The 115,343-nt window shown below is 72.2% G+C and carries 94 protein-coding genes, 2 tRNA genes and 1 pseudogene (2 of these 97 only partly in view); 22 read left to right on the forward strand and 75 right to left on the reverse strand.

From position 1 onward, the window contains the following. The 3 genes from AC07A4_RS08245 to leuA all read right to left on the reverse strand — a co-directional run. On the reverse strand, positions 1-313 hold the 5' end (the start) of the coding sequence (locus AC07A4_RS08245) for an MMPL family transporter (RefSeq protein WP_478594702.1). It extends 1,784 nt beyond the left edge of the window; 313 of the gene's 2,097 nt are visible here — the first part of the coding sequence; its start codon is at positions 311-313; its stop codon lies off the left edge, out of view. Between the two features lie 205 nt (positions 314-518). Then, positions 519-1,262, reverse strand: a complete 744-nt coding sequence (locus tag AC07A4_RS08250; RefSeq protein ID WP_478594704.1) for a TerB family tellurite resistance protein — start codon at positions 1,260-1,262, stop codon at positions 519-521. Between the two features lie 198 nt (positions 1,263-1,460). Then, positions 1,461-3,185 carry a 2-isopropylmalate synthase gene (gene leuA / locus AC07A4_RS08255; RefSeq protein ID WP_478595899.1) on the reverse strand — a complete coding sequence of 575 codons (1,725 nt, stop codon included), beginning with the start codon at positions 3,183-3,185 and terminating at the stop codon, positions 1,461-1,463. A gap of 599 nt (positions 3,186-3,784) precedes the next feature. On the opposite strand from leuA, the gene AC07A4_RS08260 reads away from it, so the two are divergent. From AC07A4_RS08260 to AC07A4_RS08270, 3 genes are all read left to right on the forward strand, one after another. Next, complete coding sequence (locus AC07A4_RS08260; protein ID WP_478594707.1) at positions 3,785-4,870, forward strand: M4 family metallopeptidase; 1,086 nt, start codon at positions 3,785-3,787, stop codon at positions 4,868-4,870. Between the two features lie 60 nt (positions 4,871-4,930). Next, positions 4,931-5,197, forward strand: a complete 267-nt coding sequence (locus AC07A4_RS08265) for a protealysin inhibitor emfourin (protein ID WP_478594710.1) — start codon at positions 4,931-4,933, stop codon at positions 5,195-5,197. Positions 5,198-5,291: 94 nt separating this feature from the next. Further along, positions 5,292-6,641 (forward strand): GH1 family beta-glucosidase, encoded by a 1,350-nt coding sequence (locus AC07A4_RS08270; RefSeq protein ID WP_478594712.1) that lies wholly within the window; start codon positions 5,292-5,294, stop codon positions 6,639-6,641. Here the strand turns inward: AC07A4_RS08270 and era are convergent. The 3 genes from era to AC07A4_RS08285 all read right to left on the reverse strand — a co-directional run bounded on the left by era (position 6,638) and on the right by AC07A4_RS08285 (position 9,065). After that, positions 6,638-7,600, reverse strand: coding sequence for a GTPase Era (era, locus tag AC07A4_RS08275; protein ID WP_478594714.1), 963 nt, complete (start codon positions 7,598-7,600; stop codon positions 6,638-6,640). The genes AC07A4_RS08270 and era overlap by 4 nt on opposite strands. 174 nt (positions 7,601-7,774) lie before the next feature. Beyond that, positions 7,775-8,125 (reverse strand): cytidine deaminase, encoded by a 351-nt coding sequence (locus AC07A4_RS08280; protein WP_478594716.1) that lies wholly within the window; start codon positions 8,123-8,125, stop codon positions 7,775-7,777. Between the two features lie 34 nt (positions 8,126-8,159). Then, positions 8,160-9,065 carry a helix-turn-helix transcriptional regulator gene (locus tag AC07A4_RS08285; protein ID WP_478594719.1) on the reverse strand — a complete coding sequence of 302 codons (906 nt, stop codon included), beginning with the start codon at positions 9,063-9,065 and terminating at the stop codon, positions 8,160-8,162. Between the two features lie 85 nt (positions 9,066-9,150). Between AC07A4_RS08285 and AC07A4_RS08290 the strand changes: the two genes are divergently transcribed. Continuing rightward, positions 9,151-10,602: an MFS transporter gene (locus tag AC07A4_RS08290; protein WP_478594721.1), complete on the forward strand. Its 1,452-nt coding sequence runs from the start codon at positions 9,151-9,153 to the stop codon at positions 10,600-10,602. 34 nt (positions 10,603-10,636) lie between these two features. Here the strand turns inward: AC07A4_RS08290 and AC07A4_RS08295 are convergent, their stop codons facing one another. The 15 genes from AC07A4_RS08295 to hrcA all read right to left on the reverse strand — a co-directional run bounded on the left by AC07A4_RS08295 (position 10,637) and on the right by hrcA (position 27,479). Continuing rightward, complete coding sequence (locus AC07A4_RS08295; protein WP_478594724.1) at positions 10,637-10,993, reverse strand: MmcQ/YjbR family DNA-binding protein; 357 nt, start codon at positions 10,991-10,993, stop codon at positions 10,637-10,639. Further along, positions 10,990-12,306 carry a hemolysin family protein gene (locus tag AC07A4_RS08300; RefSeq protein WP_478594727.1) on the reverse strand — a complete coding sequence of 439 codons (1,317 nt, stop codon included), beginning with the start codon at positions 12,304-12,306 and terminating at the stop codon, positions 10,990-10,992. Before AC07A4_RS08300 ends, AC07A4_RS08295 begins: the two co-directional genes overlap by 4 nt. Before the next feature lie 4 nt (positions 12,307-12,310). Beyond that, the gene (gene ybeY / locus AC07A4_RS08305) at positions 12,311-12,808 is read right to left on the reverse strand and encodes an rRNA maturation RNase YbeY (protein WP_478594730.1); all 498 of its coding nucleotides are present in this window, start codon (positions 12,806-12,808) and stop codon (positions 12,311-12,313) included. Positions 12,809-12,821: 13 nt separating this feature from the next. Beyond that, the gene (locus AC07A4_RS08310) at positions 12,822-13,874 is read right to left on the reverse strand and encodes a PhoH family protein (RefSeq protein WP_478594733.1); all 1,053 of its coding nucleotides are present in this window, start codon (positions 13,872-13,874) and stop codon (positions 12,822-12,824) included. 182 nt (positions 13,875-14,056) lie between these two features. Next, on the reverse strand, positions 14,057-15,223 hold the full coding sequence (locus tag AC07A4_RS08315) for a carbohydrate kinase family protein (protein WP_478594735.1): 1,167 nt from the start codon (positions 15,221-15,223) through the stop codon (positions 14,057-14,059). Positions 15,224-15,262: 39 nt separating this feature from the next. Continuing rightward, the gene (locus AC07A4_RS08320) at positions 15,263-16,552 is read right to left on the reverse strand and encodes a glucarate dehydratase family protein (RefSeq protein WP_478594737.1); all 1,290 of its coding nucleotides are present in this window, start codon (positions 16,550-16,552) and stop codon (positions 15,263-15,265) included. Positions 16,553-16,852: 300 nt separating this feature from the next. After that, positions 16,853-17,839, reverse strand: coding sequence for an adenosine deaminase (locus AC07A4_RS08325; protein ID WP_478594739.1), 987 nt, complete (start codon positions 17,837-17,839; stop codon positions 16,853-16,855). A 75-nt stretch (positions 17,840-17,914) separates the two neighbouring features. Continuing rightward, positions 17,915-18,823, reverse strand: coding sequence for a ribonuclease Z (locus AC07A4_RS08330; RefSeq protein ID WP_478594742.1), 909 nt, complete (start codon positions 18,821-18,823; stop codon positions 17,915-17,917). Between the two features lie 6 nt (positions 18,824-18,829). After that, the gene (locus tag AC07A4_RS08335) at positions 18,830-19,183 is read right to left on the reverse strand and encodes a histidine triad nucleotide-binding protein (protein WP_478594744.1); all 354 of its coding nucleotides are present in this window, start codon (positions 19,181-19,183) and stop codon (positions 18,830-18,832) included. Between the two features lie 51 nt (positions 19,184-19,234). Further along, positions 19,235-22,474 (reverse strand): S41 family peptidase, encoded by a 3,240-nt coding sequence (locus tag AC07A4_RS08340; protein ID WP_478594747.1) that lies wholly within the window; start codon positions 22,472-22,474, stop codon positions 19,235-19,237. 45 nt (positions 22,475-22,519) lie between these two features. Then, complete coding sequence (locus AC07A4_RS08345) at positions 22,520-23,224, reverse strand: hypothetical protein (protein WP_478594750.1); 705 nt, start codon at positions 23,222-23,224, stop codon at positions 22,520-22,522. 148 nt (positions 23,225-23,372) lie between these two features. Then, a complete protein-coding gene (locus tag AC07A4_RS08350; protein WP_478594753.1) occupies positions 23,373-24,122 on the reverse strand; it encodes a 16S rRNA (uracil(1498)-N(3))-methyltransferase in 750 nt (249 codons plus the stop codon). Then, positions 24,119-25,201, reverse strand: coding sequence for a nitronate monooxygenase (locus tag AC07A4_RS08355; protein ID WP_478594756.1), 1,083 nt, complete (start codon positions 25,199-25,201; stop codon positions 24,119-24,121). Before AC07A4_RS08355 ends, AC07A4_RS08350 begins: the two co-directional genes overlap by 4 nt. Positions 25,202-25,325: 124 nt before the next feature. Then, on the reverse strand, positions 25,326-26,462 hold the full coding sequence (gene dnaJ / locus AC07A4_RS08360; protein ID WP_478594759.1) for a molecular chaperone DnaJ: 1,137 nt from the start codon (positions 26,460-26,462) through the stop codon (positions 25,326-25,328). After that, the gene (gene hrcA / locus AC07A4_RS08365; RefSeq protein WP_478594762.1) at positions 26,463-27,479 is read right to left on the reverse strand and encodes a heat-inducible transcriptional repressor HrcA; all 1,017 of its coding nucleotides are present in this window, start codon (positions 27,477-27,479) and stop codon (positions 26,463-26,465) included. A gap of 211 nt (positions 27,480-27,690) precedes the next feature. Here hrcA and AC07A4_RS08370 point away from each other — a divergent pair, with 211 nt between their 5' ends. Continuing rightward, positions 27,691-28,443 carry an MBL fold metallo-hydrolase gene (locus AC07A4_RS08370; RefSeq protein WP_478594763.1) on the forward strand — a complete coding sequence of 251 codons (753 nt, stop codon included), beginning with the start codon at positions 27,691-27,693 and terminating at the stop codon, positions 28,441-28,443. A gap of 23 nt (positions 28,444-28,466) precedes the next feature. Beyond that, the gene (locus tag AC07A4_RS08375; protein ID WP_478594765.1) at positions 28,467-29,282 is read left to right on the forward strand and encodes a DUF3097 domain-containing protein; all 816 of its coding nucleotides are present in this window, start codon (positions 28,467-28,469) and stop codon (positions 29,280-29,282) included. An 86-nt stretch (positions 29,283-29,368) separates the two neighbouring features. Here AC07A4_RS08375 and hemW read toward each other — a convergent pair whose 3' ends face one another. Both hemW and AC07A4_RS08385 read right to left on the reverse strand, forming a co-directional pair. Further along, positions 29,369-30,595, reverse strand: coding sequence for a radical SAM family heme chaperone HemW (gene hemW, locus AC07A4_RS08380; protein WP_478594768.1), 1,227 nt, complete (start codon positions 30,593-30,595; stop codon positions 29,369-29,371). A gap of 78 nt (positions 30,596-30,673) precedes the next feature. Continuing rightward, positions 30,674-32,626, reverse strand: a complete 1,953-nt coding sequence (locus AC07A4_RS08385) for a SpoIIE family protein phosphatase (RefSeq protein ID WP_478594771.1) — start codon at positions 32,624-32,626, stop codon at positions 30,674-30,676. A gap of 729 nt (positions 32,627-33,355) precedes the next feature. On the opposite strand from AC07A4_RS08385, the gene AC07A4_RS08390 reads away from it, so the two are divergent. Then, a complete protein-coding gene (locus AC07A4_RS08390; protein ID WP_478595901.1) occupies positions 33,356-37,489 on the forward strand; it encodes a HAMP domain-containing protein in 4,134 nt (1,377 codons plus the stop codon). Positions 37,490-37,501: 12 nt separating this feature from the next. Continuing rightward, entirely contained in the window at positions 37,502-38,086 is a 585-nt protein-coding gene (locus AC07A4_RS08395) for a response regulator (RefSeq protein ID WP_478594774.1), read from the forward strand. 110 nt (positions 38,087-38,196) lie between these two features. On the opposite strand, the gene AC07A4_RS08400 is transcribed toward AC07A4_RS08395, so the two are convergent. Both AC07A4_RS08400 and lepA read right to left on the reverse strand, forming a co-directional pair. Then, on the reverse strand, positions 38,197-40,086 hold the full coding sequence (locus tag AC07A4_RS08400) for an AMP-dependent synthetase/ligase (RefSeq protein ID WP_478594776.1): 1,890 nt from the start codon (positions 40,084-40,086) through the stop codon (positions 38,197-38,199). A gap of 376 nt (positions 40,087-40,462) precedes the next feature. Next, positions 40,463-42,325 (reverse strand): translation elongation factor 4, encoded by a 1,863-nt coding sequence (gene lepA, locus AC07A4_RS08405; protein ID WP_478594779.1) that lies wholly within the window; start codon positions 42,323-42,325, stop codon positions 40,463-40,465. A 202-nt stretch (positions 42,326-42,527) separates the two neighbouring features. Between lepA and rpsT the strand changes: the two genes are divergently transcribed. Further along, entirely contained in the window at positions 42,528-42,794 is a 267-nt protein-coding gene (gene rpsT / locus AC07A4_RS08410; RefSeq protein ID WP_478594782.1) for a 30S ribosomal protein S20, read from the forward strand. A gap of 484 nt (positions 42,795-43,278) precedes the next feature. Here the strand turns inward: rpsT and holA are convergent, their stop codons facing one another. Further along, on the reverse strand, positions 43,279-44,265 hold the full coding sequence (gene holA / locus AC07A4_RS08415; RefSeq protein WP_478594785.1) for a DNA polymerase III subunit delta: 987 nt from the start codon (positions 44,263-44,265) through the stop codon (positions 43,279-43,281). Between the two features lie 127 nt (positions 44,266-44,392). Between holA and AC07A4_RS08420 the strand changes: the two genes are divergently transcribed. Next, positions 44,393-44,638 (forward strand): hypothetical protein, encoded by a 246-nt coding sequence (locus AC07A4_RS08420; RefSeq protein ID WP_478594788.1) that lies wholly within the window; start codon positions 44,393-44,395, stop codon positions 44,636-44,638. A 116-nt stretch (positions 44,639-44,754) separates the two neighbouring features. Here AC07A4_RS08420 and AC07A4_RS08425 read toward each other — a convergent pair whose 3' ends face one another. The 6 genes from AC07A4_RS08425 to leuS form a co-directional block, all read right to left on the reverse strand. After that, on the reverse strand, positions 44,755-45,639 hold the full coding sequence (locus AC07A4_RS08425; protein WP_478594791.1) for a YceI family protein: 885 nt from the start codon (positions 45,637-45,639) through the stop codon (positions 44,755-44,757). Between the two features lie 117 nt (positions 45,640-45,756). Beyond that, a complete protein-coding gene (locus tag AC07A4_RS08430) occupies positions 45,757-48,528 on the reverse strand; it encodes a ComEC/Rec2 family competence protein (protein WP_478594794.1) in 2,772 nt (923 codons plus the stop codon). Then, on the reverse strand, positions 48,525-49,343 hold the full coding sequence (locus AC07A4_RS08435; protein WP_478595904.1) for a ComEA family DNA-binding protein: 819 nt from the start codon (positions 49,341-49,343) through the stop codon (positions 48,525-48,527). The genes AC07A4_RS08430 and AC07A4_RS08435 overlap by 4 nt, the downstream gene beginning before the upstream one ends. A gap of 1,390 nt (positions 49,344-50,733) precedes the next feature. Further along, a complete protein-coding gene (locus AC07A4_RS08440) occupies positions 50,734-51,579 on the reverse strand; it encodes a DegV family protein (RefSeq protein WP_478594796.1) in 846 nt (281 codons plus the stop codon). A 133-nt stretch (positions 51,580-51,712) separates the two neighbouring features. Beyond that, on the reverse strand, positions 51,713-52,471 hold the full coding sequence (locus tag AC07A4_RS08445; protein ID WP_478594798.1) for a hypothetical protein: 759 nt from the start codon (positions 52,469-52,471) through the stop codon (positions 51,713-51,715). A 311-nt stretch (positions 52,472-52,782) separates the two neighbouring features. After that, positions 52,783-55,698, reverse strand: a complete 2,916-nt coding sequence (gene leuS, locus AC07A4_RS08450; protein ID WP_478594801.1) for a leucine--tRNA ligase — start codon at positions 55,696-55,698, stop codon at positions 52,783-52,785. Between the two features lie 415 nt (positions 55,699-56,113). On the opposite strand from leuS, the gene AC07A4_RS08455 reads away from it, so the two are divergent. Together AC07A4_RS08455 and AC07A4_RS08460 are read left to right on the forward strand one after the other, a co-directional pair. Continuing rightward, on the forward strand, positions 56,114-57,532 hold the full coding sequence (locus AC07A4_RS08455; RefSeq protein WP_478594804.1) for a ferric reductase-like transmembrane domain-containing protein: 1,419 nt from the start codon (positions 56,114-56,116) through the stop codon (positions 57,530-57,532). Then, entirely contained in the window at positions 57,529-59,115 is a 1,587-nt protein-coding gene (locus tag AC07A4_RS08460; protein ID WP_478594806.1) for a ferredoxin, read from the forward strand. The genes AC07A4_RS08455 and AC07A4_RS08460 overlap by 4 nt, the downstream gene beginning before the upstream one ends. 53 nt (positions 59,116-59,168) lie before the next feature. On the opposite strand, the gene AC07A4_RS08465 is transcribed toward AC07A4_RS08460, so the two are convergent. Further along, positions 59,169-59,241: transfer RNA gene (locus tag AC07A4_RS08465), tRNA-Ala, on the reverse strand. A 135-nt stretch (positions 59,242-59,376) separates the two neighbouring features. Here AC07A4_RS08465 and AC07A4_RS08470 point away from each other — a divergent pair. Then, positions 59,377-60,729, forward strand: a complete 1,353-nt coding sequence (locus AC07A4_RS08470) for a glycosyltransferase 87 family protein (RefSeq protein ID WP_478594809.1) — start codon at positions 59,377-59,379, stop codon at positions 60,727-60,729. Here AC07A4_RS08470 and AC07A4_RS08475 read toward each other — a convergent pair. The 3 genes from AC07A4_RS08475 to AC07A4_RS08485 all read right to left on the reverse strand — a co-directional run bounded on the left by AC07A4_RS08475 (position 60,708) and on the right by AC07A4_RS08485 (position 62,662). Beyond that, a complete protein-coding gene (locus AC07A4_RS08475) occupies positions 60,708-60,941 on the reverse strand; it encodes a hypothetical protein (RefSeq protein WP_016643127.1) in 234 nt (77 codons plus the stop codon). The two genes, AC07A4_RS08470 and AC07A4_RS08475, sit on opposite strands and share 22 nt — an antisense overlap. A gap of 3 nt (positions 60,942-60,944) precedes the next feature. Next, positions 60,945-61,121, reverse strand: coding sequence for a hypothetical protein (locus AC07A4_RS08480; RefSeq protein WP_478594812.1), 177 nt, complete (start codon positions 61,119-61,121; stop codon positions 60,945-60,947). Positions 61,122-61,210: 89 nt separating this feature from the next. After that, positions 61,211-62,662 carry an MFS transporter gene (locus AC07A4_RS08485; protein WP_478594815.1) on the reverse strand — a complete coding sequence of 484 codons (1,452 nt, stop codon included), beginning with the start codon at positions 62,660-62,662 and terminating at the stop codon, positions 61,211-61,213. 94 nt (positions 62,663-62,756) lie between these two features. Between AC07A4_RS08485 and AC07A4_RS08490 the strand changes: the two genes are divergently transcribed. Continuing rightward, positions 62,757-63,770: a helix-turn-helix transcriptional regulator gene (locus tag AC07A4_RS08490; protein WP_478594817.1), complete on the forward strand. Its 1,014-nt coding sequence runs from the start codon at positions 62,757-62,759 to the stop codon at positions 63,768-63,770. Between the two features lie 177 nt (positions 63,771-63,947). On the opposite strand, the gene AC07A4_RS08495 is transcribed toward AC07A4_RS08490, so the two are convergent. From AC07A4_RS08495 to AC07A4_RS08525, 7 genes are all read right to left on the reverse strand, one after another. After that, positions 63,948-64,020: transfer RNA gene (locus AC07A4_RS08495), tRNA-Ala, on the reverse strand. 133 nt (positions 64,021-64,153) lie between these two features. Further along, a complete protein-coding gene (locus AC07A4_RS08500) occupies positions 64,154-64,795 on the reverse strand; it encodes a histidine phosphatase family protein (protein ID WP_478594819.1) in 642 nt (213 codons plus the stop codon). After that, positions 64,792-65,238: a ribosome silencing factor gene (rsfS, locus tag AC07A4_RS08505; protein WP_478594821.1), complete on the reverse strand. Its 447-nt coding sequence runs from the start codon at positions 65,236-65,238 to the stop codon at positions 64,792-64,794. Before rsfS ends, AC07A4_RS08500 begins: the two co-directional genes overlap by 4 nt. Before the next feature lie 252 nt (positions 65,239-65,490). Beyond that, the gene (locus AC07A4_RS08510) at positions 65,491-67,290 is read right to left on the reverse strand and encodes an LCP family protein (RefSeq protein ID WP_478594823.1); all 1,800 of its coding nucleotides are present in this window, start codon (positions 67,288-67,290) and stop codon (positions 65,491-65,493) included. A gap of 16 nt (positions 67,291-67,306) precedes the next feature. Next, entirely contained in the window at positions 67,307-67,957 is a 651-nt protein-coding gene (gene nadD, locus AC07A4_RS08515; protein WP_478594826.1) for a nicotinate-nucleotide adenylyltransferase, read from the reverse strand. A gap of 52 nt (positions 67,958-68,009) precedes the next feature. After that, a complete protein-coding gene (locus AC07A4_RS08520) occupies positions 68,010-68,174 on the reverse strand; it encodes a hypothetical protein (RefSeq protein WP_478594829.1) in 165 nt (54 codons plus the stop codon). Positions 68,175-68,371: 197 nt separating this feature from the next. After that, a complete protein-coding gene (locus tag AC07A4_RS08525) occupies positions 68,372-68,524 on the reverse strand; it encodes a hypothetical protein (RefSeq protein WP_478594832.1) in 153 nt (50 codons plus the stop codon). A gap of 100 nt (positions 68,525-68,624) precedes the next feature. Between AC07A4_RS08525 and AC07A4_RS08530 the strand changes: the two genes are divergently transcribed. Beyond that, positions 68,625-69,761: a M48 family metallopeptidase gene (locus tag AC07A4_RS08530; protein ID WP_478594835.1), complete on the forward strand. Its 1,137-nt coding sequence runs from the start codon at positions 68,625-68,627 to the stop codon at positions 69,759-69,761. 43 nt (positions 69,762-69,804) lie between these two features. Here AC07A4_RS08530 and AC07A4_RS08535 read toward each other — a convergent pair whose 3' ends face one another. The 5 genes from AC07A4_RS08535 to proB form a co-directional block, all read right to left on the reverse strand. Next, positions 69,805-70,869 carry an SCO2583 family membrane protein gene (locus AC07A4_RS08535; protein WP_478594837.1) on the reverse strand — a complete coding sequence of 355 codons (1,065 nt, stop codon included), beginning with the start codon at positions 70,867-70,869 and terminating at the stop codon, positions 69,805-69,807. A gap of 120 nt (positions 70,870-70,989) precedes the next feature. Further along, a complete protein-coding gene (locus AC07A4_RS08540; RefSeq protein ID WP_478594840.1) occupies positions 70,990-71,604 on the reverse strand; it encodes an SCO2584 family spore wall biosynthesis protein in 615 nt (204 codons plus the stop codon). Positions 71,605-71,734: 130 nt separating this feature from the next. After that, positions 71,735-73,027: a glutamate-5-semialdehyde dehydrogenase gene (locus AC07A4_RS08545; protein ID WP_478594843.1), complete on the reverse strand. Its 1,293-nt coding sequence runs from the start codon at positions 73,025-73,027 to the stop codon at positions 71,735-71,737. A gap of 179 nt (positions 73,028-73,206) precedes the next feature. Continuing rightward, positions 73,207-73,719, reverse strand: a complete 513-nt coding sequence (locus AC07A4_RS08550; protein WP_478594846.1) for a hypothetical protein — start codon at positions 73,717-73,719, stop codon at positions 73,207-73,209. A 278-nt stretch (positions 73,720-73,997) separates the two neighbouring features. Continuing rightward, complete coding sequence (gene proB, locus AC07A4_RS08555; protein ID WP_478595906.1) at positions 73,998-75,104, reverse strand: glutamate 5-kinase; 1,107 nt, start codon at positions 75,102-75,104, stop codon at positions 73,998-74,000. 394 nt (positions 75,105-75,498) lie between these two features. Between proB and AC07A4_RS08560 the strand changes: the two genes are divergently transcribed. Continuing rightward, positions 75,499-77,595, forward strand: coding sequence for a hypothetical protein (locus AC07A4_RS08560; RefSeq protein WP_478595908.1), 2,097 nt, complete (start codon positions 75,499-75,501; stop codon positions 77,593-77,595). A 97-nt stretch (positions 77,596-77,692) separates the two neighbouring features. Here AC07A4_RS08560 and obgE read toward each other — a convergent pair whose 3' ends face one another. The 7 genes from obgE to AC07A4_RS08595 all read right to left on the reverse strand — a co-directional run bounded on the left by obgE (position 77,693) and on the right by AC07A4_RS08595 (position 88,193). Continuing rightward, complete coding sequence (gene obgE / locus AC07A4_RS08565; protein WP_478594849.1) at positions 77,693-79,144, reverse strand: GTPase ObgE; 1,452 nt, start codon at positions 79,142-79,144, stop codon at positions 77,693-77,695. Positions 79,145-79,260: 116 nt separating this feature from the next. Further along, positions 79,261-79,515, reverse strand: a complete 255-nt coding sequence (gene rpmA / locus AC07A4_RS08570) for a 50S ribosomal protein L27 (protein WP_030564037.1) — start codon at positions 79,513-79,515, stop codon at positions 79,261-79,263. Positions 79,516-79,529: 14 nt separating this feature from the next. Beyond that, on the reverse strand, positions 79,530-79,850 hold the full coding sequence (rplU, locus tag AC07A4_RS08575; RefSeq protein WP_030362614.1) for a 50S ribosomal protein L21: 321 nt from the start codon (positions 79,848-79,850) through the stop codon (positions 79,530-79,532). Between the two features lie 203 nt (positions 79,851-80,053). Continuing rightward, positions 80,054-81,364, reverse strand: coding sequence for a phospholipase D-like domain-containing protein (locus AC07A4_RS08580; RefSeq protein WP_478594852.1), 1,311 nt, complete (start codon positions 81,362-81,364; stop codon positions 80,054-80,056). A 251-nt stretch (positions 81,365-81,615) separates the two neighbouring features. Further along, a complete protein-coding gene (locus AC07A4_RS08585) occupies positions 81,616-85,890 on the reverse strand; it encodes an Rne/Rng family ribonuclease (RefSeq protein ID WP_478594854.1) in 4,275 nt (1,424 codons plus the stop codon). 263 nt (positions 85,891-86,153) lie between these two features. Further along, positions 86,154-86,969, reverse strand: a complete 816-nt coding sequence (locus AC07A4_RS08590) for a TIGR03936 family radical SAM-associated protein (protein ID WP_478594856.1) — start codon at positions 86,967-86,969, stop codon at positions 86,154-86,156. Between the two features lie 177 nt (positions 86,970-87,146). After that, on the reverse strand, positions 87,147-88,193 hold the full coding sequence (locus tag AC07A4_RS08595) for a hypothetical protein (RefSeq protein WP_478594858.1): 1,047 nt from the start codon (positions 88,191-88,193) through the stop codon (positions 87,147-87,149). Between the two features lie 179 nt (positions 88,194-88,372). Here AC07A4_RS08595 and AC07A4_RS08600 point away from each other — a divergent pair, with 179 nt between their 5' ends. Beyond that, positions 88,373-89,995 (forward strand): recombinase family protein, encoded by a 1,623-nt coding sequence (locus AC07A4_RS08600; RefSeq protein WP_478594859.1) that lies wholly within the window; start codon positions 88,373-88,375, stop codon positions 89,993-89,995. Between the two features lie 55 nt (positions 89,996-90,050). Here the strand turns inward: AC07A4_RS08600 and AC07A4_RS08605 are convergent, their stop codons facing one another. The 5 genes and pseudogenes from AC07A4_RS08605 to AC07A4_RS08625 form a co-directional block, all read right to left on the reverse strand. Beyond that, positions 90,051-90,218: a hypothetical protein gene (locus AC07A4_RS08605; protein WP_478594862.1), complete on the reverse strand. Its 168-nt coding sequence runs from the start codon at positions 90,216-90,218 to the stop codon at positions 90,051-90,053. Further along, positions 90,218-91,576, reverse strand: a pseudogene (locus AC07A4_RS08610) (replication initiator). Before AC07A4_RS08610 ends, AC07A4_RS08605 begins: the two are co-directional and overlap by 1 nt. A gap of 311 nt (positions 91,577-91,887) precedes the next feature. Beyond that, the gene (locus AC07A4_RS08615; protein ID WP_478594865.1) at positions 91,888-92,091 is read right to left on the reverse strand and encodes a hypothetical protein; all 204 of its coding nucleotides are present in this window, start codon (positions 92,089-92,091) and stop codon (positions 91,888-91,890) included. Beyond that, positions 92,088-93,389 carry an FtsK/SpoIIIE domain-containing protein gene (locus AC07A4_RS08620; RefSeq protein ID WP_478594868.1) on the reverse strand — a complete coding sequence of 434 codons (1,302 nt, stop codon included), beginning with the start codon at positions 93,387-93,389 and terminating at the stop codon, positions 92,088-92,090. Before AC07A4_RS08620 ends, AC07A4_RS08615 begins: the two co-directional genes overlap by 4 nt. Next, positions 93,389-93,754: an SCO3933 family regulatory protein gene (locus AC07A4_RS08625; protein WP_478594871.1), complete on the reverse strand. Its 366-nt coding sequence runs from the start codon at positions 93,752-93,754 to the stop codon at positions 93,389-93,391. Before AC07A4_RS08625 ends, AC07A4_RS08620 begins: the two co-directional genes overlap by 1 nt. A 173-nt stretch (positions 93,755-93,927) precedes the next feature. On the opposite strand from AC07A4_RS08625, the gene AC07A4_RS08630 reads away from it, so the two are divergent. Further along, entirely contained in the window at positions 93,928-94,707 is a 780-nt protein-coding gene (locus AC07A4_RS08630) for a GntR family transcriptional regulator (RefSeq protein WP_478594874.1), read from the forward strand. Positions 94,708-95,108: 401 nt separating this feature from the next. On the opposite strand, the gene AC07A4_RS08635 is transcribed toward AC07A4_RS08630, so the two are convergent. Next, positions 95,109-95,408 carry a hypothetical protein gene (locus tag AC07A4_RS08635; protein WP_478595910.1) on the reverse strand — a complete coding sequence of 100 codons (300 nt, stop codon included), beginning with the start codon at positions 95,406-95,408 and terminating at the stop codon, positions 95,109-95,111. Between the two features lie 322 nt (positions 95,409-95,730). Continuing rightward, complete coding sequence (locus AC07A4_RS08640) at positions 95,731-96,198, reverse strand: ATP-binding protein (protein WP_478594877.1); 468 nt, start codon at positions 96,196-96,198, stop codon at positions 95,731-95,733. A 251-nt stretch (positions 96,199-96,449) separates the two neighbouring features. On the opposite strand from AC07A4_RS08640, the gene AC07A4_RS08645 reads away from it, so the two are divergent. Further along, positions 96,450-97,802, forward strand: coding sequence for a tetratricopeptide repeat protein (locus AC07A4_RS08645; protein ID WP_478594880.1), 1,353 nt, complete (start codon positions 96,450-96,452; stop codon positions 97,800-97,802). A gap of 67 nt (positions 97,803-97,869) precedes the next feature. Here the strand turns inward: AC07A4_RS08645 and AC07A4_RS08650 are convergent, their stop codons facing one another. Further along, complete coding sequence (locus tag AC07A4_RS08650; RefSeq protein ID WP_478594883.1) at positions 97,870-98,043, reverse strand: hypothetical protein; 174 nt, start codon at positions 98,041-98,043, stop codon at positions 97,870-97,872. A 284-nt stretch (positions 98,044-98,327) separates the two neighbouring features. Here AC07A4_RS08650 and AC07A4_RS08655 point away from each other — a divergent pair, with 284 nt between their 5' ends. Together AC07A4_RS08655 and AC07A4_RS08660 are read left to right on the forward strand one after the other, a co-directional pair. Then, positions 98,328-99,017, forward strand: coding sequence for a hypothetical protein (locus AC07A4_RS08655; protein ID WP_478594886.1), 690 nt, complete (start codon positions 98,328-98,330; stop codon positions 99,015-99,017). Then, positions 99,014-99,517, forward strand: a complete 504-nt coding sequence (locus tag AC07A4_RS08660) for a hypothetical protein (RefSeq protein ID WP_478594889.1) — start codon at positions 99,014-99,016, stop codon at positions 99,515-99,517. Before AC07A4_RS08655 ends, AC07A4_RS08660 begins: the two co-directional genes overlap by 4 nt. A 166-nt stretch (positions 99,518-99,683) precedes the next feature. Here the strand turns inward: AC07A4_RS08660 and AC07A4_RS08665 are convergent, their stop codons facing one another. From AC07A4_RS08665 to folC, 11 genes are all read right to left on the reverse strand, one after another. Further along, positions 99,684-99,839, reverse strand: coding sequence for a hypothetical protein (locus AC07A4_RS08665; protein ID WP_478594892.1), 156 nt, complete (start codon positions 99,837-99,839; stop codon positions 99,684-99,686). A 48-nt stretch (positions 99,840-99,887) separates the two neighbouring features. Then, complete coding sequence (locus AC07A4_RS08670) at positions 99,888-101,828, reverse strand: TIGR03960 family B12-binding radical SAM protein (protein WP_478594894.1); 1,941 nt, start codon at positions 101,826-101,828, stop codon at positions 99,888-99,890. Positions 101,829-101,924: 96 nt separating this feature from the next. Further along, positions 101,925-103,463, reverse strand: coding sequence for a CYTH and CHAD domain-containing protein (locus AC07A4_RS08675; RefSeq protein WP_478594897.1), 1,539 nt, complete (start codon positions 103,461-103,463; stop codon positions 101,925-101,927). A 60-nt stretch (positions 103,464-103,523) separates the two neighbouring features. After that, positions 103,524-104,720, reverse strand: a complete 1,197-nt coding sequence (rodA, locus tag AC07A4_RS08680) for a rod shape-determining protein RodA (protein WP_478594900.1) — start codon at positions 104,718-104,720, stop codon at positions 103,524-103,526. Then, positions 104,720-106,972 (reverse strand): penicillin-binding protein 2, encoded by a 2,253-nt coding sequence (gene mrdA / locus AC07A4_RS08685; protein ID WP_478594903.1) that lies wholly within the window; start codon positions 106,970-106,972, stop codon positions 104,720-104,722. The genes rodA and mrdA overlap by 1 nt, the downstream gene beginning before the upstream one ends. A gap of 95 nt (positions 106,973-107,067) precedes the next feature. Next, positions 107,068-107,742, reverse strand: coding sequence for a rod shape-determining protein MreD (gene mreD, locus AC07A4_RS08690; RefSeq protein WP_478594906.1), 675 nt, complete (start codon positions 107,740-107,742; stop codon positions 107,068-107,070). Positions 107,743-107,755: 13 nt separating this feature from the next. Next, positions 107,756-108,709, reverse strand: coding sequence for a rod shape-determining protein MreC (gene mreC, locus AC07A4_RS08695; protein WP_478594908.1), 954 nt, complete (start codon positions 108,707-108,709; stop codon positions 107,756-107,758). 270 nt (positions 108,710-108,979) lie between these two features. Continuing rightward, positions 108,980-109,999, reverse strand: coding sequence for a rod shape-determining protein (locus tag AC07A4_RS08700; RefSeq protein WP_030362602.1), 1,020 nt, complete (start codon positions 109,997-109,999; stop codon positions 108,980-108,982). Positions 110,000-110,361: 362 nt separating this feature from the next. Further along, positions 110,362-110,775, reverse strand: a complete 414-nt coding sequence (ndk, locus tag AC07A4_RS08705; RefSeq protein WP_478594911.1) for a nucleoside-diphosphate kinase — start codon at positions 110,773-110,775, stop codon at positions 110,362-110,364. A gap of 213 nt (positions 110,776-110,988) precedes the next feature. Next, positions 110,989-111,330 (reverse strand): DUF4233 domain-containing protein, encoded by a 342-nt coding sequence (locus tag AC07A4_RS08710; protein WP_478594913.1) that lies wholly within the window; start codon positions 111,328-111,330, stop codon positions 110,989-110,991. A 5-nt stretch (positions 111,331-111,335) separates the two neighbouring features. Further along, on the reverse strand, positions 111,336-112,880 hold the full coding sequence (gene folC / locus AC07A4_RS08715) for a bifunctional tetrahydrofolate synthase/dihydrofolate synthase (protein ID WP_478594915.1): 1,545 nt from the start codon (positions 112,878-112,880) through the stop codon (positions 111,336-111,338). A 131-nt stretch (positions 112,881-113,011) separates the two neighbouring features. Between folC and AC07A4_RS08720 the strand changes: the two genes are divergently transcribed. Further along, on the forward strand, positions 113,012-114,019 hold the full coding sequence (locus AC07A4_RS08720; RefSeq protein WP_478594917.1) for a rod shape-determining protein: 1,008 nt from the start codon (positions 113,012-113,014) through the stop codon (positions 114,017-114,019). A gap of 295 nt (positions 114,020-114,314) precedes the next feature. On the opposite strand, the gene AC07A4_RS08725 is transcribed toward AC07A4_RS08720, so the two are convergent. After that, on the reverse strand, positions 114,315-115,343 hold the 3' portion of the coding sequence (locus AC07A4_RS08725; protein WP_478594920.1) for a sensor histidine kinase. It continues 126 nt past the right edge of the window; the window shows 1,029 of its 1,155 coding nt (coding positions 127-1,155); the start codon falls outside the window, past its right edge; the stop codon is at positions 114,315-114,317.

Below are 115,343 nucleotides of genomic sequence, written 5' to 3' on the forward strand. Positions count from 1 at the left end.
CGAGCTTCGACTGCCGTCCAATCTCCTTGACCTGACGGTCCGCCAGTTCCCGGTCGGCGGGCTTGAGGCCGCCGTCGCGGTGGTAGACGAGGACGAGCTCGGTGGTCTCGCCGCCGGGCAGCTCCTCCTGGATCTTGGCGACCTGCGTGGAGTCGGCGCTCGCGGGCAGGTAGTCCACGGCCCGGTCCTTCTGCACGTCGGCGAGCTTGCCCGCGAACGGGAACGCGATCGCCATGACGGCGATCCAGATGCCGAGCAGCACCCAGGGCACGCCGCGTGGTCGTCGGCGCTTGGTGGTTGTCGCGGCCCCCATGGGTGGGCCTCCCTCCGTGACGGTGTCTGTCGGCTTCCAGACTTCCGTCACGCGGGGGCCGATTCGTCGGACGCGGGGGCGAGTTGGGCCTTACGCCCGGGGGCGGCCCGGGGGGTGGATTACTCCCTGGGGAGTACGCGCGGGGAGTACGGGCCGGGAGTAGCGGCGGCCGTGCGGGGGCGGTGACCTTGCGGGGGGGGCAGGGTCAGGAGGGGGTGCGCTGGGCGGCGGCCATCAGCTGGGCCACGTCGTCCGTGTCGATGGTCAGGGCGCAGCCCGCGGTGGCGAGGACATCGCGTTCGGCGGGGGTGTAGGGGCCGTCGGCGAGGGCGATGCGGGCGCCCTTCAGGAGCAGGGCGGCGCGGCCCGCGGGCGCCAGGTGCGGGGCGAGGGGGCCGAGCGCCTCGTGGAGTTCGATGGCGAGTCCTGGCGCGCAGTCGGGGGCGCCGGGGCGGCCGGTGTCGGCGGCGAGCGCCTCGACCAGGGCGACCACCCGTTCCTCGGTGCAGTCGTCGAACCCGGCGTCGCGCAGGGTGGCGACGGCGGCGTCCAGGGTGGTGCGGGAGGCGGCGCCGCCGGTGGTGAGCACGGCGAGGACGACGGTGTGCACGGCGTCGCGGAGCATCGCGGCGAGGCGGACGGTGGTGGGGTGGTCGAGCGCGTCGAGCCCGAAGTGGTCCTGGCAGGCGGCGCATTCGACGACGGGGCCCGCCTGGCCGCGGGAGAGCAGCGGCACGCCGAGGAGGACGAAGCGGCGGCGTCCGGTGCGCCGCCGGTAGTTGCGGTCGCCGCCGCAGCCGGGGCAGAAGAACTCGCCGTCACAGACGGTGGTCCACACGGTGCGGGTGCCCGCGATGCGGTACAGGGGGCGAAGGCGTGCCAGGCGGCCGGGTGGCCGGTGCTGGTGGACGCGTGAGTTCCGGCCGTCTCGTTCCCGGTCTGGCAGCACCACGCACCTCCACGACTCCGCGGCCGCCCTGCCGCGTTGGCGTGATGTTAGCCACATCGATGATGCCACGTCAGTACCCCCGACCGGAGATGGCCGGTAGCTGGCGCAGTTTCCGCCCGCCGAAGCGGCCGTGGCCCCGCTCGCCGCGAGGGCGGGCGGGGCCACGAAAGCACCGGTCGAACTGGGGGCCGAACAGATTCAGCGGGCCGCGCGGTTGACGGCGGAGACCACGGCCTTCATGGACGCGCGTGTCGTATTCGCGTCGATGCCGACGCCCCACAGGACGCGGTCGCCGATGGCGCACTCGATGTACGAGGCGGCCTGCGCGGAGGCGCCCTCGCTCATCGTGTGCTCCTGGTAGTCGAGCAGGCGCACGTCGATGCCGACGACGGACTGCAGGGCGTTGAAGAACGCGGAGATCGGGCCGTTGCCGGAGCCGGTCAGGACGGTGTCGACGCCGTCGACGGTGGCCTCGGCGGTGAGGGTGTCCCTGCCGTCGACGTCCGTGATCGTCTGGCCGCTCCTGAGCTGGATGCGGCCCCAGGAACGGTCCGGGTCCGGCAGGTACTCGTCCTGGAAGACGCTCCAGATCGCGTCGGGCGAGACCTCGCCGCCCTCGGCGTCGGTTTTCGCCTGGATGATCTTCGAGAACTCGATCTGCATCCGGCGGGGCAGGTCCAGCTTGTGGTCGTTCTTCAGGACGTACGCGATGCCGCCCTTGCCGGACTGCGAGTTGACGCGGATCACGGCCTCGTACGAGCGGCCGACGTCCTTGGGGTCGATGGGCAGGTACGGCACGGCCCACTCGATGTCGTCGACCGTCTTGCCCGCGGCGGCCGCGCGGGCCTCCATGGAGTCGAAGCCCTTCTTGATCGCGTCCTGGTGGGAGCCGGAGAAGGCGGTGTAGACGAGGTCGCCCGCGTAGGGGTGGCGGGGGTGGACCTCCATCTGCGTGCAGTACTCGTACACCCGGCGGATCTCGTCGATGTCCGAGAAGTCGATCTGCGGGTCGATGCCCTGGCTGAACAGGTTCATGCCCAGGGCCACCAGGTCCACGTTGCCGGTGCGCTCGCCCTGGCCGAACAGGCAGCCCTCGACGCGGTCGCCGCCCGCCATCACGGCGAGCTCGGCGGCGGCGATGGCGGTGCCGCGGTCGTTGTGCGGGTGGATGGACAGGCATACGTACTGGCGCCGGGACAGGTTCCGGCTCATCCACTCGAAGCGGTCCGCGTGGGTGGAGGGCGTCGAGCGCTCCACGGTGGCGGGCAGGTTCAGGATGATCTCGCGGTCGGCGTCGGGCTGCCAGACGTCCATGACGCCCTCGCAGACCTCCAGGGCGAAGTCCAGCTCGGTGTCGGTGAAGATCTCCGGGCTGTACTGGTACCCGAAGACCGTCTCCGGGCCGAGCAGCTTCTCGCCGTACTCCATGACCAGGCGCGTGCCGTCGACGGCGATCTGCTTGACCTGCTCGCGCGAGCCGCGGAAGACGACCTCGCGCCACACCGGCGCGGTCGCGTTGTACAGGTGGACGGTGGCGCGCTTGGCGCCCCGCAGCGACTCGACGGTCCGCTCGATCAGCTCCTCGCGGGCCTGGGTGAGCACGGAGATCGTCACGTCGTCGGGGATCGCGCCCTCGTCCTCGATGATCGACCGTACGAACTCGAAGTCGGTCTGCCCGGACGACGGGAAGCCGACCTCGATCTCCTTGTAGCCCATCTTGACCAGCAGGTCGAACATCGCGCGCTTGCGGATCGGGGACATCGGGTCGATCAGCGCCTGGTTGCCGTCGCGCAGGTCCGTGGAGAGCCACCGGGGCGCCACGGTGATGCGCTGCTCGGGCCAGCGGCGGTCGGCCAGGTCCACCTGCTCGTACTGGCCGTACTTGTGGATCGGCATCGCGGAGGGACGTTGGAAGTTCGGCATGGTGTGTGCGGGCTCCTCGGTGAGTCCTTCAGGACGGCCGACGGTCTTGCTCAGCACCGAACTCCGCGGGGAGGGGGTCGGCCTCGACTACAGGCCCTCGCCGCGGCGGCTAAGGAGAAGCAGCCCGTAACGCATGATGCTCCGCAGCCTAACCGAGCCACGGCGCATACGGGGCCCCGTATCACCATGCGGAACCCCACACCGGCTTTCCCCCGCCCACCCGCCCTCCCCATCGCGCTGACGCGCTCGTCCTCAAACGCCGGACGGGCTTTTTTCCCCACCCGCCCGCCCTTACAGCCCCAGCTGCCTCCGCACTCCCCGACCTAGCGGCTCGCGGCTGGGTGGGTGGGAAAAACACCCGGAGCAGGCGACGATCCAGCCCGTCCGGCGTTTGAGGACGAGGCGCGGAGCGCCGAAAGGCTTTGAGCGGGGGGACGGGGGCGGCCAGCACCCGGAGCGGGAAGGGGCGGGCCTGGGGCGCACCCGCGAGGGCCCGGCGGTAGCAGGCGTCGCAGGCACCCAGCCCCCGTATCCCGGTATTTCACTAATCATGGTGGCAGGTAGTGACAGCGGCATGACCCAGTGCCACATTGCCACGCATGACCGCCAACCCAACGGAGAACCCCACAGGGTTCGAGCCCGTTTTCTGCACCATCGTGCCGCCGTTCGTCCTGGACACCCTCGCCCAGAGCCAGGACCCCGCCCTCGCGGGCCCCGCCCGCCGCACGCTCCAGCGGGACGCCTTCGAGCGCACCCAGCGCCGCCTGACCACGGTGATCGGCGCACCGTCGGTCACCGCGCCGAAGGGCGCCGTGGAGGGCAAGCCGCACCGCACCATCCACGACGCCAAGCACCGCACGGACCTGCCGGGGCGCAAGGTGCGCGGCGAGGGCGACAAGGCCGGCAAGGACGCCACCGTCAACCGGGCGTACGACGGCCTCGGCGCGACCTTCGAGGTGTTCTCCAAGCACTTCGCGCGCGACTCCATCGACGGCGGCGGCCTGCCGCTGAACGCGACCGTCCACTACGGCGAGGACTACGGGAACGCCTTCTGGAACGGCGAGCAGATGGTGTTCGGCGACGGGGACAGGGAGATCTTCCTCGACTTCACCATCCCCGTGGACGTCATCGGCCACGAGCTGACCCACGGCGTCGTGCAGTACACCGCGAACCTCACCTACTTCGGCCAGCCCGGCGCCCTGAATGAGTCGATGGCGGACGTCTTCGGCTCGCTGATCAAGCAGTACACGCTCGGCCAGACCGCCGACCAGGCCGACTGGCTGATCGGCGCGGGCCTGCTCGCCGAGCGCGTCACCGGCACGGCCCTGCGCTCCATGAAGGCCCCCGGCACCGCGTACGACGACGACGTGCTCGGCAAGGACCCGCAGCCCGCGACCATGGACGACTACGTCCGCACCGGCCGCGACAACGGCGGCGTGCACATCAACTCGGGCATCCCGAACCACGCCTTCTACCTGCTGGCCACGGAGCTCGGCGGGCACGCCTGGGAGCGGGCAGGGCAGATCTGGTACGCCGTCCTGAGCGGCGGCGAGCTGGCCCAGGACGCCAGCTTCACGGACTTCGCGAAGCTGACGGTCGCGGCGGCCCGCGCCAAGTACGGCGACGGCGAGGAGCTCAAGGCCGTGCTGAACGCCTGGTCGCAGGTCAAGGTGGTCGCCACCTGATCCGGCCGGTACCGGCGGCCCCGTCTGGCGGGCCGCCGGTGCCTGGAGTAGACAGGACCCATGCGTATCCAGGTGAAGCGCACCGGAGGTTTCGGCGGCATCGAACGGCACGCGGCGCTGGACACGGCCGCGCGCCCGGACGCGGCGGAGTGGCACGCCCTGGCCGAGCGGGCCATGGCCGAAGGGCGGGGCACACCGCCGATCGGCGTGCCCGACGGCTTCAGCTACCAGATCACCGTCGACGGGCGCACCGTGTACTGCGCGGACCCGCGCCTGACCGACGACCAGCGGCAGCTGATCACACGGGTGCTCAAGGAGGGCGCGTAGCGAGAGCGCGCCAAGAGCGTTCCGTAACGGCCTTAACGACCTTTATCCGCACGGGCGTTGACTTCCGCGTCCGGCGGTGCGGAAGATCCGGCCCATGGCAGCGAGCCCTCTTCCCCCGTTCCCCCGCGGCTTCCTGTGGGGCGTGTCCACATCGGCGCACCAGATCGAGGGCGCCGCACAGGAGCGCGGCCCCTCGGTGTGGGACGCGTTCACGTCCCTGCCGGGGAACGTGAAGGACGGCACGACGGCCGCCGTCGCCTGCGACCACGTGCGCCGCTACCGCGAGGACGTGGCCCTGATCCGCGAGCTCGGCGTGGACGCCTACCGCTTCTCGGTGTCCTGGCCGCGGGTGCTGCCCACGGGCTCGGGCGCCGTCAGCGAGAAGGGCCTGGACTTCTACGACCGGCTCGTGGACGAGCTGTGCGCGGCGGACGTACGGCCCGTGCCGACGCTGTTCCACTGGGACACCCCGCTGGCCGTCGAGGAGGCGGGCGGCTGGCTGGAGCGCGCGACGGCCGAGCGGTTCGCGGCGTACGCGGCCGTGGTCGCGGACCGCATCGGGGACCGCGTAGCGAAGTGGATCACCCTGAACGAGCCCGCCGAGCACACCCTGCTCGGCCACGCGGTCGGGCGGCACGCACCGGGCAAGCACCTCCTGTTCGACGCGCTGCCGGTGGCCCACCACCAGCTCCTCGGCCACGGCCTGGCCCTCGCCGCCCTGCGCGCGGCGGGCGCCCGCGACGTCGGCATCGCCAACTCGCACGGCCCGACCTGGCCCGCCTCCGACGCCGACGACGACCGCGAGGCCGCCGACTTCTACGACGTCCTGCTCAACCGGCTCTTCTCCGACCCGCTGCTCCTCGGCCGCTACCCCGAGGTCGTCATGGAGCTGCTCGCGGCCGACGTCCCCGACCTGGCGGCGGACCTGAAGGTGATCTCCGAGCCGCTCGACTGGTACGGGATCAACTTCTACCAGCCGACCAAGGTGGGCGCCCCCACCGCGCAGCCCACCGAGTTCGCCGGGGTGACCCTGCCGCCCCAGCTGCCCTTCGCGCCCCAGGAGATCACCGGCCGCCCGGTGACGGACTTCGGCTGGCCCGTGGTCCCCGAGGCGCTGACGGAGCTGCTCCTGACCTTCCGCGAGCGGTACGGGGACCGGGTTCCGCCGCTGGTCATCACGGAGAACGGGTGCAGTTACGAGGGCCTCGACGACCAGGAGCGGATCGCGTTCCTCGACGGGCACCTGCGGGCGCTGCACCGGGCCATGGCGGGCGGCGTCGACGTGCGGGGCTACTTCGTGTGGTCGCTGCTGGACAACTTCGAGTGGGCGGAGGGCTACCGGCAGCGGTTCGGGCTCGTGCACGTGGACTTCGCCACCCAGCGGCGCACGCCGAAGGCGTCGTACCGGTGGCTGCGCGAGGTGCTGCGCCAGCAGGCCCGCTAGAAGCCGAGCTTGCGCAGCTGCTTGGGGTCCCGCTGCCAGTCCTTGGCGACCTTCACGTGCAGGTCGAGGAAGACGGGCGTGCCGAGGAGCGCCTCGATCTGCTTGCGCGACTTGATCCCCACGTCCTTGAGCCGCTTGCCCTTGGGGCCGATGATGATGCCCTTCTGGCTGGGCCGCTCGATGTAGACGAAGGCGTGGATGTCGAGGAGCGGCTTGTCCGCGGGCCGGTCCTCGCGGGGCAGCATCTCCTCCACCACCACGGCGATGGAGTGCGGCAGCTCGTCCCGTACGCCTTCGAGCGCGGCCTCGCGGATCAGCTCCGCGACCATGACCTGCTCGGGCTCGTCGGTGAGGTCGCCCTCCGGATACAGCGTGGGCCCCTCCGGCAGGAGCGGCACCAGGAGGTCCGCGAGCAGGCCGACCTGCTGCTCGCCGACCGCCGAGACCGGCACGATCTCCGCCCACTCGAAGCCGAGCTCCTTGGCGAGCTGGTCGACGGCGATGAGCTGCTCGGCGAGGGCCTTGCTGTCGACGAGGTCGGTCTTGGTGACGATCGCGACCTTCGGCGTCTTCTTGATCGACGACAGCTCCTTGGCGATGAACCGGTCGCCGGGGCCGAGCTTCTGGTCCGCGGGCAGACAGAAGCCGATCACGTCGACCTCGGCCCAGGTGGCGCGCACGACGTCGTTGAGCCGCTCGCCGAGCAGCGTGCGCGGCTTGTGCAGCCCCGGGGTGTCCACGAGGATCAGCTGGGCGTCCGGCCGGTGCACGATGCCGCGCACGGTGTGCCGGGTGGTCTGCGGCCGGTTCGAGGTGATGGCCACCTTCTTGCCGACCAGAGCGTTCGTCAGGGTGGACTTGCCCGCGTTGGGGCGGCCGACGAAGCAGGCGAAACCGGCTCGGTGGGCGGCCTGCTCGGACGACTGGGGTGACTGGGTACGCACGCTCATACCGCCCATTGTCCCTGATCTTTTCTGACGGGGGCGCCTAGGCCCGGTCTCCCGGGTGCGGAGGATCCAGCCCGTCCGGCGTTTGAGGACGAGGCGCGCCAGCGCCGAAAGGCTTTGCGCGGGGGAACGGGGGCAGCCGCACCCGGATCGGGAAGGGGCGGGCCTGGGGCGCCCCGCGAGGGCTCAGGCCGTCTCGGCCGCCCGCACCGCCCCGTCCGGCCCCGCCAGGAACACCGGCGTCCCGGCCCCGCCAAGGTCCCGCACGGCGTCGAGATCGGCCCCCGCGAGGACCTCCGCCCCGGACACCACGGCGGCCGCCTCCAGGGACTCCGCCCCGGACGCCACGGCCATGGCGACCGCCGTCCGCAGCGCGGAGAGCTCCAGGGAGGCGAGAGCCACCGTCCCCGCCACATACGTACGCCCCGTCTCGTCCCGTACCGCGGCCCCCTCGGGAACCCCGTTGCGGGCCCGCGCGGAACGGGCGAGGGTGACGATCTTCTGGTCCTCGGGGCCGAGGTCGGCGCGCTCAGTCATGGCACGAGCATAAGGACCCGGGCCCGCGCGGAACTCACCCGGCCACCTGGTACATCGCCCCGCGCCGCGCGAGCGGGGAGGCCAGCCACTCCAGCTTGGCCGCCGTGTCGGCCAGCGGCAGCGGCGTGTGCAGGACGATCGTCAGGTCCGGCCGCGCGGGCACCTTCAGGGCGGTCGACTCCACGTGCAGGATGCCCGCGAGGGGATGGTCGATCTCCTTGTGGACCTGGCCCGCGGGCCGGATGTCCTGGCGCTCCCAGAGCTCCGTGAACTCCTCGCCCGTGGCGTGCAGCTGGGCGAGGAGCTCCTGGAAGCCCTCGTCGTCGGGGTGCTCGGAGCAGGCGGCGCGGACCTGGGCCACGAGCGTCTCGGCGTTCTCCGCCCAGCTCACGCTGCGCGAGCGGTACATGGGGTCCGTGAAGAAGTCGAGAACGCAGTTCTGCGTGGTCTCGGGGCGCATGCCGAGGACCATGGCGGCGGCGTCGTTGTAGATGACGCAGTTGTAGTAGCGGTCCATGATGTGCGCCGGATACGGCATCCAGGTGTCGATGAGCCGCCGCAGGCCCTCGCACATGTCCTCGTACTCCTTCTCGACCTGCGGCACCGGCGGGTTGAGGCCCGCGAGCACGTACAGGTGGCGGCGCTCGGTGCCGGACAGCTTCAGGACCCGCGCCACGGCGTCCAGGACCTGCGGCGACACGGAGATGTCCCGGCCCTGCTCCAGCCACTGGTACCAGGACGCGCCGACGCCCGCGAGCACGGCGACCTCCTCGCGCCTGAGGCCCGGCGTGCGCCGCCGCCCGCCCTCGGGAAGACCGGCCTCCGCCGGGCTCACCCGGGCGCGTCTGCTCATCAGGAAGTCGCGCAGCTCCGTCCGGCGCCGTGCCTTCGCCCCGTCGGCCCGTTCCCCGGCCTGCATGGCCACCGCTCCCCCTGTCATCCGCCCGCCGTACTGCCTGGTGGTCGTACCACCAGCATAAGTTCCCGCTCCCCACGGCTATTCCGGCGGCCACAAGCTCGTGACCATGGCGACAGACACCACCGCTCCCTCCCCGACCACGACGGGCTCCCCCGCCCCGCTCGACTCCCCCGCCCCGCTCGACCGCGCCGCCACCGCCGTGGCGCCGCGGCTCTCCTCCCGCGACAAGCTCATCCTGTTCGTGCTGTGCGCGGCGCAGTTCATGGTGGCGCTCGACTTCTCCGTCCTGAACGTGGCGCTGCCCGTGCTCGGCGCGGACCTCGGCATGAGCCACACGGCGCTCCAGTGGGCCGTGACCGCGTTCGCGCTGCCGTCCGGCGGCTTCCTGCTGCTCTTCGGCCGCGTCGGCGACCTGTTCGGGCGGCGCAGGCTGTTCCTCGGCGGGCTCGCGCTCTTCGGCGCGGCCTCGCTGCTCGCCACGCTCGCCTGGGACCCGGCGTCGTTCCTCGCGGGGCGCGCGCTCCAGGGCGTGGGCGCCGCCGCGATCGTGCCGACCGGCATGTCGCTGCTGACCACGACGTTCCCCGAGGGCCCGCAGCGCGATCGCGCGCTCGGCATCTCCGGCACCCTGCTGTCGCTCGGCTTCACCGTCGGCATGGTCCTCGGCGGCGTCCTCACCGACACCCTGGGCTGGCGCTCCACGATGGGCCTGCTCACCCTCTTCGCCCTGATCGTGCTGCCGCTGGCGCCCCGGCTCCTTCCCGAGTCCCGCACCCCGGAGCGCCCGCGCCTTGACGTGCCCGGCGCGGTGACCGTCACCGGCGGCCTGTTCTCCCTGATCTACGCCCTGTCCACGGCCGCCGAGCGCGGCTTCGGCGGCGCCGACGTGCTGGTCACGCTGGTCGCGGGCATCGCCCTCCTGGTGGCGTTCGGCTATGTCGAGGCGCGGGCCGAGGCGCCGCTGGTCTCCCTGCCGATGCTGCGGCGGCGCACGGTGGCGTGGGGCAACCTCGGCGGGCTCGTCACGTTCTCGATGATGTCGGTGGTCATCTTCGTCCTGACCCTCTACTTCCAGGCCGTCCTCGACCTGTCCGCGTTCCAGACCGGCCTGGTCTTCGGTGTGCAGGGCGTGGTGTCGGTGTTCGCGGGCATGGCCGCACCGAAGGTCATCGGCCGCTTCGGGCCGCACCGCACCCTCGTCGGCTCGCTAGTCGGCCAGGGCGCGTTCGTGGCGACGCTCGTCGCCGTCAGCGAGGGCGCCTGGTCGGTGTGGCTCGCGACGGCCGCCGTGTCCGTGGGCAGCATGTTCCACCTCGGCGCGATCGTCTCGTACGGCGTGACCGTCACCTCCGGCGTCCCCAACGAGGAGCAGGGCCTGGCCACCGGCCTGGTCACCTCGACCCAACAGGTGGGCCTCACCGTCGGCATCCCGCTGCTCGGCGTCCTCGCCACCACCACGGACGACGTCCTCGCGGGCACCCGGACCGTCCTCGCCCTGGACGCGGCGATCGTCCTCGTGGCGGCCGCCCTGGTGGCCATCGGCCTGCGCCGCCGCTGAGGGCCCCGCCGGGCGCCCCGCCGGGCACGGCGGGTCAGGGCCGGTCGAGCCGCAGCCGCTCGGCGCGCGGCAGACCCGCCACCACCAGGTCGTACGAGTCCTCGACGAGCTCCCGGACCAGCTGGTCCGGGAGCTCTCCGTCGATCGTCACGGTGTTCCAGTGGCGCTTGTTCATGTGCCAGCCCGGGATGATCTCCGGGTACTGGGCGCGCAGCTGGAGGGCGATCTCCGGGTCGCACTTCAGGTTCACCGTCAGCGGCCTGCCGTCCAGCGCGCTCAGCGCGAACAGCTTGCCCGCGACCTTGAACACCGACGTCTCGGGGCCGAACGGAAAGTCCTCGACGACGTCGTTGAAGGACAGGCAGAACGTGCGCAGCTCCCGCGGAGTCATCCCGCGGCCTCCTCCCCGGAACCGGCGCCCGCGCCCTTGGGCGCGCCGACCGGCTCCACGAGCACGGTCACGATCTTGTTGCGCCGCCCGGCGGCGGCCTCCGCGGTCAGCCTGAGCTCCCGCTCGTCGGGCAGCGTGACCACGGCCTCGGCGCCCGCGATGGGCACCCGGCCGAGCTGCTTGGCGAGCAGTCCGCCGACGGTCTCCACGTCCTCGTCGTCGTAGGCCTCCAGGCCGTACAGCTCGCCGAGGTCGCCGATGTCCAGGCGGGCGGTGACGCGGTAGGTGCCGCCGCCGAGGTCCTCGACGGGCGGCAGCTCACGGTCGTACTCGTCGGTGATCTCGCCGACGATCTCCTCCAGGATGTCCTCGATGGTGACGATCCCGGCGGTGCCGCCGTACTCGTCGATGACGACGGCGACGTGGTTGCGCTCGCGCTGCATCTCGCGCAGCAGGTCGCCCGCGTTCTTCGTGTCCGGTACGAACGTCGCGGGCCGCATGGCCGTGGACACCAGGTCGTTCTCGGCGTCGCGGTTGATGTGCGTCTTGCGGACCAGGTCCTTCAGATACACCACGCCGACGACGTCGTCCTCGCTCTCGCCCGTCACCGGGATGCGCGAGAAGCCGGACCGCAGCGCGAGGGTCAGGGCCTGGCGGACGGTCTTGTAGCGCTCGATGGAGACGAGGTCGGTGCGCGGGACCATGACCTCGCGTACGAGCGTGTCGCCGAGCTCGAAGACGGAGTGCACCATGCGGCGCTCGTCGTCCTCGATCAGGGACTCCTTCTCGGCGAGGTCGACCATCGCGCGCAGCTCGGCCTCGGAGGCGAACGGGCCGCGCCTGAAGCCCTTGCCGGGCGTGAGCGCGTTGCCGATGAGGATGAGCAGCGGCGGGATCGGGCCCATGATGCGGGCCAGCGGAAGCAGCACGTACGCCGCGGCCGTGGCCGTGTTCAGGGGGTGCTGGCGGCCGATGGTGCGCGGGGAGACGCCCACGGCGACATAGCTGACGAGCACCATCACGCCGATGGCGACCGCGAGGGCCTCCCAGGTGGTGTCGATGGCCTGGAGGCAGGCGTACGTCACCAGGGCGGCGGCGGCCATCTCGCAGGCGACGCGCACCAGGAGCGCCACGTTCAGATAGCGGGTCGGGTCGGCGGCGACCTGTGCGAGCCGGGCGCTGCCGCGCCGCCCGGAGCGCACGGCCTCCTCGGCGCGGAAGCTGGAGACGCGGGCGATGCCCGCCTCGGCGCAGGCGGCCAGCCAGGCCACCACGATCAGCGCGACGGCCCCGGCGATGAGCTGGACGGACATGGGACTACGAGACGGTGGGGGCCGGGGAGGGGCCGGTGTGGCCCCGCTCGTCGCGCCAGCCGTCGACGATCGCGGCCTGCAGGCCGAACATCTCGGCCTTCTCGTCGGGCTCCTCGTGGTCGTAGCCGAGCAGGTGCAGCACGCCGTGGACGGTCAGGAGCTGGAGCTCCTCGTCCATGGAGTGCTGCGTGGGCGCCTCCTGGCCCTGCTTGAGGGCCACCTCGGGGCAGAGCACGATGTCGCCGAGGAGCCCCTGCGGGGGCTCTTCGTCGTCCTTCATGGGCGGGCGCAGCTCGTCCATCGGGAAGGACATCACGTCCGTGGGCCCGGGCAGGTCCATCCACTGGATGTGCAGCTGCTCCATGGCGTCGGCGTCCACCACGATCACGGAGAGCTCGGAGAGCGGGTGGATCCGCATCCGCGCGAGTGCGTAGCGGGCGATGTCGAGGATCGCCTGCTCGTCGACCTCGGTGCCGGATTCGTTGTTGACGTCGATCGCCATGGCGCTGGTTCTTCTACTTCCCTCTGGACCGGCTCTTGTGGGAGCCGTTCTCCGTACCGTTCTCGCTGTCGTACTTCTCGTACGCGTCGACGATACGGCCGACGAGCTTGTGACGGACGACGTCGTGGGACGTGAGCCGCGAGAAGTGCACGTCCTCGACGCCGTCCAGGATGTCCTGGACCTGGCGCAGACCCGACTTCGTGCCGTTGGGCAGGTCGACCTGGGTGACATCGCCCGTGATCACGATCTTCGACTCGAAGCCGAGCCGGGTGAGGAACATCTTCATCTGCTCGGGGCTGGTGTTCTGCGCCTCGTCCAGGATGATGAACGCGTCATTCAACGTGCGACCACGCATATACGCCAGCGGCGCCACCTCGATCGTGCCCGCCGCCATCAGGCGGGGGATGGAGTCCGGGTCGAGCATGTCGTGCAGGGCGTCGTACAGCGGGCGCAGATACGGGTCGATCTTCTCGTAGAGCGTGCCCGGCAGGAAGCCGAGGCGCTCGCCCGCCTCGACGGCGGGGCGGGTCAGGATGATGCGGTTGACCTGCTTGGACTGGAGGGCCTGGACGGCCTTGGCCATGGCGAGATAGGTCTTGCCCGTACCGGCGGGGCCGATGCCGAAGACGATCGTGTGCTTGTCGATCGCGTCGACGTACCGCTTCTGGTTGAGGGTCTTGGGGCGGATGGTGCGCCCGCGCGAGGAGAGGATGTTCTGGGTGAGCACCTCGGCCGGGGTCTCGTCGGGACCGTCCCCGTTCTCGCCCGCTCTGAGCATGGCGATCGAGCGTTCCACTGCGTCCTCCGTCATCGGCTGTCCGGTGCGGAGCACCAGCATCATCTCGTCGAAAAGGCGCTGTACGAGGGCGACTTCACGCGGATCCCCCACGGCGCTGATCTCATTGCCCCGGACATGGATGTCGGCCGCCGGGAAGGCCTGCTCGATCACGCGCAGCAGTGCGTCTCCGGAGCCAAGGACGGTCACCATCGGGTGCTTGGCCGGGACCGTGAAGTGGGCTCGCGCCTGTGCCTGCGCAGGGGTGTGAGCTGTCGGTGTCTGAGTCATGGGCCGGCGCTTAAGGCCTGCACGTCCTCCTCGTCGCGGGGGCTCGCCCGCTCGGCGCCCTCGTACTGCCAAGAGTACGACCAGGCACGGACAACGCCGTAGGCCTTTTCCGTCTACGGTTCCGTCTCCGGTGCGGGACATGGGCCGGGAGCCGGGGGCGTCCCGGCGCCGTGGCCGTGGCGTCAGGCGGAGCGCCGGAAGCCGATGGTGGGGACGGCGCGCCGCAGCGGCCAGGGCCGGGCGGCCTCCGGGAGCAGGGCCTGCAGGAAGCCGTAGCGCTCCAGGGCGAGGGGGTCCTGCCGGTCGAGCTCGCGCACGCGCCGCCACCACCCGGCGATCTCCTCCCAGCCGGGCGCCGAGAGGGAGCCGCCGAACTCCTGCACGGACAGGGCGGCCGTGAGGCCGGCGAAGGCGAGCCTGTCGGCGAGCGGCCAGCCCGCGAGGGTGCCGGTGACGAAGCCCGCGACGAACACGTCGCCCGCGCCCGTCGGGTCCAGGGCCTCGACCTCGATGGCGGGCACGGAGGCGGTCTCGCCGGTGCGCCCGTCCACCGCGTACGCGCCCTCGGCGCCGAGGGTGACGACGGCGAGGGGCACGTGCTCGGTGAGGGCGTGGGCGGCGGCGCGGGGGCAGCTGGTGCCGGTGTAGCGCATCGCCTCCTGCGCGTTGGGCAGGAACGCCTCGCAGTGGCGCAGGTCGGGCAGGCTGGCCAGGTCCCAGCCGCCGGTGTCGTCCCAGCCGACGTCGGCGAAGATCCGCGTGCCGCGCCGGGCGGCCGCCGCGATCCAGGGGGCGCTCGTGCCGGGGACGAGGGCGGCGACGGCGGCCCGCGCGCGGGGCGGGCAGTGGGGGGCGCCCGCGTCCGGCGCGTGGACGTCGGAGGGCGGCTCGTGGCCGTGGCTGACCATGGTCCGCTCGCCCTCGTACGCCATGGAGACCGTGACCGGCGAGTGCCAGCCGGGCACGGTCCGTGACGAGGACAGGTCGATGCCCTCGCCCTGTTCGAGGGCGTCCCAGCAGTACTCCCCGTAGTGGTCGTCGCCGAAGGCGGCGGCCAGCGAGGTGCGCAGGCCGAGCCGGGCGAGCGCGGTCGCCATGTTGGCGATGCCGCCCGGGCTCGACCCCATGCCCCGCGCCCAGGACTCGGTGCCCCGCACGGGCGCCGATGCGAGGCCCGTGAAGATGATGTCGAGGAAGACGGTGCCGGTCAGATACACGTCACAGGGCGGATCACCGGCGCGCCGCGCCGACTTGAGCGGGTCCACGACGGGGTCGGGCCCCGGCGCGGCGGCGGCGCGCTCGGGTGGTACGGCTGCTGCCTCGGGTGGTACGGCGGGTGGTACGACCATGGAGGCAACGTAACCGACGGCGCCGACAAGTGGCCCGCGCTACCAGCGCGGCACGGGCGGAGTCACCCATCGCGGGTCGGCGAGCCGCATGGCCGCCGCGTCGTCCCGCTCCCGCAGCGCGGCGAAGTCCTCGTCGAGCCAGCGCCGGTGCAGCGCGTCGAGCTTCGCCCGGTCGAGCGTCACGCCGAGCCCCGGAGCGTCACTGACCGCGACCCGCCCGCCGGTGAAGCGGAGCCGCTCGGTCAGCACGTCCTCGGTCTGCCAGGGGTAGTGCGTGTCGCAGGCGTACCCGAGGTCCGGCACGGTGGCGGCGACGTGCGTCATGGCGGCGAGGCTGATCCCCAGGTGCGTGTTGGAGTGCATGGAGACGCCCACGCCGAACGTGCGGCAGACGGCGGCCAGTTCGCGCGTCCGCCGCGGCCCGCCCCAGTAGTGGTGGTCGCTGAGCACCACGCGCACGGCGTTCTTCGCGAACGCCTCGGGTATCTCCTCGAAAGTGGTCACGCACATGTTGGTGGCGAGCGGCACGGGGGTGCGGGCGGCGACCTCGGCCATCGCGGCGGTGCCGAGCACCGGGTCCTCCAGGTACTCCAGGACGTCGCCGAGCTCGGCTGCGACCTTCAGGGAAGTCTCCACCGACCAGGCCCCGTTGGGGTCGAGGCGCAGCGGCCGCCCGGGGAAGGCCTCGGCGAGCGCGCGGACGGCGGCGATCTCCTGGTCGGGCGGGAAGACGCCGCCCTTGAGCTTGTACGAGGTGAAGCCGTGCCGCTCGGTGAAGAGGCGGGCCTGGGCGACGACTCCGGCCGGGTCGAGCGCGGCGCCCCAGTCATCGCTCTCGCCGCCCCGGGGATGGGCGGCGAGCTTGTAGAACAGATACGCGCTGTACTCCACGGCGTCGCGGACCTTGCCCCCGAGCAGGGCGTGCACGGGCAGCCCGAGCGCCTTGCCGAGCGCGTCCAGGCAGGCCACCTCGAAGCCCGACGCGACGGACAGGCGCAGTTTGTCGGCGGTGCGGGCGCCGCGCAGGCCGCCGCCGTCGACGGCCGGGTCCACGCGGGTCGCGTCCACCGCGATCTCGTCCACGAGTGTGAACAGGGCGTTGAGGTCTCCCACCGCCCGCCCCACCAGCGCGGCGGCCAGCGGCCTGGCCAGCTCCAGGTATGCGCCGTCCCCGTAGGTCTCCCCCACGCCCGTCGCGCCGCCCTCCGTCTCCACCTCGATGATCAGACGTGGTGTGTAGGGCTGGTGCAGGCCTTGGGCGTTCAGGAGCGGGGGGTCTGCGACGAGTACGGGGGTGAGCCGTACGGCGGTGACGGTGAGCCCGGGCATGCGGTGCCTCCTGTCCAAGGGTGCGAACGCCCCCTACATACCCGAACGCTCCCCAGTCAACGCTCCCCTTTGTCCTCAAACGCCGGACGGGCTATGTCTCCCACCCGCCCACCCTTACACCTGCGGCGGCAACGGCACCCCCCGACCTAGCGGCTCTCGGGTGGGTGGGTGGGAAAAGATCCAGCCCGTCCGGCGTTTGAGGACGAGGCGCGCCAGCGCCGATTGGCTTGGAGCGGGGGAACGGGGGCAGCCGCACCCGGATCGGGAAGGGGTGGGCCTGGGGCGCGCCGCGAGGGACCGTCAGGGGAACGTGTAGGCGTCCACCTCAGCCAGATACGCCGCCCGCAGGCCGTCGTCCAGGAACGCCGCCTCGAAGGAATTCCGCGCCAGCTCCCGCAGCTCTTCCTCCCCCACCCCCAACGCCTCCCGCACAGCGAGGAACACATCCCCCGCATACCCCCCGAAGTACGCGGGATCATCGGAGTTCAGGGTGCACACAAGCCCCGCCGCCATCATGCGCGGCAGCGGATGCGCCGCCAGCACGTCCACCGCCCGCAGCCGCACGTTGGACAGGGGACACAGCGTCAGCGGCACCCGCTCGCGCACCAGGCGCTCCACGAGCTCCGGGTCCTCCATGCACCGCAGCCCGTGGTCGACGCGCTCGACGCCGAGGATGTCGAGGGCCTCGCGTACGTAGGAGGCGGGCCCCTCCTCCCCGGCGTGGGCGACCTTGCGAAGGCCGAGCGCGCCCGCCGCCTCGTACACGGCGGCGAACTTGCTCGGCGGGTGGCCGACCTCGGCCGAGTCGAGGCCGACGCCGGTGATCCGGTGCAGATGCGGCCGCGCGGCCTGGAGGGTCTCCATGGCGGACTCGGCGGACTGGTCGCGCAGGAAGCACATGATGAGCCGGGTGGTGACGCCGTGCCGCTCCTCGGCGCGGTCGAGCGCGCGGCCGAGGCCTTCGACGACGGTCGCGAAGTCGACGCCGCGCGCGGTGTGCGCCTGGGGGTCGAAGAAGATCTCGGCGTGCCGCACGCCCTGTGCTGCGGCGCGGGCGAGGTAGGCGTCGGCCAGTTCCTCGAAGTCGGCTTCCGTGCGCAGGACGGCCATGAGGCCGTAGTACAGGTCGAGGAAGGACTGGAGGTCCTCGAAGCGGTAGGCCTCGCGGAGCGCTTCGGTGTCGGCGTACGGCAGGGTCACGCCGTTGCGCGCGGCGAGCGCGAAGGCGAGTTCGGGTTCGAGGGTGCCTTCGATGTGCAGGTGGAGTTCGGCCTTGGGCAGGGGCATGGTGGGTGGCGCTTTTCTCTCGGTGCTGGCTCGGTGCTGGCTCGGTGCTGGTTTCAGGAATCGCGCGACGTTGGTTCAGGCGCCGCGCTTGGGCAGCGGCACCCGCATCAGGTCCCGCGCCACGGTCAGCTCGCCCTCGAAGCCGGCGGCCCGCGCCTGCTGTTCGAAGAGCGCGGGGTCCGGGTAGCGCTGGCTGAAGTGGGTCAGGACGAGGTGCCTGACGCCCGCGTCTCTGGCCACCGCGGCGGCCTGGCCCGCCGTCAGGTGGCCGTGGTCGGAGGCCAGCTTGTGGTCCTCGTCGAGGAAGGTCGACTCGATGACGAGCATGTCGCAGCCGTCGGCGAGGGCGTGCACGCCCTCGCACAGGCGGGTGTCCATGACGAAGGCGAACCGCTGTCCGCGGCGCACCTCGCTGACCTCGTCGACGCTGATCCCGCGCAGGCTGCCCTCGCGCTGCAGGACGCCGACGTCGGGCCCGGTGATGCCGCGCTCGGCGAGCAGCCCCGGCAGCATGCGCCGCCCGTCGGGCTCGACCACGCGGTAGCCGTAGGACTCGACGGGGTGGGAGAGCTTCGCGGCCTCCAGGCGGTACGACGGCGTGGTGGCGAGGACGCCGTCGGCGGCGACGGGCGCCTCGGTGATCCCGACGGTCTCGCGGTACGCGGTCGCGTACCGGAGGCGGTCGAAGAAGCGCTGGCCGGACGCCGGGTAGTGGGCGGTGACGGGGTGCGGCACGCGGTCCAGGTTGATGCGCTGGATGACGCCCGCGAGGCCGAGGCTGTGGTCCCCGTGGAAGTGCGTGACGCAGACGCGGTTCAGGTCGTGGGCGGCGACGGAGGCACGCAGCAACTGCCGCTGCGTGCCCTCGCCGGGGTCGAAGAGGATGCCCTCGCCGTCCCAGAGCAGGACGTACCCGTTGTGGTTGCGGTGCCGGGTAGGTACCTGGCTCGCGGTGCCGAGCACCACCAGTTCACGTACGGACACAGGGGATTATCCGGGGGGCCACTGCAAGCCGCGGCCGCCGAGGACGTGGGCGTGGGCGTGGAAGACGGTCTGCCCGGCACCGGCGCCGGTGTTGGCGACGATGCGGTAGCTCTCCGCCCCCTCCTGGGCGGCGACCTCGCCCGCCTCGCGCAGTATGTCGGCCGCGACGTCCGGCTCCGCGGCCGCGAGCGACGCGGCGTCCGGGTAGTGCGCCTTCGGAATCACCAGGACGTGCGTCGGCGCCTGGGGGTTGATGTCGCGGAAGGCGAGAGTGGTGCCGGTCTCGCGCACGATCGTCGCGGGCACCTCCTTCGCGACGATCTTGCAGAACAAGCAGTCATCCTGTGGTTCGCCCGCCATGGTCCAGCCTCCTGATCATGTTTGCGTACGTCGGCATGCTATCCGGGGCGCTCAGCCGGGCAGCGGCGGAGCCGTCCTCGCGGGGTTCTCGGCCAGGGCGGCGAGCGCGACGCGGACCGCCTCGTCCAACTGCGGGTCGCGTCCGGCCGCGTAGTCCTCGGGCGTGGTGACGACCTCGACGTCGGGGTCGACGCCGTGGTTCTCCACGCCCCAGCCGGGGCCCTCCAGCCAGAACGCGTACTTGGGCTGGGTGACGAGAGTGCCGTCGACGAGGTGGTAGCGGCTGTCGATGCCGACGACGCCGCCCCAGGTGCGGGTGCCCACCACGGGCCCGATGCCGAGGGCCTTGATCGCGGCGTTCACGATGTCCCCGTCGGACCCGGAGAACTCGTTGGCGACGGCGACGACGGGGCCGCGGGGCGCGTCCCCGGGGTAGCTTAGCGCCCCGGAGCCGCGCGGCAGGTCCCAGCCGACGATGCGCCGGGCCAGCTTCTCCACGACCAGCTGCGAGGTGTGCCCGCCGCGGTTCTCGCGGACGTCCACCACCAGGCCCTCGCGGGCGACCTCAACCCGCAGGTCCCGGTGGATCTGCGCCCAGCCGGGCGCCTGCATGTCGGGGACGTGCAGATAGCCGAGGCGGCCGCCGGAGCGCTCGTGGACGTAGGCGCGCCGGTCGGCGACCCACGCGTGGTAGCGCAGCGGCTCCTCGTCGTCGACGGGGACCACCACGGCGTGCCGGGGGTCGCCGCCCCCGGCCGGGGACACGGTCAGCTCGACGGGCTTGTCGGCGGTGCCTACGAGCAGCGGCCCTGGCCCTGTCACCGGGTCGACCGGGCGTCCGGCCACGGCGAGGATCGCGTCGCCCGCGCGCACCGCGACGCCGGGCGCGGCGAGCGGCGAGCGCGCGGCCGGGTCGGAGGTCTCCGACGGCAGCACGCGGTCCACCCGCCACAGGCCGTCCTCGCCCCGGGAGAGGTCGGCGCCGAGCAGGCCCTGGCGGGCGCCGCCGTAGCCGCCGCGGGGCACCACGTAGGCGTGGGAGGTGCCGAGTTCGCCCTGGACCTCCCAGAGCAGGTCGACGAGGTCGTCGTGGGTGGCGACGCGCTCCAGGACGGGGCGGTAGCGGGCCAGGACGCCGTCCCAGTCGACGCCGCCCATGTCGGGCCGCCAGAAGTTGTCCCGCATGAGGCGGCCCGCCTCGTCGTACATCTGCCGCCACTCGGCGGCCGGGTCGACGTCCTGGCGCACCCGGCCGAGGTCGACGGTGATGTTGCTGTCGCTGTCCTCGTCGCCGGAGGCGCGGCGGTCGCTCGGCACCACCTTGAGCTTGCCGTCGGCCCACAGCAGCACCCGCTTGCCGTCGCCGGTGACCGCGAAGTGGTCGGCGTCGCCCTTGAGTTCCTCGACGCGGCGCTGCGCGAAGTCGTAGCGCTCCAGGGAGGAGCTCGGGTCGGGGTCGGCGGGGGTGGCGCGGGAGGCGCCGAGGACGCCACGGACCGGGTGGCGCAGCCACAGCAGGCCGTCCTTCGCGGCGCGCAGCGTGCTGTAGCGGGCGGCCTCGACGGGGAAGGGCACCACGCGGTCGGTGAGCCCGTCGAGGTCGACGCGGGTGACCGGGGAGCCCTCGCTGTCGGGGGTCTCGGCGTGCGGCCCCTCCGCGCTGTCGAAGGCGCGGCCGTGGCGCTGCGGCCCGAACGGCGAGGGCGTCGTCGCGGCCAGGGTGATGAGGTGCGGCCGGGAGCCGCCGACGAAGGCGAGGTCGAAGACGTGGTCGTCGTAGACCGGGTCGAAGGCGCGCGCGGACAGGAACGCCAGGTGCTTGCCGTCGAGCGTGAACGCCGGGCTGTAGTCGCGGAAGCGCAGCTGGGTGGCCTCCGAGACGGACAGGTCGGCGGTGTTGGCGAGCTTGAGCTGGCGCAGCGGGCGCGGCCCGGGGTGCGACCAGGCGAGCCAGGCGGAGTCCGGCGAGAAGACAAGGCCGGTGGCCTCGCCGTGCTCGGCGCGGTCGACCTCGCGCACCTCGCCGCTCTCGCGCTCCACGATCAGGACCCGGCCGTCGTGCGCGGCGACGGCGGCACGGCTGCCGTCGGGCGCCATGGCGAGCGCGAGGACCCGGCCGAGCTGTCCGGCCGCGAGGCGGCGCGGCGTCGCGCCGGGGGTCAGGCCGGTGGCGGGCGCGAACTCCAGGGCGTCGTCGCCCGCCGCGTCCGTCACCCACACCACGTGTTCCTCGCCCTCCACGCGGAAGGTGCGCGGCAGCCGGGCCCGCACGCCCTGCGTCGCGGCGAGCGAGCGGGCGGGGCCCTCGCGGTGGGTGACCCAGTGCACGGCGCCGCGCACCGAGACGGCGCTGCCGCGCCCGGTGTGGTCGGGCGCGGCGGCGCCGAACCAGCGGGCGGCGCTCACCGGGTGCGGCTGGAGGTCGGCGCGCTGGCCGCCGAGGCGGATGTCCAGGCGGCGCGGCTCGGCGTCCACCAGGTCGTCGAGGACCCAGAGTTCACCCGCCGACGCGTAGGTCACGCGGGTGCCGTCGGTGGCGGCGTGGCGGGCATAGAAGCCGTCGACGGGGGTGTGGCGGCGCAGGTCGGTGCCGTCGGGCAGGGAGGAGTACAGGGCGCCGACGCCCTCGTGGTCGCTGAGGAAGGCGATGCGGCCGCCGACCCACAGCGGGTACTCGATGTTGCCGTCGAGGTCCGCGTGGACGCGCGCGAAGCCCGCCGCCTCCGCGTCGCCGTCCTGCTCGTCCCCGCCCCCGCCCCCGCGGATCCACAGCTTGCCCGCCGTGCCGCCCCGGTACCGCTTCCACCAGGCGGCCTCGCGGCCCATCGGCGCCGACAGCAGCAGGACCTGGCGGGCGGGGTCGTCGAGGCCGTGGGCGACGTCGCCGACGATGCCGTACGGCAGCCGCTCGGCGGGGCCGCCGTCGAGCGGCACGGCGTGTGCCCAGGTGCGGCGGAAGGAGGCCTGCCCGTGCGCGCCGAGCACCAGGACCCGGCCGTCGGGCGTCCAACCGCGTACGGACGTCTTGGTGTTCCCCCAGTACGTGAGGCGTTTCGAGGGGCCGCCGTCGACGGGCGCGAGGTGTGCCTCGGGCGCGCCGTCGCGGGTGGACGTCCAGGCGATGGTGGTGCCGTCCGGGGAGACGCGCGGGTGGGTCACGGGCGTGTTGTCGGCGCTGACCCGCCAGGCTCGGCCGCCGTCGAGGGGCGCGAGCCACACGTCGTCCTCGGCGGTGAAGGCGATCAACTCGCCGTGCGGATGCGGAAACCGGAGGTAGGCAGGCTGTGTCACACCGTCAGCCTAAGCAGGCGTCAGGCCGCGGGTGACCGTTTTTGATCACTTGCCCGGGTAGCAGCACGTCGGATCCGGCCGCTCGGTCACGGTCACGGTGGCGGTGGGAAGCGGCCGGTCTCCGGGGTCGTGGGTGGCGGGCGGGTCGTCCTGGTCCCCGTTGCCGCCGTTGCCGCCGTTGCCTCCGTCGTCGTCGCTGTCGTCGTGGTCGTCCCCGCCGCCCTGGCAGTTGCCGAGCACGTCGACGCGGAACCACTGCTTCTGCTCGACCTTCGCGGTCAGGCTGCCGCGGACGCAGAAGCCGTTGCGCACGTCGGTGACCCGGCCCTTGAGGGTGATGTCCTTGTCGTCCTCGGACTTGCCCCGGCAGTCGACCCGGGCCTCGCGCCGCCGGTCACGGCCGTTGTCGTCGCCGTCGTTGTCGTCGCCGTTGTCGTCGTCGCCGTTGTCGTCGTCGTTGTCGATGAACGAGGCGGTGCAGTTGAGCCAGGCGACGTCGAGGTGCTGACGCTGTAGCTCGCGCGTGCCCATCTTGTCGGTGGTGAGCGCGATCGCGGCCGTGCTCATGTCGCCCTCGACGGGGTCGCACGCGGCGAGGCCGAGCCCGGCGGCCCCGGCCACCGCGACCGCGGCGAACGCGCGCCCCCGCCGCGACCGGCCGCCCGCGCGCCGCAGCCGCCCGGCTCCCGCCGGACGCGGTGTGCGCGCCGGTCGCGGCCAGCGCCTCGCAAGTCGCCTCGCAGCCCCCATGAGCGGCAGCGTGCCACCGCGGGGCGCCGCGCGGTAGACCGCATGCGGCCATGTGTCCAGTACCGGCCACTCGTCAGCGAGGCCCGGCCCGGCAGGCCCGGTCCAGTAGGCCCGGTCCGGTAAGTCAGGTCCGGTAAGTCAGGTCAGGTCAGGACCAGCGGCCGGTCCGGCCGAGGAGCAGGGCCGTCGCCGCGGTGCCCGCGGTCGACGTGCGCAGCACGCTGCGTCCCAGGCGGTACGGCTTGGCGCCCGCCTGCGCGAACACCGCGAGCTCCTCCGGGGACACCCCGCCCTCGGGCCCCACCACGAGCACGACGTGCCCGGCCGCGGGCAGCTCCGCGGTGGCCAGCGGCTCGCTGCCCTCCTCGTGCAGGACGCCCGCGAAGTCGGCGTCCGCGAGCAGCGCGGCGACCTGTTTGGTGGACGCGAGGCCAGCGATCTCGGGGAAACGCACCCGTCGCGACTGCTTGCCCGCCTCGCGCGCCGTCGCCCGCCACTTGCCGAGCGCCTTGACGCCCCGCTCGCCCTTCCACTGCGTGATGCAGCGGGCGGCCGCCCACGGCACGACGGCGTCCACACCGGTCTCGGTCATGGTCTCCACGGCGAGCTCGCCGCGGTCGCCCTTGGGCAGCGCCTGCACGACGGTGATGCGGGGACTCTCCCCGGGCTCCTCGCGCACGCCCTCGCCGTCGACGGCGACGAGCAGCCGGTCCTTGCCCTCGGTGTCCGCGACGACGCCGTGCGCCCACCGCCCGGCTCCGTCGGTGAGCACGACGTCCTCACCGGCGCGCAGCCGCTTCACGGACACCGCGTGCCGCCCCTCGGGGCCCTCCAGTACGTACGTACGTCCCGGCGCGGCACCCGTGAAGTCCTCGACCACGAACACCGGCGCCGTCATCGCGCACCGCCCACGCCGTCCGCGGCGAACCCGGCCCTGGCCTCGTCGAGTTCGGCGACGAGCACCTCCATCAGGTCCGCGGCGGGCAGCTGCCGCGCCAGGCGGTGCCCCTGGCCCGCCCACAGGGCCATGGCCTGCGGGTCCCCGGTCTTGGCCGCCGCCTTGCGCAGCCCCGCGGTCAGATAGTGGATCTGCGGGTAGGCGGCGGGCGCGTAGGGCCCGTGCTCGCGCATGAAGCGGTTGACGAGGCCGCGCGCGGGGCGCCCCGAGAACGCCCGGGTCAGCTCCGTGCGCACGAACCTGGGGTCGGTCATGGCCTGCTTGTGCAGCGGCTGCGCGCCCGACTCGGGCGTCACCAGGAAGGCGGTGCCGAGCTGCGCGAGGTCGGCGCCCGCGGCGAGCACCGCGGCGATCTGCGCGCCGCGCATCAGCCCGCCCGCGGCGATCACGGGCAGCCGCACGGCCTCCCTGACCTGGGTGATCAGGCTCAGCAGGCCGATGCCGGAGCCGTCGGTCTCCGGGTTGTCCCGGTGGGTGCCCTGGTGGCCGCCCGCCTCGACGCCCTGCACGCACACGGCGTCCGCCCCGGCCGTCTGCGCGGCGAGCGCCTCCTCCGCCGTGGTGACGGTGACGACGGTGGTCGTGCCGACGCGGGCCAGCGCCTGGAGGTCCCGCTTCGCGGGGCAGCCGAAGGTGAACGACACCAGCGGCACCGGGTCGTCGCGCAGGATCGCGAGCTTCGCCTCGTAGCCGTCGTCGCGCTTGACGTCGGTGTCCCCGAGCTCCGTCTCGTACCAGGTGGCCTCGCCCGCGAGCTGGTTGCGGTACACCTCGACGGCCGCCGGGTCCGCGTACTCGGGCTGCGGCATGAAGAGGTTCACCCCGAAGGGGCGCGCCGTCAGCCCTCTGAGCTGTTTGACCTCCTGGTACATCCCGTCGGCGGTCTTGTACCCGGCCGCGAGAGATCCGAGCCCCCCGGCCTCGGACACGGCCGCCGCGAGCTGCGGCGTCGAGCCGCCGCCCGCCATGGGCGCCTGCACGATCGGGAAACGACAGAGGGCGTGGAGAGGGGAGGACATACCGGCATCGTGCCACGTCCGGCGGGGGCGTCTCGCCCAGGGTCCACCGATGTGGTCCACCGTGCCGCGGGGCGGCACGGGTGCTCCGGCGCCCCGGGGTCACCCAGGGCGCCGGGCCGGGGCGCTAGCGCCCGTTGAACGCGTCCTTCAGGCGGGAGAACAGGCCCTGCTGGCCCGGCTGGAACTGGCCGGTGGGCCGCTCCTCGCCACGGGCCTTGGCCAGCTCCCGCAGCAGCCGCTCCTGCTCCGGGTCGAGCTTGCTGGGCGTGAGGACCTCGACGTGCACGATGAGGTCACCGCGCCCGCCGCCCCGCAGATGCGTGACGCCGCGCCCGTGCAGCGGGATCGACTGCCCGGACTGCGTGCCGGGGCGGATGTCGACCTCCTCCATGCCGTCGAGCGTCTCAAGCGGCACCTTCGTGCCGAGGGCCGCCGCCGTCATCGGCAGGGTGACGGTGCAGTGCAGATCGTCGCCGCGCCGCTGGAAGACGGCGTGGGGCAGCTCGTGGATCTCGACGTACAGGTCACCGGCGGGGCCGCCGCCGGGGCCGACCTCGCCTTCGCCCGCGAGCTGGATGCGGGTGCCGTTGTCGACACCGGCGGGGATCTTCACCGTCAGGGTGCGCCGGGAGCGGATGCGGCCGTCGCCCGCGCACTCCGGGCACGGCGTGGGCACCACGGTGCCGAAGCCCTGGCACTGCGGGCAGGGGCGCGAGGTCATGACCTGGCCGAGGAAGGACCGCGTCACCTGCGACACCTCGCCGCGGCCGCGGCACATGTCACAGGTCTGCGCGGAGGTGCCGGGGGCGGCGCCCTCGCCCGAGCACGAGGTGCACACCACGGCCGTGTCGACCTGGAGGTCCTTGGTGGTGCCGAAGGCGGCCTCTTCGAGGCTGATCTCCAGGCGGATCATGGCGTCCTGGCCGCGGCGGGTGCGCGAGCGCGGTCCGCGCTGCGAGGCCGTGCCGAAGAACGCGTCCATGATGTCCGAGAAGTTGCCGAAGCCACCGGCTCCGAAACCGCCCGCGCCACCGCCGCCCGACTGGGACAGCGGGTCCCCGCCGAGGTCGTAGACCTGCTTCTTCTGCGGGTCCGAAAGCACCTCGTAGGCGGCGTTGATCTCTTTGAAGCGCTCTTGCGTCTTCGGATCGGGGTTGACGTCCGGGTGCAGCTCGCGCGCGAGCCTCCGGAAGGCCTTCTTGATCTCGTCCTGGGAAGCGTCGCGGCGCACGCCGAGTACGGCGTAGTAGTCCGTGGCCACTTACGACTCCGCCAGGATCTGTCCGACGTAACGTGCCACTGCGCGTACTGCTCCCATCGTTCCCGGATAGTCCATGCGGGTCGGTCCGACCACGCCGAGCTTGGCTACTGCCTCGCCCCCCGAACCGTAGCCGACCGAGACGACGGACGTGGAGCTGAGTCCCTCGTGGGCGTTCTCATGACCGATCTTCACCGTCATGCCCGAATCCGTAGCCTCACCAAGCAACTTGAGGAGCACGACCTGCTCCTCCAGGGCCTCGAGGACCGGTCGGATCGTGAGAGGGAAGTCATGTCCGAAACGGGTGAGATTGGCGGTTCCGCCGATCATCATCCGTTCCTCGTTCTCCTCGACGAGGGTTTCGAGGAGCGTGGAAAGGACGGTGGCGACCGTCGCCTGGTCCTCCTTGTCGAAGGACTCGGAGAGGTCCTGGACCAGCTGCGGCACGTCCGAGAAGCGGCGGCCCGCGACCCGGCTGTTCAGCCGCGCCCGCAGGTCCGCGAGTGACGTTTCACCGAACGGCGCCGGGCAGTCGATCATGCGCTGCTCGACCCGGCCCGTGTCCGTGATCAGTACGAGCATCAGCCGGGCGGGCGCGAGGGACAGCAGCTCCACGTGGCGCACCGTGGAGCGCGTCAGCGAGGGATACTGCACCACCGCGACCTGGCGGGTCAGCTGCGCGAGCAGCCGCACCGTGCGGCCCACGACGTCGTCCAGGTCGACCGCGCCGTCCAGGAAGTGCTGGATCGCGCGGCGCTCGGGCGGGGTCATCGGCTTGACGCCCGCCAGCTTGTCCACGAAGAGGCGGTAGCCCTTGTCGGTGGGGATGCGCCCGGCGCTGGTGTGCGGCTGGGCGATGAACCCTTCCTCCTCGAGCGCGGCCATGTCGTTGCGGACCGTGGCCGGGGAGACGCCCAGGCGGTGGCGCTCGGTGAGCGCCTTGGAGCCCACCGGCTCCTGGGTGCCCACATAGTCGTGGACGATGGCGCGCAGCACCTCGAGCCTGCGTTCACTGAGCATCGCGCGCACCTCCACCGGTCGTCCCGCACCGTGAGCCCCCGCCGCGGCGGCCCCACTCCCTTGGCACTCACGAGCCGCGAGTGCCAACCTTCATCGAGTCAGTGTACGGCCGGTGGGTACGGCCCCGGCAAGGGCCGACCGCTTTGTCATGCCGACGTGTGGCGGCCGTCTCCCGGGGGCCTCTTACCCCCGCGGGCGTTAGCGTCACCGTATGAACGACAACCTCGCCGCCCCGCCCGCCTGGGAGTCAGCGGGCTGGGAGCGGCTCACCGAGCGTGTGGGACGGGTGCGCCTTCCGGTCTGGGACTGCACCGCCGGGCTCGTGGTCGGCGACGGGGCCGCCCTGATGGTCGAGGCCGGGTCGAGCCTCAAGGAGGGCGCGCGGCTGCGGGCCGACGCCCGGCGGCTGCTCGGCGCGGGCCGCCGCGTGACCCACCTCGCGCTGACCCACCCGCACTTCGACCACGTCCTCGGCGCGGCGGCGTTCGCGGGCGTGGAGGTGTTCGGGGCCGTCGGCGTGGACGCCGTGCTCGCCGCGGGCGGCGAGGAGCTGTGCGGGGACGCCGTCCGGCACGGCCTCGACCCGCGGGCCGCCGCGGAGGCCGCCGACCTGCTCGTGCTCCCGCGCCACCTGGTGTGCGGCGAGTGGACGCTCGACCTGGGCGGCGGGGTCCAGGTGCTGCTCGCGAACGTCGGCCCCGGCCACACCGGGCACGACCTGGCGGTCCTGGTGTCCGGGCCCGAGGGCCCCGAGGTGGTCTTCTGCGGCGATCTGGTGGAGGAGTCGGGCGAGCCGCAGGCGGGGCCCGACGCGCTGCCGCGGCGCTGGCCCGCCGCGCTCGACCGGCTGCTCGACCTCGGCGGCGAGGACGCGCTTTACGTGCCGGGGCACGGGGCGGTAGTGGACGCGGCGTTCGTGCGCGCCCAACGAAAGGAGCTGGCCCGCCGGTTCGGCGTGACGTGACGCGATGTCATAACGTCTGTCGAATGCGCAGCTACGACCCGGACCTCACGCCGCCGTGGAAGAAGTCGGCCCCCGTTCCCGAAGTCCCCGCCGAGGTGGACCTGGTGGTGGAGGAGGCGGGGACGGGCTTCTGCGGCGCCGTGATCCGCTGCGAGAAGTCGGCCGAGGGCCCGACGGTGACCCTGGAGGACCGCTTCGGCAAGCACCGGGTCTTCCCGCTGGCGCCGCGCGGCTTCCTGCTTGAGGGCAGGGTCGTCACCCTGGTCCGCCCCACGGCGGCGGCGCCCGCGCGGCCCGCCCGCACCGCGTCGGGATCGATCGCCGTGCCCGGCGCGCGGGCCCGGGTGGCGCGCGCGGGGCGCATCTATGTGGAGGGGCGTCACGACGCGGAGCTGGTCGAGCGGGTGTGGGGGGACGACCTGCGTGTCGAGGGCGTCGTCGTGGAGTACCTGGAGGGCATCGACGACCTCCCCGCGATCGTCGCCGAGTTCGCCCCCGGCCCCGACGCGCGCCTGGGCGTCCTGGTGGACCACCTGGTCCCCGGCTCCAAGGAGTCCCGTATCACGGCGGCCGTCAGCAGCGAGCACGCGCTGGTGGTGGGCCACCCCTACATCGACGTGTGGGAGGCCGTGAAGCCCGCCTCGGTGGGCATCGCGGCCTGGCCGCGGGTGCCGCGCGGCCAGGACTGGAAGACCGGCGTGTGCCAGGCCCTGGGCTGGCCCCCGAACACGGGGGCCGCCTGGCAGCGGATCTTGGGCTCGGTGCGCAGCTACAAGGACCTGGAGCCGGCGCTTTTGGGCCGCGTCGAGGAGCTGATCGATTTCGTGACGGCTCCGTAGGCGCCGCGCGCGGGAGGAACAGCCCGTCCGGCGTTTGAGGACGAGGCGCGCCAGCGCCGATCAGGGGCGGCCAAGGCCTGGCGGCCTCAGTCGACGAGGTCCCGCACGACCGCGTCGGCGAGCAGCCGCCCCCGCAGGGTGAGCACGGCCCGCCCCGCCTCGTAAGGCCCGGGCTCAAGGAGTCCGTCCGCCAGCGCCCGCCGCGAGGCGGCGAGGCCCTGCTCCTTGAGGAGGTCAAGCGGGCAGCCCTCGCGCAGCCGCAGCTCCAGGAGGATCCGTTCCACGCGCCGGTCCTCGTCCGGCAGGACCTCGCGTCCGGCGCCGGGCGACCGCCCTTCCGCGAGCGCGGCCGCGTACGCGCCCGGGTGCTTCACGTTCCACCAGCGCACACCCCCCACGTGGCTGTGCGCGCCGGGCCCGGCGCCCCACCAGTCCGCGCCCCGCCAGTACAGCTCGTTGTGCAGGCAGCGGCCCGCCTCCGAAGTGGCCCAGTTCGACACCTCGTACCACTCGTACCCGGCGGCGGCGAAGCGCTCGTCGGCGATCAGATAGCGGTCGGCGTGCACGTCGTCGTCCGTCATGGGGACCTCGCCGCGCCGGATGCGCCGGGCGAGCTGGGTGCCCTCCTCGACGATCAGCGCGTACGCCGACACGTGGTCGGGCCCGGCGCCGATGGCCGCGTCGAGGGAGGCGCGCCAGTCGTCGTCGCTCTCGCCGGGGGTGCCGTAGATCAGGTCGAGGTTGACGTGCTCGAAGCCCGCCGCGCGGGCCTCGGCGACGCAGGCCTCGGGGCGGCCGGGGGTGTGCGTGCGGTCGAGGATCTTCAGGACGTGCTTGCGGGCGCTCTGCATGCCGAAGGAGATCCGGTTGAAGCCGCCCTCGCGCAGCGCGCTCAGGTACGCCGGGTCGACGGACTCCGGGTTCGCCTCCGTGGTGATCTCCGCGTCGTCGGCGAGGCCGAACTCGTCGCGGACGGCGCTCAGCATCCGGACCAGGTCCCCGGCGGCGAGCAGCGTGGGCGTGCCGCCGCCGACGAAGACCGTCCGGACGGGGCGCGGGTCGTCGCCGAGCACCTTGCGGGCCAGGCGGACCTCGTCGGCGAGGGTGTCGGCGTAGTTGTCGCGGGAGGCGAGCACGCCGCCGGAGCCGCGCAGTTCGGTGGCGGTGTAGGTGTTGAAGTCGCAGTAGCCGCAGCGCGTGGCGCAGTACGGGACGTGCAGGTAGAACCCGAGCGGAGCCGTGCCGCCGAGGGCGGTCGCGGGGAGTGCCCCGTCCTGGGGCACGGGTTCTCCATCGGGCAGGGCGGAAGGCATGTGCTCCATTGTCCCACCGCCCGGGAGGAAGCCCGCCCGGCGCTCAGGGAGGGGGCGCGGCGGCGCTGAGGGGCCGGGTCAGCACGCCCGCAAGACGAGCAGGGCCAGGTCGTCGTCCGGCGGCCTGGTGGAGAACTCGTGGACCTTGCGGCGGATGCGCTCGGCCACGAGCCCCGCGTCGAGACCGGCGCAGTCGGCGAGGGCGGCGGCCAGGCCGTCCTCGTCGTCGAAGAGGCGGCCGCCCGCGCGCCGCTCCGTCACCCCGTCCGTGACGCACAGCAGGGTGTCGCCGGGCCGCAGGTCGAAGGTCCGGCTCGTGTACGTCTCGTCGTCGACGACCCCGAGGAGCGTCTGCGGCCCGGTGGCGGGCCGCACCCGGCCCTCGGCGTCCAGGAGCAGCGGCAGCGGGTGTCCGGCGCAGGCCACCGTGCAGCGCACCCCGCCCTCGTGCGGGACGAGCTCCCCGTACAGCAGGGACAGGAAGCGTGTGGTGGTGCCCTCGGGCGGCACGCCCTGGCCGCCCGCGACGGCCATCACGGCGGCCGCCGCGTCGGCGGCCTCGGTGGCGTCGTCGAGGAGGAGCTGGTTGAGGCGGTCGAGGACCTCGGCGACCTGGTAGCCCTCGCGGGCGAGCAGCCGCAGCCAGGGGCGGGCCAGGCCGATGACGACGGCCGCCTCCGGGCCTTTGCCCTGGACGTCGCCGAGGGCGAAGCACCAGCGGCCGCTGCCCGCGGGGAACACGTCGTAGAAGTCGCCGCCGGGGCCGCCCTGCTCCTGTGGTTCGTAGACGATGCCGCTCTCCACGCCGGGGATCTCGGCGACGGCGCTCGGCAGCAGGCCGCGCTGGAGGACCTGGCTGATCGTGGCCTGGCGCTGGTAGCGGCGGGCGGCGCTGATGGCGAGCGCGACGCGGCGGCTGAAGTCCTCGACGAGTCCGGTGGCCTCGTCCGGGAAGCGCAGCAGTCCGGCCCGCCCGATCACCAGCGTGCCCAGCTGTCTGCCGCCCGCCACCAGGCGGTAGGCGACCGCCGCGCCGCCCGGGTCGCCTGGGTCGCCGCCGCTGTCGCCCGGCCAGGGCACAGGGACCGCGCCGCCTCCGGTCGCGTCGGCGGCCTCGTTCAGGCAGAGCGGCTCCTTCTCCAGGGCCTGGCGCAGCTCCTCTATCCGCTGCTCGCTGGTGTGCCACACCCGGGCCAGGCGGGAGCCGTGCTCGCGCGCGCCCGGCGTGCGGCCCGCGCTCGGGGTCTCGTCGTCCAGCCACACCGCGCACCAGTCGGCGAGCCGCGGCACGAGGAGCTGTCCGGCGAGGGCGGCGACCAGGTTCTCGTCGAACTGCCCGGCGAGCATGTCGGAGGCCTCGGCGAGGAAGGTGAGCGCGCCGCGGTTGATCCAGTCCGTGTCGTACGGGGCCTTCTTGGGGACGGGGGCGAGGAGGTCCGCCGGGCGCGGCCCGCGCTGGAGGGCCAGGTCACCGGCGTACGCCTCGATGTCGGACACCGCGTGGACGTCGTCGACGAGAAGCCGCGCCCACACCGTCTTGGTGCCCGAGCGGTAGGTGACGCCCCAGGACTCGGCGAGGGTGGCGACGAGTTGCAGGCCCCGGCCGTACTCGGGGGTGCCGGGCTGCGCGGCGCGCGGCTCGCTGCGCACGGCGCGCGCCGGGTGGTGGTCGGAGACCTCGACGACGACCGCGTCCCCGCCCTCGCCGCCCATCGCGTCGACCGCGCCGCCCGCGCCGTCTAGGCGGCACAGCACCTCCACTGAGGTGCCCGCGTGCACCACGGCGTTCGTCACCAACTCGCTGACCAGCAGCACCGCGTCCGCCGCGAGCCGGTCGGTGAGCCCGGCGGCGGCGGGGACCGCGAGGTCCGTCCAGTCGGTGAGCGCCGCGCGGACGAACCGGCGCGCGGCGGCGGGCGCAAGCGGGTTTCCGGGCAGGGACGTACGCACTACCGTCGAAGTCCCAGGGCGTGCCGCGGACTCGACGGAGGCGCGGAATGCGGTCTCCCGTTGCATCGGAATGGCCCCCACAGTGCGGCTCCTGAGCAGTTCGGACGATTACGCCTCAGGCGACACGGACAGAGTGACAGACTGACTGTGCCCATAAGCGCCGAGTTACCGAAGTGGGCCATCATGAGTGAGAACCCTGCTAAGCCCGCGCCTGGACACGGTCAGATTCCGGCATCGGCAGACACGCCAGGTCCGGCCCGGACCTCGGCGGCCGCCTCATCGGCGCACCCCGGGCCGCTTCCCCGCCCCACCCCCGCCGCGCCCGCCGCGCCCGCGGAGACCCCCGCGCGGTCCGCTGGCCGGATTGCGCCCCCACGCGCCACGGAAGCCCCCGCGTCACCGCCGCCCACGCGGCCCCCAACGTCCCCGGGCGACATGGCATCCGGCGCGCGTGACGTGCCTGGTGTGCCTAGTGCGCCTGGTGTGCCTGGTGCTCCCGCCGCGCCCGGCGCTTCCGCCCAGCCCGGCGCTTCCGCCCAGCCCAGCGCTTCCGCCCAGCCCAGCGCTTCCGCCCAGCCCGCTTCCGGCGAGCCCGCCGAGCCCGCGCACCCCAGCGAGCCCGCGCACCCCGCCGCTCCCCCGCCCGGCCGCGCCGCGCGTCCCGGCCGCCGTGCCGCCGCGCCCCGGCGCACCGCCTCCGCGCGCGCCCGGGTGCCCGCCCCCGCCGAGCCGCCCGGCGGGTCCGCCGCGGCGGCGGGCGCGGAGCTCACCGCCGAGTCCGCCGCCGATCTGCGGGTGCTGCTCGCCGCGATGCGGGCCGCCCGGGACGGGAACTTCACCAAGGCGCCCCAGCACGGCACCGGCCTCACCGCCGAGCTGATCACCGTCTTCAACGAACTGGTGGACCGCTCCACGCACTTCGACAGCGAGCTCATCCGCGTACGCCGGGAGATGGTGCGGCACGGGCGGCTCGACGAGCGGTTCACGGCGAGCCCCGGGCAGGGCAGCTGGGCCACCCGCATCATCGAGGCGAACTCGCTGGTCGACTCCCTGGTCGCGCCCGCCACGAACGCCACCCGGGTGCTCAACGCGGTCGCGGGCGGCGACCTCACCCAGCGCGTCGACCTGCACGACGGCTCCCGGGAGCTGCGCGGCGACCTGCGCCGCCTGGGGCGCGCCGTCAACACGATGGTCGACCAGCTGTCACTCTTCACGGGCGAGGTCACGCGCGTGGCCCGCGAGGTCGGCACCGAGGGCAGGCTCGGCGGCCGCGCCAAGGTGCGCGGGCTCTCCGGCAGCTGGCGCGACGTGACGGAGGCCGTGAACACGATGGCCTCGCGCCTGACCGCGCAGGTCCGCGACATCGCCCTGGTCACCACGGCCGTGGCGCAGGGCGACCTGACCCGTACGGTCACCGTCGAGGCCACCGGTGAGCTCCTCGAACTGAAGCTCACCGTGAACACGATGGTCGAGCAGCTGTCCGCGTTCGCGGCGGAGGTGACGCGTGTCGCCCGCGAGGTCGGCACCGAGGGCAGGCTCGGCGGCCGCGCCCAGGCGCGCGGCGTGTCCGGGGTGTGGAAGGACCTCACCGACAACGTCAACTTCATGGCGTCCAACCTCACCTCCCAGGTCCGCAACATCGCGCAGGTGACCACCGCCGTCGCCAACGGCGACCTGAGTCAGAAGATCACCGTGGACGCCCGCGGCGAGATCCTGGAGCTCAAGGACACCGTCAACACGATGGTCGACCAGCTGTCCGCGTTCGCCGACGAGGTCACCCGCGTGGCCCGCGAGGTCGGCACCGAGGGCAACCTCGGCGGCCGCGCCCACGTGCGCGGCGTATCGGGCGTCTGGAAGGACCTCACCGACAACGTCAACTTCATGGCGGACAACCTCACTTCGCAGGTCCGCAACATCGCCCTGGTGTCGACGGCCGTCGCCCAGGGCGACCTGTCGAAGAAGATCACCGTGGAGGCGAAGGGCGAGATCCTGGAGCTGAAGTCGACGATCAACACGATGGTCGACCAGCTGTCCGCGTTCGCCGACGAGGTCACGCGCGTGGCCCGCGAGGTCGGCACCGAGGGCAACCTCGGCGGTCAGGCGCAGGTGCGCGGCGTGTCCGGCGTCTGGGAGGAGCTGACGGACAACGTCAACTTCATGGCGTCCAACCTCACCTCCCAGGTCCGCAACATCGCGCAGGTGACCACCGCCGTCGCCAACGGCGACCTGTCCAAGATGATCACGGTGACGGCGCGCGGCGAGATCCTGGAGCTCAAGGACACCGTCAACACGATGGTGGAGCAGCTGCGCGCCTTCGCCGACGAGGTCACGCGCGTGGCCCGCGAGGTCGGCACCGACGGCAGGCTCGGCGGCCGCGCCCAGGTCCTCGGCGTATCGGGCGTGTGGAAGGACCTCACCGACAACGTCAACTACATGGCGGACAACCTCACCGGGCAGGTCCGCAACATCGCGCAGGTCGCGACCGCCGTGGCGCAGGGCGACCTGTCGAAGAAGATCGACGTGGACGCGCGCGGCGAGATCCTGGAGCTGAAGACCACCATCAACACCATGGTGGACACGCTGTCGTCGTTCTCCTCGGAGGTCACCCGCGTGGCCCGCGAGGTGGGTTCGGAGGGCCAGCTCGGCGGTCAGGCCCGGGTCGAGGGCGTGTACGGCACGTGGAAGCGCCTCACCACCAACGTGAACGAGCTCGCCCTGAACCTGACCACGCAGGTGCGCGCCATCGCCGAGGTCGCCTCGGCCGTGGCGCAGGGCGACATGTCCCGCTCGATCACCGTGGAGACCCGGGGCGAGGTCGCCGAGCTCAAGGACAACATCAACCTGATGGTGTCCAACCTGCGCGAGACCACCCGCGCCAAGGACTGGCTGGAGTCCAACCTGGCCCGCCTCGCGGGCCTGATGCAGGGCCACCGGGACCTGATGGAGGTCGCCGACCTGATCCTGCGCGAGCTGACGCCGCTGGTGAACGCCGGATACGGCGCGTTCTTCCTCGCCGACCCGGACGCCGACGGCACCGCCCCGCTGCAGGCCTCCCCCGCCAAGGGCCTCGCCTTCATCGCCGGGTACGGCTCCGCGCAGGGCAGCGCCACCGAGGAGGAGGGCTTCCTCGTCGACACCGGCGGCATGCCCGCGCACGGCCTGGTGCGCCAGGCGGCCCTGGAGAAGAAGCGCATCCTGCTCGACGAGGTGCCGCCCGACTACATCAAGATCCACTCGGGGCTCGGGGACGCCTCGCCCGCCAGCGTCGTCATCATCCCGATCCTCTTCGAGGACAAGCTGCTCGGCGTCATCGAGCTGGCCACGTTCTCCCGCTTCTCCGACGTCCACCTGGCGTTCTTCGACCAGTTCGTGAACACCATCGGCGTCGCCATCAACACCATCATCGCCAACTCCCGCACGGAGTCACTGCTCGGCGAGTCCCAGCGCCTGGCCATCCAGCTCCAGGAGCGCTCCGACGAACTCCAGCGCCAGCAGGCGGAGCTGCGCCGCTCCAACGCCGAGCTGGAGGAGAAGGCGGCGCTGCTGGCCACGTCCTCGCAGTACAAGTCGGAGTTCCTCGCGAACATGTCGCACGAGCTGCGCACGCCGCTGAACTCGCTGCTCATCCTCGCCCGGCTGCTCTCCGACAACCCCGACGGCCATCTCTCAGACCAGGAGGTGCAGTTCGCCACCACGATCCACCGCTCGGGCTCGGACCTGCTCCAGCTGATCAACGACATCCTCGACCTGTCCAAGATCGAGGCGGGCCGCATGGACGTGCGCCCGAAGAAGCTGCCGCTGATCAAGGTCCTGGACTATGTGCACGCCACGTTCCGCCCGCTCACCCTCGACCGCGGCCTCGCCTTCGACGTCACCGTCGGCCACGACGTGCCGCGGGAGATGTTCTCCGACGAGCAGCGCCTCCAGCAGATCCTGCGCAACCTCCTGTCGAACGCGGTCAAGTTCACCGCGAACGGCCGCGTCGAGCTGAGCGTGCAGCACGTCAAGCAGACCCTCGACCCGCTGCTCAGCGACCGCGGCGACCTGATCAGCTTCACCGTCAGGGACACCGGCATCGGCATCCCGCCCGAGCAACTGCCCGTGATCTTCGAGGCGTTCCAGCAGGTCGACGGCACCACCAACCGCAAGTACGGCGGCACCGGGCTCGGCCTGTCCATCAGCCGGGAGATCGCGGGCCTGCTCGGCGGCCGCATCACCGCCGAGTCCCGCCCCGGCGAGGGCTCCACGTTCACGCTGTACGTGCCGGTGGTGCACCCCGGTCACGGCGCGGCCGCGGTGGCGTTCGCGTCGACGCGCGCGCTCCCGGCGGCCGAGCCGCCCGAGCCGCAGGAGCAGATGGCGCTGTCCGCGCACACCCTGCCCGACACCGACGACAACTGGCCCGCGCCGACGAAGCTCGAGGCATGGAAGGAGGGGCGGGCGGGCAGGGTCCTGCCGGGACGGCGCGTACTCATCGTCGACGACGACATCCGCAACGTCTTCGCCCTCACCCACGTCCTCAGCCGCGTCGGCCTGGTCGTGCTCTACGCGGAGAACGGCCGCGAGGGCATCGAGACCCTGGAGCGCAACCCCGACACCGACCTGATCCTGATGGACATCATGATGCCGGAGATGGACGGTTACGAGACCATCGCCGCCATCCGCAGCTCCCCCCGCTGGACGGGGCTGCCCATCGTCGCCCTGACCGCCAAGGCCATGCCCGGCGACCGCGAGAAGGCCATCTCGCAGGGCGCCACCGACTACGTACCCAAACCCGTGGACGTGGACCAGCTGCTCACCTCCGTCTGTGCCCTCCTGGACCCCGAGGGCCAGCGGACGGAGCGGAAGGAGTCCACACCGCCCGACACCAACGACACGGAATCCGTTGATCCGGAGGTGCGCGGCTCTCAGGGAGGGTCCGTGCCTCCGCCGACGACCGAGTGAGGCACCGTCACCATGAGCACTGAGGCCACCGTCAGCGAACGCGCGAGCATCCTCCTGGTCGATGACATGGAGGACAACTTGGTGGCGCTGGAGGCCGTCCTGGGGTCCCTGAACGAGCCGCTGGTGCGGGCCCGTTCGGGCGAGGAGGCCATGAAGGCCCTGCTGCGCCAGCGGTTCGCCGTGATCCTCCTGGATGTGCGGATGCCCGGCATGGACGGCTTCGAGACCGCCTCCAACATCAAGCGCCTCGACCAGACCAAGGACGTGCCGATCATCTTCCTGACGGGCACCGACAACGACGCGGGCTATGCCTTCCGCGGCTACGCGACCGGCGCGGCGGACTACCTCACCAAGCCCTTCGACCCCTGGGTGCTGCGCGCGAAGGTCACCGTCTTCCTTGAGCTGCACCGCAAGAACCAGCAGCTGGAGCGCGTCCTCGCGCGCGAGCAGGAGCACTTCGACGAGCTGTCCCAGCGCCTCGCGGCGATCCAGGAGCAGCTCGCGTCGAGCGGCCACGCCGACGCGGCCGACCTGCGCCCGCAGCTCACACACGTGGAGGAGATACTCCGCGAGATGCGACGCGAGCGCAGCGCGTGACCGCCAGCGAGCGGAGCGCGACCGGCTGACGGGCGGAGCGACCGCCCGTTCCCCGTGCGTGCGGGGCCGCTCCCGCGGGAGCGGCCCTGTCGCCGTGCGCGGGCGGGCCCTCAGGCCTCGCGGGCGCCCTCGTACATCTCCTCGATCAGGTTCTTGTACTCCCGCTCCACCACCGGGCGCTTCAGCTTCAGGCTGGGGGTCAGCTCGCCGTGCTCGACGTCCAGGTCGCGCGGGAGCAGCTTGAAGCGCTTGATGGTCTGCCAGCGCTGGAGGCCCTCGTTGAGCTGCTTCACATAGCCCTCGATGAGGGCGACCGTGGCGGGCGCGGCGACGACCTCGGCGTAGCTCTTGCCGTCCAGGCCGTTCTCCTTCGCCCAGCCGAGGATGGCCGGCTCGTCCAGGGCGATGAGGGCGGAGCAGAAGTTCCGGTCGGCGCCGAGCACCAGGATGTTGGAGACGTACGGGCACACGCCCTTGAACTGGCCCTCGACCTCCGTGGGCGCCACGTACTTGCCGCCGGACGTCTTGAACAGGTCCTTCTTGCGGTCGGTGATCCGCAGGTAGCCGTCGGGGGACAGCTCCCCGATGTCTCCGGTGTGGAACCAGCCGTCGGACTCCAGGACCTCGGCGGTCTTCTCCGGCAGCCCGTGGTAGCCCTCCATGACGCCGGGGCCGCGCAGCATGATCTCGCCGTCGTCCGCGATCCGCACCTCGGTGCCGGGCAGCGGCTTGCCGACGGTGCCGGTGCGGTAGGCCTCGCCGGGGTTGACGAAGGAGGCGGCGGAGGACTCGGTGAGCCCGTACCCCTCCAGGATGTGGATTCCGGCCCCGGAGAAGAAGTAGCCGATCTCCGGCGCGAGGGCCACCGAGCCGGACACCGCCGCCCGCAGCCGCCCGCCGAAGGCCTCGCGCAGCTTGGCGTAGACGAGCTTGTCGGCCACCTTGTGCTTGGCGCCGAGCCCGAACGGCACCGACGCCACGCCCGTGCGGCGGAAGTTGTCCTGGCTGGTCTTGGCGTACTCGCGGGCGATCTCGGCGGCCCACATGAAGATCTTGTACTTGGCGGCGCCCCCGGCGCGGGCCTTGGCGGCGACGCCGTTGTAGACCTTCTCGAAGATGCGCGGCACGGCGGCCATGTACGTCGGCTGCACCACCGGCAGATTCTCGATGATCTTCTCGACGCGGCCGTCGACGGCCGTGACGTGCCCGAGCTCGATCTGTCCGCTGGTCAGCACCTTGCCGAAGACGTGCGCGAGCGGCAGCCACAGGTACTGCACGTCCTCGGCCGAGAGCAGCCCGGTCGCCGCGATGGCCTTCGCCATGTACGACCAGTTGTCGTGCGGCAGGCGCACGCCCTTGGGGCGGCCCGTCGTGCCCGAGGTGTAGATGATCGTCGCGAGGTGGTCGGCCCTGATCGCGCCGATCCGCTCCTTGACGGCCTCCGGGTTCTTCTCCAGGTGCGCCGCGCCCCTGGCCTCCAGGTCGGCGAGGGTGAGCACCCAGCCCTCGGGGTCGTCGGCGGCGGGCTCGGTGCCCTCGGCGTCGAACACGACGACGTGCTTGAGGTCGGGCAGGCTGGCCCGCTGTTCGCGCGCCTTGGCGAGCTGCTCGGCGTTCTCGGCGATCAGGACCCGGCTGCCGGAGTCGGCGAGGAGGTACGCGGATTCCTCGGCGTTGGTCTGCGGGTAGACCGTCGTGGTGGCGGCTCCCGCGCACATGATGCCGAGGTCGGCGAGGATCCACTCGATGCGGGTGCTGGAGGCGAGGGCGACCCGGTCCTCGGGCCGCAGGCCGAGGTCGATGAGACCGGCCGCGAGGGCGTAGACCCGCTCGGCGGCCCCCGCCCAGCTCAGCGTCTTCCACTCGTCCGGGCCCTGCCCGGAGGCGGCGGGGACGGGATACCGGTAGGCCTCCGCGTCCGGCGTTGCCGCGACACGCTCCAGCAGGAGGTGCGCCACCGAGGGCGGTCGGTTCTCGATCAAGGTCTGTGTGTCGCTCACGACATCCTCCGGGCCCGCGACGGTGCGTCCTACTGGCTGTCTGCCTACTGGCTGTCTACTCGCTCGCTGCCTACTGGCTGACTGAGTGTGGCGCCTACTGCTGACTACGTGTGGCTGCTGCGCTCCGATGCCACTCCAGGCACGTTGTTTAACTTGCGAGTAACCTCCGAGCAGTGATCAGGGTAGAGGCCGGACGCCCGCCGCGTAAGGGGCTACTGCCTGTCACTTTCTACAGAACGGGGCGGTAGCGTCACGCGCGGCCCGCGCTCCGCGGGGACGCGGCCGGGCGCTCACCCGCATGCGAAAAGCGCCCGTCCTGGCATCGGACGGGCGCTTCGCGCACGGCGGGGGAACCCGGCTGGGGCCGGGCGGGCGACTACTTCTTCTTGGCGCCCTCGTCGCTGGAGAGCACCGCGATGAAGGCCTCCTGCGGGACCTCCACGGAGCCCACCATCTTCATCCGCTTCTTGCCTTCCTTCTGCTTCTCGAGCAGCTTCCGCTTACGCGAGATGTCACCGCCGTAGCACTTGGCGAGGACGTCCTTGCGGATGGCGCGGATGGTCTCGCGGGCGATGACCCGCGAGCCGATGGCCGCCTGGATGGGCACCTCGAAGGCCTGCCGCGGGATGAGCTCGCGCAGCTTCGCGACGAGCCGCACGCCGTACGCGTACGCCGCGTCCTTGTGCGTGATCGCCGAGAACGCGTCGACCTTGTCGCCGTGCAGCAGGATGTCGACCTTGACCAGGCTGGAGGACTGCTCGCCGGTGGGCTCGTAGTCCAGCGAGGCGTAGCCGCGCGTCTTGGACTTCAGCTGGTCGAAGAAGTCGAAGACGATCTCCGCGAGCGGCAGCGTGTACCGGATCTCGACCCGGTCCTCGGAGAGGTAGTCCATGCCGAGCAGGGTGCCGCGCCGGTTCTGGCACAGCTCCATGATCGAGCCGATGAACTCCGAAGGCGCGAGGATGGTGGCCCGCACGACCGGCTCGAAGACCTGGTCGATCTTCCCCTCGGGGAACTCACTCGGATTGGTGACCGTGTGCTCGGCCCCGTCCTCCATGATCACGCGGTAGACCACGTTCGGCGCGGTCGCGATCAGGTCGAGACCGAACTCGCGCTCCAGGCGCTCGCGGATCACGTCCAGGTGCAGCAGGCCGAGGAAGCCCACGCGGAAGCCGAAGCCGAGCGCGGCGGACGTCTCCGGCTCGTAGACCAGCGCGGCGTCGTTGAGCTGGAGCTTGTCGAGCGCGTCGCGCAGCTCCGGGTAGTCCGAGCCGTCCAGCGGATACAGGCCCGAGAAGACCATCGGCTTCGGGTCCTTGTAGCCCCCGAGGGCCTCCGTGGCGCCCTTGTGCAGCGAGGTGATCGTGTCACCGACCTTCGACTGCCGCACATCCTTCACGCCGGTGATGAGGTAACCCACCTCACCCACGCCGAGCCCGTCGGCGGCGAGCATCTCGGGCGAGTTCGTCCCGATCTCCAGGAGCTCGTGCGTGGCACCCGTCGACATCATCCGGATGCGCTCACGCTTGTTGAGCTGGCCGTCGACGACACGTACGTACGTCACGACGCCGCGGTACGAGTCGTACACCGAGTCGAAGATCATCGCGCGGGCGGGCGCGTCCGCGACGCCGACGGGCGCCGGGACCTCGGCCACGACCCGGTCGAGCAGCGCCTCGACGCCGAGCCCGGTCTTCGCGGAGACCTTGAGGACGTCGTCCGGGTCGCAGCCGATGAGGTTCGCGAGCTCCTCGGAGAACTTCTCGGGCTGGGCGGCCGGCAGGTCGATCTTGTTGAGCACCGGGACGATCTTGAGGTCGTTCTCCATCGCCAGATACAGGTTGGCGAGGGTCTGCGCCTCGATGCCCTGGGCGGCGTCGACCAGCAGGACCGTCCCCTCGCACGCGGCGAGCGACCGCGAGACCTCGTATGTGAAGTCCACGTGGCCCGGGGTGTCGATCATGTTGAGGATGTGGGTCTCGCCCTGGTTCGGCCCCTCGGTCGGGGCCCAGGGCAGACGCACCGCCTGGGACTTGATCGTGATGCCGCGCTCACGCTCGATGTCCATGCGGTCGAGATACTGGGCGCGCATCTGCCGCTGCTCGACCACACCGGTCAGCTGCAGCATGCGGTCGGCGAGCGTGGACTTGCCGTGGTCGATGTGCGCGATGATGCAGAAATTGCGGATCAGAGCCGGGGCGGTACGGCTCGGCTCGGGCACATTCATAGGGGTCGCGGGCACGCAGGGTCCTGTCTCTTGAGGCGCCTTATGCCTCGGGTCGGATCGATACGTAGCCTCCATGGTCCCATGGGCGGGCCGCGCCCATCGGTTTGGGCCGGTCGGAGGTCGGCTGATATCGTGGGCAGCTGTGTCTCTCAGCCCTCTCAGCCGTGAGACACCTGTCAGAGAACCCAGTAGTACCTGAACCTGAAAAGGCTCTTTCGTGGCGAACATCAAGTCTCAGATCAAGCGGAACAAGACCAACGAGAAGGCGCGCCTGCGCAACAAGGCCGTCAAGTCGTCGCTCAAGACCGCGATCCGCAAGGCCCGCGAGGCCACCGCTGCCGGTGACGTCGAGAAGGCCACCGCGCTGACCCGCGAGGCCGCGCGTCAGCTCGACAAGGCCGTCTCCAAGGGCGTCATCCACAAGAACCAGGCCGCCAACAAGAAGTCGGCGCTTGCTTCGAAGGCCGCGACCCTCCAGGGCTGACCTGCTGATGTAACCGCCGGAAGGACCCAGAGCGGGCCCTCTCTCATCCGCTCCCGACCGGCACCCCGAGTCCGTACGCGATCTGCGTTCGCCACGCGGGTACGGGCTCAAGTCTTTGCGTAACCGAGAACCCCGGCCTCTGTCCCTTTGGGATGGGGGGCGGGGTTTTTGGTTTCGCGGAGGCTGGGGGGCGCGGCCCGTATGGGCGGGGCCAGGGGCGGAGCCGCGGTGGGGGGGCCAGGGGGCGGAGCCCCCGGGTGGGGGGTGGGGCGGAGCCCCGGTGGGGGTCCAGGGGGCGAAGCCCTCGGCGGGGGGGGGCTGGGGGCGAAGCCCCGGAGGGGGTCCAGGGGGCGGAGCCCCCGAGTGGGTGGCTGGGGGCGAAGCCCCGGAGGGGGTCCAGGGGGCGAAGCCCCCGAGTGGGGGGCTGGGGGCGGAGCCCCCAGTTTCGGGAAGGGGCGGGCTTGGGGAAGAAAACCCCCACCCCCTACCCCCGCCGCACCCGAGCCGCCCGAGCCACCGCCACCACGGCCTTCTCCAGGGCGTACGCCGGATCGTCCCCGCCCCCCTTGACCCCCGCGTCCGCCTCCGCGACAGCGGCAAGCGCCACCGCCACCCCGTCGGGAGACCACCCCCGCATCTGCTGCCGCACCCGATCGATCTTCCACGGCGGCATCCCCAGCTCCCGCGCCAGATCGGCGGGGCGCCCGCCCCGCGCCGAGGACAGCTTCCCGATCGCCCGCACCCCCTGCGCGAGGGCACTCGTGATCATCACGGGCGCGACGCCCGTCGCCAGGGACCACCGCAGGGCCTCCAGGGCCTCCGCCGCGCGCCCCTCCACGGCCCGGTCGGCCACGGTGAAGCTGGAGGCCTCCGCCCGCCCCGTGTAGTACCGCCCGACGACGGCCTCGTCGATCGTGCCCTCGACGTCCGCCACCAGCTGCGACACCGCCGAAGCCAGCTCCCGCAGATCACTGCCGATCGCGTCCACCAGCGTCTGGCAGGCCTCCGGCGTCGCCGAGCGCCCCAGCGCCCGGAACTCGCTCCGCACGAACGCGAGACGGTCCGCGGGCTTCGTCATCTTGGGGCACGCGACCTCCCGCGCCCCGGCCTTGCGGGCCGCGTCGAGGAGCCCCTTGCCCTTGGCGGCACCCGCGTGCAGCAGCACCAGGGTGATCTCCTCCACGGGAGCGCCCAGATACGCCTTCACGTCCTTGATCGTGTCCGCCGACAGGTCCTGCGCGTTCCGCACCACCACCACCTTGCGCTCCGCGAACAGCGAAGGGCTGGTCAGCTCCGCGAGCGTGCCGGGCGCCAGCTGGTCGGGGGTGAGGTCCCGGACGTCCGTGTCGGCGTCCGCCGCGCGCGCGGCCGCGACGACCTCCTGCACGGCGCGGTCGAGCAGCAGGTCCTCAAGACCCACGGCGACCGTGACGGGAGCGAGCGGATTGTCGTGTGCGTTCTTCCTGGCCATCGCGGACCAGCATCCCACGCGCCACTGACACCCGGCCCCCACCGCCCACGCCCGGGCCCGCACCCGGCCCACACCCGCTCGGGCGCCGCCCCGGCCCCGCCCCGGCCGCGTACGCGAGAATGCCCACGTGACCGATGTACGACATGTCCTGGTGCTGCCCGACCGCGACGCGGCGGAAGAAGTCGCCGAGGAGCTCCCCGACCGCTTCGGCGTGGCCAACGCCCCCCAGCTCGTGCGCGACGCCCTCGCCGGTGAGGACGACGCCGAGGACGCCCAGTGGCTGGTCGTCGTCGAGGACCCGGACCACCGCCTCGACCCCACGGCCCTCGACGAGCTGGCAGCCGAGTACGAGGGCTGGCTGGAAGCCCCCTGACCCGGGCGGAGCCGGGGCCGCGCGGGCGGAGCCCGGGCCCCGCAGGCGGGGCCGGGGCGGCCGGGGCCCACCGACCGGGGCCGGGTCCCGGAGGCCGGGTCCCGGAGGCCGGCCGGTCAGGCCTTCTTCGGTATGACCTGGATGTCGAGCTCGATGGTGATGCTGGCGCCGACCGCCGCGATCCCGCGCGCGAGCAGGGTCTGCCAGGTGATCGTGAAGTCGTCCCGGTGCAGCTCGGTCGTCGCGCGGCAGGCCACGCGGGTCTCGCCCTCCAGGCCGTGCCCGACGCCCAGGTACTCCGTGTCAAGCGTGACCGTCCGCGTCACACCGTGCAGCGACAGCGCGCCCGTGATCGCCCAGCGGTTACCGCCCTTGTGCACGAAGCGGTCGCTGTAGAACTCCATCGTCGGGAACCGCGCCACGTCCAGGAAGTCGCCGGACCGCAGGTGGTCGTCGCGCATCTTCACGGCCGTGTCGATGGACGCGGCGTCGATCACCACGTGCATCGCGGACTCTTCCATCCGCTCGGCCAGCCGGATCGCCCCCGCGAACGTGTTGAACCGGCCGTGGATGCGCGCGAGCCCGATGTGCCGCGCCGTGAACCCGATGGACGAGTGCAGGGGGTCGATGTCCCAGTCACCCGGATCCGGCAGCTGCGGAAGCTGCGCCACCTGAAGCGTCACATCGCCCACGGAGGCATGCGCGTCCTCACCGACCGTGACGTTCGCCCGGTACGGGGTGAAGCCCTCCGCCGAGACCGCGAGCCGGTACTCCCCCGCCGGGAGCGTCGTGACGAACGACCCGAACGGATCCGTCCCCCCGTTCACGACCTTGCGCCCCATGGCGTCCGTGACAGACAGCTCCGCATGCCGCACCGGCTCGTTCACGGGGTCCAGCACCCGGCAGCTGAGCGCCCCCGCGCTGGGTGGGACCGTCACCGCCGACAGCGGACCGGACCGCCCTCCTCGGAACGAACGGTTTCCCAGCCAACGGCCGAACACTGCGACGCACCCCCGCGGGCCTTGACAACAACTAGCGAATAGGCATTCGACCACCGTTGCGGCATTCGATGCAACACAGGCCACTTCAGCAAGAACATTGCGAAAGCAGCGGAACCGCTAGGACTGTCCGAGTAACCCGAAGTAACCCGAATTCATCTCCACCACCCCCATCTCGCCCCTCCGCCCGGCCCCCGCCGCGTCCGCCCCCGGCCCGCCGCCCTGCCAGCCCCGCCCGCCGACCACCGCGATCGCACCGCTCCTGTCCGTCCTCCGCACCATCGCCCCCGCCGCACGCAGCGCGGTGACCGTGCGGGGCGAAGGATGTCCGTACGAGTTGTCCGCACCGCACGAGATCAGCGCCAGCCGCGGTCCGGCACGGCGCAGGAACACCGGGTCCTGATACGCCGACCCGTGATGCGCGACCTTGAGGACGTCGACACGCGGCAGCGCCGAGCCCTCGGGCGTGCGCAACAGGGCACGCTGCGCGGGCGGTTCGAGGTCACCCATCAGCAGCAGGGTGAGGCCTTCGGTGCGCACCAGGAGCGTGACGCTGGCGTCGTTCGGCCCCTCGGGCTCCGGCGCCGGACGCGGCACCGGCCAGAGCACTCGCCAGTCGAGCGCCCCTGTGCGCCGCCTCTCCCCCGCCACCGCCCGCGTCACCGGCACACCCCGCGCCGCCGCCTGCTCCCGGACGAACGCGGCCTGGCCCGGCGGCTCCCGCAAGCCCGTCGTCTGAATCTCCCCTACCGAGCGCCCCCTCAACACCCCGGGCAGCCCCGCCACATGATCGGCATGAAAGTGCGAGAGCACCACCAACGGCACCCGCGTGATCCCCAGCCCTCGCAGACAGCGGTCGACCAGCACGGGGTCCGGGCCCGCGTCGACGACCACCCCGGTGCCGGGCCCGGCCGCGAGCACCGCCGCGTCCCCTTGCCCCACGTCACACATCACCATCCGCCACTTGGGCGGCGGCCAGCCCGCGATCACCCGGGTGAGCGGCGGGGGTTGGACGACGGCCACGAGCAGCAGCAACGCGCACGCCACGCACAGCCAGGGATGCCGCACGAGCCGCCGCCCGATGAGGACGACCACCACCGTGACGGCCGCCAGCAGCAGCGCGCCGCCCCAACTCCCCGGCCAGTCGATCCCGTTCCCGGGCAGCGCCGCCCCCGACCGGGCGATCCCCGCGATCCACTCGGTGGGCCAACTCGCTCCCCATGCCAGGACCTTGGCGACCGGCATCGCCACCGGCGCCGCCGCGAGCGCGGCGAACCCGAGCACGGTGGCGGGCGCGACCGCGAACTCCGCGAGCAGGTTGCACGGCACCGCGACCAGGCTCACCCGCGCCGCCAGGACGGCGACCACCGGCGCGCACACCGCCTGCGCCGCCGCCGCGGCCGCCAGCGCTTCGGCGAGCCGCCCCGGGACCCGGCGCCGCTGGAGCGCGGCGCTCCACCGCGGCGCGAGCGTCAGCAGCGCGCCGGTGGCGAGGACGGACAGCAGGAAGCCGTAACTCCGCGCCAGCCACGGGTCGTACAGGACGAGCACGAGCACCACCGCCGCCAGCGCGGGGATCAGCGATCTGCGTCTTCCGGTGGCGATGGCGAGGAGCACGACGAGACCGCAGGCCGCCGCCCGCACCACGCTCGGCTCGGGCCTGCACACCACGACGAAGCCGAGCGTCAGCGCGCCGCCGAGCAGCGCCGTCGTCCGCAGCGGGATGCCGAGGCGGGGTGCGAGACCGCGCCGTTCGACCCGGTGCGCCGTGCCCGGCGGGCCGATGAGCAGCGCCAGGACGATGGTGAGGTTGGCGCCGCTGACAGCCAAGAGGTGCGTGAGGTCCGTCGCCCGGAAGGCCTGCTCCAGCTCCGGTGGCACCCGGGAGGTGTCCCCGATCACCAGGCCCGGCACCAGGGCACGCGCGTCAGCCGACAGGCCGTCCGTCGCCTCCCGCAGCCCGCCGCGCAGCTCCCCGGCGAACCGCTGGACCTTCGTGGGGTCCCTGGTCACCTGCGGCGGCCGGTCCCCCGTCACGCGCAGCACCGCCGCGATCCGTCCGCCGTCCGGCAGCGGCGGCACCAGGTCCGCGCGCACCCACAGCCGCGTGGACGGGAGCAGGCCGAGCCAGGGCGACTGCCGGCCGCCGCCGCTCGGGGCGCGTGCCGTGCCGGTCCCAGGGTCCGCCGAGCGAGGGGGACCAGTCGCGCGCGAGGGCTCCGCTGGGCGAGCGACCTCCGCTGGGCGCGAGGGCTCCCCTCCTTGCGAGGCAGGCGCGGCGCCTGGCGCCTCGGTTCCAGCGCCTCGGCGCTCCTCCTCCCGCTTGCCCTCCTCCCGCACGATGAGCAGCACTGGCGTCCGGGTCTTCGTCGTCGTGCCGTCCCCCTGTCTGACCCGCAGCACCTCGGCGTTCAGCACCACGGACGGGGGCAAGGGGTGGTCGCCGCCCACCCGGGGTTTGGTGCGGCGCGGGTCCGAGGTCACCTCCACTTCGGCCGTCACCGTGGCGTACTGCCGGGCCAGCGCGGGCACCGGGCCACGCCGCAGATCCGCCCCGTGCAGCCCCGCCGAGGCCGCCGACGCCCCGGCGCACAGCAGCACGGCGGCCGCGCTCACACGTCTCCAGCCCCTGCCTCCGCCCCGTCCCCGCGGGTGCCCTGGGGGCCGCCTTCGCCTCGACCCGGTCCAGGAGACCAAGAGCACCGCGGCCGCCAGGACGCAGCCCGCCACCGCGCCCATGACCAGGCGGGGCGCCGCGTCCAGCGCGAGGGCCGCCGCGGCCCAGACCGCCAGGGCGGGCGGCACCAGGCGCAGGTCGACCGGGCCCTCCTTGCGTGGTTCTGCTGTGCCGGGACGGCGGGGTGCCTCGGCGTGGCTGTCCGCGCGCCTCATGGCCGTACGAGAGGTCGCAGGTCGGCGAAGCGCCGGTCGCCGATGCCGGTGACCTCGCGGAGTTCGTCCACCGAGCGGAATCCGCCGTGCTCGGTGCGGTAGTCGATGATGTGCTGCGCGAGGACGGGGCCCACGCCCGGCAGCGTGTCGAGTTGCTCGGCCGTGGCGGTGTTCAGCGTGACGGGGGCGGTGGCGGTGCCGCCGGTCGGTCCGGCCGCCGCGCCGCCCGCGGGTGCCGCTGGTGCAGCGGGCGCGCCCGGCTCTCCCGGTGCGGGGCCGCCCACCACCAGTTGCTCGCCGTCCACGAGGAGTCTGGCGCGGTTGAGGCCGTCCGTATCCGCCCCGGGGCGGACTCCGCCCGCGGCCCGCAACGCGTCCGCCACCCGGGCTCCGACCGGCAGCCGGTGGACGCCGGGGCGGCGGACCTTGCCGCTGACGTCCACCACGAGGCGACCACCCGCCGCGCCGGTGCCTCCCGCGCCGCTCCCCTCGTCCCCGACGGCGGCTCCGTCAGCCCCCGGCGGCAGTGCCGTGTCGGGCGGCCCGGCGGAAGCGGCTGACCCCTGCCGGTCGGGCCCCGCCGCCTCGTCCACGACGTCCGGTGCCCGCACCGGCTGGGCACGGCCGCTCCAGAAGTGCTGGGCCGCGAACACGGCCGCGACGGCGAGGACCACACCGAGCGCGACCACGCTCCGCCGTTCAAGGCCGCACCTCACCTGCAGCCAGACCGGCAGCCGCTCCCGCACCGCGAGCGCGAACCGCGCCTGCCGCGAGGGCTTCGCAGGGGCGGGGTGATCCTGCGTGCCGCCACCCACCGAGGGGTCGACGCCCGACCCCTGCGCGGTGTCGGGCGCATGCGCCTTGTCCGGGTGATGCGCCGTGCTCGGGTCATGCGCCGCGCTCAGGCCATGCGCCGTGCTCAGACCATGCGCCGTGCTCGGGCCATGCACCGCGCTCAGACCATGCACCGCGCTCGGGCCATGCACCGTGCTCGGCTGACGCTCTTTGCCCAGGCCGTACGCCGAGTGCGGCTCACGGGCCACGCCCGGCCCACGCGCTGTGCCCAGCTCGTACGCCGCATCCGGCCCACGCGCCATGCCCAGCTCATGCCCCGTGTCCAGCTCACGCGCCATGCCCGGCTCACACACCGCGTCCAGCTCACGCATCCTGCCCAGGTCCCACGCCGCGCCCGGCTGACGCGCCTTGTCCAGCCCCAACACCGGGTCCGGCTCACGCACCAGGTCCCACCCGTACGCCGCGTCCGGCTCAGGTGCGGTGTCTGGCCCGTGCGCCACGTCCGGCTCGCACGCCCTGTCCCGCCCTTGCGCGGTCTCCGGCTCACGCTCCAGGTCCAGCAGGGGCACCATGCTCTGCCCATCCGCCGCGTCCACCCCACGCGCCGCATCTCGCACACGCGCCGCGCCTCGTGCCCGCGCCGCGTCGGAAGCTCGCGCCGCTCCCAGTTCCTCCGCAGCCCTCGAACCCCGCGCCGCGCCCGCCCCCTTCGCGAAGCCCGCCCCGGGTGGGGCATCCGACCCACGCGCGGCGCCCGATGCGGACACCACGCCGCCCGCGAGCGGAGCGCCCCGCGCGGGCACCGCGCCAAGCCCCGCCCGGTCCGGCCCCGCCCGGTCAGATGCCACCCGGTATGGCCCCGCCCGCTCAGGCGCCACCCGGTGAGGCGCCGCCCGCCCAGGCCCCGCCCGGCCAAAAGCCGTCCGGCCAGCCGCCGCCCCGGCTGGCCCCACGAAGAGCGCCTCCGCCCGCAAGCGCACCGCTTCCTCCGCCGCACGCCTGCGCCGCATCCTCCGCCGGATGCGGCGGTGCGTCATCTGCTCATGCGCCAGCGCACGCCCGCGAGGCCCCGTCCCGCTCCCCGGCTCGCCGCCGCCCGGCAGCTCACCGGTTCCCTGCGGCTCACCGCTCCCCGGCCCACCGCTCGCCCGACCCGACTCTGCCCGCGTTGAAGTTGATCGAAGTGCCATGACAACGACGCTAGGCGCCATGCGAGCCACATGTTGATCTTGCTCAATTCCCGGGGACTACCCGGCAGTTGTGGATAACTCCGTCACCCACACGAGGGCCGGGTGCCCACCCAGATCACCCAGCACAACGCCACCGGCCCGCACCACCGGCCCGCACCAGCACCAGCACCAGCACCAGCACCAGCACCAGCACCAGCAAGATCCGACCCCACCCCTCGCCTCACTTCGGCGAGATCACAGCTCCCAGCAGCCCCGGCCCCGTATGCGCCCCGATCACCGCGCCGACCTCGCTGACGTGGAGTTCCGTGAGGGACGGGACGCGTTCCGCGAGGCGGTCGGCGAGTGCGGTGGCCCGCTCGGGGGCCGCCAGGTGGTGGACCGCGATGTCCACGGGCTGTGCTCCCGCCCGCTCGATCACGATCTCTTCGAGCCGGGCGATCGCCTTCGACGCCGTGCGCACCTTCTCCAGGAGCTCGATGCGTCCGCCGTCCAGTTCGAGCAGGGGCTTCACGGCGAGCGCGGAGCCGAGGAGGGCTTGTGCCGCGCCGATCCGGCCACCGCGGCGCAGATAGTCGAGGGTGTCGACGTAGAAGTACGCGGACGTGCCCGCGGCGCGCTTCTCGGCGGCCGAGACCGCCTCGTCCACGGTGCCGCCCGCCCCGGCGGTCTCGGCCGCCGCGAGGGCGCAGAACCCGAGGGCCATGGCGACCATGCCGGTGTCGACGACGCGCACCGGCACCGGCGCCTCGCGCGCCGCGAGGACGGCCGCGTCGTACGTCCCTGAGAACTCGGACGACAGGTGGAGCGAGACGATGCCCGTCGCTCCCGCCTCGGCGACCTTGCGGTAGGTGCGCGCGAAGTCCTCCGGGCTGGGCCGCGACGTGGTCACGGGGCGGCGCTTCTGCAGGGCGAGCGCGAGGGAGCGGGCGGAGATCTCGGTGCCCTCTTCGAGGGCCTGGTTGCCGATCACGACGGTCAGCGGCACCGCGGTGATGTCGTGCCGCTCCATCGTCCGCTGCGGCAGGTAGGCCGTTGAATCGGTGACGATCGCGACATGGCGGGACATGAGCTGGAGATTACCCGCAGGAACCCCGGTGCGGCAGCCCGGCCCCCGCACCCGGACGACGGTCCCCGTGCGTGAGCGCGTGCCTCTCGCCAGCCGTGCCGGCTCTCGCGCGTTGACGTGGGAACACGTGGGCTCAGGTGGTGCTCTCGGGCTTGGCCTGCTTCTCCCAGGGATACGCGACGGGCGGCTTCGGCGGGCTGATCGCGGGCCGCGTCGCCTCCTGGGCCGTGCGGTCGGGGCTCTCCGCGGCGGGCGGGGCGGCGGCCGCGGGCCGTGGGGCGGGCTCGGCCGCCGGTGCGGGCGCGGACCAGGACGCGGTGGACCCGCCCGGCTCGCCCGGGGTGGGCTCCGTCGCCCAGTGCCGCAGGGCGCCCGCTTCCATGTCGATCTGCGTCATCAGCACATCGAGGTCGTCGTCGGCGAACTTGTGGGCGCGGTCGCGCGCCGCCCAGCGCAGGGAGTCCGCCGCCGTGGTGATCTGCTCCGTGCGCTCCTTCAGGCCGGGCAGTCGCTGGCTCAGGGTGATGCGGTCCGGCTCCCTCTCAAGGCGCCTCAGCTCGTCGTCCAGCTCGTGGCCGTGGGCGCTCAGGCGCTCGAAGAGGGCGAGGGACTCGTGCAGCGACGCGTCCTCGGCGACGCCCGCGCGGAGCGCGTCCTGGGTGGCCCGCATCGAGGTGCGCAGCTTGAGCCGGAGCTGGGCCAGCTCGCCGACGGCGCCGGGCTGAGCGATCGTCCGCGCGCGCAGCGTCGTGTCCTCGACCGTGCGGCGGGCCTGCGTGATCGTGCGGTCCACGCCTCGCTTGGCGGCGCGCACGGCCTTCACCGCCGCATAGGCCCCCACCGCCAGGAACAGCACGAAGAGCAGCGCGACCACTGCGATCACGGCTTCCACGATGCTTCTCCTTCGGCCGGGCGGAACGGGGGGCGGCAAGGGGCGAGGCAGACGGGCGGTCCGCCTCTCCACGGTAAACGCAGCAAGCCCGTCGAGGGTTCCAGCGGAACCCCCATCCTGCCCGTAGGGGACTCCCCCGATACGCCCCGCCGCCCGAGGGCCCGGCACCCCGCCGCCCGGGGGCCTGGAACCCCGCCGCCCGGGGCCCGCCGCCGACGGCCCACGCGCCTGGTCAACACGCCCGGCCCTGCGAACAGTTGAGCGGCCGGACCCCGCGTGGGGTCCGGCCGCTCGCGCACTGTCAGGGAGGGTCAGGCGGGAACGATGTTCACCAGCTTCGGCGCCCGCACGATGACCTTGCGGATGCCCGCGCCGCCCAGCGCCGCCACGACCCGCTCGTCGGCCAGGGCCGCCTTCTCCAGCTCCTCGTCGGAGATGGTCGGCGGGACCTCCAGGCGGGCCTTGACCTTGCCCTTGATCTGCACGACGCAGGTCACGGCCTCGTCCACGACGTACGCGGGGTCGGCGACCGGGAAGTCCTGGTGGACGACCGAGTCGGTGTGGCCCAGACGGCGCCACAGCTCCTCGGCGACGTGCGGGGCCAGCGGCGCGACCATCAGCACCAGGCTCTCGGCCACGGAGCGCGGCACCGCGCCGCCCGCCTTGGTCAGGTGGTTGTTCAGCTCGGTGACCTTGGCGATGGCGGTGTTGAACCGCATGCCCTCCAGGTCCTGGCGGACGCCGTCGATCGCCTTGTGCAGCGCGCGCAGCGTGTCCTCAGCGGGTTCGGCGTCCACGACGGTCGCCTCGCCGGTGGCCTCGTCGACGACCAGGCGCCACAGGCGCTGCAGCAGGCGGTACTGGCCGACGACCGCGCGCGTGTCCCAGGGGCGGGAGACGTCCAGCGGGCCCATCGCCATCTCGTACAGGCGCAGGGTGTCCGCGCCGTACTCCTCGCAGATCTCGTCCGGGGTGACGGCGTTCTTCAGGGACTTGCCCATCTTGCCCAGCTCGCGCTTGACGGGCTCGCCCTCGTAGAAGAACGCCCCGTCGCGCTCCTCGACCTCGGCGGCCGGGACGGGGAAGCCACGGCTGTCGCGGTAGACGTACGCCTGGATCATGCCCTGGTTGTACAGCTTGTGGAACGGCTCGGCCGACGAGATGTGGCCCAGGTCGAACAGGACCTTCGACCAGAAGCGCGCGTACAGCAGGTGCAGCACGGCGTGCTCGGCGCCGCCGACGTACAGGTCGGCGCCGCCCGTCGGCTGTCCCGCGCGCGGGCCCATCCAGTAGCGCTCGACGTCGGGGGCGACCAGCTGCTGGTCGTTGTGCGGGTCCAGGTAGCGCAGCTCGTACCAGCAGGAGCCCGCCCAGTTGGGCATGGTGTTGGTCTCGCGGCGGTAGCGTCGCGGACCGGCGCCGTCGCCCAGGTCCAGCTCCACGTTGACCCAGTCCTCGTTGCGGGACAGCGGGGTCTCGGGCCGGGTGTCGGCGTCGTCCGGGTCGAAGGTGCGCGGGGAGTAGTCGTCGACCTCCGGCAGCTCCAGGGGCAGCATCGACTCGGGCAGCGAGTGCGCGACGCCGTCCTCGTCGTAGACGATCGGGAAGGGCTCGCCCCAGTAGCGCTGGCGGCTGAACAGCCAGTCGCGCAGCCGGAAGTTGACGGTGCCGTGGCCGATGCCCTTGCGCTCCAGCCACTCGGTGATGCGCGCCTTGGCGTCGACGACGCCCAGGCCGTCCAGCTGGATCTCCGCGTTGGCGGAGTTCACGATCTTCGCGTCGTACGAGGCGAACGCGTCGTCCCACGTCGAGGGGTCCGTGCCCCGGTCGTCGGCGGGCTCGACGACGCAGCGCATCGGCAGCTCGAAGGCGCGGGCGAAGGCGAAGTCACGGGTGTCGTGGGCCGGGACGGCCATGATGGCGCCCGTGCCGTAGCCCATCAGTACGTAGTCGGCGATGAAGACCGGGACGCGCTCGCCGCTGACCGGGTTCGTCGCGTACGCGCCCGTGAAGACACCGGTCTTCTCCTTGGCGTCGGCCTGGCGCTCCACGTCGGACTTGGCGGCGGCGGTGGCGCGGTACTTCGCGACGGCCTCGGCGGGGGTCGCGTGACCGCCCGTCCACACCTCGTGGGTGCCCTCGGGCCAGGCGGCCGGAACCAGGGAGTCGACCAGCTCGTGCTCGGGCGCCAGGACCATGTAGGTGGCGCCGAACAGGGTGTCCTGACGGGTGGTGAAGACGGTGATCGCCGCGTCGCCGGAGCCGACGGGGAAGTCGACGCGGGCGCCTTCGGAGCGGCCGATCCAGTTGCGCTGCTGCAGCTTGATGGCCTCGGGCCAGTCCAGCGCGTCCAGGTCGTCCAGCAGGCGGTCGGCGTAGGCCGTGATGCGCATGTTCCACTGGCGCAGCTTGGACTTGAAGACGGGGAAATTGCCGCGCTCGGAGCGGCCGTCGGCGGTGACTTCCTCGTTGGCCAGGACGGTGCCCAGGCCGGGGCACCAGTTGACGGGCGAATCGGAGGCGTAGGCCAGGCGGAAGCCGCTCAGGACGTCGGCGCGCTCGGCGGCGGACAGCTCGCTCCACGCGCGCGTGGAGTCCGGTACGGGGCGCTCACCGGTCTCGAACTGGGCGACCAGGTCGGCGATCGGACGGGCCTTGCGCAGCTCGTCGTCGTACCAGGAGTTGAAGACCTGCAGGAAGATCCACTGGGTCCACTTGTAGTACTCCGGGTCGATCGTCGCGAACGAGCGGCGCTTGTCGTGGCCCAGGCCCAGGCGGCGCAGCTGCGCCTTCATGTTGACCATGTTGGCCTCGGTGGAGACGCGCGGGTGCGTGCCCGTCTGCACCGCGTACTGCTCGGCGGGCAGGCCGAAGGCGTCGAAGCCCAGGGAGTGCAGGACGTTGTGGCCCGTCATGCGCTGGAAGCGGGCGAAGACGTCCGTGGCGATGTACCCCAGGGGGTGGCCGACGTGCAGGCCCGCACCGGAGGGGTACGGGAACATGTCCAGGATGAACTTCTTGGGGCGGGCCGCCAGCTCCGGGTCACCGGCCAGCTCGCCGCTGGGGTTGGGCGCTTCGTACGTGCCGTCGGCGTCCCAGAAGTCCTGCCAGCGCGCCTCGATCTCGGCCGCCAGGGCGGCCGTGTAGCGGTGCGGCGCGGCCGCCTCGGCGGCCGAGGGGGTGCCCCCCGCGCCTGCGGCGGTGGCGGAGGAATTCGTCTCGCTCATGGTCCTCAAAGCTCCATCGATCGTCTCTGCCTGCGGAAACGGCCGTGCGGCCAAATAAAAATGCCCCTCGCACAGGAGGGGACGCCGCGCCGATGCCGACCGCGCTCACTGGCGGTCGGGACTGATCAGCGCGGCCCGCTAAGCAGAAGGCGTACGGCACGCATGGCGTCAGGGTACCGCAGGGCCCTGGCGCCGAGCGACGCGCTTTGTCCCCTCACGGCCGGATCCGGAGGGAGCGCGCGCCACCGGAAGCGGAAGCTCACCCTTGGCCAAAGATTACTCCGCGTACCGCCCACTATCGGGGCAACACCAAGATCGAGTAGCGCTTTGATAACAACGCAATAACTCAAACCACGTACCCGCCGGTATGGGGCGACTTAGCATGCGGCGACCGGACCATTTCGGAGTCGCCCCCATGAACCCTCTGCACCCGCACCACAAGCGCCCCCAGAGCCTCGTTCCCCCCGGCTCCCCCGCCCTCCGCCCGTTCCCCGGCCCCGGCAGAGCCGCCCGAGGCCTGCTGGCCGCGGCCGCGCTGCTGCTCATACCCCTGCTCGTGGTCGCCGGAGGCGATGACTTCCGTGCCGCCCTGGACTTCACCACCGGAGTGCTGTCGCTCGTCGCGCTGACCGCGTCCGTCGCCTGGGGCCTGGTGGCCTCCGACCGGCTCTTCCTGCGCTCACGGCAGCGCCTGCTCGCCCAGGCCGTGCACCGGGCCACCGCGGTGGCCTCCGTGGGCTTCCTGCTGCTGCACGGCACCGTCAAGCTCGCCCTCGACCACGTGTCCCTGGTGGGCGCCCTCATCCCCTTCGGCCTCGGCGTCACCGGCGGCGACGGCCTCATCGGCCTCGGCTCGCTCGCCGGCCTCCTGATGGTGACCACCAGCGTCACCGGCGCGCTGCGCAGCGCCTTCGCCTCTCCGGTCCAGGTCGCCTCGCGGTGGCGGGCGCTGCACATGCTCGCCTACCCCGCCTGGTGCGCGGCCCTGATCCACGGCCTGTACGCGGGACGCCCGCCGAAGGCGTGGGTGACCGCCCTGTACTGCCTGTGCCTCCTCGCCGTCGCCGCGGCGGTGGCGTTGCGCGCCGCCCCGCGCCCCCTCAAGCGCAAGGTCGCCGCCCGCGTCCTGGCCGTCCTCGAACCGGACGGCCGGGGCACCCCGGGACGCCGCCCCGGCCGCCGCAACGCCGCGCCAAGCCGGGACACCGCCTCCGCTCCGCTGCCGGGAACGGCGTCCGGCCTCGGCGCCGCCGCGTCCGACATGTCCCCCGTGGCCGGGATCGCCGCCGCCTACCGCGCGCTGGCCGTGCCGCCGGACCAGGAATCCCCCGACCTGCCCCCCGACCTCAAGACCACCGAGGCGCTGCCCACCGTGACACCCCGCTGGCCCACCCCGTCACCCCCACCGCCCGCCGAGGCCCCCGAGATCCCGTTGTCGTACGACTCCGGAGACAGCCGGTACTCCTCTGAAGACAGCCGGTACTCCCCTGGAGACAGCCGACACGACTCCGAAGGCAGCCGATACGACTCCGGGGGCAGCGGGTTCGACCCCTTAGACAGCCGGTACGGCCCCGGAGACGGCCCCTACGACCCCGAGGACACCCGGCACGACTACGGAGACACCTCGTTCGCCTCCACGGCCACCGATCCGTACGCCGACGACCCCTATGGCTACGACACCGGTGGCAGGACCGCCTGTCACCCGCCCGCCCACGAGCCCCTGCGCGAGCCCGCCTCCGGTGGCGACGGCGCCGCCACCCAGCCCCTGCCCCGCCCCTTCCAGGCGCCCACGACCGGCGAACCCTGGAACGCGTCCGCCGGAGGAAGCAAGTGAACGCGTCCTTGCCCGACGTCCCCGAAGTCCGCGTCGTCGGGCTTCCGCTGCTGACCTCGGGATTCGATCTGGTCGAGCGGCTCGACCTGGGCATGCACCTGAAGGTGCACGGCCCCGTGGAGCCCCTCGCGGGCGAACACCTCGCCGCCCTCGCCGACGCGATCGGGCTGCGCGGCCGGGGCGGCGCGGGCTTCCCCTTCGCCACGAAGCTGCGGGCCGTCGCCGAGTCCGCGATCCGCCGCGGCGTGCGCCCCGTGGTGGTCGTCAACGGCAGCGAGGACGAGCCCGCCTGCCGCAAGGACACCGTCCTGATCAACCGCGCCCCGCACCTGATCCTCGACGGCGCCCTGCTCGCCGCCGAGGCCCTTGGCGCGCGCACCCTCGTCATCGGCGTGACCCGCGACTCCACCGAGGCCTCGATGCGCTCGGCGCTCGCCGAGCGCGGCCTGGGCGACCGGCGCGGAGCGCGGCTTCGCGCGCGCGTGCAGCGCAATCCGGCGCGCATGGTGACCGGCGAGTCCTCGGCCCTTGTCCGCTCCGCCGAAGGCGGCCCGCCGCTGCCCCCGGGGCGCAAGGTCCGCACCGCCGACTCCGGGGTGGGCGGCGCGCCCACGCTCCTGTCGAACGCGGAGACGTTCGCGCAGCTCGCCGTCGCCGCCCGCACCGGAGCGGACCGCTATCGCCGCACCGGGCTGCGCGACGAGCCGGGCACCGTGCTCCTGACCCTCTCCGGGGCGGTCACGCGCCCCATGGTGGTGGAGGTGCCAACGGGCGTGCCCCTTCGGTACGTTCTGCAGCTCGCGGGGGCTCCCCCGCTGCCACAGGGCGTCCTCACGGGCGGCTATCACGGCAAGTGGCTGGACGCGGCCACCGCGCACGACGCGGTCGTCTCACGGGCCGCCCTAGAGGCCTGCGGGGGCGCGCTCGGCGCGGGCGCGGTCCTGCCGATCGGCCCCGGCACCTGCCCGCTCGGCGAGTCCCTGCGCGTGGCGAACTGGCTGGCCGGCGAGAGCTCGGGCCAGTGCGGCCCCTGCTACCTGGGCCTTCCCGCCGCCGCGCGCGGCCTCGCGGACGTCCTGGACGGCGGCGGACCCACCGCCCTGGAGGCGCTGCGCGAGGTGACGCGGGCGGTCAAGCGGCGCGGCGCCTGCAAGCACCCCGACGGCTCGGCGGCCTTCCTGGAGTCCACGATCGCGGCCTTCACCGACGACCTGGCGGCGCACGTCCTGGGCGACGGCTGCGGGCGTCCCGTCGAGGGCGTGCTGCCCCTCCAGGACGACTCCCCGCAGGGCGAGGCCCCCAGCGGCCGCACGCTCGCCGTCGACTGGACCCTGTGCCAGGGCCACGGCCTGTGCGCGGACATCGTCCCGGAGCTGATCCAGCTGGGCGCGGACGGCTTCCCGTCGGTCGCGGAGGCGGTGGTGCCGCGCTACTCCGAAGCGCGCGCCCAGCGCGCCGTGCGCCGCTGTCCCGCGCTGGCCCTGCGCATCGAGGAGGCCCCCACGCGTGGGGGCGCCGTTCCCGCGGCGCCGGTGCTGCCGCGCGGGCGCGGGCGCAGGGCCCTGGGCAGCGGACGGCAGTGAGGGACGACGAAAGAGCGGGCCACCCGATCCGGGTGGCCCGCTCTCATCTGCTGTGGAGCTAAGGAGAATTGAACTCCTGACCTCTTGCATGCCATGCAAGCGCTCTACCAACTGAGCTATAGCCCCTTGCTGTGTCCGCCCGGTTCCCCCGGCGGCTCCGCCAACATTACACGGTCACCCCCGTGCTCCACCAAATCGTTTCCGTCCCGGACGCGTGAGCGTTCCCGGGAGGGACGTCCGGGGCCGGTACCGTCCCGCCGCGTGACCGTGCTCGCGCCCCCTGCCGCCCGCCACCGTCTGCCCCTCGCCGCCGTCGGCTGCCTGCTGTCCTTCGCCGCCTTCTGGACCGCCCAGCGCACCGCACAGGTGTCGCTGATCGACCTGATGGTCTACCGCGCGGAGGGCGAGGCCGTGCGCGCGGGCGGTGATCTGTACGCCCTGCGGGCCACCGAGGCGCACCTGCCCATGACGTACCCGCCCTTCGCCGGGATCCTCTTCACGCCGCTGACGCTGCCGGACACGGCCGACCTGAAGACGCTCGCCACGGCCGGGAACCTGCTCCTGCTGGTGGTCTTCGCGTACCTGTGCCTGCGGCTGCTCGAGCAGCAGCGCCACGCGCGCGGGGGCACTCCGTGGGGCCACGCGCGCGTGGAGGCCGCCTTGTGGGTGTCCGCGCTCGCGGTGTGGGCGGAGCCGGTGTGGACGACGCTGCGCTACGGGCAGGTCAATCTGCTGCTCGCCGTCCTGGTCCTTTGGGACCTGACGCGGCGCCCCGGACACCGGTGGGCGGGGGTGGGCATCGGCGTCGCCGCGGCGATCAAGCTCACGCCCGCGCTCTTCGCCGTGTTCCTGCTCCTCGTGGGCGTCGCGGCGGCCGCGCGGCGGGGCGTCTGGCGGCCCGCCGTGCGGCACGCGTGCGTGGCCGCCGGCGCCTTCCTGGGCGCGACGCTGCTCGCGGCGGCCGTGCTCCCAGACAACTCCCGGCGCTTCTGGACCCGGGTGGTGTTCGAGGCGAACCGGGCCGGGCACACGGAACAGACCGCGAACCAGTCGCTGCGCGGGGTGCTCGCCCGGCTGCTGCACACCGATGAGCCGGGTCCGTGGTGGACGGTGGGCGCCGTCCTGGTGTGCGCGGGCGGCCTCGCGGTCGCCGTGGCCGCGGCGGCGCGCGGGGAGCGCGCCTGGGGCGCGGTGGCCTGCGCGGCGACCGCGCTGCTCGTCAGCCCGGTGTCGTGGTCCCATCACTGGGTGTGGTGCGTGCCGATGGCGCTGCTGCTGTGGGCCCGGGCGGCGCGGGGCGGCGGACGGGCGTGGTGGGCGGGGGCGGGCGGCCTCTTCCTGGTGTTCTGCTCGTACGCCCTGTGGTGGGTGCCGCATCGGCCCGGGCGGCCCGAACTCGACCAGAACTTTGGCCAGATGACACTGTCGGCGCTCTATCCGCTGACCGCCGTCGCCTTCCTCGCCGCGGCAGCCGGCGTGTGCGCGGGGCGCGGTCCCAAGCGCGGGGCTCGGTCGAAGGCAGCCTCAGGGACGCGGCCACAAGCACCGTCAGTGGCACCGTCAGGGGCACGGCCGCCCGGCAAGGGCGCGGATCAGGCCGTAGCGAAGGAGTAGAAGCGCTTGAGCGTGCAGTGCTCGTCGAGCAGACGGCCGTAGATCGGCTCCCCTTCGAGCTCGCGGTACGTCTCGATGGGGTCGCCTTTTATGATCAGCGCCCGCGCGCACTCCTCGCACCAGTACTGGTAGTCCGGGTTGACCGGTTCCATGTCGCGGACGATCGGCGTACCGCTGCCGCACCAGTCGCACTTCCGCCTGTGGGCACCCATCGATCAGCTCCAGCTGTGGCCGCAGGCCGTGCACACGTAACTGACTCCGCCGTTGTCACCGAGGACTTGGGCGACGTGGGACGAACCGCAGGAAGGGCAGTTGAGGAGCGTGGCGTCGCCGGACCGTATCTCCGCCACTTCGGGGAGGCGGCCGGCCTCCCCGAGGCTGCTCGCAGGCATCGCGCTCTCCCTCCCGTCGGGTCACCGTCGGCGCACTGGTGCAGTCCCCTTCCGGCCCACCGAATTCTGCCACGACCACGGCGAGCCGGTCAGCGACGCATACGTACCAGTCCGGACACGGCACCGACGGCGGCCAGCGCGGCGAGCGCGTAGGAGCACACCAGGAGCGCGTCCGCCGATGAGTACGCCCCAGAAGCCCCCCGCGACTCAAGCCGACCGAGGAAAACAGCGCCGAAGACGGCGACGCCGGACACCTGGCCGAGCTGGGTGACCGTCGCGAGGAAGCCGCTGGCGTCCGCGGCGTCCTCCGGCCCGACGGTGGCCAGCGCGCGCGTGAGCGCGGGGCTGAAGGCCATCGCCATCCCGGCGCCCGCGCCGACGAGCGCCAGATACAGCCACGGGCCGCCGTCCCGCAGCAGCAGGCCGAAGGCGAGGGTCGACGCCGCGGTGAGCGCGAACCCGCCGGGGACAAGGGCCGGTTGGACGGCCGCGGGCCAGCGCCGCCAGGTCAGGCCGACCACGCCGAAGCACACCGCGGACGGCGCGAACGTCAGACCGGCGCGCAGCGCGCTGTAGCCGAGGCCGCCCTGCACATGCAGGGTGAGCGCGAACAGGAAGCCCGCGTTGACGGCCATGACCGCGCCGACGCGGAACACGGCGAGCGCCATGCCCGGGGCGCGCAGCAGGCGCGGCGAGATCAGGGGCGCGCCGCCGCGCCGGGCCAGGCGCGACTCGTACCCGACGAACACGGCGAGGAGCGCCGCGCAGGCGGCCAGGGACAGCCAGGTCCACAGCGGCCACCCCTCCTGCTCGCCGAGCACCAGCGGCACGGTGAACAGGGACACGGTGGCGCCGAGGAGCACCAGACCCGGCAGGTCCAGGCCGCGCGCGCGGCGCGCGTGCGCGCCGTCGGGCGGCAGGACGCGGGAGGCGAGGACCAGCAGGACCACGCCCACCGGCACGTTCACCAGGAACACCGGGCGCCAGCCCGCGCCGAGCAGGTCGGCGCTGACCAGGACCCCGCCCAGCACCTGCCCGGCGGCGGCGCCGGTCGCGAGGACCGCCGAGTAGGCGCCGAGCGCGCGCACCCGGGCCTCGCCGGTGAAGGTGCGCTGGATGAGGCTGAGCACCTGCGGGATCAGCAGCGCGGAGCCCGCGCCCTGCACGAACCGGAAGGCGATCAGCTGGCCGGTGCTCTGGCTCAGCCCGCAGGCGAGGGAGGCGGCGGTGAAGAGGGCGAGGCCGGTGAGGTAGACGCGGCGGTGCCCGAGCCGCTCGCCGAGCCGGGCGCCGGTGATCAGCAGGACCGCGTACGTGAGGGTGTAGCCCGCGATCACCAGTTGCAGCCCGGCGCCGGAGGCACCCAGGTCGGCGCGGATCGTGGGCGCCGCGACGTTGACGATGAACACGTCGAGCAGCGCCATGAACTGGGCGGCGAGCACGGCCGCGAGGACGCGTCCGGGCCGGATGTCAGTGCCGGGCGCTTTACTGGATATGGGAGTTGAGGCGGGACTCGGTGCCGATGGGGCGGTGGTCGTCATGCCCCTGAGCGTGCCGAGCGCCCGGTACAGGTAGTGAGAGCCCGCGGATGCTGGTACTGACAGCACCTGGCACGGGCCGGGCCCGGCGTCGACGATGGGGGACGTGACGACGATGGACACGACGAGCAGGGTGGGCGGGGCCGCCGCGCCGCCCGGCATCCGGGGCGTGGAGCGCCACCCGGCCGGGGCCGCACGGGGGTCGGTCACCGGCCGGGCGGCGCCCTCGGGCGCTCCCGGGGCCGCGCGGGCCCGGCGTCGCCACGAGCTGGCCGCGTTCCTGCGCGGCCGCAGGGCCCGGGTCACTCCGGCCGACGTGGGCATGCCGCCGGGCCCGCGCCGCCGCACGCCGGGGCTGCGCCGCGAGGAAGTCGCCCAGCTCTCCGGCGTCGGCGTGACCTGGTACACCTGGCTGGAGCAGGGCCGCCCCATCAACGCGTCCGCGCAGGTCCTTGACGCCGTCGCCCGCACGCTGCGCCTGGACAGAACCGAGCGCGAGCACCTGTACCACCTCGCCGAGGTGCCGTACGCCGCGCGGCACGAGGCTCCGGTGCTCACGGTCGGCCCGGAGATCCAGGGCCTCATCGACGCGATGGACCCGCACCCGGCGGTGGTCTACAACACGCGCTACGACATCCTCGCCACGAACCCCGCCTACCGCGATCTCTTCGTCGTCCCGGAGATCGAGGCGATAGGCGTGCCGAACGTGCTGTGGTCGCTGTTCGTGGTGCCCGAGCGGTACTGCCCGCTGGTCTTCAGGGAGTCGGAGCTCCCGGTGATGGTGGCGACGCTGCGCGGGGCGTACGGACGGCACGTGGGCGAGCCCGCCTGGGAGGAGTTCGTACGGGAACTGTCGGCGGCCAGCCCGCACTTCGCGCGGCTCTGGGCGAGCGGGGACGTGGTGCCGCCGGGCCCGCGCGTGAAGACGTTCCGGCACGGCGCGGTGGGCGAGCTGCGGATGACGTCGGTCTCGCTGTCCATCAACGGCATGCCGGACTGCCGGATCGTGGCGTACACACCGGCCGACGAGGAGACGCTGCGGGGGGCGGCCCGGCTGCGGGAGCTGCGGCGCGCGGAGGAGGGGGCGAAGGAAGCCGGGGGCCTGGCCTGACCCGGCGGGCTACGGGCTCGGCCGCCACGGGCTCGGCCGCCACGGGCTCGGCCGCCACCGGCTCGGCCGCCCGGGCTCCGGCGCCCTGGTCCCGGCCGCCCCGGCTCACGCGGGCAACGAAAAAGCCCCGCCCCCTCGACGGGGACGGGACCTCTCTGATGAATCTGATGAATCTTGTGGAGCTAAGGAGAATTGAACTCCTGACCTCTTGCATGCCATGCAAGCGCTCTACCAACTGAGCTATAGCCCCTTGTGTTCTTCCGTTCTTCCCGCTCCGCGGGCCGAACAAGAAGAACTTTAGCCTGCCACCTGCCCGAATGCGAAATCCGGGCCCGGGCCGCGGCCCGGGGCGAAGGCCGACCGCCCCTCGCCCGCCTGGAGGGCTAGTCGTCGTCGCCGAGCACCGGCTCCGGCAGCGTGCCCGCGTTGTGCTCGAGGAGGCGCCAGCCGCGGGCGCCCTGGCCGAGGACGGACCAGCAGCAGTTGGAGAGCCCGCCCAGGCTTTCCCAGTGGTGGGACTCCAGGCCGAGGAGGCGGCCGATGGTCGTGCGGATCGTGCCGCCGTGGCTGGCGACGACCAGCGTGCCGTTGTCCGGGAGCTTCTCGGCGTGCCGCAGGACGATGGGGGCGGCCCGGTCGGCGACCTCGGTCTCCAGTTCGCCGCCGCCGCGCCGCACCGGCTCGCCGCGCTTCCACGCGGCGTACTGCTCGCCGTAGCGCTCGATGATCTCTTCGTGCGTGAGGCCCTGCCAGTCACCGGCGTACGTCTCGCGCAGGCCCTCGTCGTGCGTGACCTCCAGGCCCGTGACGGCGGCGAGCTCGGCGGCCGTGGCGGCGGCGCGCTTGAGGTCGGAGGCGATGATCGCGTCCGGCTTCAGGGAGGCGAGGAGCCGGGCGGCGCGCCGGGCCTGGGACCGGCCCGCCTCGGTCAGCTCGATGTCCGTGGAGCCCTGGAAGCGGCGCTCCAGGTTCCAGGACGTCTGGCCGTGCCGCCACAGGATGATGCGGCAGCCGCGGCTCGTCACCGCAGCTCACCGCCGAGGTCGGCCTCCTCGGCCGCCTGCTGCAGCTTGGCGTGCTCGGCGGCCTTGCCCCGGGTGGCCTTGGCGTCGGCGGGCAGCTCGATCTCGGGGCAGTCCTTCCACAGGCGCTCGAGCGCGTAGAAGACGCGCTCCTCGCTGTGCTGGACGTGCACCACGATGTCGACGTAGTCGAGCAGGACCCAGCGGGCCTCGCGGTCGCCCTCGCGGCGGACCGGCTTGGCGCCGAGCTCCTTGCTGAGGCGTTCCTCGATCTCGTCGACGATCGACTTGACCTGGCGGTCGTTGGGGGCGGAGGCGAGCAGGAAGGCGTCCGTGATCGACAGCACGTCGCTGACGTCGTACGCGATGATGTCGTGCGCGAGCTTGTCGGCGGCCGCCTGGGCGGCGACGGTGATGAGCTCGGTGGAGCGGTCCGTGGCGGTCACTAGAGAGCTTTCCTTCAGACGGGCAAATACTCGACAAGGGTCTCACGGACTGCCGACCGCTCCCCAGACGATTATTCGATCACCGTGCGGGAGGCCCCGCCGCGGACGCTCCGGAGCAGCCGCAGAAGCTCCGGAGCAGCCCCGGGAGCCGCGGGTCAGCCGTCCGGGCGGCCCCAGTGATCTCCGGGGCCGCCCCGCCGCCGGTCGCCCGGCAGCCCCCGCCGCGCTGGCGGAGCGGGGGCTCACTGGGGCTCACTGGGGCTTCAGGGCCTTGTAGTCCCGTCCGAGTTCCACCGAGACGTCCGCGTTCGCCGCCGCCCTGCCCTTGGTGACGGCGGACGCCGGGAGGCCGAGGGTCTTGGCGACCTCCTGTGCCTCCTTCTTCTTCGCGGCGTCGGCGTAGGTGACCCGCGAGGCGGTCGCCGCGGATCCGGTGCCGCCGTCGACGAAGGTGAAGCCGCCGTTGACCAGGGCGATGCGGGCGGCCTCCGAGGCGTCCTCGCCGCCGGTCGCGTTCTTCACGCCGACCCGTACGGCCGCGCCGTGGTCGGGGCTCTTCACCACGCCGCCGAGGACGTTCTTGACGACGCTGTCGGAGGTTTTCTCGGTCAGGGTGCCGTCCTGCCGCACCGGAAGGACGGACGTGGCGTAGTCGCCGCCCTTGGCGCGCTCGGCGAGCTTGGCGAGGAAGGCGCCGAGGTCCTTCTCCTTCAGGGACGGGTCGAGGATCTGCGCGAGCGACTGCACGGTGACCGTCGCGGCCTGCGGGTCGGACGACAGCTTGCGCAGCACACCCCGCATGACCTGCCCGAACCGGTCCAGCTGCGCGCTCTCGTCCTCGCCGGGCGCGCGGTAGGTGGCGTACGCGACGGCCATCGGGCCGCTGAGGGTCTGCTCCTCGCCCTTCTTCACGAGCGGCGCCTCGCCCTCGCGCTTGGCCTTGGGGTCCGGCACGTCGGCGTCGGTGTCGATGTCGATGTTGCCGACGAGTTCGACGAGGTTGTTGAGGAAGGGGGTGTCGAGGCGCCAGGTGCCCTCGACCTTGGTGCCGAGCAGCGTGTCCAACTGCTCGCGGGTGCCGGAGGAGCCGTCGTCGTCGACGGACTTGCCGAGCGTGGTCGTGGTGCCGTCGTCGCCGGTGAGGGCCAGGGAGTTGGGCAGCAGGACGGTGGTGCCGCGCTGGGTGGTGGTGTTGTTCACGAGCAGCGCCGTGGAGGTGCCGCCGCCCTTGGTGTTGTGCAGATGCAGGACGACGACGTCGCGCTTCTGCGGTCCCGTGGCGGCCGGGCCGCCGGACTTGTCCTCCGACTGTCCGGGCAGATCGCCCGCGGCCCACAAGTAGCCGACGCCGCCGACGAGGGCGAGCGCGAGGGCCACGACCAGGATGACGACCCGCGAGCGGCCGCGCCGCTTGGCCTCCTCGCGCCGCTCGGTGCGGCTCTCGGTGAACTTCAGCCAGTCGATGACGTCTTCGGAGTTCTCGTCGGGCTCCTCGATGAACGAGAACTGCTCGGTGCGGTACTCGCGGGGCTCACCGGTGTCATCGCTGGCACCGGTGCCGTGGGGCCCGGCCCCGGCCTGCCCGTCGCGCTCGTCCCGCGCCGCGTCCGCCGCGGGGTGGGCCTGCTGCTGCGGCACCTGCGGCTGGGCCTGCTGTTGTTGCTGCTGCTGCGGAATCCAGCCGGTCTGTTCCGCCGTGTCGTAAGCGGTGCCGTAAGCCGTGCCGAAAGCCGTGCCGCCGTCGTGGGACGTACCGGTGTCGTACGAAGTTCCGGTGGCGTACGCGTCGTACCCCTGCGGATACGCCGAAGCGGCGGCCTGCTGCCCCGCCCCCTGGGCGTACGGGTCATACCCGTACGCCTGCTGCGACTGCTGCGCCTGCGCCTGTGCCTGCTGCTGCCCGGCGTACGTGTCGTACGAGGGAGCGGGCGCCTGCCGGGGCACCAGCTGGTAGACCGGCCGCCCGTACTCGTCGTACCCGACGACCTCGTACTGAGCCGCCGCGTCACCCTCGTACTCGCCCCCGTAAGGGTCGTACTGTCGGTCGTTCACCGGTGCCCCTCTCGGCTCACTCGCCGCGGTACAGCTCGCGCTTGTCGATGTAACGCACCACGCCGTCCGGCACCAGATACCAGACGGGCTCGCCCTTGGAGACCCGGGAGCGGCAGTCCGTCGAGGAGATGGCGAGGGCCGGGACCTCCACCAGTGAGACCCCGCCCTCGGGCAGGCCGGGGTCGGTCAGGGGGTGGCCCGGACGGGTGACGCCGACGAAGTGGGCCAGCGAGAACAGCTCTTCGGTGTCCCGCCAGGTGAGGATCTGGCCGAGCGCGTCGGCGCCCGTGATGAAGAACAGATCCGTGTCGGGGTTGAGGCGGCGCAGATCGCGCAGGGTGTCCGTGGTGTAAGTGGGGCCGCCGCGGTCGATGTCGATGCGGCTGACGGAGAACTGCGGGTTCTCCGCGGTCGCGATGACCGTCATCAGATAGCGGTCTTCGGCGGCCGAGACCTGCTTGTGGCTCTTCTGCCACGGCTGCCCGGTCGGTACGAACACGACCTCGTCGAGGTGGAACTGGGCGGCGACCTCACTGGCCGCCACCAGGTGTCCGTGGTGGATCGGGTCAAACGTTCCACCCATGACGCCCAGACGGCGCTTGGCGGCGCTCGCCGGGCCGGTGCCCGGGCCGCCCCGCGGGCCGGTAGGCATGTCCTGCTCTCCCATGCGTGCAGACACTACCGGCCCCGGTGGACGTCCCCGGTTTCAGCCTTACGGGTCAGCGGTCGCGGTTGAAGCGCGTGGTGATCCACAGGAGCAGGAGGAGCACGACGAGGGCGCCGCCGCCGGTGACGTAGGGGCTGATGCTCGCGTGCTCGTCGACGTGCTCACCTTCGGAGGAGGCGAGGGTGACCAACTGGGCGGCGGTGGCGTGGAGGCTCATCGTCAGCAGGACCTATCCGGTGTGGGATCGGGGTAAAGACTTGGGCACATCGTATGCGGGGCGGGTGCGTGCGGCGACGGCGCCCTGCCGGGGGCTCCCCAAGCCCGCCCCTTCCCGAAACCGGGGGCTCCGCCCCCGGGGCCCCCGTTCATCGGCGCTTCGCGCCTCGTCCTCAAACGCCGGACGGGCTGGAAAACCTACTTGCGGTAGCCGCGCAGCAGCAGCCAGCCCACCAGCACGCAGCCGATGACCATCACGATGAGGACGACGCGCAGCAGGTTGCCCGGGCCCTGCCGGCCGGCCGCCTGGGCGGCCAGGGTGAGGGCGTCGGCTGCGGAGATGTGCTCCATGGCGGGTGGCTCCTTCTGTGTGCTGCCCCGTCACGGTATCTCCGCCTAGTCTTGACCTCATCTCGGGGGCCCGATCGAGACTCGACATGGGGGACGCGGCATGACCAACGGCAGCAACCACGGCGGCACGGGGGACGGGCACGAGCAGGTGCCGAGCCGGCAGCGCAGGCGCTTCCCCGGCATCTCGTCACGCACGTACGAGCACCCGGCGGACCGCTCGGCCCTGGTGGCCCTGCGCAAGCTCAGCGGCTTCGACACGGTCTTCAAGGCGCTCAGCGGGCTGCTGCCCGAGCGGAGCCTGCGGCTGCTGTACCTGTCGGACTCCGTGCGCGTGTCCGACGCCCAGTTCGCGCACCTCAACGACATGCTGCGGGACGCCTGTTACATCCTGGACCTGGAGAAGGTCCCGCCGATGTACGTGACGCAGGACCCGACGCCGAACGCGATGTGCATCGGGCTCGACGAGCCGATCATCATCGTCACGACCGGCCTGGTCGAGCTGCTCGACGAGGAGGAGATGCGCGCGACCATCGGGCACGAGGTGGGACACGCCCTGTCCGGCCACTCCGTGTACCGCACGATCCTGCTGTTCCTGACGAACCTCGCCCTGAAGGTGGCGTGGATTCCGCTCGGTTCCGTCGCGATCATGGCGATCGTGACCGCGCTGCGCGAGTGGTTCCGCAAGTCCGAGCTGTCCGCGGACCGCGCGGGCCTGCTCGTCGGCCAGGACCTCCAGGCGTCCATGCGCGGCCTGATGAAGATCGCGGGCGGCAACCACCTGCACGAGATGAACGTGGACGCGTTCCTGGAGCAGGCCGAGGAGTACGAGGCGGGCGGCGACCTGCGCGACTCCGTCCTGAAGATCCTGAACGTGCTGCCGCGCACGCACCCCTTCACCACCGTGCGCGCCGCCGAGCTGAAGAAGTGGGCCGAGAGCCGCGACTACCAGCGCGTCATGGACGGCCACTACCCGCGCCGCAGCGAGGACAAGGACGCCTCGGTCAGCGACTCCTTCCGGCAGTCGGCGTCGGCGTACGCGGACAACGTCCGCAACAGCAAGGACCCGCTGATGAAGCTGGTCAGCGACATCGCGGGCGGCGCGGGCGACCTCGGCGGCAAGCTGCGCGACCGGTTCACGGGGCCGGGCGGCGGGTCGGGGTCGGGGTCGGGTTCAGGGTCGGGATCAGGGTCCGGCTCGGGGTCCAGCTCGGGGTCTTCCGACGGCGACGACAAGTAGCCCACAGGCCCGCACACCGGCCCCCAGGCGGCTAGCCCCGGCGCTACAGCCGCGGCTGGGCCGCCCGTGCCAGCGTTCCGCACAGCGCGGTCGCGTCGCCCGTCGCGTACGGGTCGGTGCCCGCGGGGCCGCCCGTCGGCGCCTTCTGGCCCGCGAGCAGCGGCAGCAGCCTGCGGGTGGTGTCGGTGGCGCAGGCGAGCGGTCCGGCCTGGACGTACGACACGAGCAGTTCGGCCTGGTGCATGCGCAGGTCGTCGCGGTCGAAGCGGAAGTGCAGCTCGCGGCGGACGGTGAACAGCGAGGCGCGCGCCCGGTCGTCGGCGTTCGCCGGGCGCAGCGCGTAGACGAAGGTGTGGTCGGAGGAGACCTCGAGGGTGTCCTTGTTGGTCTCGTCCGCCCGCAGGGTGCCGTTGACGCGCACGCCCGGGTCGGCGAGCGCCGTCCTCCTCGGGTCGAACCGCACCAGCCAGCCGGTGGGCGCGTGCCGTCCGTCGGCGGCCGGGTGGGTGAAGCTCCGGTCGAACTGGTCGAGTTGGGCCGGGTCGAGCAGGACGCGGGCGGAGCGGACGGCGCGGCCAGTGAGCACGTCCGGGTCGAGCGAGGACTCGACCAGGTAGTCCTTGGCGGTGGACAGGGCGGAGACGACCTGGTCCTCGCTGAAGTGCGCGGTGCGGCGGGCCGCGGGCAGGGTGATGCCGCCCGCGCCGACGCGGAACTGCGCGGCCTGGCTCTTCGCGAACAGGTCGGCGACCTTCTCGGTGCCGGGCACGGCGCCCTGGGGGGCGAGCGGGACGACGGTCATGCGCAGCGGCTCGGGGCGCTGGGCGACGGGGGTGTCGTACGGGTGCCGTACGCCCATGTAGATCGCGGTGCCGAAGGCGACGGCGATGAGGACGACGAGGATCACCACTTGGCGGGAGAGCCTGCGGTGCGCGGTCGGCCTGCGGCGTACGGCGCGCGCGTGCTCCCCCATCCGCTCGCGCGCCGAGAACTCCTGTAATCGCGCGGCGCGCACGAACGACTCGTCGAAGACGACGGATCGGTACTCGTCCTCGCCTCCGGGAACTCCCTCGGGTGTCCCCGCAGGTGGTTCTCCTGGCCCGCCCATACCTTCAGGGTAGGTCTCCGGGACGTGAGGTAAACGCCCTGGTACACGACAACTTCTGACAACTCCTCACGCGCCGTCGCCGGGTGCGGGGCGGGCTTGTGCGGGTGCTCGCGAGGGCCGTCAGGGCGTGCGCGGCTCCGCGGACACGGCGGGCCGGCCGAACTCCGCCGACGCCGAGGGCCCTCCTGCTTCGCCCGCGCCCGTGGTCTGTTCGACCTCGGTGGTCGCGGGCGGGGGTATGCGGTCCTGGCGGCCGCCGGACGCGCCGCGGTAGACCGCGGCGAAGGCGAAGGCGACCATGCCGATGCCCATCAGGAGGGCGAGCATCCAGGCGACGGGGCGGTGCCAGCGGGCGGCTCCGGCGCGGCGGCCGTAGCGCCCCCGGCCGTCCTCGAGGAGGTCGGCGTCGTCGAGGTCGCCGTCGGGGCCGTACTCGCCGTCGGGGCCGAAGGCGCCGTCGTCCGGGCCGTACCCCTCGGGCCCGTACTCGTCGAAGTCGTCGTCGGTGTCCGGGCCCCGGCGGCGGGCGCGGCCGCGGCGGGCCTCTGCCTCCGCCCGGGCCTGCGCGGCGGCCACGAGCCGCTCCACGGCGGTGGGCTCGTGGATTTCCGCGGCCCGCACGAAGTCCTCGTCGAAGACCACGGAGGCGAACTCATCGTCCGCATCCCCGTGGTCGCGGTCGTCGTCGGGCTCTCTGCCGTCCGGAGACGGCATGCCCCCCACGTCCTCCGGCACCCGTCCAGCGTAGACCTGGCGGGGTGGATTTGGGCAGACGGAAAGGGAATTCAGCGGGTGTGACCCCGAACGCCCCCGCGCGTCAGCGCACGTGCCCGGCTCCGCGTCAGCGCACGTGTCCCGCTCCGCGTCAGCGCACGTGCCCGTCGCCCGTGACGATGTACTTCGTCGAGGTCAGTTCCGGCAGCCCCATCGGTCCGCGCGCGTGCAGCTTCTGCGTGGAAATGCCGATCTCCGCGCCGAAGCCGAACTGGCCGCCGTCGGTGAACCGCGTGGAGGCGTTCACGGCGACCGTGGTGGAGTCCACGAGCTGCGTGAAGCGGCGGGCGGCCTGCTGCGAGGTGGTGACGATGGCCTCGGTGTGCCCGGAGGTCCACAGCCGGATGTGCTCGACGGCCTGCTCCAGGGTGTCGACGACGGCGGCCGCGATGTCGTACGAGAGGTACTCGGTCTCCCAGTCCTCGGCGGTCGCGGGCACGACGGTGGCCTTGGAGGCGTCGGCGTAGGCCTGCACGCGCTCGTCGGCGTGGACGGTGACGCCCGCTTCGGCCAGCGCGTCCAGGGCGCGGGGCAGGAAGGCGTCGGCGATGTCGGCGTGCACGAGCAGGGTCTCGGCGGCGTTGCAGACGCTGACGCGCTGCGCCTTGGAGTTGATCAGGATCTCGACGGCCATGGCGAGGTCAGCGTGCGCGTCCACGTACACATGGCAGTTGCCGGTGCCGGTCTCGATGACGGGGACGGTGGACTCCTGGACGACGGTCTTGATCAGCGAGGCGCCGCCGCGCGGGATGAGCACGTCGACCAGGCCGCGGGCCCGCATCAGCTCGCGGACGGAGTCGCGGCTCTCGCCGGGCACGAGCTGTACGGCGTCGGCGGGCAGCCCTGCGCCGTGGACGGCGTCGCGCAGCACGCGCACGAGCGCGGTGTTCGAGGCGTACGCGGAGGACGAGCCGCGCAGGAGGACCGCGTTGCCGGACTTCAGGCACAGGGCGGCGGCGTCCACGGTGACGTTCGGGCGGGCCTCGTAGATGATGCCGACGACGCCGAGCGGGACGCGGACCTGGCGCAGGTCGATGCCGTTGGGCAGGGTGGAGCCGCGGACGACCTCGCCGACGGGGTCGGGCAGGGCGACGACGTCGCGGACGTCGGCGGCGATGGCCCGCACCCGCTCGGGGGTGAGCGTGAGGCGGTCGACGATGGCCTCGCTGGTCCCGGCCGCGCGGGCGCGCTCGATGTCCTCGGCGTTGGCCGCGACGATCTCCGCCGTGCGCACTTCGAGGGCGTCGGCGATCGCGAGCAGCGCGTCGTCCTTCTCGGCGCGCGGCAGCGGCGCGAGCACCGCGGCGGCGGCGCGGGCGCGGTAGGCGGCCTGGGCGACGGGGGTCATGTTGTCGTAGGGCGAGAGCGGGGAGGGCGCGGTCATGGGGGCAGCGTAACCGCGTGTCCCGAGCCGTCCAGCCGGTATCCCGCTCCGCGAGACATGGCCGGTAATGACCAGTGGTGCGTAACCCCCGCCGGTGCCCCTCGTCGGCCCCTCCGCCCGCCCCGGCGGCGGGGCCCCGGTGCGGACCGCCACCAGGGCTGGGCGGACCGCCACCAGGGCTAGAACGGGTGGACCCCCACCGGAGTCGCGGGCAGCGGCCCGTACCCCTCCGCGATCCGCTGGTGGTAGGTGTCCCGGTCGATGACCTCGAGGCCGACGATCTCCCACGGCGGCAGCCGCGCCGTCTGCCGGTGCTCGCCCCACAGGCGCAGCGCGACCGCGGCGGCGTCGTGCAGGTCGCGGGCCTCTTCCCAGTAGCGGATCTCCGCGTGGTCGTGGGCGTAGCGGCTGGTCAGCAGAAAGGGGTGGTCGTGGGCGAGCTGTTCGAGGCCGCGCCGGATCTCCTGGAGCGGGGTGCGGGCGCCGGAGACGCTGAGCGTGACGTGCCACAGGCGCGGGGCCTCGGCCTGCTCGCCGCCGGTGGCCCCGGCACTCTCGTCCGTCTCGCGCGCACGCGCCTGCCGGTCGTCGCCCTCGCCCGCGTCCCCGGCGTACGTCGCCCCCGCGGCGACGCTCGTCAGGGCGCGCTCAGCCGGCCCGCGGGACGCCGCCCCTGGGCGCACTCGTCTCACGACGGCCTCCTTCAACCCGTGGTGGTGCGGATGCGCAACGGTCGTTACGCAACGGTCGTTCGGAACTGCCTTGCCACAAAGTTGAGCAGGACAAGCGGTCGCGCGGGGCGATTTTCCGGAGTTTCCCCTCCGGGGGGCCGGTCCTCGCACCGCGTTCGCGCCTGTTTTCGGCCTGTTTTCCGCTGGTGCGGGTGGGGTGGCCGGGGATAGCGGTACGACCGCACACGGGTTCGCGGGGGCAGGCGTTCAGGGGGCTCGCGCGGGCCGTTCGGCGCCGGTCAGGGGTGCAGGACCACCAGGTCGTCCCGGTGGACGACCTCCCGCTCGTAGGCGGGCCCGAGCTCGCGGGCGAGTTCGCGCGTGGAGCGGCCGAAGAGCCGGGGCAGCTCCTTGGCGTCGAAGTTGACCAGGCCGCGGGCGACGGCGCGCCCCGAGGCGTCCCGCAGCTCCACCGGGTCCCCGGCGCTGAACTCGCCGTCGACGGCGGCGATGCCCGCGGGCAGGAGCGACTTGCGGCCCTCGACGACCGCGCGCACCGCCCCGTCGTCGAGGGTGAGGGAGCCGCGGGGCTCGGAGGCGTGCTGGAGCCACAGGAGGCGGTCCGAGGAGCGGCGCCCGGTGGCGTGGAAGTAGGTGCCGGTGTCGCGGCCCGCGAGCGCGGCGGCGGCGTGGCTCGCGGAGGTCAGGACGACGGGGATGCCCGCGGCCGCGGCGATGCGGGCGGCCTCGACCTTGGTGACCATGCCGCCGGTGCCGACGCCCGCCTTGCCCGCGCTGCCGATCTTGACGTGGGCGATGTCGGCGGGTCCGGTGACCTCGGAGATCCGGGAGGTGCCCGGGGCCGCGGGGTCGCCGTCGTACAGGCCATCGACGTCCGAGAGCAGGACGAGCAGGTCGGCGCGGATCAGATGGGCGACGAGGGCGGCGAGGCGGTCGTTGTCGCCGAAGCGGATCTCGTGGGTGGCGACGGTGTCGTTCTCGTTGACGATGGGCAGCGCGCCCATGGCCAGGAGCTTGTCGAGGGTGCGCGAGGCGTTGCGGTGGTGGGAGCGGCGGCTGGTGTCGTCGGTGGTGAGCAGGACCTGGCCGACGCGGATGCCGTAGCGGGCGAAGGAGGCCGTGTAGCGGGCGACGAGCAGGCCCTGGCCGACGCTGGCGGCGGCCTGCTGGCGGGCCAGGTCCTTGGGGCGGCGGTGCAGGCCGAGCGGGGCGAGCCCGGCGGCGATGGCGCCGGAGGACACCAGGACGACCTCGTGCTCGCCGCCGTCGCGGTGTTTGGCGAGGACGTCGACGAGCGCGTCGACGCGGTCCGCGTCCAGGCCGCCCGAAGCGGTGGTCAGGGACGACGATCCCACCTTGACGACGACCCGGTAGGCCTCGGTCACGCCCTGCCTTGTCACGCGCTTCCCCAATGATCCCGGTGCTCCTGGACCTGCAATCTACGCGAAGATCCCAGCCGGGCGCCCACGCGTTCCGGCCGCTGGACGGCGCGGGGCCCGCGGGCGGCCGCAGGAGGCGGGCCGAAGGAGCCTGGGCCCGGGATTCCGTCCCGGGACTTCCATGACTTTTGCCCCTTTATTTGGTGATTGCCATCACGGAAGATTGCTCCGGAGGCACCGGGCGTCATACGGTCAGGGGTCTTCCACTATTCCGGATGAGTGCCGTCCAGGCGTCCGGAGCCCGGCGGTGCCCCTCGGCGCCGCCCTTCGCACCGCACCCCGCACCGCACCCCGCACCGCCTTCCTCCCGTCCGACCGCCCCCGCCAGGAGCCCAAGCCCGTGCCCTCCGCCGGACTCGCCAACCGCCGCATCGTGCAGCTCACCGCGCTGCTGACGATGTTCGCACTCTTCACGGCGCAGCTCGTGACCGCGCTGATTCCGTACGTCCCGGTGTTCATCGCCGCCTCCGCGGCGAACCTCGCGCTCGACATCTATCTGCAGTACAAGCAGCCCGGACTGCTCTCCCTGCTCGGCAAGGTCCGCTTCGACGTGATCGTCCGGCAGCTGCTGCGGGACATGCTGATCCTGGTCGGCCTGCTGCGCATCGAGGGCATCGACCCCTTCTCCGAGCAGTCGCCGCTGACCATCTCGCTGCTCGTCTTCTACGCCCTGCACTTCACCTGCACGGCCGCCGCCGTCATGGTCCGCCGCAGCCGCCAGCTGCCGATCCTCACGCGCAACATCGACACGTCCGCGCTGCGCCTGAGCGCCGCGCCGCCGCGGCTGCTCGCCCGCCAGCACGCGCGCCGCCTGCTCCTGTTCTCGGTGCCGACGACCCTGGGCATGGTGCTCACGGCGGCCACCACCAGCGCGTACTGGGGCGGCGTCGGCCTCGCCGTCTCGCTGGCGCTCGCCGCCGGCGGCGTCGTCTACCTGGCGTCCTGGCTGCGGCCGAAGCGGCGCGCCAAGAACGCCGACGCCGTCATGGAGTGGCTCGACCAGTGGCTTGCGGACTACCAGCCGACGGTCGGCATGTACTTCTCCGGCGGCACGACGTCCGCGTACCAGGCCAACATGTGGCTCTCCACGCTCTCGCAGCTCGACGGCAACCCGCTGATCGTGCTCCGTGAGCGCTTCATGGTGCAGAAGATCGACTCCACGGACGTGCCGATCATCTGCTTCCCGAAGGTCGCCACGATGTTCTCGCTTGAGCAGTCGACGCTGAAGATGCTCCTCCACCCGGCGAACGCCGCGAAGACCTCGCAGGTCCTGCGCATCCCGTCGATCAAGCACGCCTTCATCAACCACGGCGAGAGCGACAAGCTGTCCTCCTGCAACCCGTACGCGAAGGCGTACGACGAGGTGTGGATCGCGGGCCCCGCCGCGCGCGAGCGCTACCAGCTCGCCGACATCGGCGTCGACGACCGGGACGTCGTCGAGGTCGGCCGCCCGCAGCTGTCGCCGATCCGCCCGTACGCGGGCGCGCCCACCGGCGCCTTCACGACCGTCCTGTACGCGCCCACCTGGGAGGGCTGGGACGGCAACCCCGGCAACACCTCGGTGGTCCTCGCGGGCGAGAACATCGTCCGGCACCTGCTCGCCGACCCGGCCGTGCGCCTGATCTACAAGCCGCACCCGATGACCGGCTCGCAGAACCCGGCCGCGGGCGCCGCCAACGAGCGCATCAAGGCCATGATCCGCGAGGCCAACACGCGGCGCGACGGCGTCCGCCCCAGCCCCGAGGCCGCCGCGGAGCTCGAGCTGCGCACCGAGCAGCTGAGCCTGCTCACCTCGAAGAAGTTCCGCAAGGGCGCGGACGAACAGGAGCGCATGATGCTCCAGGGCAAGCCGGACGGCGACATCCGCGCCGCGATCATCGAGGCGACGCTGGCCTGGGAGTCGGCCTACTGGGCGGCCCTGCCGGAGTGGGAGCACCACATCGTCGCGTCGCGCCCGGCGATCTTCTCCTGCTTCAACCAGGCCGACGTGCTGATCAGCGACGTCTCCTCGGTGGTGTCGGACTGGCTGAGCAGCGAGAAGCCGTACGCCGTCGCCAACACGTCCGGCATGACCGAGGCGGAGTTCCGCTCCGGCTTCCCGACCGTGCGGGCCGCGACGATCCTCTCCCCGGAGGCGGAGGAGGTGCCATCGCTCCTGGAGTCGGTGCGCCACCCGGAGCTGGACGTGTACGCCGACGCGCGCGCCGGGCTGAAGGAGCACCTGCTCGGCCCCTCGGACCCACCCTCGCTCGTCCGCTTCAACGCGGCGGCCCTCGCGCTGTGCGCGAAGTCCGACGAGCGGCGGGTGCGGGTCGCCGCGCGGGTCGCGGCGGAGATTCCCGCGCAGCGCGAGGAGGCCGCTGAGGCGGCCGCCGAAGCCGCGGAGACCGCTGAGGGCGCCGAGAGCGCCGACGCGGAGGAGTTCGAGTCCGCGTAGCCGTTGACGCCGAAACGCCGAAGGGGCCCGGAGCGAGTGATTCGCTCCGGGCCCCTTCGCGTTTCCTGGGGGCGGACGGTACCGCCCCCAGGAAACTCTAGAACGGGTTGAAGTCGTCGTACGCGCGGTCCGCCTCGTCGCGCTCCGCGTCGCGGTCACGGCGGCGCTGCGCGGCCGGGCGCGGCGCCTCCAGGCGGTGGTCCTCACCACGGCGGCCGAGCATCTCGGCACCGGCGGACATCGACGGCTCCCAGTCGAAGACGACGGCGTTGTCCTCGGGGCCGATGGCGACGCCGTCGCCCGCGCGGGCGCCCGCCTTCATCAGCTTGTCCTCGACGCCGAGGCGGTTGAGGCGGTCGGCCAGGTAGCCGACGGCCTCGTCGTTGTTGAAGTCGGTCTGGCGGACCCAGCGCTCCGGCTTCTCGCCGCGCACGCGGTACAGCGGCTCCCCGTCCTCGTCGTCCTCGCGCGTGACCGTGAAGCCCGCGTCGTCCACGGCCTTGGGCCGGATGACGATGCGCGTGGCCTCCTCCTTGGGCTTGGCGGCGCGCGCGCCCGCGACCAGCTCGGCGAGGGCGAACGAGAGCTCCTTGAGGCCCTTGTGGGCGACGGCGGAGACCTCGAAGACGCGGTAGCCGCGGGCCTCCAGGTCGGGGCGGACCAGGTCGGCGAGGTCCTGGCCGTCGGGGATGTCGACCTTGTTCAGGACGACGAGGCGGGGCCGGTTCTCCAGGCCCGCGCCGTACTCCCGCAGCTCGGCCTCGATGACGTCGAGGTCGGAGAGGGGGTCGCGGTCGGACTCCAGGGTCGCGGTGTCCAGGACGTGCACGAGGACGCTGCACCGCTCGACGTGGCGCAGGAACTCAAGGCCGAGGCCCTTGCCCTGGCTGGCGCCGGGGATCAGGCCGGGCACGTCGGCGATGGTGTAGACGGTGGAGCCCGCGGTGACGACGCCGAGGTTGGGCACCAGGGTCGTGAACGGGTAGTCCGCGATCTTCGGCTTGGCGGCGGACAGGACCGAGATCAGCGAGGACTTGCCCGCGCTCGGGTAGCCCACCAGCGCGACGTCCGCGACCGTCTTCAGCTCCAGGACCACGTCGCCCGCGTCGCCGGGCTCGCCGAGCAGCGCGAAGCCGGGCGCCTTGCGGCGGGCGGAGGCGAGGGCCGCGTTGCCGAGCCCGCCGCGGCCGCCGCCGGCGGCGACGTACGAGGTGCCGTGGCCGACCAGGTCGGCGAGGACGTTGCCCGCCTTGTCCAGGACGACCGTGCCGTCCGGCACCACCAGGATCAGGTCCTGGCCGTCCTTGCCGGAGCGGTTGCCGCCCTCGCCGGGCTTGCCGTTGGTGGCCTTGCGGTGCGGGCTGTGGTGGTACTCGAGGAGTGTGGTGACCGACTGGTCGACGACCAGGATCACATCGCCGCCACGGCCGCCGTTGCCGCCGTCCGGGCCGCCGAGCGGCTTGAACTTCTCACGGTGGACGGAGGCACAGCCGTGGCCTCCGCTACCCGCGGCGACGTGCAGCTCGACGCGGTCCACGAAGGTGGTCATGGTTCAGTGCCTCCAGAAACGTACGGGAATGTCTCTTGATTAACACGCGAAAGGCGGACCCGCTTCCCGAATGGGAAGTGAGGTCCGCCTCGCGAAGGTTCCGGTCAGAGTGCCGTTCAGGCGACCGGGACGATGTTCACGACCTTGCGGCCGCGGTGGGTACCGAACTCCACCGCACCGGCGTCCAGGGCGAACAGCGTGTCGTCCTTGCCGCGGCCGACGCCCGAGCCCGGGTGGAAGTGGGTACCGCGCTGGCGGACCAGGATCTCACCGGCGTTGACGGTCTGACCGCCGAAGCGCTTCACACCGAGCCGCTGAGCATTGGAATCGCGCCCGTTCCGAGTGGACGATGCGCCCTTCTTGTGTGCCATCTTGTCTCAGTCCCTTACTTCGCAGCCGTGGGGATGCCGGTGATCTTGATCGCCGTGTACTGCTGACGGTGACCCTGACGACGGCGGTAGCCGGTCTTGTTCTTGTAGCGAAGGATGTCGATCTTCGCGCCCTTGTGGTGGTCCACGACCTCGGCCGTGACCTTGATGCCGGCCAGCACCCACGGGTCGCTGGTCACAGCGTCGCCGTCGACAACGAGCAGGGTCGAGAGCTCGACCGTGTCGCCAACCTTGGCAGTGGAAATCTTGTCAACCTCAACGATGTCGTCGACAGCAACCTTGTGCTGGCGACCACCGCTGCGCACGATGGCGTACACGCGGATCTCTCTCTCGCTCGGAACGGTACCCCCGCAGTCCAGCCGTCCGGCGCGACAGCGCGGTCGGCCTCTCCCGAAGGGTGAAGATCCCGGGAGGAAGAGGTTTACGGGGGTGGGCGCGCCTATGGACACGCCGACGGTCAAGGTTACGGGGCCCGCCCGTACGGGTCAAACCAGGCCCCGGCCCCCCTCTGACCAGCGCCCTAGCGGACGGGCCTCTCACCGTCCGGCGGCAGCGGCTTCACGCCCCGGCACAGGTCCGTCGCGTCGTTCGCCCCCGGCCAGGCCACCCGCCACACCTGCCCGAAGTGCTTGAGGTAGGTGTCGTGCACGGCGTCGTCGTCCACCTTCACGATCGCCTCGTCGTTCTCCCGCAGCGCGGGCGCGGTGTAGTTCTGCGAGCCGGTGAAGGACACCTTGTCGCGCCTGCCGTCGTACACGCCGTCGATCAGCACGTACTTGCTGTGGATGAGGTAGGGCGTGGTGAGCCTCTGGCCCGGCCTGAGCGGGTCCCGGTCGTCGTTGAAGCAGCGCATCGCGGGGCCGCCGCTGTGCAGCGCCTCCCAGGTGCCGGGGGTGCCGTCCTGGCTGCGGGCGCTGTCCGTCTCCGCGTACACGAGGTCGACGGAGCAGCCCGCCTTCTTCAGGGAGACCAGCTTGTCGGCGATCTGCTTGCGCGTGATCTTGAAGATGGAGGCGCGGACCCTGGTGGCGCGCTGGACGCCGCTCGCGTCCCTGTACCGGCAGGAGACGTTGTTCAGGACCGAGTACATGGTGTCGGTCTCCTTGATGGTGCCGCCGCGCGGGAAGAAGTACGCCTTGTACGGTCCCTCGCTGACCGTGCGGTAGTCCCAGGCCGCCCAGTCCTTGCCGACCATGTCGCTGAAGTACGCGGCGAACGCGTCGTACATGGCCGGGTTGTCCGGCAGCAGCAGCGCGTCGTTGAAGAACTTGGTGTGGGCGGAGGGGGTCGCGTTCGACGTGGTCTGTACGACGACGTCCCGGGCGCCCTTGACCTCGGAGAACAGCCAGAACTTGTTGTGCATGATCGACTTGCCGTACTTCGGGTCGCCCAGGCACGACTTCCCCGCCGGGCAGATCCTGACGAAGGAGGGATCGAACCGGTTGGCGCCGAGCGCCTCCACGAGCGTGCGGTACGCGGTGTTGTCCGGGCGGTCGGTCTTGCTGGTCGAGTCGAGCAGGATCTGTACGTTGACCCCGCGCCGGTGGGCGGCGACGAGCGCCTCCACGACGGGCTCCTCCCACACGTGGTACACGGCGGCCTTGATGGTCGACCCCGGCACGGCCGCCTCGGTGAGCTCGATCAGGCGGGTGCGTATCGCGTGCTGCTGGTCGACGGTGCCCAGCGGGTCGTTGAACACCGGGCCCTCGGGCCAGGAGGGCGTCCCCGCGGGCGCCGCGGGCACCGCGGTGGCGGTGGTCGCGGCAGGCAGGGCGGCGGACAGGACCGTGGCAAGCGCGGCGGCCCGGCGCCCGCCCGTGCCCCTCGGCACCGCGCGGTGCCGTCCCGTCCCCCTCAGGCGTATGCCTCGTGTACCTCGCGGGCGCGCAGCCGTCACGTCCACCCCTCCCCTTGCCCGACGGACCGGTCGAGTCTTACAGCTAGCCGCTCAGGCGGCCAAGTACGCCGGGAAACAAGGGGATCGACGACGGATAGGTGATAAGGGAGCGCGGCGACGGCCGTGCCCCCGCCCGGCGCGAACGCCGGACGGGGGCACGTGGTGGAGCGCGGTGACCTCCGGGGTCAGCTCGCGTCGGCCGGGACGGCGGACGGCGACGGCTGCTCCGCGGCCGCGGCCTTCTTGGCGGTGGTCTTCTTCGCCGCCTTCTTGGCCGTGGTCTTCTTCGCGGCCGTCTTCTTCGCCGTCGTCTTCTTGGCCGCCGTCTTCTTCGTGGCGGCCTTCTTGGCGGTGGCCTTCTTGGCCGTCTTGCGCGCCGTCTTCTTGGCGGCCTTGGCCTCGGCCTCCGGGGCCGCGTCGGCGGCCTCAGCGGCCTCGGTGACCTCAGACGGGGCCTCGGCGGGCTCCGGCTTCTCCGCGGACGGGACGACCGTCACGGCCGTCTCCGCCGACGCGGTCGGCGCGGTCGCCTTGCGCACGGCGCGGCGGCGCGGCCGGGCCGGGGCCTCGGCGACCGGCTCCGGGGCGGCCTCGGCGACCGGCTCGGCGGCGGCCACGGGCTCCGGCGCGGCCGGGGCCACGGGCTCCGGCTTCGCCGTCTCCGTGACGATCACCTCGGCGTCACCCGCGGCCTTCGGCGCACCGGCCGGGGCCGACGCCTTGCGGGTCGCGCGGCGCCGCGGACGCCCCTGGGGAGCGGCGGCTTCCTCGGCGGCGGGCGCCGGGGCGGGCGCCGGGGCGTCCGCCACCACGGGCTCGGCCACGACGGGCTCAGCCGCGACCGGCTCGGTCACCACGGGCTCGGCCGCGACCGGCTCCGCCTTGGCCGTACGGGACTTGGCCTTCTTCGCCTTCTTGCCGGACTCCGCCCGCTCCGCGGCCGGGGCCTCAGCGGTCTCGGCGGCGGCAGCGGCGGTCTCCTCGACCGGTGCGGACCCTTCGGCCCGCTGCTCCCGCTCCGGCTGCGGCGAGCCCGCCGGAGCCGACGCCCGGCGCGTGGCCCGGCGGCGCGAACGGCCCCGGGTCGCGGCCGCCTCTGCCTCCGCGGCGCTGCTGTACAGCTCCTCGTCGGGGGCGAAGTCGGGCTCGGGCAGCGCCACCGGATCGGCGACCTCGGCGGCGACCTCGGCCGCCGTCTCTTCGCCGGACTCGGTCCCCGCCACGGCCTCGTGCGTGTGCTCGCCCGCGCCGCCGCGGCCGCGCTTCTTGCGCTTGCCGCCGCCACCGGCGGACGTCGCCTGGTCCATGTGCACGATCACACCGCGGCCGTTGCAGTGGACGCAGGTCTCGGAGAAGGACTCCAGAAGGCCCTGGCCCACCCGCTTGCGGGTCATCTGCACCAGGCCGAGCGAGGTCACCTCGGCGACCTGGTGCTTCGTACGGTCGCGGCCCAGGCACTCCAGCATCCGCCGCAGGACCAGGTCCCGGTTGGACTCCAGGACCATGTCGATGAAGTCGATGACGACGATGCCGCCCAGGTCGCGCAGGCGCAGCTGGCGCACGATCTCCTCGGCCGCCTCCAGGTTGTTCCTGGTCACGGTCTCTTCGAGGTTGCCGCCCTGACCGGTGAACTTGCCGGTGTTGACGTCGATCACGACCATGGCTTCGGTCTTGTCGATCACCAGCGAGCCGCCGCTGGGCAGCCACACCTTGCGGTCGAGCGCCTTCGCGAGCTGCTCGTCGATCCGGTACGTCGCGAAGACGTCCACCTCGGACGTCCAGCGCTGGAGCCGGTCGGCGAGGTCGGGCGCGACGTGCGAGACGTACCCGTGGATGGTCTGCCAGGCCTCGTCACCGCTGATGATGACCTTGGAGAAGTCCTCGTTGAAGATGTCGCGGACCACACGGACGGTCATGTCCGGCTCGCCGTAGAGCAGGCTCGGGGAGCTGGTCGTGGACATCTTCGACTTCTTGAGGATGTCCTCCCACTGCGCCTGGAGCCGCTCGACGTCGCGGCGCAGCTCGTCCTCGCTCGCGCCCTCGGCGGCGGTGCGCACGATCACGCCCGCGTCCTCGGGGACGATCTTCTTGAGGATGGTCTTCAGACGCGCGCGCTCGGTGTCGGGCAGCTTGCGGCTGATGCCGGTCATCGAGCCCTCGGGCACATAGACCAGGTAGCGGCCGGGCAGCGAGACCTGGCTGGTCAGGCGGGCGCCCTTGTGGCCGATCGGGTCCTTGGTGACCTGTACGAGGACCGACTGGCCCGACTTCAGGGCGGACTCGATGCGGCGCGGCCCGTTGGCCATGCCGAGCGCCTCGAAGTTGACCTCACCGGCGTACAGGACGGCGTTGCGGCCCTTGCCGATGTCGATGAAGGCGGCCTCCATCGACGGCAGGACGTTCTGCACCTTGCCCAGGTAGACGTTGCCGACGTACGAGGTCGACTGCTCCTTGTTGACGTAGTGCTCGACGAGGATGTTGTCCTCGAGGACGCCGATCTGGGTGCGGTCGCCGTTCTGGCGGACGATCATCTCGCGGTTGACGGCCTCGCGGCGCGCCAGGAACTCCGCCTCGGTGATGATCGGCACCCGGCGGCGGCCCTGCTCACGGCCCTCGCGGCGGCGCTGCTTCTTCGCCTCGAGACGGGTCGAGCCCTTGATGGACTGCACCTCGTCCGACGGCGCGTCGTCACTCTTCTTGCGCGGCTCGCGGACCTTGACGACCGTGCGCTCCGGGTCGCCGTCGCCCGGCTCGGCCTCGGTGGCGTCACCGGCGCGACGACGGCGACGGCGACGGCGACGGCTGCTGCTGGACCCGGCGCCGCTCTCCTCGGCGTCCATGGCGTCCTCAGCGTCCGCGGCGTCTTCCGCGTCCTGCTCGGCGGTGTCCTCAGCGTCCTGCTCCGCCTGCTCGGCGGCGACGTCATCGGCGTCCTGCGCGGCGTCCGCGTCGGCGGAATCGCCACGGCGGCGGCGACGGCCGCCACGGCGACGGCGACGGCCCTGGCGCTCGCCGGAGTCCTCGGCGTCCATGGCCTCGTCGGCCTCGGCCTCGGCGTCCTGCGGCTCCTCGGACGCGGTCGCCTCGACGGGCGCGGCGGCCTCGGCGGGCGCCTGCGGGGCCTCGACGGCGGCGGGCTGCTCGTCCGCGGCGCGGCGGCGGCGCCGGCGGCGCGGGCCCGTCTCCTCCTCGACGGCCTCGACGACGGGCGCGCGCTCGGGCTCGGGCGCGGCGGCCTCAGCGGCCTCGGCGGCGGCCGCGGCGGCGGCGCGCTCCGGGGTCTGGAACATCGGCTCGGTGAACACCGGCGCCTGGAACACGGCGACGGAGGGGCGCGCGGGGCGCTGCCCGGACTCGTCGTCGCCCCGCGTACGGTGCCCGGCGGGCGCGCTGAACCCGGCGGCGGCCTTGCGGGTCGCACGGCGGCGGCCACGGGCCCGCGGGGCGTCGTCCTCGGCCTCGGCGCTCTTGGCGGGCTTGGCGTCCTCGACCGGCTTGGCCTCGGCGGCGGCCCGGGTGGCACGGCGGCGGGCGCGACGCGGCGCCTCGCTGTCGGCGGCGGGGGCGGCCTCGGGTGCCTCGACGGGCGCGGCGGCCTCGGCGGCGGCCAGCTCAGCTGCGGGCTCAGGGGCCTCGGCGGCCTCCTCGGCCCGCGCGTCGGCGGGGGGCGCGGAGACGGCGCGGGTGGCGCGGCGGCGCGAACGGCGCGGCGCGGCGGCGTCGGCCTCCGGCTGCTCCTCGACCGGCTCGGCGGCGGGCTTGGCCACGGCGGCGGCCGCAGGGGCCTCGGTGGACTCAGCGGCCACGGTGGACTCAGCGGCCCCGGTGGACTCAGCGGCCACGGCGGCGTCGGTGGGCGCCGAGGCGGCGCGGGTCGCACGGCGGCGCGAACGACGCGGCGCGGCGGCCTCCGGCTGCTCCTCCACGACCGGCTCAGCGGCTTCGGCGGCGACCGGCTCAGCGGCAGGCTCCGCCTCCCGCGCGGCCTCATCGACGCCCTTGGGCGCACCGGCCGGAGCCGAAGCACGACGCGTCGCACGACGACGCGTACGACCAGCCGGAGCGGCCTCCACGACCGACTCAGCGGCCTCGACGGCGACCGGCTCGACGGCGGGCTCCGCCTCCCGCGCGGCCTCATCGACGCCCTTCGGCGCACCGGCCGGAGCCGAAGCACGACGCGTCGCACGACGACGCGTACGACCAGCCGGAGCGGCCTCCACGACCGACTCAGCGACGGCCGTCTCTTCCGTCTCTTCTGCTTCTACCTCGACCTCGGCGTCCTCGAGATCCGTGTCCACGGCGGCGGGGGCGGCCGGTATGGCCGGCGCGGCGCTCGTGGTGGTGCCCGCGGGCGGTCCCGCGGGGCGCGACGCGGCGCGGCGCCGACGGCGCGGCGGCAGCGTGTCGCTGGGGGTGCTGCTGTTCTGCGAGCCCTCAGTGGGGTCGTTCGGCTCAAGCATGCGGGCGGTTCTCCCGTCACGCTCCCGGGCGCCGCGCCGTGTACCGGACGTACCCGCGGCCCTCGCTTGTCGCGCGGGGCCGCCATCCGAGGGCGTGGGCGCCGCACGGGAGCTGTCTGTGTCTTGTCTCGCCGGTTCCGTACGCTCCTGGCGGACGGCCTGGCGAAAGTCTTCTGGTCAGTGCGCTGCCCGACCCAGGTGGCTCCCGAGTACAAGGGCGGCGCTGCGGTGTTCTCGGCGAACGCCCCTGCGCGGGACCTTCCTTACGCCGGCGCCTTCGCGGCGGCAGCTGCGGCGGCCCCTGTATCGGGGTGCCGATCGGCCGGGGCGGCCGTGACTGCCTCGCGGTCGGGCGCGAGCGGGTCGGTCACCGTGCCGGTCTCGTCATCGAAAAGCCCCTGCGCCAGCCTGGTCACCGCTGCGGGGACCGGCGGCGCCAGGTCGGCCACAGCTCGGAGACCGGACAGGACGTCGTCGGGTCGGACGGCAGGTGTCACGTGCCGTACAACCAGCCGCAGTATCGCACAGGGCCCGTCCGTCGGCCTATCAGCCGGCCTCTCGGCGGCGGAGGCGAGCGCCTCCGGGCCGAGGACGTCCAGGCTCACGACGGCGGCGCGGGCGTCGAACGTGCGCATCCCGTTCTTCGTGCGCCGCTGGACCTCGACGGTCTCCGCGGTGCGGAAGGCGGCGGCGGCCCGCTCGGCGTCGGCGGGCTCCACGCCGTCCAGGCGCAGCTCCCACACGGAAGCCGTAAGACGCTCCGCGAGCCCGGAGGTGCGGGCCTCGACGGCGTCGGTGATGTCGAGCCCGGCGGGCAGCGACTCGTTGAGCAGCTCCCGCAGCTCGTGCGGGTCGCGGGGCGCGGTGAGCGCGATCTCCAGGTACTCGGCCTCGCTGCCGGTGCCGGTGGGTGCGGCATTGGCGTACGACACCTTCGGGTGCGGGGTGAAGCCCGCCGAGTACGCCATGGGCACCTCGGCGCGGCGCAGCGCCCGCTCGAAGGCGCGCTGGAAGTCACGGTGGCTGGTGAACCGGAGGCGGCCGCGCTTGGTGTAGCGCAGTCGGATGCGCTGCGCCACGGGCGCGGGCGGCGGGCCTTCGGGCTGTCGCTTGCCCAGGGGAACTTCTCCTCGTGTACGCGGTCCGTGACGCCGTCCCCACCGGGGTGGGGAGCGCGTCAGGGCGGGCGCTTGCCCGGTGTCGTGGTCCGGCCCACCCCCGCGTGGGCGAGGACGTCTCGCGCCGGACCCTTCTCCCTAGAGTACGCGCTTCCGGCCAGCGGGTTCCCGCCGGTCCTCACGGGCCCCGGTCACCGCCGCCCGCTCGCGGGGCGCCCCGAACAGCAGGCGCCGGACGTCGGCGCGGGCCTCGCGGACGCTGTCGCGCACCGATCCGAGCGCCTGCCGCGTCGCCCGGCCGACGGCCCGTCCGGCGCGGGCGGCCGGGCGCCACAGCGCGTCCCGTACGGCATGGCCCACCGGTGTGCACACCGTCCGGTACACCCAGCGCAGCGGATCCACGAAGATCCACCGGAAGAGCCGGGCGAGGAAGCCCCAGACGGTCCGCGAGAGGTGCCCGGCGACCCGCCAGGCGTGCCCGAAGGCGTCCGCGACCTCCCGGGCGACGAAGGCGATGCCCCGCCCGACCGGGGCGAGCACCCACCGCCACAGGGCGACGACGGGCACCACGAAGATCCACCGCAAGAGTGTGCCGACCACGAGGCCGATGCCGCGCACCACCCACCAGACGCCGAGGCCGGCGCCCCGCAGCAGCCACCAGATCCCGGCGGCGAGCCAGGCGAGGCCGTGGCCTGCCGGGGTGAGCACGCGGGCGTAGAGCCATCGCGCGGGCACGAGCACCAGCACACGGCCCAGCCAGGCGGCGCCGTGCCCGAGGGGCGTGAGCAGCGCCTGGTACACCCAGACGGCGGGCACCACGAGCAGCATCCGCAGCAGCCAGGCGAGCCCCGCCCCGACCGGCTTGAGCACATACCGCCACAGCGCCACCCAGGGCCAGACGAACAGCGCCTTGCCGACGAAGCCGAGCACGGCCCCGACGCCCCGCCCGACCCAGGCGAGCGCGCGCCCCACGGGCCGCAGCGCCCGGTCGTACAGGAACCGCCCGCACACCACGAGCGCGTCCCACACGAGCCGCACCGGCACCACGAGCACCAGGACCACGATCCGCACCGGCAGCCGCAGCGCCACCACCAGACACCCCTCGGCCCGCGGCGCGGGCTCGGGGGCGCTCTGGTGCACGGGTGCGGCGTCAGGCTCCGCGGGGAGCCGCTTCTCCAGGTCCATGCCGCATCAAGACGCCGTCAACGGCGTCTCGTTTCCCCCTGTTTCCGAACTGATACCGCTGGAACTACTTGACGACCGTCAGCGGCAGCAGCTTCTTGCCGGTCGGGCCGATCTGGATGGACGTGTCCATCTGCGGCCATATAGACACGGTCTTAAAACCCGCCCTACGGTCCTCTGACATGGGGAATCGTACGCGGCGGTCGCGCGCAGCGGCCGATCAGAAGCGGTACACGACAGAGACGGAGTGGTCGGAGGCCGACCTCGCGCTCTTGGAGGAGTTACGGAGGGTGGAGGCCCGCTTACCGGACGACGCCCCACAGGCGTTGATCTCCGTGCGGCTCTCCGTCCTCACCGACGACACGACGTCGCCCGCCAGGCAGGAGCTGGATCTCCGCCTGCTGGCCCGGGAGCGCGGCTTTCGCGTGGTGGGTGTCGCCAGCGACCTCAATGTCTCGGCAACGAAGGTCCCACCGTGGAAGCGCAAGGAGCTGGGCAACTGGCTCAACAACCGGGCGCCGGAGTTCGATGTCCTCCTCTTCTGGAAGCTGGACCGCTTCGTCCGTCGCCTCTCAGACCTGAGCACCATGATCGACTGGTGTTTGAAGTACGGAAAGAACCTTGTCTCGAAGCACGACCCCATCGATCTGACCACCACGACTGGGAAGATCATGGTGACGATCATCGGTGGCATCGCCGAGATCGAGGCGGCGAACACCAGCACACGCGTCGCCAGCCTCTGGGACTACACGAAAACGCAGAGCGAGTGGCTGGTGGGCAAGCCTGCCTACGGCTACAAGACCGCGCGGGACGAGAACCACAAGATTGTCCTCGCCTACGATGTGGAGGCATACAAGGCGCTGCACTGGTGCCGCAGCGCCGCCATGAGAGCAACGCCAGCGTCCGCGCGCCGCATGGTGAGGGTCCTCGTGCGCTCCGGACTCTGCGGCGCGGGTCTCACGCCGTCGACCCTTCTGCGTCGGCTCAGAAACCCGGCGCTCATGGGATACCGGGTCGAGGAGGACAAGAGCGGAGGCAAGCGCCGCTCGAAGATCGTGCTGGGCAACGACGGCAAGCCCATCCGTGTCGCGCCGCCCGTCTTCACTGAAGACGAGTTCTGCAGCCTCCAGAAGGTGCTCGACCTGCGGGGAAAGAACCAACCCGCCCGCCACCCCGGCGGTGCGACGAAGTTCCTCGGCGTCCTGGTGTGCCACGACTGCACAGCGAACATGACCGTGCAGAGGAACAAGAACAAGGGCAGGCACTACACCTATCTACGATGCGGCAAGTGCAAGGGCGGGGGCCAGGGGGCACCGAACCCGTACGAGATCTACAGCCAGCTCGCCGCAGACGTCCTGCGGGTGCTCGGCGACGAGCCGGTGATGCTGCGTGAGTACCGCCACGGCGCGGAGGTCCGCAAGGAAAAGAAGCGCTTGGAGGACTCCGTCAGCTACTACATGTCCGGCCTTGAGCCAGACGGACGCTTCACGAAGACCCTGTTCACGAGGGAGCGTGCGGAGAAGACGCTCGACGAGCTCATCCAACAGTTGGAGAACATCGACCCCGAGAGCACCAAGGACCGGTGGGAGGCCGTACACGACGGCAAGACCTTCCGAGCCCGCTGGGAGGAGGGCGGGATGGAGGCCATGGGTGCGGATCTGCTGAGGGTCGGCGTGAAGTGCAGTATCAAGCGGACCAAGGTCAAGGGGGTCCGCGCGCCCCACATCCGCATGAAGCTGATGATCCCGAAGGACGTCCGGGATCGGCTGGTCATCAAGGCGGACGACTTCGCGGAAGCGTTCTGACGCTTCGGCAGCCAGGGAGGCGCCGGTGGCCACACCTCATATATAGGGAGTGGGCTCACCGGCTTCCCTCGAACCAGGACGAGGGGTCGAACACTTCCTCCGTGCCGTCTTCGTCCACGATCACGATCTCACTTTCGATCTTGCCCTCCAGCGCGACCTCGGGGGAACGACTCGACGGGAGCCAGTCGGCTGCCGGAGAGGTGCACTCGGGAGTACCCGCCATCAGCGCCGCCACCCGTCCGCCGCCCTTTCCTCCGCGCAGCACTCGCGGGACTGCGCGAGGTCCTCAGCAACCCCGGCGGCGATGAGTGCGGCACCGCAGGTGTGGCCGGACTCGATGTAGCGCCAGCGAGCGTCCGTGACGGTTCCGGACTCGGTTGTCCGTCCCCGGTGCTCAGCGCGTTCGACGCGCAAGGCGGCGTACGTGGTGGAGTAGGCGCGCGACTTGGTCAGGATGTGACCCCGGTAGCCGAGGGTGTGGGTCCAGGCCCGGAGCCGCAGCGGCGCGTACTCGGGGAGGCCGCCGAGGCGCCAGCAGGTACGCATGAGGGTGCGGACGTGGGCGGTGACGGGGGCGGTGGCTATGTCGTCCCAGGTGGTGAGCCTGTGGTCGGTGCCCGCTCCGGTTTCGCTGGCGCCTTTGGTGACGTACTTGGCGACGTAGGCGGCCACCGCGTCGTCATCGGGGCCGTGCCCGTCGGCGTGGACGGAGCGGGCATCGAGCTGAGTGCCCCAGTGCAGGACGAGTTCGCCGACGGCGGCGCTGTAGGGGGTGCGGACGACGACACGGCTCGCGGCCGCGCGCACGGCGTGGGCGAGGAGTTCCGCCGTAGCCCAGGGCGGGGGTTCGTCGTCGGGTCCGGCGGGGCCGTCGAGGCGGATGACGGCGTGGAGGTGGATGGCGGCGCGTTGCTGGTACTCGGCGATGCGGGCGAAGGACAGGCGCGCGTGCGCGTGGAAGCGGGACTATACGAGGCCGACGGCGGCGGCGAGGCGGCGCCGGACGTCGATGGCGAATCGGTCCCAGAGCTTTGCGGCGTGGGCGTGCCACAGGACGTGGGCGGTGTAGTCGTAGCAGGCCGGGCACAGCGGTTGGCCGACGAGGGCGGCTTCCGGGGCGTGGGCGGCTCCGCAGCCGAGGGGCCGACCGTGCTCGCAGCGTCCGCGTTCCCGGCGGGGGCGGCAGAGGTCCCCGGCGCGGTGCACGGGGCCGAAGGACGGGGCGGTGAGGGTGACGAAGAGGCGGGGCCGGTGGCGGACGGTGGTGGGGACGTTCTTGCCGCCGAGCAGGCCCGCGCGGACGAGGTGGTAGGTGTCGCCCGCGTGGAGGCGGGAGCAGGGGGCGCAGACGGTGTGGCGTCGGTTGCGGCAGCGGACCAGGAGGCGTTCGCCGGGTTCGTCGCGGGTGTCGTAGTGGTGGACGATCGCACCGGTCGCGGTCTCGTAGGTGGTGGTGGAGCCGGAGAGGTGGATGGGGTGGGCGCAGCCGCCGGTGGCGGTGATCTGGGCCAGCCAGCGGGGGAACTTGGGGTCTTGGGCGATGCGTAGGGCGTCGCGGTCTGTTTCGGGGAGTTGGCGCAGGCGCGCCGCGCGGTCGAGGACGGCGCGCCTGGCAGCCGGGGTGGGCTCGGGGGTGATGGTGGGGACCTTCCGGGGTGGGCCGCCGCAGCGGCACGGTTGGGGGTGGGTGGCGCAGTGTGGTCCATGGGCTTCACTCCTTGTGCGGGTTAGCGGGTTGGCGGGCGGTAGGTCAGCGGATGGTTCCGGTGCCCCGGCAGTAGCGGCAGCGGTGGCGGTGGCCGGTCCAGGTGGAGCGGGCGCCTTCGCCCTTGCAGTGGGGGCATTTCACGCGGCTCATGGGCATGACGGGGGATGCCTTTCGGGGTCGGCGGTCAGTGCTGGGAGAAGCCGTTGGTGAGCCAGGTGATGAGTTCGTGGACGTTCAGGGCCACCGGGGTCTGACCGAGGTAGATCCCGAGCAGGACGGCGCAGATGGCGTGGTGCACGCGCATGTCCCGGGAGCGGACGAGGAAGACGGTGACGGTGCCGAAGATCAGCGCGAGGGAGAGCGCGGCGCCTTCATTGATCACAGTCACGGGGTGCCTCCCTGGAGGGCGGCCAGCGCGTGAGCGACAGCCGGAAGGGGCGGGGTCAGACCGGCGTGCTTGTCAGCCGTGGACCGGGCTTCCTCGGTGGTGGTCAGGTGGGAGCGGGCGCGGCTCCAGCCGCCGTCCGGGCCGGTGCACACCGCCACGCCCTTCTCCTGTGCGGTGATCGACTGCGCGACCGCCACGGCGTCCTTGTTCAGGTCTCCCAAGGCCATCTCGGCGGTGCCGGGGTCGTGGACGCGGTGGCAGACCCGGCCGCCAAGCTGCGCGCGCAGGGCGGTGACACCGGACCCAAGGTCGGAGCCGACGCGCTGCCCGGCGACGACCAGGTGCATGCCCAGCGCGGCGCCAAGCTGGGCCAGGCGCAGCAGCAGGGTGGAGCAGCGCTCGACTTCGGCCCGGCTTTCACGGGTACCGTCGGACAGGTACAGCTCGGCCAGTTCGTCGACGATCACCACGACGGGGACGGGTCGGAGCTTGTCGGGCAGTTCCCAGATCGAGCGCACCCCCGCCGCACGGCACTCACGCATCCGGTCGTGCATGTCCTCGACGAGCGCGCCGAGCACGGCCACCGCCTCACGCCTGCACGTCGTCAGCGCCGACAAGCGGCGGGCCACCAGACCGAGTTCCATGCCGCCCTTGCAGTCGATCCCGACCAGCGCGACGTCCTGCGGGGCAAGCTGAGTGATCAACCGGGCCAGCAGCGTCGACTTCCCCGACCGGGTGGCCCCGGCGATCAGCCAGTGCGGGGTCAGCCGCAGGTCCATCACCCACGCCCCGCCGCTCTCCAGCACCCCGACGAGCGCGGCCAGGTGCGAGGTGGGTGCGGAGACCAGGCCAGGCCGCTGAAGCGGATCGCTGGCCGTGGCCGCCAGCACCACCACACCCCGCTCAGGGGACGTGACGCGTACGGCGTGCATCTTCCAGGCGTGCGCGAAGGCATCGGCCGCCTGAAGATACGGCGCCGGGGTCTGCCCCGCATGCAGCCGCACCACCACCCGCAGGCCCATGCGCTGAGCGCGAGGGAAGGAGACGCGCGGGGCCACCGGCCGCAGCGGATCACCCTTGACCACCAGATCCCCGAGCAGCCCCCGCGCCGGGCGCTTGGAGACGGCCAGGTCGTTGAGGACCGCGACCCGGCGCCAGGTGAACAGCACCCGCAACGCCGCGATGGGGTAGCCGGTGACGTACCAGTGCCAGACCGGTCGCAGCCGCCGTAACTGGTCCCCGATCACCAGCAGCCAGGCCAGCACGGCTAACACGAAGGCGAGCAGGACGGCATCCATCAGGCGCCCCCGCCCGCCTTGCCGGACCGGGCCACCTGGGGCGCGGTCGTGCCCGGCATGGGCGTGATGGCCTCCGCGCGGAAGCTCACGCCATGACGGTCACCCATCGCCCAGGCGAACGCCGTCAGCCCGGTGACCTTGACGATCTGCCCTTCCTCCAGACCCTTCGGCTCCCCGGCAACCGCGATCTCGATCACCGAGATCCGCCGCCCGTCCTGCCGCACCATCACGGCCACGGTGTAGACGGTGTTGCCGTCCCGGTCCTTCTTCACCTCTCCGGTCTCGCTGTTGCCGATCTTCACTTCCGGCGTGATGGCGCACCGCAGTACGCCTAATCGCGTCGTGTCCACAGGTATGGACTGCACTTTGTTGGCCTCCTTGGCCACTTGAGGCATCAGGAGCTCTTCCTGACGTCACTTGTCCTTACGAGTGAGGAGCATGGAGCTCTTCACGGTCGAGGTGCAACTACTTATGCTGACGAGTGATGTCACGCGTGCGACGTGACGATGACTTAGACGCCGATGACGAAGGTGCCCAGATGACGGAGATCCAACGCCCCGGAGCGCTCTACCAGCAGGTCGCCGCCGCCATCCGCGAAGCGATCCTGTCCGGCGAGTTCACGCCCGACAGCCCGCTGCCGTCCGAAGCACAGCTCATGACCCGCTACCAGGTCTCCCGCCCCACCGTCCGCAACGCCATCGCCGCCCTGCGAGCCGAAGGCCTGATCGACGTCCGACACGGCAAAGGCAGCTTCGTACGCTCCGACGGACAACCCGCGGTGACCCTGGAGCGCCGCATCACCCGCACTCGCGAAGGCCGCTTCACACTGCCCGACGGCACCGAGTGGGACGAGGCCGAGGCACCGAGCACGTACCGGTCGCGCACCACGAAGGAGACCGGCCATGCCCTCAACCTCGGCGAAGAGGAAGCCCTCTTCTGCTGCGACCGCCTGCTCACCGACCCCGCCACCGGCACCCGCGCGATGCACCGGACGTCGATCCCCTTCGAGGCCGCCGAAGGCATCCCGCACCTGGCCGAAAGTCCGGATCAGCAGCCCGTCGCGCTCTACGGCCTTCTTGATGCGGCCGGGCACAAGCTGACGTGGTCCGAGACCGTCCGCGCCCGTATGCCGCTGCCCGACGAACGCAGCGCCCTGAAGCTCCCGGACGCCACACCTCTGCTGCACCTGGCCCGCATCACCCATGGCACTGACGGCCAGCCCCTGATGCTCGAAGAGCTCCGCGTGGGCGCGGACCGCGCCGAACTCGCCTACCGGATCACTGCTGACAAGCAGCCCGCACGCCGCGCCCGCGCCTGAGGGCAGCGCAGCTGTCGAAACTTCCTTCACTTCCTCAAGGGCGCGCCTGCGGCGCGCCGGGCCGCCCGGGCGCCCCGGCCGGGCGTGCGGCGTACCCGCCGGTCCCGGCCGGACGCCCAGCGCCCCACACCGCAACACTCCTACGGACGGAGCGCCTCGACCAGTAGCTGAGGGCCGGGACCGTCGTGGCCGGGGGTCGGCGATCTGAGGCTTTAGGCAGCCACTTTGGCGCGAGCCTCGAAGATCATGGCCCCAACGTCGTGCCTTAGCGGGCAGGTCCACAGACTGCCCGACGCGCCGGAAGCTTACGGGGCCATGATCACTCGCGCCAAAGCAGCTCCAGCCCAAAGCCTCAGCCCACCGACGTGCCCACGTGCGCCGCTCACCGGGCGGACGGCGCCTCATGCCGCACCACCGCCCCCGCCGCTCGCGGTCAACTCCAGGAGCCCGGCGAGCCGGTCCACCGCACCCGGGGAACCCGCCAGCCGCACGAGACCGCCCCCGCCCTCATCCGTCGAGGCGACACAGCGCATCTCCCGCAGCTCGAAACCCGCGCTGAGGAGCGCACGGTTCAACCGGTCGGCGGCCTCCCGCGCCTCGCGCCAGCCCGCCAGGTAGTCGACGCCGGGAACCCACGAACCGAAGTCCCCGCCCGCGACGCCCAGGCTGTCACTCAGCCAGTCCTCACCCGCGCCAGTCACTTCGCTCACCTTTACCTTGATCGAGATAACGGATCGTCAACTCACTTGCGCCAAGGTCGAGATGCAGCACTGCGACCCCGGTACCATCGGGCACCGGGGGCCGCAGAGTCCCCAGCCGGGCCACCCTTCGCTTTTCCAGGGCTGATGGGGTGGCCCGGTCTCGGTATGAGGTTGTGGAGTGCGGCCCCCAGGAATAGGGGCCCAGAGGCCGCACCCCCCATGCGGCCGGAGTTGGGTGGACAACCGGCCGTACTCCGACCCGCCGTCGTCACCTCCCCGGCGCACGAGAAGGCGCACAGGGCAACGGCGAACCGGAGGGTCTCTACGTGGCGTTGTCGAGATCGAAGCGGGCCCACACCGTCTTGCCGCCCTGCCCCTCCGGTGACCACCACACCGAGTCAGCGAGCCGCTGAACGATCAGCAGGCCGCGCCCCCGGTCCGGTAGCAGCGCCTCTGGTAAGTCGCTCGCCAGGGCAGGCGAGACGCACTCGCCCACGGGCAGGTCCGGCGGAGTCGAGTCCTCATCACCTACGCCAATGCACAGCAGCCCGGGCCACGTGGCCACGGACACGTCCACCCGCCGACTGGCCCCGGGGCGCGCGAGATGCCCATCTGGAACGGCGTGCTGAATCACATTGCCGACCAGCTCCGAGACCACGAGCCGGACGTCATCGCACCAGGCACCGAGCCCCCAGTCCTCAAGCCACGTACGGAGCGTTTCCCGGGCCACCCGGGCGGCGTCCGGCGACTCGGCGAAGAGCGTCAGCGCCCGGTAGTGCCCAGCGTTCACCGGCGCCGCACCGGGATACGGACCGCCACCCCCGGCACCCTTCGAAGGGCTCTCATGCCGCCGGACTCGCCTCGCGTTCATGACACAGCCACCGTCCCGGGCCCACTCCCGCCGGGCCGCTCCCGGCAGGGTGCAGCGAGAGTGCACCTCCCACCCCCGCTGTCGCTCCCCCCTCTTGGGGACCCCCCTCGTGGGTACACTCGCGAAACGGGTACACGAGAAGATCAGGTCAATCACGATGGGGAAGTGAGATGGCCGGAGTCGCTCCGACACCAGCAGCATTGCCGCCGCACGTCCTGGAACGCGCCGACGTCCGCGCGGCCATCGCCCACCACGACTTCGGCGAGGTCTTCCGCCTCGCGAAGCTCCACGGCAACATCAGCTACGCGAAGATCGCCGAAGCCGTCGGCTACAAGCGCGAGCACATCGGCAAGATGGCCCGCTCCGAGACCAACGGCACGGGCGTACGCCCCCGGATCACCCAGCACTTCAATATCCTCGAAGTAGTCGACGGCCTCCGCATCCCGGGCCACCTCGCAGGCCTCACCCCACGCCCGTGGGAGCTGGAACGGACACCGGAAACATCTCAGGCAGACGACCCGAGCACTCTCCTCGCCCAAGGCGGCGCAGGCCTCTGGGACATCGCCGAACTGCTCCGCCGAACAGAGATGTCCAGCATCAACAGCGCGGCCCTGGAGTCGATCGAGCAAGGCATCGACCAGTTGGCCCGCGCGTACCCCTACGCGGACGCCGACTACCTCCACCAGCGCACCCGCAACGGCTTGCAGTACGTCACCAAGCAGCTTGAGAGCCGCATGACCCTGCGGCAGCACCGAGAGCTCCTCGTCGACGCCGGATGGCTCTTCCTCCTGAACGCGTGCGTCCAGTACGACCGGGGCCAGCGCGAGGCCGCCAACCTCAGCAAGGCCGCAGCACTCCGCATCGGCGAGGAGGCCGGGCACGGCGAGATCAAGGCGTGGGCGTGGGAGATAGAGGCGTGGTTCGCCCTCACCCAGTGCCGCTGGGACGACATGCTCACCGCAGTGGACGCCGGACACGCCGCCGATCAAACCCACTCCGTCGGCGTCCAGTTGTACGCCCACAAGGCCCGCGCCGCAGCCCGCATGGGAGATGCCCGCCTGGTCCGCGACTCCCTGGACGCCGGCCGCGCCCGCCTGGAGCGCCTGCCCCGCCCGGACCACCCCGAGCACCACTTCATAATCGACCCGGACAAGTGGGACTTCTACGAAATGGACGCGTACCGCCTACTCGGCGACGACGAACGCGCCGCCACCCACGCCCGCTCAGTCATCCGCATCAGCACGGGCCCCGACGGAACCGAAATCTCACCCATGCGCGCGGCAGAGGCTCGCCTCACGCTCGGTGTCGCTTCCGCTCGCACCGGGGAGATCGAAGGGGCAGTCGACATGGGCACCGCAGCCCTTGAGGCCAGCCGGAAGTCACTGCCATCCCTGCTTTTGGTCGCCGACGAGTTGGACAGGGAACTTCGTTCCCGTTACCCGCGCGAAGCCGCCACGCGAAACTTCCACGAGCAGATCACAACGATCAGACGCGGCGCAGCCGGGCCAGAGCTTCCGTTCTAATCTGGCGCAGTCCTCCATACCTCAGCATCCGGCGGGATCTCCCCCGCCAAGGGCCCCCACCCGCGTGTCAGATGCGCCGAGAGTTGTCGACCAGATCCGACCATCCGATGCTCATGATCAGCGCGGCGATGGCGATCAAGAGAACACTCAGGGCCAGCGCGTAGAAGAGAACGATCCGGGAGAGGTCCTTGTGCTCCGCGACCGTGCGGGGTCTGCGTGGGGGCAGTGCCGTCTGACCCATCTCCGCCACCTTCTTCCGTCACACCGGTCGGAGCGTCACAGGCCACACGCCGAAGCGCTTCGGCCGGAAGGTGCTGAGTCCAGGGTCGCACCATGGAGCCACCGTCGCTATTCGTCCAGTACCCCAACGAGTCACTCCTTGCCGTCAAGGTTCGACTCACACGGCCGCTCCACTCCAGCTCAAATCTCGCTCAGAAGATCCACTCAGTGATCGACTGTGACCGGTGAGTAGCTGTACGTTTCTCCCGACCCGCCTGACCAGGCGATAACAGAAGAGGGGAACCCATGCGGAGTTCGTCGATGCGGCGTGCGCTCATACCGGCCGCAGCTCTTGCCCTCACCGCGACACTGACCGCCACGGCCAACGCCGAGGAACCTGCGGACTCCGCGCCCGAGGAGGTCAGCTCCGAGCAGGTGGCCACCCAGGAGACCAGCGACAGCGCGGTGGAAGGCTCCACTATGTCGCCCGCCGAAGTAGCCCTTGAGGACAAGCTCGACGCCCTCCCGGAGGTGACCAACGATGCCTCCGCGCCGCCTCGGTGCGACTACCCGTACAAGAAATGGTACAAGACCACGAGCAAGAAGAACTACCACGTGCCGTCGTGGTGGAACGGCACCCTGTACAAGGACGGCCCCGGCGGCACGATGAAGGTCAAGGTCGAGAAGGCCGGAAAGGTCAGTGTCGAGGTGAGCGGCAGCGTCGAGGCCAGCGCCAACGCCATCATCGCCAAGTCCAAGGCCACGTTCGGTATCAAGGTCGTCGCCGAGGTGGGGATCACCGTCGGTCACGAGTACAGCCATGACATTCCCGGCCGCAAGTACGGGCACCTGCAGTACGGTTCATGGGGCTACAAGACCAAGTGGACCAAGTACGAGACGAGCGCCGACCGCTGCGGCAAGGTGAAGCTCGGTTCGGGCAGCGCCAAGCTGCCCACCAAGGCGACAGGCTGGCGCTTCTGGACCACGAACTCATGAGCACCCCGCGGCAGCACGTGAGGCCCGCGCTGCTGGTCGGCGCCGCGCTGTCCTTCACTCTGATGACCGGATGCACGAGTGACTCCGACGGATCGGACGAACCGACCGAGAAGAGTCGTCCGACGTCCAGCATGAACGCATGGTCCGACGACCAGCAGAAGCTGGGCAAGCGCGTGCGGGAAGCGCTGGGCACGGAGACGATCGACGACAGCGACCCATCGTTCGTCGAATCCGGCCTGGAGCGCGTCAGCGACGGGGTTCATGTCCGGCCGGAGCTGACCGAGGGAACCTCGTACGAGCTGGCGGTCGCTTGCGCGGGCACGGGGAAGATCAGCCTCTCGGTCTCATGGGGGAAGCCCGCCCAACGAACCGTGGACTGTGACGGCGTCCCGGCCACCCAGCGAACCGTGGGGTCGCGGGACGAGTTGGAGGTGGACACCAAGGGGCTGTCCGGCGCCACCGGCATGGTCGGCTGGCGGATCAGCAAGGTCGAGAAGTAGACGACCTCCGGCAACGCGGAACGCACTGTGCCCCCGTACCTCGAAAGAAGTACGGGGGCACAGCCATGACCCTGAAACCGGAACGAGTGGCGGCAGCCGCCGAGGGCCACTAGCGGCGAGCAACGCGGGGCCCAAGCCCAGAGCGCCTCGCAGGCGCTCCCAGGCCTCAGACCCACTCCACCTCGCACGGGATGCCCGGCGAGCCGCCAGGTGGCGGCAGAGGCGTTCTCGGGGCCGCCGAGGCGGGCGGCGCCTCCCGCTTGCCCGAGGCGCCCGCCGCGCGCAGCGCCGCGACGACCTCAGCCTCTGTGACCTCTGCCACAGCCCCAGCGATCCGTCGCAGCGCCTCACTCACCCCTCAGCCGCCGTTTCAGCTGGTCACAGGCGTCTTCTTGACCGTCAGAGGCAAGAGCTTCTTGCCGGTCGGGCCGATTTGTATAGCCGTATCCATCTGCGGACACACACCGCAGTCGAAGCACGGCGTCCAGCGGCAGTCCTCGACCTCGGTCTCGTCGAGGGAGTCCTGCCAGTCCTCCCAGAGCCAGTCCTTGTCGAGGCCGGAGTCCAGGTGGTCCCAGGGCAGGACCTCTTCGTAGGTGCGCTCGCGCGTGGTGTACCAGTCGACGTCCACGCCGAACGGGGCGAGGGCCTTGTCGGCGCAGGCCATCCAGCGGTCGTAGCTGAAGTGCTCGCGCCAGCCGTCGAAGCGGCCGCCGTCCTCGTAGACGGCGCGGATGACGGCGCCGATGCGGCGGTCGCCGCGGGAGAGGAGGCCCTCGACGATGCCGGGCTTGCCGTCGTGGTAGCGGAAGCCGATGGAGCGGCCGTACTTCTTGTCGCCGCGGATCTTGTCGCGGAGCTTGGCCAGGCGGGCGTCGGTCTCCTCGGAGGAGAGCTGCGGGGCCCACTGGAAGGGGGTGTGGGGCTTGGGCACGAAGCCGCCGATGGAGACCGTGCAGCGGATGTCGTTGGAGCCGGAGACCTCGCGGCCCTTCTGGATGACGTTCATCGCCATGTCGGCGATCTGGAGCACGTCGTCGTCGGTCTCGGTGGGCAGGCCGCACATGAAGTACAGCTTCACCTGGCGCCAGCCGTTGCCGTAGGCGGTGGCGACGGTGCGGATCAGGTCCTCTTCCGAGACCATCTTGTTGATGACCTTGCGCATGCGCTCACTGCCGCCCTCGGGGGCGAAGGTGAGGCCGGAGCGGCGGCCGTTGCGGGTCAGCTCGTTGGCCAGGTCGACGTTGAAGGCGTCCACGCGGGTGGAGGGGAGGGACAGGCCGATCTTGTCCTCCGTGTAGCGGTCCGCGAGGCCCTTGGCGATGTCGCCGATCTCGGTGTGGTCGGCGGAGGAGAGGGACAGCAGGCCGACCTCTTCGAAGCCGGTCGCTTTGAGGCCCTTGTCGACCATCTCGCCGATGCCCGTGATCGAGCGCTCGCGCACCGGGCGCGTGATCATGCCCGCCTGGCAGAAGCGGCAGCCGCGCGTGCAGCCGCGGAAGATCTCGACCGACATGCGCTCGTGGACCGTCTCGGCGAGCGGGACCAGGGGCTGCTTCGGGTAGGGCCACTCGTCCAGGTCCATGACGGTGTGCTTGGACACGCGCCACGGCACGCCGGACTTGTTCGGCACGACGCGGCCGATGCGGCCGTCGGGGAGGTACTCGACGTCGTAGAACGCCGGGATGTAGACGCTGCCCGTCTTGGCGAGGCGGAAGAGGACCTCCTCGCGGCCGCCGGGGCGGCCCTCCGCCTTCCAGGCGCGGACGATCTCCGTCATGTCGAGCACGGCCTGCTCGCCGTCGCCGATGACCGCCGCGTCGATGAAGTCCGCGATCGGCTCGGGGTTGAAGGCCGCGTGGCCGCCCGCGAGGACGATCGGGTCGTCCAGACCGCGGTCCTTGGACTCCAGCGGGATGCCCGCGAGGTCCAGGGCCGTGAGCATGTTCGTGTAGCCCAGCTCCGTGGAGAAGGACAGGCCGAAGACGTCGAAGGCCTTCACCGGGCGGTGGGAGTCCACGGTGAACTGCGGGACCTTGTGCTCCCGCATCAGCTCCTCCAGGTCCGGCCACACGCTGTACGTGCGCTCGGCGAGGACGCCGTCCCGTTCGTTCAGTACCTCGTACAGGATCATGACGCCCTGGTTCGGGAGCCCGACCTCGTACGCGTCCGGGTACATGAGCGCCCAGCGGACGTCGCAGGAGTCCCAGTCCTTGACGGTGGAGTTGAGCTCGCCGCCTACGTACTGGATCGGCTTCTGCACATGCGGGAGCAGGGCTTCGAGCTGCGGGAAAACCGACTCGACAGACATCGCTGGACCTTCGTGAGCTGACAGGGGTGACCCTCAAGCCTAACGTGGCCGGGGCCCTGTCCCCGTCACACCATCGGCGCAGCGCCCCGAGCCGGGTCAGCCGCCGAGCGCCGCCCGCAGCCTGGGCCGCGCCGCCTTCGCCCACACCTCGGGCAGCTCCCGCTCCCGGGCCGCCGCGGCCGCCTCCTCGCGGCCGTACAGCAGGCCCCAGGTGAACGTGGACTCGCCCGCCGCGTGCGCCTGGATCGCGAGGTTCCGCAGGGTCTCGCGGGCGACGACGCTGTCCTGGTGGTCGCCGAGCACCGTCTGCACGGCCTTGACCCGCTTGGCGAAGCGGCCTGCGGGCTTGCCGAGGGCAGGCCGCGCCGCCTCGCCCGCGTACCGGGCGCGCTTGGCCGCCTTGCGGGCCTCGTGCAGGGCCAGGTCGCGCTCCTCGCCGGGGGCGAGGGCGAGCGCGTGGTCCACGCGGGTGGCGAGGCGGTCGAAGTCCTTGAGCACGGCCTGCGGCAAGGCCCCGGTGGCGGGGGCCGCGGCGGCCTTGCGCAGCGGCGGGTCGGCGAGCAGCGCGTCCAGGGCGTCGAGCAGGGCCAGGTAGCGCTTGCCGTCGAGCACGGCGATGGTGCGGCGCCGGGAGCCGGTGCGGCCCGCGACCGACCAGATCCGCAGGCGGGCGCGGACGGGGCCGAGGCGCAGGGTGCGGGGGACCTCGGCGAGGCCGGTGGTGAGGCGGTCGGTGAGGACCTCGCGGTCGCGGTCCACGCCGAGCTCCCCGGCGAGCCACTTCAGCTCCTCGCCGAGCGGGTCGGTGACCGTGCGGTCGAGGATCTTTCCGTACGACTTGAAGGCGCTGCGCATGCGGCGGGTGGCCACGCGCATCTGGTGGACGGAGTCGGGGAGGTCCTGGCGGACGGCGGGGTCGAGCGCGACGAGGGCGTCGCGCTGCTCGCGGAGGTAGGCGAGGACGTGGTGACCGGCCGTGTCACCGGTGCCCGGCGCCGAAGGCCGCGCTGACCCGTCCCGCGGGGCCCCGGCCCCGGTCTCCGCCAGGGCCCGCGCCAGTTTCGACGCCGTCTTCGCCCGCCGTACGCCTGCTTTCCGCAGCCTCTTCTCGACCTTGTCCAGGAGTGCCGGGTCGCCGGACTCCCCCAGCTCGACCTCGACCTCCGTCCAGGACGTGCTGCCCTGGCCGCCGCTCAGGCGCTCCGCGCGCACCCGGTCCACGCAGACCTCCGCGAGGAGGCCGCCCGAGGCGTCCACGAGGTGCCGTACGTCCCGCGCCGACCTGAGGCGTACGACCGGCGCGAGGCGCTCGCCCCGCACCCGGGAGCGGACCAGGCCCGCCAGGGCGCGCGGCACCTCGTCCGAAAGGGGCGCGTGGACCTCGTCGCGCACGCCCTCGGCCAAGGAGACCGGCAGCTTCAGGTGCCAGCCCGCGTCGGCGCCGCCGGTGCGGCGGCGCAGGGTGGTGGAGGCGGCGGCGAGCCGCTGGTCAGGAGTGTCGTAGTAGACGGCGTCGAGGTCGGCGACGCCCTTGTCGACGACGTCGGCCACGCCCGCGACACCCCGCAGGTCGGGGAGGCTCCCGTCGGCCCCGGCGTCGTACTTCCGCTCGATCTCGCGCTTCGTCTCCGCCATGCACCGAATCTAGACGCGATCCGGGGCGCTGGGCAGTCCCCGAGCGCCCCGGTAGCGGGATCACGCGGACAGCGGGCGCTGCACCTTGATCGACTGGAGGAGGCCGACGGCCACCCAGGTGGCGAACATGGAGGACCCTCCGTACGACACGAACGGCAGCGGGAGGCCCGCCACCGGCATGATGCCGAGGGTCATGCCGATGTTCTCGAAGGCCTGGAAGGAGAACCAGGCGATGATCCCGGCGGCGACGACGGTGCCGTACAGCTCGGTCGTCTCGCGGGCGATGCGGCAGGCGCGCCACAGCAGGACGCCGAGCAGCAGCAGGATGCCGCCCGCGCCGACGAAGCCGAGCTCCTCGCCCGCGACGGTGAAGACGAAGTCGGTCTGCTGCTCGGGGACGAACTGTCCGGTGGTCTGGGAGCCGTTGGTGAGGCCGGTGCCGGTGAGGCCGCCGGAGCCGATCGCGATGCGGGCCTGGTTGGTGTTGTAGCCGACACCCGCGGGGTCGAGCGCGGGGTTGGCGAAGGCGGCGAAGCGGGCGATCTGGTAGTCGTCGAGGACGTGCAGCTGCCATATGGCGACGCCGCCGAGCGCGCCGGCGCCGATCAGGCCGAAGATCCAGCGGTTGGAGGCGCCGGAGGCGAGCAGCACCCCGAGCACGATCATCACTATGACCATGACCGAGCCGAGGTCGGGCATCAGCATGATGATCATGATCGGGACCGCGGCGAGGCCGAGGGCCTGGACGACGGTCCGGTGGTCGGGATGCTCCTTGTCGCCCGCGTCGACGCGGGCGGCGAGCATCATCGCCATCCCCAGAATGATCGTGATCTTGCAGAACTCGGAGGGCTGGAGCGACTGGCCCGCGATGACGATCCACGCGTGGGCGCCGTTGATGGTCGCGCCGAGCGGGGTCAGGACCAGCAGGATCAGGAAGACGGAGAGGCCGTAGAGGATCGGCACGGCGGTGCGCAGGGTGGTGTGGCCGAGCCAGATCGTGCCCGCCATCAGGGCGAGGCCGATGCCGATGTTGATGACGTGCTTGAACACGAAGGCGTACGGGTCGTCGCCGACGAGTTCCGTGCGGTTGCGGGTCGCCGAGTAGACGAGCGCGCTGCCGATCACGGAGAGCGCGAGGGCCGCGAGCAGTATCGGCCAGTCCAGCCTGCGCAGCATCGAGTCGCGGGCGAACAGGCGGGCCATGGTGGAGCGCTCGGGGCCGTAGCCCGAGACGGAGAACCCGTTGGTGCCGGCCATCAGTCGCGCCTCCAGTTCGCGGGCGCGCCCGCGAGCTCCTGCTGGTCGTCCTGCGGATCGCCCTGCGGGTCCTGCGGGTCCTGCGGATCTTGCGGATCTTGCGGATCGCCCTGCTGTTGCTGCTCCTGCGGCGGCTTGGGCTTGCCGGGCTTGAAGGGCTTGACCTTCGGGGCGTCGATGGAGCCGTCGGCCTGGATCTTCGGCAGGGACTTCTGCGGCGCGGGCAGCAGGGCCTTCTTCAGGTCCTGGTTGCCGCTGTCGTCCAGGCCGTACATGGCGTTGTAGATCTGGCGCACGGCAGGGCCCGAGGCGCCGGATCCGGTGCCGCCCTGGGAGATCGTCATCACGATCGAGTAGTCCTTGGTGTACGTCGCGAACCACGACGTCGTCTGCTTGCCGTAGACCTCGGCGGTGCCGGTCTTGGCGTGCATCGGGATCTTGTCCTGCGGCCAGCCGCCGAAGCGCCAGGCGGCGGTGCCCTGGGTGGCCACGTCCGCGAGGGCACCGTCTATGTCCTTGCGCAGGGCCGCGTCCATGGGCAGCTTGCCGTGGGCCTTGGGCTTGATCTCCTGGACGTGCTTGCCGTCGGGGCTGATGATCGCCTTGCCGACGGTGGGGTCGTACAGGGTGCCGCCGTTGGCGATGGCGGAGTAGATGGTGGCCATCTGGATGGGCGTGACGAGCGTGTCGCCCTGGCCGATGGAGTAGTTCACGGAGTCACCGGCGCGCATCTTCATGCCTTCGAGGCAGTTCTCGTAGGCGATGCGCTCGGCGTAGTCGCCGCTCTTCTTGCCCTGCTTGCACCAGGCGTTCTTGTTGGCCTGCCAGTAGTCCTTCTTCCACTGGCGGTCGGGGACGCGGCCGCTGACCTCGTTGGGCAGGTCGACGCCGGTCTCCTTGCCGAGGCCGAACTGGTGGGCGGTCCGGTAGAACCAGTCCTTGGGGTCCTTCGTGGGCTTGTTGCCGCCGTCCTTGCGCCACTCGTCGTGCGAGAGCTTGTAGTAGACGGTGTCGCAGGACACCTCGAGGGCCTGGCCGAGCGTGATGGAGCCGTGGCCCTGGGACTCGAAGTTCTTGAAGGTCTGGCCGCCGATCGAGTACGAGCTGGGGCAGGGGTAGCGGCCGTCGAACTCGTAGCCCGCGTTGACCGCCGCTGTCGTCGGGATGACCTTGAAGATCGAGCCGGGCGCCGCCTGGCCCTGGATGGCGCGGTTAAGCAGCGGGTAGTTGGACTTCTTGCCGGTGAGGCGGGCGTAGTCCTTGCCGGAGATGCCGCCGACCCAGGCGTTCGGGTCGTACGTCGGGTTGGAGGCCATGGCGACGATGCGCCCGGTCTTGTTCTCCATGACGACGACAGCGCCCGCGTCGGCCTTGTAGTTTTCGCCAGTGTTCTTGTCGAACACGTCGCGCGCTTTCTCCATCGCGTCGTTCAGCCAGTACTCGGACACGGCCTGGACGCGGGCGTCGATGCTGGTCACGACGTTCGAGCCGGGCTCGGCCTTGTCGGACTTGGCCTTCCCTATCACCCGGCCGAGGTTGTCGACCTCGTAGCGGGTGACGCCCGCCTTGCCGCGCAGCTGCTTGTCGTAGGTGCGCTCGAGGCCGGAGCGGCCGACCTGGTCGGAGCGCAGGAACGGCGAGTCGGTGTCCTTGGCCTTGTTGATCTCGTCGTCGGTGACCGGCGAGAGGTAGCCGAGGACCTGGGCGGTGTTGGCCTTGCCGGGGGCGCCGTAGCGGCGCACGGCGGTGGGCTCGGCGGTGATGCCGGGGAAGTCCTCGGAGCGCTCGCGGATCTGGAGGGCCTGCTTGGGCGTGGCCTCGTCGGTGATCGGGATGGGCTGGTAGGGCGAGCCGTTCCAGCAGGGCTGCGGCGTCTTGGAGTCGCAGAGGCGGACCTTGTCGGAGACGTCCTTGGCGCTCATGCCGAGGACGTCGGCGAGCTTGGCGAGGACGCCCTCGCCGTCGTCCTTCATCTTCATCAGCTCGGTGCGGGACGCGGAGACGACGAGGCGGGTCTGGTTGTCGGCGATGGGCACGCCGCGGGCGTCGAGGATCTCGCCGCGCACGGCGGGCTGGACGACCTGCTGGACGTGGTTGCCGGAGGCCTCCTCGGCGTACTCGGCGCCGTTGCGCACCTGGAGATACCACAGGCGGCCGCCGAGGGTGAGGAGCAGCGAGACAACGAGGATCTGGATGACGACGAGGCGGATCTGGACGCGCGGCGTGCGGCCGGTCTCCGGGATGTTGGTCATGGGCGGAGCCCATTCCTTGGAAGGGTGGTGGTGGGCGACGGGTGGGCGGTCACTGCCTCACTCCTCCCCTGGTCCGTACGTCAACTGCGGTGCGCTCACAGGCGCTTGACCCCCTTGATGCGTCCGGCGCGGGCCGCGCGGACCTTGGCCGCCTTGGTGCGCAGGCCGCCGCCGCGCTGGTTGCCGATGCTCAGGCCGGTGCCGGAGGACAGCCAGCCGGAGGAGACGTCGGCCGCCTTGGTGTTGGCGGGGCTCTCGCCCAGCGGGTCGTTCTCGGCGCGCCGGGCCAGGGCGATGATCAGCGGGATGGTGAACGGCGCGAGCAGCAGGTCGTACAGGGCGGCCGTGAACAGCAGTCCGCCGAGGCCGACGTGGCGGGCGGCGTCGTCGCCGACGAGGGCGCCGACGCCCGCGTACAGGAGCGTCGAGCCGATGGCGGCGCCGACCACGACGAAGAGCGGGCCGCTGGCGGAGCGAAGGCGGCCGGTGTCGGGCTTGGCGAGGCCCGCGAGGTAGCCGATGACGCACAGCACGAGGGCGTAGCGCCCGGCGGCGTGGTCGGCGGGCGGGGCGAGGTCGGTGAGCAGGCCCGCGCCGAAGCCGATCAGGGCGCCGCCGACGTGGCCGTAGACGAAGGCGAGGCCGAGGACGGTGAGCAGCACCAGGTCGGGGACGGCGCCGGGCAGCTGGAGCCGGGCGAGGACGCTGACCTGGATGACGAGGGCGACCACGACGAGGGCGCTGGAGAGCAGGATCCGGTTGAAGCGCATGGTGTCAGTGCTCCTACTGCTCGTTCTGCCCGGCGTCGCCGTCGGCCGGCGCCTGTCCGGGCGGCGTCGCGGTGACCGTCACGGTCGGGGTGGGCTTGGGCTTGGCGGGCTTGTCCGGCAGGACGCTGTCGCGGGGGTCCTCGCGCGGGGCCTGGACGACGACGCCGACGACGTCGAGGCGGGTGAAGCCGACGTAGGGCCGTACGTACACGTTGCGGGTCAGGTCGCCGCCGGAGGGGTCGACGCGGACGACCTCGCCGACGGGGACGCCCGGCACGAACGGCTTGTCGGCCTGCGAGCCGAAGGTGACCAGGCGGTCGCCCTTCTTGACCTTCGCCTTGCCGTTGAGCATCTGGACGCGCAGCGGGCGGTCGCCCTGCCCGGAGGCGAAGCCGAGTTCGTCGGTCTTCTCCATGCGGGTGCCCACGGTGAAGTCGGGGTCGTTGGCGAGCAGGACCGTCGCGGTGGTGGGTCCCACGGTGGTGACGCGGCCGACGAGGCCGTCGCCGTTGAGGACCGTCATGTCGCGTTTGATGCCGTCGTTCGCGCCGGCGTCGATGGTGACCGTCCAGGAGAAGCCCTGGGCCGCTCCTATGCCGATGACCTCGGCGCCCTTGATGCCGTACTGTCCCGCGCCCGCCTTCTTGAGCAGGGCGTCGAGCTGTTTGACCCGGCTGCGGTTGCGGTCGTCGCTGCCGAGCTTGGCCTTCAGGGCGGCGTTCTCGCGCTCCAGTCGCGCGACGCGGTCGTGGCGGTCGCCGGAGTCACGGACCGCGCCGATGGCGTTGCCGATCGGGTCGACGGCCGTCGCCATGCCGTCCTCGACCGGGCCGAAGACCGTGGCGGCGGCCTGTCGGGCACCGTCGACCGGTGAGTCCTCGCCGCCGCGGATGTCCACCGTGATCAGTGCGAACGCGATGGCGATCAGCAGCACCAGGAGCAGCCGGCTCTCTCGTGTGTCCCTCACGTGCGGCGGCCGTGCCTTCCTCAAGTCGGAATTCTGCGGCCCAGGATCCACGGCGCCGTCGAGGTCCGCGGGATGCTGGTGCCTTGCCCAATTTTTAGGTCTTGCCTATATACCACGCGGGTTTGCTACGCGGTGTCCGCGTCCGTCCCCGGCCTGACCACTGGCCTGACCGCTGGTCGGGCCGGGCTCCCGGGGGCGCCCCGGGAGGTACAGCAACGATCCGCCGCACGAGGCCGCGGGCACTCGTACGGCGGATCCTTTCACGTCAGCTCATCTGCGCGGCTGGGCGTCCAGCACCTGCTGGAGCGCCTCGAACTCCTCGACGCACTTGCCCGAGCCGAGCGCCACGCTGTCCAGCGGGTCCTCGGCGATGTGGATCGGCATGCCCGTCTCGCGGCGCAGGCGCTCGTCCAGGCCGCGCAGCAGGGCGCCGCCGCCGGTGAGGACGATGCCGCGGTCCATGACGTCGCCGGACAGCTCCGGCGGGCACTTGTCGAGGGTCGTCTTGACCGCGTCGACGATGGCGTTGACGGGCTCCTCGATGGCCTTGCGGACCTCGGCGGCGGAGATCACGACGGTCTTCGGCAGGCCGGAGACCAGGTCGCGGCCGCGGATCTCGGTGTGCTCGTCGGCGTCCATGTCGTACGCGGAACCGATGGTGATCTTGATCTGTTCGGCCGTGCGCTCACCGAGGAGGAGGGAGTACTCCTTCTTGATGTGCTGGATGATCGCGTTGTCCAGTTCGTCGCCCGCGACGCGGATGGACTGTGCCGTGACGATTCCGCCGAGGGAGATGACGGCGACCTCGGTGGTGCCGCCGCCGATGTCCACCACCATGTTGCCGGTGGCCTCGTGCACCGGCAGGCCGGAGCCGATGGCCGCGGCCATGGGCTCCTCGATGATGTGCACCTGGCGGGCACCGGCCTGCGAGGACGCCTCGATGACGGCGCGGCGCTCGACGCCGGTGATGCCGGAGGGCACGCAGACGACGACGCGCGGGCGGGCCAGATAGCGACGCTTGTGGATCTTCAGGATGAAGTAGCGCAGCATCCGCTCGGTGATCTCGAAGTCGGCGATGACGCCGTCCTTCAGGGGACGCACCGCGACGATGTTGCCCGGTGTGCGCCCGATCATCTTCTTGGCTTCGGCGCCGACCGCGAGGATGCCGCCGGTGTTGGTGTTGATCGCGACGACGGACGGCTCGTTGAGTACGATCCCCCGACCCCTGACGTACACCAGCGTGTTGGCGGTCCCGAGGTCGACAGCCATGTCACGGCCGATGAACGACATGTTGTTCCCCATGAGGATGCGTCTGGCCTTCCCTAGTGGAGCGTGTGATGGCTTGTTAGGTAGGCGAGGTGGGTGCTGTGTGGCGTGGAGGCTTCCATCGTAGTCTCGCCCGCACGTGCACGGCGCGAGGGTCTGCGCCATTGTCAGCAGATGATGTGCGGCCCCGCCTTTGGAGACGTGCCATCCGAGGCACGGGTTCCCCCAATCGGGGCGCATATGCCAAAAGGACGGCCGAATTTCTTCGGCCGTCCCTGGTCAGCGGGCGCGGTGTACTGACTCCTCGTCAGCGCGTCAGGAAACTCTGACGCGTTTCTGGCGGGGTCTTTTCGGCGGCCTTTTCGGCCCCCTGCCGCGCCGGGGTCTCAGCTGAGACCCGGAAAGAAGATCTTCAGCTCGCGCTCGGCGGACTCGGCGGAGTCCGAGGCGTGGATCAGGTTCTCCCGCACGATGGTGCCGAAGTCGCCCCGGATGGAGCCGGGCGCGGCCGCGATCGGGTCGGTGGGGCCCGCGAGCTGACGGACGCCCTCGATCACGCGCTCACCCTCGGCGACCAGCGCGACGACGGGGCCGGAGGACATGAAGGCGACCAGGGGCTCGTAGAAGGGTCGGCCGACGTGCTCGGCGTAGTGCTGCTCCAAGGTGGGGCGGTCGAGAGTGCGGAGCTGCAGCGCGACGATCTTCCAATCGGCCTTGCGTTCGATACGGCCGATGATCTCGCCGACCAGTGAACGCCGGACGGCGTCCGGCTTGAGGAGGACGAGAGTGCGCTGAGTCATGGTGTGCGGCTCCTTGCAGGCCAGGGGGTGGGTCTGGTCGGCCTGAGGCTACCGGGTGTCACTGAGGTGGCGGCACCCGGACCGGAGGACCCCCACAGAGGTGGGGAGCAGTCCACGCTGATCGGCGAGTTCTTCGTGATCGGCGGATCACCTCCGCGTCGGCGGAGAGGCCCAGGTACCGCGTTCAGTTAATCACCTGCTACTGACAGCGCCCTAAGACGCCTCCGTCTGAGCCGCGTGCCGTGCCCTCGCTTCGTCGATCTGGCGCCCGAAGTGCACTGACGCCCACCAAAGCGCCGCGAACATCGCTCCCAAGATAAACATCATCGGGACCACGAAACCGCTTGCGACCAGCGCGATCTGCAGTGCCCACCCCAGCTGCACTCCACCTGGCCTGGTGATCACGCCACACAGCAGCACGCACAGCAGCATCGCGACGCCGCACACCGTCCAGACCGTGGCCATGGACAAGTCCGGATCCTTCATGGCGACCAACCCCGCGAATCCCACCACAAAGAATTCGCCGATCAGCGTCGAAGAACAGAGCGTGCGCACGGCGGTCAGCCCTTCCCCAGGAGCAGTCGGGCCTCGCCGACGGTGATGACGGAGCCGGTGACGAGGACGCCGCCGCCCGCGTACTCCCCCTCTTCCTCGGCGAGGGTGATCGCGGCCTCCAGGGCGTCGTCCAGGCGCGGTTCGACCTGGACGCGGTCCTCGCCGAAGACCTCGACGGCGACGCCCGCGAGCTCGTCCACGCCCGCCGCGCGGTGGCTGGAGTTCTGGGTGATGACGACCTCGGCGAAGATCGGCTCGAAGGCCTCGAACATCTCGCGCGCGTTCTTGCCGTCGCTCACGCCGACGACGCCGATCAGACGGCTGAAGTCGAAGACCTCGCCGATGGCCGCGGCGGCGGCGCGGGCGCCCGCCGGGTTGTGCGCGGCGTCCAGGACGACGGTGGGCGAGCGGCGCACGATCTCCAGGCGGCCGGGCGAGGAGACGGCGGCGAAGGCCTTGCGGACCGTCTCGATGTCCAGGGGCTCCACGCGCTGGGCGCCGACGCCGAAGAACGCCTCGACGGCGGCGAGCGCCACCGCCGCGTTGTGCGCCTGGTGCTCGCCGTGCAGCGGCAGGAACACCTCCTCGTACTCCCCGCCGAGGCCGCGCAGCGTGAGCAGCTGCCCGCCGACGGCGATGTGCCGGGCGACGACGCCGAACTCCAGGCCCTCGCGGGCCACGGTCGCGTCCACCTCGACGGCCTTCTTCAGGAGCACCTGCGCGGCGTCCACCGGCTGCTGGGCCATGATCACCGTGGCGTCCTGCTTGATGATGCCGGACTTCTCGGTGGCGATCTCGGCGGTCGTGGTGCCGAGGCGGTCGGTGTGGTCCAGGTCGATGGGGGTGACGACGGCGACGGTGCCGTCGATCACGTTCGTCGCGTCCCAGGTGCCGCCCATGCCGACCTCGACGACGGCGACGTCCACCGGGGCGTCCGCGAAGGCGGCGTACGCCATGCCGGTGAGCACCTCGAAGAAGGAGAGCCGGAACTCCTCCTTGGCGTCGATCATCTCCACGTACGGCTTGATGTCCTCGTACGCCTCGATGAAGCGCTCGGCGGTGACCGGGGCGCCGTCCAGGCTGATGCGCTCGGTGATCGACTGCACGTGGGGGGAGGTGTACCTCCCGGTGCGGAGCTCGAAGGCGCCGAGGAGGGCCTCGATCATGCGGGCCGTGGAGGTCTTGCCGTTCGTCCCCGTGATGTGGATCGAGGGGTAGGACCGCTGGGGGTCGCCGAGGACGTCGAGCAGGGCCTTGATGCGCTGGACGGACGGGTCCAGCTTGGTCTCGGGCCAGCGGGCCGCGAGCTCGGCCTCGACCTCGCGCAGCGCCTTGTCCACCTCCGGGTCGGCGGGGCGGGCCGGGGCGTCGGCCTGCGGCGGGCCCGCCTGGGCGCGCAGGGTGCGGCTGCCCGCCTCGATGACGGCGAGATCGGGGTCGCGGCCGGTTTCGGCGGCGACGATCTCGTCGAACTGGTCGGGACGGGCCGAGGAGCCGGCCGGGCCGCTCTCGTCGTCGTGCGGGCTGTCGTTCGGAGGGAGGTCACTCACGTACGCCAGTCTACGGAGACCCGCCGACAGCGGCCGTGCGGGCGGCCCCGAGGCGCTCGGGACCTTGGTCCCGCCCGATTCGGGACCAAAGTCCCTCCGCGTCCGGGATGCGCCCGGCAAACTTGGCGATCATGGACATAGGCATCGACCTCGGCACCGCCAACACCCTTCTGTACGTACGTGGTCAGGGCATCGTGCTCAACGAGCCGTCCGTGGTCGCCGTCAAGGAGGGCGCGCGCGGGGCTCTCGCCGTCGGCACGGAGGCCAAGGAGACCATCGGCCGCACCCCCGGCTCCATCACGGCGATCCGTCCCCTCAAGGACGGCGTGATCAGCGACTACGAGGCGGCCGAGGAGATGATCCGGCACTTCGTGCGCAAGGCCGTCTCCGGCCGCAGGCCCCGCACCCGCATGGTCGTGTGCGTCCCCAGCGGTGTCACCCAGGTCGAGCGGCGGGCCATCGTGCACGCCGCGCAGCGGGCCGGGGCGCGGGCCGTGCACCTGATCGAGGAGCCGATGGCCGCCGCGATCGGCGCGGGGCTGCCCGTGGCGGAGCCGCGCGGCTCCATGGTCGTCGACATCGGCGGCGGCACCACGGAGGTCGCCGTGATCTCGCTGGGCGGCATCGTCACCGCGCGGTCCCTGCGCGTGGGCGGCGACCGCCTGGACACGGCGATCACCGACTACGTGCGCAAGGAGCACGCCCTGCTCATCGGCGAGCGCACCGCCGAGGACGTGAAGGTCGCGATCGGCTCGGCGGGGCCGGTGCCGGGCGCCGACGACTTCGCGTCGCGGACGTTCACCGTGCGCGGGCGCGAGAAGGTGGGCGGGCTTCCGAAGACGGTGGAGCTCACGGTGGGCGAGGTGCGGGGGGCTCTGGACGAGCCGGTGGAGGCCATCATCGCGGCGGTGCGGGCCACCCTTGAGGAGTGTCCGCCGGAGCTTTCGGGGGACGTCATGGAGCACGGGATCGTGCTCACCGGGGGTGGGGCGCTGCTGCCCGGGCTCGATCTGCGGCTCTCCTCCGCCACCGGGATTCCCGTCTTCGTCGCCGACGAGCCGCTGGACAGCGTGGCCATGGGGTGCGGGAAGTGTGTGGAGGACTTCGACGGGTTGGAGCGGGTGATGTCGGCGGCGTGAGCCCTCGCGGGTGCGCCCCAGGCCCGCCCCTTCCCGCTCCGGGTGCGGCTGCCCCCGTTCCCCCGCTCACCGAGATCGGCGCTTGCGCGCCTCGTCCTCAAACGCCGGACGGGCTGAATCTTCGCGCTGGCGCGCTTGTCCTCAAACGCCGGACGGGCTGGATCTTCGCTGGCGCGGCTGGTTTTCCCACCCACCCAGCCGCGAGCCGCTAGGTCGGGGGGTGCGGTGGCAGCCGCAGGTGTAAGGGCGGGCGGGTGGGAGATAGCCCGTCCGGCGCTTGAGGACACCGCGCGGGTCAGGTGGGGAGGTCGGCCACGACCTCGTACGTCCCAGCTCGCGCCGTCGCAACGAACGTGCCGCCAAGGGAGCGCACCCGCTCCCCCATCCCCGCCGTCCCCGTCCCCGCGGACACGGGTGGCGCCCCGGCGGGGCCCGCGGCCGGCAGCGCGTTGCGGACGCGGACCCGGAGGCGGCCGTCCCGTACCCGCACCTCGACGTCCACGCGCTCCCCGGGCGCGTGCTTCGCGGCGTTGGTGAGGCACTCCTGGACCACCCGGTGCACGGCGGCCTGCCGCAGGGGCGAGAGGTCGCGGGCGGCGGCGTCGACGTGCAGGGTGACGGGGCTGCCCGCGCGGACGCTGTGCTCGACCAGGCCGGGGAGCGCCTCCAGGCCGGGCGTGGGGTGCCCGTCGACGCCCCGTTGCACGATGATCTCGTTGAGCATGCGGTGGGCGGAGCGGGCGGTCTCCGAGAGCTCCTCGAAGCCGTCGGCGCCCGGCCCTTCCCCGGCGCGCCGGGCCAGGACCTGGGAGCGCACGCTGAGCAGCGTCAGCTCGCGGCCGACGAAGTCGTGCACGTCGCGGGCGATGCGGGCCCGCTCCCGCTGCACGGCCCGCAGCGCCTCGGTCTGGGCGCGCTGCGCCTGGAGCGCGCGCACGAGGTCCTGGCGGTTCGCGGCGACGCCGACGCCCGCGGCGAGCGCGCCGATCGGCACGACGAGGCTGAGGAACTCGCTGAGGGTGTCCCCGCGGTGCGTCGGCCAGCCGGGCTGGCTGAACATCACGTACGCGAAGGAGACATAGCCGACGACGCCCACCGCCCCGGCGAGCCGCCCCCGGTAGCGGGCCAGGGAGTACAGGGCGAACTGCGCGAGCGTCAGCTCGTGCAGCCAGCCGAGCAGGCCGAGTGCGACCAGGTACGGCACCCAGGGGGCGCGCCGCCGCACGAGCAGCGTCGCCGCGCCCGCCGTGAGGACGAGCGCGGCCGTCAGGCCGTTCAGCGAGTTGTCGTCGGCGGCCAGGCCCGGCACGTCCAGGGCCATCAG

Source organism: Streptomyces sp. NPDC043996 (genome assembly GCF_056435225.1).

Excerpts from the sequence above, each read along its gene's own strand:
- leuA (WP_478595899.1), bottom strand. The coding sequence starts at position 3,185 with ATGCCGAACTTCCAACGTCCCTCCGCGATGCCGATCCACAAGTACGGC.
- AC07A4_RS08260 (WP_478594707.1), top strand. The coding sequence starts at position 3,785 with ATGACCGCCAACCCAACGGAGAACCCCACAGGGTTCGAGCCCGTTTTC.
- AC07A4_RS08265 (WP_478594710.1), top strand. The coding sequence starts at position 4,931 with ATGCGTATCCAGGTGAAGCGCACCGGAGGTTTCGGCGGCATCGAACGG.
- AC07A4_RS08270 (WP_478594712.1), top strand. The coding sequence starts at position 5,292 with ATGGCAGCGAGCCCTCTTCCCCCGTTCCCCCGCGGCTTCCTGTGGGGC.
- era (WP_478594714.1), bottom strand. The coding sequence starts at position 7,600 with ATGGGCGGTATGAGCGTGCGTACCCAGTCACCCCAGTCGTCCGAGCAG.
- AC07A4_RS08280 (WP_478594716.1), bottom strand. The coding sequence starts at position 8,125 with ATGACTGAGCGCGCCGACCTCGGCCCCGAGGACCAGAAGATCGTCACC.
- AC07A4_RS08285 (WP_478594719.1), bottom strand. The coding sequence starts at position 9,065 with ATGACAGGGGGAGCGGTGGCCATGCAGGCCGGGGAACGGGCCGACGGG.
- AC07A4_RS08290 (WP_478594721.1), top strand. The coding sequence starts at position 9,151 with ATGGCGACAGACACCACCGCTCCCTCCCCGACCACGACGGGCTCCCCC.
- AC07A4_RS08295 (WP_478594724.1), bottom strand. The coding sequence starts at position 10,993 with ATGACTCCGCGGGAGCTGCGCACGTTCTGCCTGTCCTTCAACGACGTC.
- AC07A4_RS08300 (WP_478594727.1), bottom strand. The coding sequence starts at position 12,306 with ATGTCCGTCCAGCTCATCGCCGGGGCCGTCGCGCTGATCGTGGTGGCC.
- ybeY (WP_478594730.1), bottom strand. The coding sequence starts at position 12,808 with ATGGCGATCGACGTCAACAACGAATCCGGCACCGAGGTCGACGAGCAG.
- AC07A4_RS08310 (WP_478594733.1), bottom strand. The coding sequence starts at position 13,874 with ATGACTCAGACACCGACAGCTCACACCCCTGCGCAGGCACAGGCGCGA.
- AC07A4_RS08315 (WP_478594735.1), bottom strand. The coding sequence starts at position 15,223 with ATGGTCGTACCACCCGCCGTACCACCCGAGGCAGCAGCCGTACCACCC.
- AC07A4_RS08320 (WP_478594737.1), bottom strand. The coding sequence starts at position 16,552 with ATGCCCGGGCTCACCGTCACCGCCGTACGGCTCACCCCCGTACTCGTC.
- AC07A4_RS08325 (WP_478594739.1), bottom strand. The coding sequence starts at position 17,839 with ATGCCCCTGCCCAAGGCCGAACTCCACCTGCACATCGAAGGCACCCTC.
- AC07A4_RS08335 (WP_478594744.1), bottom strand. The coding sequence starts at position 19,183 with ATGGCGGGCGAACCACAGGATGACTGCTTGTTCTGCAAGATCGTCGCG.
- AC07A4_RS08345 (WP_478594750.1), bottom strand. The coding sequence starts at position 23,224 with ATGGGGGCTGCGAGGCGACTTGCGAGGCGCTGGCCGCGACCGGCGCGC.
- AC07A4_RS08350 (WP_478594753.1), bottom strand. The coding sequence starts at position 24,122 with ATGACGGCGCCGGTGTTCGTGGTCGAGGACTTCACGGGTGCCGCGCCG.
- AC07A4_RS08355 (WP_478594756.1), bottom strand. The coding sequence starts at position 25,201 with ATGTCCTCCCCTCTCCACGCCCTCTGTCGTTTCCCGATCGTGCAGGCG.
- hrcA (WP_478594762.1), bottom strand. The coding sequence starts at position 27,479 with ATGCTCAGTGAACGCAGGCTCGAGGTGCTGCGCGCCATCGTCCACGAC.
- AC07A4_RS08370 (WP_478594763.1), top strand. The coding sequence starts at position 27,691 with ATGAACGACAACCTCGCCGCCCCGCCCGCCTGGGAGTCAGCGGGCTGG.
- AC07A4_RS08375 (WP_478594765.1), top strand. The coding sequence starts at position 28,467 with ATGCGCAGCTACGACCCGGACCTCACGCCGCCGTGGAAGAAGTCGGCC.
- hemW (WP_478594768.1), bottom strand. The coding sequence starts at position 30,595 with ATGCCTTCCGCCCTGCCCGATGGAGAACCCGTGCCCCAGGACGGGGCA.
- AC07A4_RS08390 (WP_478595901.1), top strand. The coding sequence starts at position 33,356 with ATGCGGGCCGCCCGGGACGGGAACTTCACCAAGGCGCCCCAGCACGGC.
- AC07A4_RS08395 (WP_478594774.1), top strand. The coding sequence starts at position 37,502 with ATGAGCACTGAGGCCACCGTCAGCGAACGCGCGAGCATCCTCCTGGTC.
- holA (WP_478594785.1), bottom strand. The coding sequence starts at position 44,265 with ATGGCCAGGAAGAACGCACACGACAATCCGCTCGCTCCCGTCACGGTC.
- AC07A4_RS08430 (WP_478594794.1), bottom strand. The coding sequence starts at position 48,528 with ATGAGGCGCGCGGACAGCCACGCCGAGGCACCCCGCCGTCCCGGCACA.
- AC07A4_RS08440 (WP_478594796.1), bottom strand. The coding sequence starts at position 51,579 with ATGTCCCGCCATGTCGCGATCGTCACCGATTCAACGGCCTACCTGCCG.
- leuS (WP_478594801.1), bottom strand. The coding sequence starts at position 55,698 with ATGAGCGAGACGAATTCCTCCGCCACCGCCGCAGGCGCGGGGGGCACC.
- AC07A4_RS08455 (WP_478594804.1), top strand. The coding sequence starts at position 56,114 with ATGAACCCTCTGCACCCGCACCACAAGCGCCCCCAGAGCCTCGTTCCC.
- AC07A4_RS08475 (WP_016643127.1), bottom strand. The coding sequence starts at position 60,941 with ATGGGTGCCCACAGGCGGAAGTGCGACTGGTGCGGCAGCGGTACGCCG.
- AC07A4_RS08480 (WP_478594812.1), bottom strand. The coding sequence starts at position 61,121 with ATGCCTGCGAGCAGCCTCGGGGAGGCCGGCCGCCTCCCCGAAGTGGCG.
- AC07A4_RS08485 (WP_478594815.1), bottom strand. The coding sequence starts at position 62,662 with ATGACGACCACCGCCCCATCGGCACCGAGTCCCGCCTCAACTCCCATA.
- AC07A4_RS08490 (WP_478594817.1), top strand. The coding sequence starts at position 62,757 with ATGGGGGACGTGACGACGATGGACACGACGAGCAGGGTGGGCGGGGCC.
- nadD (WP_478594826.1), bottom strand. The coding sequence starts at position 67,957 with ATGGGAGAGCAGGACATGCCTACCGGCCCGCGGGGCGGCCCGGGCACC.
- AC07A4_RS08520 (WP_478594829.1), bottom strand. The coding sequence starts at position 68,174 with ATGAGCCTCCACGCCACCGCCGCCCAGTTGGTCACCCTCGCCTCCTCC.
- AC07A4_RS08525 (WP_478594832.1), bottom strand. The coding sequence starts at position 68,524 with ATGGAGCACATCTCCGCAGCCGACGCCCTCACCCTGGCCGCCCAGGCG.
- AC07A4_RS08530 (WP_478594835.1), top strand. The coding sequence starts at position 68,625 with ATGACCAACGGCAGCAACCACGGCGGCACGGGGGACGGGCACGAGCAG.
- AC07A4_RS08535 (WP_478594837.1), bottom strand. The coding sequence starts at position 70,869 with ATGGGCGGGCCAGGAGAACCACCTGCGGGGACACCCGAGGGAGTTCCC.
- AC07A4_RS08545 (WP_478594843.1), bottom strand. The coding sequence starts at position 73,027 with ATGACCGCGCCCTCCCCGCTCTCGCCCTACGACAACATGACCCCCGTC.
- obgE (WP_478594849.1), bottom strand. The coding sequence starts at position 79,144 with ATGACCACCTTCGTGGACCGCGTCGAGCTGCACGTCGCCGCGGGTAGC.
- rpmA (WP_030564037.1), bottom strand. The coding sequence starts at position 79,515 with ATGGCACACAAGAAGGGCGCATCGTCCACTCGGAACGGGCGCGATTCC.
- AC07A4_RS08585 (WP_478594854.1), bottom strand. The coding sequence starts at position 85,890 with ATGCTTGAGCCGAACGACCCCACTGAGGGCTCGCAGAACAGCAGCACC.
- AC07A4_RS08595 (WP_478594858.1), bottom strand. The coding sequence starts at position 88,193 with ATGGACCTGGAGAAGCGGCTCCCCGCGGAGCCTGACGCCGCACCCGTG.
- AC07A4_RS08600 (WP_478594859.1), top strand. The coding sequence starts at position 88,373 with ATGGGGAATCGTACGCGGCGGTCGCGCGCAGCGGCCGATCAGAAGCGG.
- AC07A4_RS08605 (WP_478594862.1), bottom strand. The coding sequence starts at position 90,218 with ATGGCGGGTACTCCCGAGTGCACCTCTCCGGCAGCCGACTGGCTCCCG.
- AC07A4_RS08620 (WP_478594868.1), bottom strand. The coding sequence starts at position 93,389 with ATGGATGCCGTCCTGCTCGCCTTCGTGTTAGCCGTGCTGGCCTGGCTG.
- AC07A4_RS08630 (WP_478594874.1), top strand. The coding sequence starts at position 93,928 with ATGACGGAGATCCAACGCCCCGGAGCGCTCTACCAGCAGGTCGCCGCC.
- AC07A4_RS08645 (WP_478594880.1), top strand. The coding sequence starts at position 96,450 with ATGGCCGGAGTCGCTCCGACACCAGCAGCATTGCCGCCGCACGTCCTG.
- AC07A4_RS08650 (WP_478594883.1), bottom strand. The coding sequence starts at position 98,043 with ATGGGTCAGACGGCACTGCCCCCACGCAGACCCCGCACGGTCGCGGAG.
- AC07A4_RS08655 (WP_478594886.1), top strand. The coding sequence starts at position 98,328 with ATGCGGAGTTCGTCGATGCGGCGTGCGCTCATACCGGCCGCAGCTCTT.
- AC07A4_RS08660 (WP_478594889.1), top strand. The coding sequence starts at position 99,014 with ATGAGCACCCCGCGGCAGCACGTGAGGCCCGCGCTGCTGGTCGGCGCC.
- AC07A4_RS08670 (WP_478594894.1), bottom strand. The coding sequence starts at position 101,828 with ATGTCTGTCGAGTCGGTTTTCCCGCAGCTCGAAGCCCTGCTCCCGCAT.
- AC07A4_RS08675 (WP_478594897.1), bottom strand. The coding sequence starts at position 103,463 with ATGGCGGAGACGAAGCGCGAGATCGAGCGGAAGTACGACGCCGGGGCC.
- rodA (WP_478594900.1), bottom strand. The coding sequence starts at position 104,720 with ATGGCCGGCACCAACGGGTTCTCCGTCTCGGGCTACGGCCCCGAGCGC.
- mrdA (WP_478594903.1), bottom strand. The coding sequence starts at position 106,972 with ATGACCAACATCCCGGAGACCGGCCGCACGCCGCGCGTCCAGATCCGC.
- mreD (WP_478594906.1), bottom strand. The coding sequence starts at position 107,742 with ATGCGCTTCAACCGGATCCTGCTCTCCAGCGCCCTCGTCGTGGTCGCC.
- AC07A4_RS08700 (WP_030362602.1), bottom strand. The coding sequence starts at position 109,999 with ATGTCGTTCATCGGCCGTGACATGGCTGTCGACCTCGGGACCGCCAAC.
- ndk (WP_478594911.1), bottom strand. The coding sequence starts at position 110,775 with ATGACTCAGCGCACTCTCGTCCTCCTCAAGCCGGACGCCGTCCGGCGT.
- AC07A4_RS08720 (WP_478594917.1), top strand. The coding sequence starts at position 113,012 with ATGGACATAGGCATCGACCTCGGCACCGCCAACACCCTTCTGTACGTA.